Origin of the sequence: Qipengyuania huizhouensis (assembly GCF_019711635.1) — a bacterium.
GTDB lineage: Bacteria > Pseudomonadota > Alphaproteobacteria > Sphingomonadales > Sphingomonadaceae > Qipengyuania > Qipengyuania huizhouensis.
Genome location: NZ_JAIGNT010000001.1, coordinates 1 through 115343, shown reverse-complemented (window position 1 = coordinate 115343; position 115343 = coordinate 1). Strand labels below are relative to the sequence as shown.

The 115343-nt window shown below is 60.9% G+C and carries 96 protein-coding genes (1 of these 96 running past the window's edge); 59 read left to right on the top strand and 37 right to left on the bottom strand.

From position 1 onward, the window contains the following. Window positions 1–2160, bottom strand: the 5' portion of a protein-coding gene (locus K3180_RS00480; RefSeq protein ID WP_221537705.1) for a M16 family metallopeptidase. 714 nt of this gene lie to the left of the window's left edge; the window shows 2160 of its 2874 coding nt (coding positions 1–2160); it begins with the start codon at window positions 2158–2160; its stop codon lies off the left edge, out of view. Between the two features lie 55 nt (window positions 2161–2215). Beyond that, complete coding sequence (locus tag K3180_RS00475; protein ID WP_221537704.1) at window positions 2216–4429, bottom strand: acylase; 2214 nt, start codon at window positions 4427–4429, stop codon at window positions 2216–2218. 120 nt (window positions 4430–4549) lie between these two features. On the opposite strand from K3180_RS00475, the gene K3180_RS00470 reads away from it, so the two are divergent. The 3 genes from K3180_RS00470 to K3180_RS00460 all read left to right on the top strand — a co-directional run bounded on the left by K3180_RS00470 (window position 4550) and on the right by K3180_RS00460 (window position 12520). Then, the gene (locus K3180_RS00470) at window positions 4550–5998 is read left to right on the top strand and encodes a helicase HerA domain-containing protein (RefSeq protein WP_221537703.1); all 1449 of its coding nucleotides are present in this window, start codon (window positions 4550–4552) and stop codon (window positions 5996–5998) included. Window positions 5999–6148: 150 nt separating this feature from the next. After that, window positions 6149–8725, top strand: a complete 2577-nt coding sequence (gene clpB / locus K3180_RS00465; protein ID WP_221537702.1) for an ATP-dependent chaperone ClpB — start codon at window positions 6149–6151, stop codon at window positions 8723–8725. A 372-nt stretch (window positions 8726–9097) separates the two neighbouring features. Continuing rightward, window positions 9098–12520, top strand: a complete 3423-nt coding sequence (locus tag K3180_RS00460) for a TonB-dependent receptor domain-containing protein (RefSeq protein WP_221537701.1) — start codon at window positions 9098–9100, stop codon at window positions 12518–12520. A 132-nt stretch (window positions 12521–12652) separates the two neighbouring features. Here the strand turns inward: K3180_RS00460 and K3180_RS00455 are convergent, their stop codons facing one another. Together K3180_RS00455 and K3180_RS00450 are read right to left on the bottom strand one after the other, a co-directional pair. Continuing rightward, window positions 12653–13345 carry a hypothetical protein gene (locus K3180_RS00455; RefSeq protein ID WP_221537700.1) on the bottom strand — a complete coding sequence of 231 codons (693 nt, stop codon included), beginning with the start codon at window positions 13343–13345 and terminating at the stop codon, window positions 12653–12655. Window positions 13346–13692: 347 nt separating this feature from the next. Further along, window positions 13693–14229, bottom strand: coding sequence for a hypothetical protein (locus tag K3180_RS00450; protein ID WP_221537699.1), 537 nt, complete (start codon window positions 14227–14229; stop codon window positions 13693–13695). A 223-nt stretch (window positions 14230–14452) separates the two neighbouring features. On the opposite strand from K3180_RS00450, the gene K3180_RS00445 reads away from it, so the two are divergent. After that, the gene (locus K3180_RS00445; RefSeq protein ID WP_221537698.1) at window positions 14453–17362 is read left to right on the top strand and encodes a TonB-dependent receptor domain-containing protein; all 2910 of its coding nucleotides are present in this window, start codon (window positions 14453–14455) and stop codon (window positions 17360–17362) included. A 118-nt stretch (window positions 17363–17480) separates the two neighbouring features. Here the strand turns inward: K3180_RS00445 and K3180_RS00440 are convergent, their stop codons facing one another. From K3180_RS00440 to K3180_RS00430, 3 genes are read right to left on the bottom strand one after another with little or no spacing between them, the layout of a single operon-like run. Next, entirely contained in the window at window positions 17481–18380 is a 900-nt protein-coding gene (locus K3180_RS00440; protein ID WP_221537697.1) for a class I SAM-dependent methyltransferase, read from the bottom strand. After that, window positions 18373–20067, bottom strand: coding sequence for a 2OG-Fe(II) oxygenase family protein (locus K3180_RS00435; RefSeq protein WP_345719400.1), 1695 nt, complete (start codon window positions 20065–20067; stop codon window positions 18373–18375). The genes K3180_RS00440 and K3180_RS00435 overlap by 8 nt, the downstream gene beginning before the upstream one ends. After that, the gene (locus tag K3180_RS00430; RefSeq protein WP_221537695.1) at window positions 20064–20810 is read right to left on the bottom strand and encodes a 2OG-Fe(II) oxygenase; all 747 of its coding nucleotides are present in this window, start codon (window positions 20808–20810) and stop codon (window positions 20064–20066) included. The genes K3180_RS00435 and K3180_RS00430 overlap by 4 nt, the downstream gene beginning before the upstream one ends. A 130-nt stretch (window positions 20811–20940) precedes the next feature. On the opposite strand from K3180_RS00430, the gene K3180_RS00425 reads away from it, so the two are divergent. The 4 genes from K3180_RS00425 (at window position 20941) to K3180_RS00410 (ending at window position 24623) form a co-directional block, all read left to right on the top strand. Continuing rightward, window positions 20941–22113, top strand: coding sequence for an acetyl-CoA C-acetyltransferase (locus tag K3180_RS00425; protein ID WP_221537694.1), 1173 nt, complete (start codon window positions 20941–20943; stop codon window positions 22111–22113). 137 nt (window positions 22114–22250) lie between these two features. Then, window positions 22251–23036 (top strand): SDR family NAD(P)-dependent oxidoreductase, encoded by a 786-nt coding sequence (locus tag K3180_RS00420; protein ID WP_221538046.1) that lies wholly within the window; start codon window positions 22251–22253, stop codon window positions 23034–23036. Between the two features lie 178 nt (window positions 23037–23214). Continuing rightward, on the top strand, window positions 23215–24087 hold the full coding sequence (locus K3180_RS00415; RefSeq protein WP_221537693.1) for a crotonase/enoyl-CoA hydratase family protein: 873 nt from the start codon (window positions 23215–23217) through the stop codon (window positions 24085–24087). A 65-nt stretch (window positions 24088–24152) separates the two neighbouring features. Continuing rightward, window positions 24153–24623: a MarR family winged helix-turn-helix transcriptional regulator gene (locus K3180_RS00410; protein ID WP_221537692.1), complete on the top strand. Its 471-nt coding sequence runs from the start codon at window positions 24153–24155 to the stop codon at window positions 24621–24623. Window positions 24624–24668: 45 nt separating this feature from the next. On the opposite strand, the gene K3180_RS00405 is transcribed toward K3180_RS00410, so the two are convergent. The 7 genes from K3180_RS00405 to K3180_RS00375 all read right to left on the bottom strand — a co-directional run bounded on the left by K3180_RS00405 (window position 24669) and on the right by K3180_RS00375 (window position 32160). Next, a complete protein-coding gene (locus tag K3180_RS00405) occupies window positions 24669–25658 on the bottom strand; it encodes a type II secretion system F family protein (RefSeq protein WP_221537691.1) in 990 nt (329 codons plus the stop codon). A gap of 19 nt (window positions 25659–25677) precedes the next feature. Beyond that, window positions 25678–26649: a type II secretion system F family protein gene (locus tag K3180_RS00400; protein ID WP_221537690.1), complete on the bottom strand. Its 972-nt coding sequence runs from the start codon at window positions 26647–26649 to the stop codon at window positions 25678–25680. An 88-nt stretch (window positions 26650–26737) separates the two neighbouring features. Then, complete coding sequence (locus tag K3180_RS00395) at window positions 26738–28021, bottom strand: pilus assembly protein CpaE (RefSeq protein WP_221537689.1); 1284 nt, start codon at window positions 28019–28021, stop codon at window positions 26738–26740. Window positions 28022–28024: 3 nt separating this feature from the next. After that, complete coding sequence (locus K3180_RS00390; protein WP_221537688.1) at window positions 28025–28678, bottom strand: CpaD family pilus assembly protein; 654 nt, start codon at window positions 28676–28678, stop codon at window positions 28025–28027. A 14-nt stretch (window positions 28679–28692) separates the two neighbouring features. After that, the gene (locus tag K3180_RS00385) at window positions 28693–30237 is read right to left on the bottom strand and encodes a type II and III secretion system protein family protein (protein WP_221537687.1); all 1545 of its coding nucleotides are present in this window, start codon (window positions 30235–30237) and stop codon (window positions 28693–28695) included. 38 nt (window positions 30238–30275) lie between these two features. Further along, a complete protein-coding gene (gene cpaB / locus K3180_RS00380; protein ID WP_221537686.1) occupies window positions 30276–31355 on the bottom strand; it encodes a Flp pilus assembly protein CpaB in 1080 nt (359 codons plus the stop codon). 91 nt (window positions 31356–31446) lie between these two features. Next, complete coding sequence (locus K3180_RS00375) at window positions 31447–32160, bottom strand: A24 family peptidase (RefSeq protein ID WP_221537685.1); 714 nt, start codon at window positions 32158–32160, stop codon at window positions 31447–31449. 61 nt (window positions 32161–32221) lie between these two features. On the opposite strand from K3180_RS00375, the gene K3180_RS00370 reads away from it, so the two are divergent. The 3 genes from K3180_RS00370 (at window position 32222) to K3180_RS00360 (ending at window position 34558) form a co-directional block, all read left to right on the top strand. Then, on the top strand, window positions 32222–33226 hold the full coding sequence (locus K3180_RS00370) for an alpha/beta hydrolase (RefSeq protein ID WP_221537684.1): 1005 nt from the start codon (window positions 32222–32224) through the stop codon (window positions 33224–33226). Then, window positions 33223–34320, top strand: a complete 1098-nt coding sequence (locus tag K3180_RS00365) for an NAD(P)/FAD-dependent oxidoreductase (protein WP_221537683.1) — start codon at window positions 33223–33225, stop codon at window positions 34318–34320. Before K3180_RS00370 ends, K3180_RS00365 begins: the two co-directional genes overlap by 4 nt. A 61-nt stretch (window positions 34321–34381) precedes the next feature. Continuing rightward, window positions 34382–34558, top strand: coding sequence for a YegP family protein (locus tag K3180_RS00360; RefSeq protein ID WP_221537682.1), 177 nt, complete (start codon window positions 34382–34384; stop codon window positions 34556–34558). A 7-nt stretch (window positions 34559–34565) separates the two neighbouring features. Here K3180_RS00360 and rnhA read toward each other — a convergent pair whose 3' ends face one another. Genes rnhA through ispH form a run of 3 tightly spaced genes read right to left on the bottom strand, consistent with a single transcriptional unit; the run spans window position 34566 to window position 36981 of the window. After that, entirely contained in the window at window positions 34566–35009 is a 444-nt protein-coding gene (gene rnhA, locus K3180_RS00355) for a ribonuclease HI (RefSeq protein ID WP_221537681.1), read from the bottom strand. Between the two features lie 28 nt (window positions 35010–35037). Beyond that, window positions 35038–35994, bottom strand: coding sequence for a homoserine kinase (thrB, locus tag K3180_RS00350; protein ID WP_221537680.1), 957 nt, complete (start codon window positions 35992–35994; stop codon window positions 35038–35040). Further along, window positions 35995–36981, bottom strand: a complete 987-nt coding sequence (gene ispH / locus K3180_RS00345) for a 4-hydroxy-3-methylbut-2-enyl diphosphate reductase (protein WP_221537679.1) — start codon at window positions 36979–36981, stop codon at window positions 35995–35997. Window positions 36982–37074: 93 nt separating this feature from the next. Between ispH and K3180_RS00340 the strand changes: the two genes are divergently transcribed. The 9 genes from K3180_RS00340 to tatC all read left to right on the top strand — a co-directional run bounded on the left by K3180_RS00340 (window position 37075) and on the right by tatC (window position 44306). Further along, a complete protein-coding gene (locus K3180_RS00340; RefSeq protein WP_221537678.1) occupies window positions 37075–37728 on the top strand; it encodes a hypothetical protein in 654 nt (217 codons plus the stop codon). A 47-nt stretch (window positions 37729–37775) separates the two neighbouring features. Further along, a complete protein-coding gene (argS, locus tag K3180_RS00335) occupies window positions 37776–39515 on the top strand; it encodes an arginine--tRNA ligase (RefSeq protein WP_221537677.1) in 1740 nt (579 codons plus the stop codon). Window positions 39516–39518: 3 nt separating this feature from the next. Further along, on the top strand, window positions 39519–40220 hold the full coding sequence (locus K3180_RS00330) for an SPOR domain-containing protein (protein ID WP_221537676.1): 702 nt from the start codon (window positions 39519–39521) through the stop codon (window positions 40218–40220). A 91-nt stretch (window positions 40221–40311) separates the two neighbouring features. Continuing rightward, window positions 40312–41331 carry a beta-N-acetylhexosaminidase gene (gene nagZ / locus K3180_RS00325; RefSeq protein WP_221537675.1) on the top strand — a complete coding sequence of 340 codons (1020 nt, stop codon included), beginning with the start codon at window positions 40312–40314 and terminating at the stop codon, window positions 41329–41331. Next, on the top strand, window positions 41328–42125 hold the full coding sequence (locus K3180_RS00320) for a segregation and condensation protein A (RefSeq protein ID WP_221537674.1): 798 nt from the start codon (window positions 41328–41330) through the stop codon (window positions 42123–42125). The genes nagZ and K3180_RS00320 overlap by 4 nt, the downstream gene beginning before the upstream one ends. Continuing rightward, window positions 42122–42724 (top strand): SMC-Scp complex subunit ScpB, encoded by a 603-nt coding sequence (gene scpB, locus K3180_RS00315; protein ID WP_221537673.1) that lies wholly within the window; start codon window positions 42122–42124, stop codon window positions 42722–42724. The genes K3180_RS00320 and scpB overlap by 4 nt, the downstream gene beginning before the upstream one ends. 64 nt (window positions 42725–42788) lie before the next feature. Beyond that, a complete protein-coding gene (gene tatA, locus K3180_RS00310; protein WP_221537672.1) occupies window positions 42789–43019 on the top strand; it encodes a twin-arginine translocase TatA/TatE family subunit in 231 nt (76 codons plus the stop codon). A 26-nt stretch (window positions 43020–43045) separates the two neighbouring features. Then, window positions 43046–43495: a Sec-independent protein translocase protein TatB gene (gene tatB, locus K3180_RS00305; protein WP_221537671.1), complete on the top strand. Its 450-nt coding sequence runs from the start codon at window positions 43046–43048 to the stop codon at window positions 43493–43495. A 1-nt stretch (window position 43496) separates the two neighbouring features. Continuing rightward, entirely contained in the window at window positions 43497–44306 is an 810-nt protein-coding gene (tatC, locus tag K3180_RS00300; RefSeq protein WP_221537670.1) for a twin-arginine translocase subunit TatC, read from the top strand. On the opposite strand, the gene K3180_RS00295 is transcribed toward tatC, so the two are convergent. Next, window positions 44291–45940 (bottom strand): amidohydrolase, encoded by a 1650-nt coding sequence (locus tag K3180_RS00295; RefSeq protein ID WP_221537669.1) that lies wholly within the window; start codon window positions 45938–45940, stop codon window positions 44291–44293. The two genes, tatC and K3180_RS00295, sit on opposite strands and share 16 nt — an antisense overlap. A gap of 108 nt (window positions 45941–46048) precedes the next feature. On the opposite strand from K3180_RS00295, the gene K3180_RS00290 reads away from it, so the two are divergent. From K3180_RS00290 to K3180_RS00275, 4 genes are all read left to right on the top strand, one after another. Beyond that, window positions 46049–47302 carry a threonine ammonia-lyase gene (locus K3180_RS00290; protein WP_221537668.1) on the top strand — a complete coding sequence of 418 codons (1254 nt, stop codon included), beginning with the start codon at window positions 46049–46051 and terminating at the stop codon, window positions 47300–47302. 177 nt (window positions 47303–47479) lie between these two features. Further along, a complete protein-coding gene (locus K3180_RS00285) occupies window positions 47480–48322 on the top strand; it encodes an arginyltransferase (RefSeq protein WP_221537667.1) in 843 nt (280 codons plus the stop codon). A 16-nt stretch (window positions 48323–48338) separates the two neighbouring features. Further along, window positions 48339–50453 carry an autotransporter assembly complex protein TamA gene (locus tag K3180_RS00280; protein WP_247710209.1) on the top strand — a complete coding sequence of 705 codons (2115 nt, stop codon included), beginning with the start codon at window positions 48339–48341 and terminating at the stop codon, window positions 50451–50453. Further along, window positions 50453–54652, top strand: coding sequence for a translocation/assembly module TamB domain-containing protein (locus K3180_RS00275; RefSeq protein WP_221537666.1), 4200 nt, complete (start codon window positions 50453–50455; stop codon window positions 54650–54652). The genes K3180_RS00280 and K3180_RS00275 overlap by 1 nt, the downstream gene beginning before the upstream one ends. A 12-nt stretch (window positions 54653–54664) precedes the next feature. Here the strand turns inward: K3180_RS00275 and K3180_RS00270 are convergent, their stop codons facing one another. From K3180_RS00270 to K3180_RS00235, 8 genes are all read right to left on the bottom strand, one after another. Then, a complete protein-coding gene (locus K3180_RS00270; protein ID WP_221537665.1) occupies window positions 54665–55246 on the bottom strand; it encodes a fasciclin domain-containing protein in 582 nt (193 codons plus the stop codon). 14 nt (window positions 55247–55260) lie between these two features. Continuing rightward, window positions 55261–56295, bottom strand: coding sequence for a hypothetical protein (locus K3180_RS00265; RefSeq protein ID WP_221537664.1), 1035 nt, complete (start codon window positions 56293–56295; stop codon window positions 55261–55263). Window positions 56296–56374: 79 nt separating this feature from the next. After that, window positions 56375–56716 carry a lysozyme gene (locus K3180_RS12825; RefSeq protein WP_345719414.1) on the bottom strand — a complete coding sequence of 114 codons (342 nt, stop codon included), beginning with the start codon at window positions 56714–56716 and terminating at the stop codon, window positions 56375–56377. 652 nt (window positions 56717–57368) lie between these two features. Then, window positions 57369–58778, bottom strand: a complete 1410-nt coding sequence (gene glnA / locus K3180_RS00255; RefSeq protein WP_221537663.1) for a type I glutamate--ammonia ligase — start codon at window positions 58776–58778, stop codon at window positions 57369–57371. A 58-nt stretch (window positions 58779–58836) separates the two neighbouring features. Further along, window positions 58837–59175 (bottom strand): P-II family nitrogen regulator, encoded by a 339-nt coding sequence (locus K3180_RS00250; protein WP_221537662.1) that lies wholly within the window; start codon window positions 59173–59175, stop codon window positions 58837–58839. Window positions 59176–59347: 172 nt separating this feature from the next. Continuing rightward, complete coding sequence (gene argC / locus K3180_RS00245) at window positions 59348–60289, bottom strand: N-acetyl-gamma-glutamyl-phosphate reductase (protein WP_221537661.1); 942 nt, start codon at window positions 60287–60289, stop codon at window positions 59348–59350. Next, entirely contained in the window at window positions 60279–60632 is a 354-nt protein-coding gene (locus K3180_RS00240; protein ID WP_221537660.1) for an SH3 domain-containing protein, read from the bottom strand. Before K3180_RS00240 ends, argC begins: the two co-directional genes overlap by 11 nt. 77 nt (window positions 60633–60709) lie before the next feature. Continuing rightward, a complete protein-coding gene (locus K3180_RS00235; protein WP_221537659.1) occupies window positions 60710–62098 on the bottom strand; it encodes a leucyl aminopeptidase family protein in 1389 nt (462 codons plus the stop codon). A 145-nt stretch (window positions 62099–62243) separates the two neighbouring features. Between K3180_RS00235 and K3180_RS00230 the strand changes: the two genes are divergently transcribed. Beyond that, a complete protein-coding gene (locus K3180_RS00230) occupies window positions 62244–62972 on the top strand; it encodes a PdaC/SigV domain-containing protein (RefSeq protein ID WP_221537658.1) in 729 nt (242 codons plus the stop codon). A gap of 41 nt (window positions 62973–63013) precedes the next feature. Next, entirely contained in the window at window positions 63014–63841 is an 828-nt protein-coding gene (gene map / locus K3180_RS00225; RefSeq protein WP_221537657.1) for a type I methionyl aminopeptidase, read from the top strand. A 9-nt stretch (window positions 63842–63850) separates the two neighbouring features. Here the strand turns inward: map and K3180_RS00220 are convergent, their stop codons facing one another. The 3 genes from K3180_RS00220 to ccmA form a co-directional block, all read right to left on the bottom strand. Further along, complete coding sequence (locus tag K3180_RS00220) at window positions 63851–64420, bottom strand: J domain-containing protein (protein WP_221537656.1); 570 nt, start codon at window positions 64418–64420, stop codon at window positions 63851–63853. Between the two features lie 101 nt (window positions 64421–64521). Beyond that, entirely contained in the window at window positions 64522–65178 is a 657-nt protein-coding gene (locus K3180_RS00215) for a heme exporter protein CcmB (protein WP_221537655.1), read from the bottom strand. Then, window positions 65175–65756 carry a heme ABC exporter ATP-binding protein CcmA gene (gene ccmA, locus K3180_RS00210; protein WP_221537654.1) on the bottom strand — a complete coding sequence of 194 codons (582 nt, stop codon included), beginning with the start codon at window positions 65754–65756 and terminating at the stop codon, window positions 65175–65177. The genes K3180_RS00215 and ccmA overlap by 4 nt, the downstream gene beginning before the upstream one ends. Before the next feature lie 57 nt (window positions 65757–65813). Here ccmA and K3180_RS00205 point away from each other — a divergent pair, with 57 nt between their 5' ends. Next, window positions 65814–66104: a 4a-hydroxytetrahydrobiopterin dehydratase gene (locus K3180_RS00205; RefSeq protein WP_221537653.1), complete on the top strand. Its 291-nt coding sequence runs from the start codon at window positions 65814–65816 to the stop codon at window positions 66102–66104. 3 nt (window positions 66105–66107) lie between these two features. Here K3180_RS00205 and K3180_RS00200 read toward each other — a convergent pair whose 3' ends face one another. Continuing rightward, window positions 66108–66914, bottom strand: coding sequence for an SDR family oxidoreductase (locus K3180_RS00200; protein WP_221537652.1), 807 nt, complete (start codon window positions 66912–66914; stop codon window positions 66108–66110). A 15-nt stretch (window positions 66915–66929) separates the two neighbouring features. Beyond that, on the bottom strand, window positions 66930–67547 hold the full coding sequence (locus K3180_RS00195; RefSeq protein ID WP_221537651.1) for a DNA-3-methyladenine glycosylase family protein: 618 nt from the start codon (window positions 67545–67547) through the stop codon (window positions 66930–66932). A gap of 90 nt (window positions 67548–67637) precedes the next feature. On the opposite strand from K3180_RS00195, the gene K3180_RS00190 reads away from it, so the two are divergent. The 24 genes from K3180_RS00190 (at window position 67638) to K3180_RS00075 (ending at window position 94065) form a co-directional block, all read left to right on the top strand. Continuing rightward, complete coding sequence (locus K3180_RS00190) at window positions 67638–67955, top strand: 2Fe-2S iron-sulfur cluster-binding protein (RefSeq protein ID WP_160726703.1); 318 nt, start codon at window positions 67638–67640, stop codon at window positions 67953–67955. Window positions 67956–67997: 42 nt separating this feature from the next. Further along, entirely contained in the window at window positions 67998–69014 is a 1017-nt protein-coding gene (locus K3180_RS00185; RefSeq protein WP_221537650.1) for a cysteine synthase A, read from the top strand. Window positions 69015–69028: 14 nt separating this feature from the next. Continuing rightward, a complete protein-coding gene (locus K3180_RS00180) occupies window positions 69029–69412 on the top strand; it encodes a hypothetical protein (RefSeq protein WP_221537649.1) in 384 nt (127 codons plus the stop codon). Continuing rightward, window positions 69390–70151, top strand: coding sequence for a motility-associated ABC transporter substrate-binding family protein (locus tag K3180_RS00175; protein WP_221537648.1), 762 nt, complete (start codon window positions 69390–69392; stop codon window positions 70149–70151). Before K3180_RS00180 ends, K3180_RS00175 begins: the two co-directional genes overlap by 23 nt. 362 nt (window positions 70152–70513) lie before the next feature. Next, window positions 70514–70999 (top strand): division/cell wall cluster transcriptional repressor MraZ, encoded by a 486-nt coding sequence (locus K3180_RS00170; RefSeq protein ID WP_221537647.1) that lies wholly within the window; start codon window positions 70514–70516, stop codon window positions 70997–70999. Continuing rightward, on the top strand, window positions 70996–71934 hold the full coding sequence (gene rsmH, locus K3180_RS00165; RefSeq protein WP_221537646.1) for a 16S rRNA (cytosine(1402)-N(4))-methyltransferase RsmH: 939 nt from the start codon (window positions 70996–70998) through the stop codon (window positions 71932–71934). The genes K3180_RS00170 and rsmH overlap by 4 nt, the downstream gene beginning before the upstream one ends. Then, the gene (locus K3180_RS00160; protein WP_221537645.1) at window positions 71931–72449 is read left to right on the top strand and encodes a hypothetical protein; all 519 of its coding nucleotides are present in this window, start codon (window positions 71931–71933) and stop codon (window positions 72447–72449) included. The genes rsmH and K3180_RS00160 overlap by 4 nt, the downstream gene beginning before the upstream one ends. 41 nt (window positions 72450–72490) lie before the next feature. Next, window positions 72491–74203 (top strand): peptidoglycan D,D-transpeptidase FtsI family protein, encoded by a 1713-nt coding sequence (locus tag K3180_RS00155; protein WP_221537644.1) that lies wholly within the window; start codon window positions 72491–72493, stop codon window positions 74201–74203. Further along, entirely contained in the window at window positions 74190–75698 is a 1509-nt protein-coding gene (locus tag K3180_RS00150; protein ID WP_221537643.1) for a UDP-N-acetylmuramoyl-L-alanyl-D-glutamate--2,6-diaminopimelate ligase, read from the top strand. Before K3180_RS00155 ends, K3180_RS00150 begins: the two co-directional genes overlap by 14 nt. Beyond that, window positions 75695–77152: a UDP-N-acetylmuramoyl-tripeptide--D-alanyl-D-alanine ligase gene (locus tag K3180_RS00145; RefSeq protein ID WP_221537642.1), complete on the top strand. Its 1458-nt coding sequence runs from the start codon at window positions 75695–75697 to the stop codon at window positions 77150–77152. The genes K3180_RS00150 and K3180_RS00145 overlap by 4 nt, the downstream gene beginning before the upstream one ends. Before the next feature lie 15 nt (window positions 77153–77167). After that, window positions 77168–78238: a phospho-N-acetylmuramoyl-pentapeptide-transferase gene (gene mraY, locus K3180_RS00140; RefSeq protein WP_221537641.1), complete on the top strand. Its 1071-nt coding sequence runs from the start codon at window positions 77168–77170 to the stop codon at window positions 78236–78238. Then, entirely contained in the window at window positions 78235–79542 is a 1308-nt protein-coding gene (murD, locus tag K3180_RS00135; protein ID WP_221537640.1) for a UDP-N-acetylmuramoyl-L-alanine--D-glutamate ligase, read from the top strand. The genes mraY and murD overlap by 4 nt, the downstream gene beginning before the upstream one ends. Further along, the gene (locus tag K3180_RS00130; protein WP_221537639.1) at window positions 79539–80807 is read left to right on the top strand and encodes an FtsW/RodA/SpoVE family cell cycle protein; all 1269 of its coding nucleotides are present in this window, start codon (window positions 79539–79541) and stop codon (window positions 80805–80807) included. The genes murD and K3180_RS00130 overlap by 4 nt, the downstream gene beginning before the upstream one ends. Continuing rightward, entirely contained in the window at window positions 80804–82015 is a 1212-nt protein-coding gene (gene murG, locus K3180_RS00125; RefSeq protein ID WP_221537638.1) for an undecaprenyldiphospho-muramoylpentapeptide beta-N-acetylglucosaminyltransferase, read from the top strand. The genes K3180_RS00130 and murG overlap by 4 nt, the downstream gene beginning before the upstream one ends. Beyond that, complete coding sequence (murC, locus tag K3180_RS00120; protein WP_221537637.1) at window positions 82012–83421, top strand: UDP-N-acetylmuramate--L-alanine ligase; 1410 nt, start codon at window positions 82012–82014, stop codon at window positions 83419–83421. Before murG ends, murC begins: the two co-directional genes overlap by 4 nt. 38 nt (window positions 83422–83459) lie before the next feature. Further along, entirely contained in the window at window positions 83460–84389 is a 930-nt protein-coding gene (murB, locus tag K3180_RS00115; protein ID WP_247710226.1) for a UDP-N-acetylmuramate dehydrogenase, read from the top strand. Window positions 84390–84398: 9 nt separating this feature from the next. After that, complete coding sequence (locus K3180_RS00110) at window positions 84399–85367, top strand: D-alanine--D-alanine ligase (RefSeq protein ID WP_221537635.1); 969 nt, start codon at window positions 84399–84401, stop codon at window positions 85365–85367. Next, window positions 85360–86268, top strand: a complete 909-nt coding sequence (locus K3180_RS00105) for a cell division protein FtsQ/DivIB (RefSeq protein WP_221537634.1) — start codon at window positions 85360–85362, stop codon at window positions 86266–86268. The genes K3180_RS00110 and K3180_RS00105 overlap by 8 nt, the downstream gene beginning before the upstream one ends. Beyond that, window positions 86268–87566 (top strand): cell division protein FtsA, encoded by a 1299-nt coding sequence (ftsA, locus tag K3180_RS00100; protein WP_247710206.1) that lies wholly within the window; start codon window positions 86268–86270, stop codon window positions 87564–87566. Before K3180_RS00105 ends, ftsA begins: the two co-directional genes overlap by 1 nt. A 138-nt stretch (window positions 87567–87704) precedes the next feature. After that, complete coding sequence (ftsZ, locus tag K3180_RS00095; protein WP_221537633.1) at window positions 87705–89534, top strand: cell division protein FtsZ; 1830 nt, start codon at window positions 87705–87707, stop codon at window positions 89532–89534. 40 nt (window positions 89535–89574) lie between these two features. After that, window positions 89575–91353, top strand: a complete 1779-nt coding sequence (locus K3180_RS00090; RefSeq protein WP_221537632.1) for an SPOR domain-containing protein — start codon at window positions 89575–89577, stop codon at window positions 91351–91353. 145 nt (window positions 91354–91498) lie between these two features. Further along, a complete protein-coding gene (locus K3180_RS00085) occupies window positions 91499–92002 on the top strand; it encodes a type III secretion system chaperone family protein (protein ID WP_221537631.1) in 504 nt (167 codons plus the stop codon). A 126-nt stretch (window positions 92003–92128) separates the two neighbouring features. Continuing rightward, on the top strand, window positions 92129–92911 hold the full coding sequence (locus K3180_RS00080) for a Bax inhibitor-1/YccA family protein (protein WP_221537630.1): 783 nt from the start codon (window positions 92129–92131) through the stop codon (window positions 92909–92911). 344 nt (window positions 92912–93255) lie between these two features. Continuing rightward, window positions 93256–94065 carry a hypothetical protein gene (locus K3180_RS00075; RefSeq protein ID WP_221537629.1) on the top strand — a complete coding sequence of 270 codons (810 nt, stop codon included), beginning with the start codon at window positions 93256–93258 and terminating at the stop codon, window positions 94063–94065. A gap of 65 nt (window positions 94066–94130) precedes the next feature. Here K3180_RS00075 and K3180_RS00070 read toward each other — a convergent pair whose 3' ends face one another. The 5 genes from K3180_RS00070 to K3180_RS00050 form a co-directional block, all read right to left on the bottom strand. Beyond that, the gene (locus K3180_RS00070) at window positions 94131–96164 is read right to left on the bottom strand and encodes a glycoside hydrolase family 97 protein (RefSeq protein WP_221537628.1); all 2034 of its coding nucleotides are present in this window, start codon (window positions 96162–96164) and stop codon (window positions 94131–94133) included. Further along, window positions 96161–97765 (bottom strand): alpha-amylase family glycosyl hydrolase, encoded by a 1605-nt coding sequence (locus K3180_RS00065; protein WP_221538043.1) that lies wholly within the window; start codon window positions 97763–97765, stop codon window positions 96161–96163. The genes K3180_RS00070 and K3180_RS00065 overlap by 4 nt, the downstream gene beginning before the upstream one ends. 14 nt (window positions 97766–97779) lie before the next feature. After that, entirely contained in the window at window positions 97780–99618 is a 1839-nt protein-coding gene (locus tag K3180_RS00060; RefSeq protein WP_221537627.1) for an alpha-amylase family glycosyl hydrolase, read from the bottom strand. Then, entirely contained in the window at window positions 99615–101135 is a 1521-nt protein-coding gene (locus K3180_RS00055) for a tryptophan halogenase family protein (protein ID WP_345719397.1), read from the bottom strand. Before K3180_RS00055 ends, K3180_RS00060 begins: the two co-directional genes overlap by 4 nt. Window positions 101136–101224: 89 nt before the next feature. Next, window positions 101225–103972 carry a TonB-dependent receptor gene (locus tag K3180_RS00050; protein ID WP_221537626.1) on the bottom strand — a complete coding sequence of 916 codons (2748 nt, stop codon included), beginning with the start codon at window positions 103970–103972 and terminating at the stop codon, window positions 101225–101227. Between the two features lie 297 nt (window positions 103973–104269). Here K3180_RS00050 and K3180_RS00045 point away from each other — a divergent pair, with 297 nt between their 5' ends. The 6 genes from K3180_RS00045 (at window position 104270) to K3180_RS00020 (ending at window position 111599) form a co-directional block, all read left to right on the top strand. Beyond that, window positions 104270–105304, top strand: a complete 1035-nt coding sequence (locus tag K3180_RS00045) for a LacI family DNA-binding transcriptional regulator (RefSeq protein ID WP_221537625.1) — start codon at window positions 104270–104272, stop codon at window positions 105302–105304. A gap of 95 nt (window positions 105305–105399) precedes the next feature. Continuing rightward, window positions 105400–106932 carry an MFS transporter gene (locus K3180_RS00040; RefSeq protein WP_221537624.1) on the top strand — a complete coding sequence of 511 codons (1533 nt, stop codon included), beginning with the start codon at window positions 105400–105402 and terminating at the stop codon, window positions 106930–106932. Next, window positions 106925–108322 (top strand): alpha-amylase family glycosyl hydrolase, encoded by a 1398-nt coding sequence (locus K3180_RS00035; protein ID WP_221537623.1) that lies wholly within the window; start codon window positions 106925–106927, stop codon window positions 108320–108322. The genes K3180_RS00040 and K3180_RS00035 overlap by 8 nt, the downstream gene beginning before the upstream one ends. Window positions 108323–108505: 183 nt before the next feature. Further along, on the top strand, window positions 108506–109414 hold the full coding sequence (gene cysD, locus K3180_RS00030) for a sulfate adenylyltransferase subunit CysD (protein ID WP_221537622.1): 909 nt from the start codon (window positions 108506–108508) through the stop codon (window positions 109412–109414). Continuing rightward, complete coding sequence (cysN, locus tag K3180_RS00025; RefSeq protein WP_221537621.1) at window positions 109414–111321, top strand: sulfate adenylyltransferase subunit CysN; 1908 nt, start codon at window positions 109414–109416, stop codon at window positions 111319–111321. Before cysD ends, cysN begins: the two co-directional genes overlap by 1 nt. 20 nt (window positions 111322–111341) lie before the next feature. After that, window positions 111342–111599: a DUF2061 domain-containing protein gene (locus K3180_RS00020; protein WP_221537620.1), complete on the top strand. Its 258-nt coding sequence runs from the start codon at window positions 111342–111344 to the stop codon at window positions 111597–111599. A gap of 10 nt (window positions 111600–111609) precedes the next feature. Here the strand turns inward: K3180_RS00020 and K3180_RS00015 are convergent, their stop codons facing one another. Further along, window positions 111610–112878, bottom strand: a complete 1269-nt coding sequence (locus tag K3180_RS00015) for an acetyl-CoA C-acetyltransferase (protein WP_221537619.1) — start codon at window positions 112876–112878, stop codon at window positions 111610–111612. Window positions 112879–112994: 116 nt separating this feature from the next. On the opposite strand from K3180_RS00015, the gene K3180_RS00010 reads away from it, so the two are divergent. Both K3180_RS00010 and K3180_RS00005 read left to right on the top strand, forming a co-directional pair. Next, the gene (locus tag K3180_RS00010) at window positions 112995–113768 is read left to right on the top strand and encodes a crotonase/enoyl-CoA hydratase family protein (RefSeq protein ID WP_221537618.1); all 774 of its coding nucleotides are present in this window, start codon (window positions 112995–112997) and stop codon (window positions 113766–113768) included. 150 nt (window positions 113769–113918) lie between these two features. Further along, a complete protein-coding gene (locus tag K3180_RS00005; protein WP_221537617.1) occupies window positions 113919–115082 on the top strand; it encodes an acyl-CoA dehydrogenase family protein in 1164 nt (387 codons plus the stop codon). Window positions 115083–115343 lie beyond the last annotated feature (261 nt).

The following is a 115343-nucleotide window of genomic DNA, read 5'->3' as shown; positions in this document are numbered from 1 at the left end:
GTTGAGGGCTCCCACGATTTCCGCCAGCGGACGGTCGGAGACGACGAAAACCTCGCCATTGTCCGGCCGGATCCATTGTTCCTTGAACGTCACGATATCTTCGCGCGTGATGCTCTGCAGCGACTCCACGGTGCCGCTCGCGGCACCACCATAGGGATTTTGTTCTCCATAGATCAGCGGGGTCAGCGTGCGCGCGGCAATCGAAGCCGGAGTGCGCAATTCCTGCTGGACACCGGTAATCTGCTGCGTGCGAACGCGCTCGATCTCGGACGGATCGAAGGCGGGGTTGCGGACCACGTCGGACATGAGTTCGAGCGAGGGCACGAGGTTTGCCGAGAGCGCCGATAGCGTGAAGGTCGAGCGGTCGGCACCGCCGCCGAGCGAGATGTTCGCACCCAGACGTTCGCGCGCTTCGGCAAGTTCCTGCGAAGTTCGCGTTGTCGTCCCTTCGTCGAACAGCGACAGGGCAAGCGTTTCGAGCCCGCGCTTGCTGATGGGATCCGCAGCGCTTCCGGCATTGAAGCTCATCGTGACATAGGTTGCCGGGACGGCGTCACGCATCGCGTAGTGCAGGGTCATCCCGTTGGCCAGCGTGGTATGCTGCACGTCGGGGAAGTCGAGATCGGCACTTGCGGTGATGGGCGGGGCCGGGCGCTCCTTGGTCACAGTGATCTCTTCCGCCGTGGCTGCATCTGCCGCCTCCGCTTCAGCGGCAACCGATGCGGCTTCTTCGTAGCTGCTATCGCGTTCGCCCGGTTCGAGCACGAGCGTCATTGCCGGGCGGGTCATCCAGCGCTGCATCGCTGCCTGGACTTCTGCGGGAGTTAGTGTTGCCAGCGTTTCGAGTTGTCGCGAGAAGAAATCGGGATCGCCGGCCAGAACTTCGCCGGAGGCGAGGGTGACGGCCTTGCCGCCGAAACCGCCGACCTGTTCGAGCCCGCGGATGGTTTGGGCAACGGTGCTGGTCGCGGCGCGTCGGACTTCATCCTCGGTCGGACCTTCGGCGATGAACTGGTCGATAAGGGCATCCAGACGCGCTTCGAGAACTTCGGTTTCGACACCCGGCTTGGCCGTGGCACCGACGTTCAGAATGCCGACGCGCTGGAACGCGAAGTTTCCGCCGGAAACGCCCACCGCCAGCTGTTCGTCACGCACCAGGGCGTTGTCCAGTCTGCTTGATGAGAGGCCGCCGAGTATCTGCGCGCCTACCGTCAGGGCGGTCAGTTCGCGGTCGGTAATGCCGGGTGCGGTCCAGTATTTGCTGATGTTGGTCGCGGCGACCTGGTCGCGCATCACGGTGCGCACGGGAGCTGCGAGTTCGGTGATTTCCGCCTGCGCCGGTTCGTTCACCGGGCCGCGTTCGATCTCGCCGAAGTATTTTTCGGCGAGGCGGCGGCCCTCTGCCGGCGAGACATCGCCTGCGAGCACAAGCGTGGCGTTGTTGGGGCCGTATTTGTCCCGGAACCAATTGCGCACATCTTCCATGCTCGCGGCATCGAGATCGGCCATCGAACCGATGGGTGAGTGGTCGTATGGGTGCGGCGCAGGGAAGAGAGTCTCGATGATCTCGTAGAACACGAGACCGCCGGGCTGGTTGTCTCCCTGGCGCTTTTCGTTCTGAACGACACCGCGCTGGTTATCGAGCTTTTCCTGCGTTACCGCGCCGAGCAGGTAGCCCATACGGTCACTTTCCAGCCACAGCGCACGTTCGAGCGCGGCGGTGGGTACGGTCTGGAAGTAGTTGGTGCGATCGAAATTGGTCGTGCCGTTGTAATCGGTCGCGCCCATTTCCTGCAGATATTGGAAGTAATCTTCCGGCGCGTTTTCCGAGCCGTTGAACATCAGGTGTTCGAACAGGTGGGCGAAGCCGGTCTGACCCTGCGGTTCGTCCTTAGATCCTACGTTGTACCAGACCGCGACACCGACGATCGGTGCCTTGCGATCCGTGTGGACGATGACATCGAGCCCGTTCTCCAGCGTAAACTTTTCATGGGGGATGGCGACCTCGTCGATGAGCGAGGTGAGCTCGGCTGGTTCCGCCGTATCGGTGGCGGCGACTTCGGCACTGCCGACGTCGGCGACGTCATAGGCCGGCGCAGTTGCGCAGGCGGCAAGGATGAAGGGCGCGGCCGAAACCGTCAGCAAAGTCTTAAAACGCATGAATTCTCCCCTGAACGCGACTCAAAAAAACACGTATTGGCACGCTAGCCAGTGATTAACGGTGCGTCACTGTCTTTCGAGTGACAGCATTGGCCAGCACATCTTCGCGCCAGAAGTGAACCGGCTTCAAACGGTGCTGGATGAACAGCGTGGACTGGTCGGTGTGATGCGGCGATTGCGGCCTCGTGGTTGCGGCACCGAAGGGCTGGATCGAGCGAGAGGACACGCGCCGCCCCGGAAGCCATTCGACCCATTGGATAAAACTGTCGCCATGGCGCACCCCGAGGCGTCCGTCTTCTTCGACATCCCACAGCGTAGAGGCGCGGAGCGTGTCGGAACCGCCGTCGAGGGGCAGGTCGACATTGCCCTGGCGCAGGCGCAGCAGTTCGCCCATGGGAGGATCGATGCGCCCGAAATGCGTTTCGAGATGGTCGACCGCCCTTTCCAACTCCCCGACCACTGTGGGGCAGGCCTTGTTCTGATATCGGCAGGACATGAACTCGCGGATCATTAACAAAGCGAGGCTGTCGGCACGCCCGATATTGTCGGCTTTGAAATCCCACGTCAGCAGTAGATCCCGAGCGCGTTTTAGCGAATTGTCGACTTCGATGTCTGGCGGAAGAAGGGATTCATCCTCCAGAGCATCCCATAGATCGGCAATGTATCCACTGCGCTCGTAGCCAGTGTCGTACTTGATTTCCTCCAGCGTTTCGCGGTCGAGCAGTTCGGCCTCGCTCATCAGTTTCCATGCGCGACGTGAACGGTTGGTCTGCTTGAGCTCGACGCCCAGTTCCGGCGCAAACTCATCAGGAGAAAGGTCGCTGCCTTTGCCTGCCGCCGTATATGGGGCATTGTTCGCATTGTAGAGCCAGCCGGAGGCCGGGTTCAGATAACGCGGCAATTCTTCGTAATCGACCGGCCCATCCCACACGAGTGCGGGGTCGGAACCGTCCAGCACGCCGCGCCAGTTCGGCCCCACAGGGCGGTCTGGCAGGGCAGCGTTGTAGACGTAGGCGATGTTCCCTTCCCGGTCGCCATAGATGAAGTTGGTCGAAGGTATGTCCATCCGTGCGAGAATGGCCTCCCACTCTTCCAGGCTTTCGGCCTTATTCATCCTGTAATAGGCGTCGAGCTGGCCCAGATTGTCGATCCCGCCATAGCGGAAGGCGAAGGCACCGCGATCATTGATGATGACTGGGCCGTGGATGCTGCGATGGATCTCGCGGCGGATGGGAAGGACAATCGGGCCAAGCTTGACCGGCAATGTGACGGTGCGTGTTTCGAGATCGCGCCACTCGCCGCCAAAGCGGTAGCGCTCGCCCGTGTCATCCAGCTCGAGCTCGTAAACATCGACCATATCGGGCGTGTTGACCGTATTGGTCCAGCCAAGCACCTCGTTATGGCCTAGGAAGGGGAAGGGCGATCCAGGGAAGTTCGCACCGGCATAGTGCCAGCCTTCCTCGCTTTCGACGACCAGTTCGTACCAGGCGACGCCGCCGCGCCAGGGCTGGTGGCTGTTGGAAACGAGGATGGTCGGGCCGCCCGATTTGTCGGGCGTGACTGCGAAGGCATTGGAGCCGTTGTGCGCGGCGTCCCTGCCGAAGGGCGAGTAGGCGACCTGTTCGACGTCATCCTGTCGCTTGGCCGGGGCGGGCGTGCCTTCGCGCGGGAAGCCGGGGATGTCCGGTCCGTATTCCGCGCGCAGGTCTTCCCCTGCAACCAATGGTTCAATCACATTGTTGAGGCCGAAGAAGAATGGCTGGCGCAGTGCGAACCCGGCGGCGACGTCCTTGCCGTTTACCGGGAAAAGATTGCCCAGCTTGACCTCGTCCGGGTTCTGTTCGGCATACTCGTTGAGCCCGGTGGCATAGGCTTCGAATAGCGCACGCGTGTCTTCGGGCAGTCCGGGATAATGCCGATCCGCGGTGCCGCGTGCATCGAGGAGGTGATAGACATAATCGATCGCCGCACCGTCCTGCCCCGCGATCGCGCCATAGCGCCCGCGTGCCATGGCGACCACGTCCTGCAAGGTCGCAAAATCATCCTCCGAATGGGCGATGGCGACTCCGTATGCCACGTCGCGGTCGCGAGCGCCGTAAATGTGCGGAACGCCGAATTCGTCGCGGATAATCTCTGCAGAATAGCTGGCCTGGGGCGGCGCTATGCCCTCGCGCTTTGCCCAGAACGGTTCCCATGTCGCCAGTGCCACGAAAGCGACGAGCACGATCACCAGCAGGGCGGCTGCGACACGCCCGGTCCATTTTCTCATGAAATTCAGTCCTCTCTTGCAACTTTCCTAGCGAGAGGTGCCCGGCGAAACAATCCCGCTGGGCAAAACTGTGGCGGGCGACCTAGGCGCAAACGGATTCGGCCCGCTAGCCGTGTGCATGTGACATCGCAGATCACCATCGGCCACACGACCACCGGCAAAGCGGTAGAGTTCGATATCGAGGAACTCCTCGCAACCCGCCTGCTCGTCCAGGGCAATTCCGGGAGCGGCAAATCGCATCTTTTGCGACGGCTGCTCGAAGAGAGCGCAGGCATGGTCCAACAGGTGGTGATCGATCCGGAGGGCGACTTCCCTTCGCTGGCAGAGGAATTCGGGCACGTCGTGATCGACGGATCGGCCTATTCCCCCGGGGAGATAGAGGCGCTTGCCCGCCGTATCCGGGAACACCGCGCCAGCGTGGTGCTCGATCTCGATGGGCTGGAGGTCGAACAGCAGATCCGCTGCGCTGCGCAATTCCTGACCGCGCTGTTCGACGCCCCGCGAGAGCACTGGTATCCCGCGCTGGTGGTGGTCGACGAAGCGCAGATGTTCGCTCCCGCAGCCGCAGGCGAGATGGCCGAAGACACGCGGCGCATGACGCTGTCTGCCATGACCAATCTCATGTGCCGCGGCCGCAAGCGCGGTCTCGCGGGGGTCGTGGCGACCCAGAGGCTGGCGAAACTGGCGAAGAACGTGGCAGCCGAAGCCTCGAATTTCCTGATGGGGCGCACCTTCCTCGATATCGACATGGTGCGCGCCGCCGACCTGCTCGGCATGGAGCGGCGCCAGGCGGAGCGGATCCGCGAGCTTGAGCGAGGGCATTTCCTTGCGCTCGGCCCTGCCATCACCCGGTTGCCGCTGGCGGTGAAGATCGGCGCGGTAAAGACCGGCAATGCCGTGCGGAGCGAAGGATTGATGGCTATGCCCGACACGGCGCCCGAGGACATGGCCGATCTCTTGACCCGCGATCTTGCCAGCGATGTCGCCAAGGCTCCCTCGCCGCCAGCTCCCCCGCCTGCGCCGCGTCTGGAGGACATCGAGGAAAGCATTGCCCATGCAGAGGAACGGCAAGTCGAACCGGTTGCCGAACCCATCGATACTTCCTCCGTTGCCTCGCGGATCGAGGAGATCATCGGCGAACTGGCAGGGGAGGAGGGCATCGCCTTCCAGTCGGCCAGCGCGCAATACCAGACTTTCCTCACGCGCTGCCGCCGCGAACGATTGATCGGACCCATGCCCGACATGCGTGCCTTCCGCCGTCGCTTCGCCTTTGCCGGTGCGGGGCTGTCAGAGCTGGAAGAGCATTTGCAGGCGCGGATAATGAGATTGGCGAGCGGAGTGGAGGAGGATTTGCTCGGCCCGTTCCTCGTAATTGCCAAGGCAGCCCACGCGGGAGAGACCGAAGTGGACGAGCAGGAACTTGCGCGCGCCTATGGCACCAGTTCGCCCGGACGTATCCGCCGGCTGCTCGAACATCTCGAACGGCAGGGTCTGATCGTGGTCCGCGAGGACTTTGGCGGCGGGCGAACCGTGATGGTGCCCGGGTTGGAAGGCGTAGACGCCGAATAAATTTCGGCACCGCCCTCGCCTTCGCGCATTGCACCCCTATATCCGGCTAACACACCTGTGCTCGCCACGTGCGAAAAAAGCAGGAGGAGGGCTTGTGTTGCATAATCGCAACACCATATTCGAGCGGTACTTCAAGGACAGGGGTTTCGAATGAATCTCGAAAAATTCACAGACCGGGCCAAAGGCTTCCTGCAGGCTGCTCAGACGGTCGCAATCCGCATGAACCATCAGCGCATTTCGCCCGCGCACATTCTCAAGGCACTGCTTGATGACGAGCAGGGAATGGCCGCACAGCTGATCCAGCGGGCAGGCGGCAATCCCGGTGTGGCGATTACCGAAATCGATACGGCGCTGGGCAAGATTCCGGCAGTTTCCGGCGGCGGGGCGCAAGCGACACCCGGCCTCGACAATGACGCCGTGCGCACGCTCGATCAAGCCGAGCAACTGGCGGAGAAGGCAGGCGACAGCTTCGTTCCCGTGCAACGCATTCTCCAGGCACTGACCCTTGCCGACAATGATGCGGGCAAGGCGCTGAAGTCAGCCGGCGTGGATGCCAAATCGCTAGAGGCCGCGATTCAGGAGGCTACCGGAGGCCGCACTGCCGACAGCGCCAGCGCCGAAGAGAGCTACGATGCGATGAAGAAATATGCGCGCGACCTGACGCAAGCGGCGCGCGACGGCAAGCTCGATCCTGTGATTGGCCGCGATGAGGAAATCCGCCGCACGGTTCAGATCCTCGCCCGCCGCACCAAGAACAATCCCGCCCTGATCGGCGAACCCGGAACCGGGAAGACCGCGATTGCGGAGGGCCTTGCGCTGCGGATCGCCAATGGCGATGTGCCCGACAGCCTCAAGGGCCGGACGCTTATGGCGCTCGATCTGGGCGCGCTGATTGCTGGCGCGAAATACCGCGGCGAGTTCGAGGAACGTCTCAAAGCCGTGCTCGACGAAGTGAAAAGCGCCGATGGGCAGATCATTCTCTTCATTGATGAGATGCACACTCTGATCGGCGCAGGAGCAAGCGAAGGCAGCATGGATGCGGGCAACCTGTTGAAGCCCGCCCTTTCGCGCGGCGAACTGCATTGCATCGGCGCGACTACGCTCGACGAGTATCAGAAGTATGTCGAGAAGGACCCAGCGCTGCAGCGCCGCTTCCAGCCCGTCTATATCGACGAGCCGAGCGTCGAGGACACGATCAGCATCCTGCGCGGGATCAAGGACAAATACGAACTGCACCATGGCGTTCGCATCACGGATGGTGCGATCGTTGCGGCCGCGCAGCTTAGCAACCGCTATATCCAGAACCGCTTTCTGCCCGACAAGGCCATCGACCTGATGGACGAGGCTGCTTCGCGTATCCGTATGGAAGTGGAGAGCAAGCCGGAGGAAATCGAGGGACTGGACCGTCGCATCATCCAGCTGCGGATCGAGGAACAGGCCCTGCAGAAGGAAACGGATACCGCCTCTAGGGACCGGCTAGAAAACCTGCGCAAGGAACTGTCCGAACTCGAACAACAGTCTTCGGAGCTAACCACAAGGTGGCAAAACGAGCGGGACAAGATCCATGCCGAGGCGCGGATCAAGGAAGAACTCGACCAGGCACGGATCGAACTCGAACAGGCGCAGCGCGGGGGCGATCTGCAGAAGGCGGGCGAACTGCAATACGGCAGGATTCCAGAGCTGGAACGCAAGCTTCAGGAAGCGAGCGGCCACACCGACAATGCCCTGCTCAAGGAAGAAGTGACCGAGGACGATATCGCCGGTGTAGTCAGCCGCTGGACCGGCATCCCTGTCGACCGGATGATGGAGGGCGAGCGCGAGAAGCTGCTCGACATGGAAAACATCCTGTCGAAGCGGGTGATCGGCCAGTCGCAGGCCATCGATGCGGTCTCCAAGGCCGTTCGACGGGCGCGTGCCGGCCTGCAGGATCCGAACCGCCCGCTGGGCAGCTTCCTCTTTCTCGGCCCGACGGGCGTAGGCAAGACAGAACTGACCAAGGCGCTCGCCGGTTTCCTCTTTGACGACGATAGCGCGATGGTGCGCATCGACATGAGCGAGTTCATGGAAAAGCATGCGGTCGCCCGCCTGATCGGCGCGCCTCCGGGTTATGTCGGCTATGAGGAAGGCGGCGTTCTGACCGAAGCCGTGCGGCGGCGCCCCTATCAGGTGGTGCTGTTCGACGAAGTGGAGAAGGCACACAGCGACGTGTTCAACGTGCTGCTGCAAGTGCTCGACGACGGGCGTCTGACCGACGGGCAGGGCCGCGTGGTCGATTTCAGCAATACGCTGATCATCCTCACTTCCAATCTTGGCAGCCAATACCTTGCCAATATGGATGACGACCAGAAGGTCGAAGATGTCGAGCCGCAGGTGATGGACGTGGTGCGCGGACACTTCCGGCCCGAGTTCCTCAACCGTCTGGACGAGATCATCCTGTTCCACCGTCTGGCACAGGAACACATGGCCCCGATTGTCGATATCCAGGTCGCTCGTGTGCAAAAGCTGCTTAAGGACCGCAAGATCGAACTAGATCTGACCGAGGCCGCGAAGAAGTGGCTCGGCCGTGTGGGCTACGATCCGGTCTATGGCGCGCGCCCGCTGAAGCGTGCGGTGCAGCGATACGTACAAGATCCGCTGGCCGACATGATCCTGCGGGGCGAGGTTCCGGATGGATCTCGGGTCAACATCGATGAGGGTGACGGGGCGCTGGAGATGACAATAGAATGATAGATGATGGAGCCCGTCATGTGCACGCAACAATCCCTGTGATTCGCTAGCTGCATACGAATGTCGATATGTGCTGGATTGTGACTCTGAAATTTTATAATCGGGAAGCCGCTCATTAGGGAGGTAATATTTCTCAACCTCCTCTGCTTGCAGCTGCGAGTGGAGGAGTTTTGTGGGAATTTCGCAACACAGCCATTCAAAACCGCCGATGTGCTTTGACAGGCGGCAAGGGTTAACGCACTAAGTCTTCAGTTGGGACTGGGGGCTTTTTCGCCCGGACATTTCAAGCAAGCCTGCGCCACAAGGGGGGGGGCAGATTCGTTGTCCGCTGGGTGAGGGGCGCAGTTCCGGTTGTCGCGACTGGAGTTTGCAATGCGAAAAATTCATAGAACTACTCTCAAGGGTCTGGCCTTTACGGCTTCGGCGCTGGCGCTCACTGTCGCCGGTCAGGTTTCGGCGCAGGACGCCGGGCAGGACGAAGAGGCCGATGGCGTAACCTCGAACGATCCGCTGGACGATGAAGTCGTCGATGTGGACAGTACTGGCGCTTCGGGTGAAGTAACAGCTGGAGCTATCGTGGTCACCGGCTCGCGCATTCAGCGTGACGACACCTACAACAGCATCTCGCCGCTTCAGGTTCTCGAAACGGAAACCCTGCAGGATACCGGTCAGTTCGACGCTGCTGCTATCCTTCAGCAGAGCGAATCCGCTGCTGGTACGCAAATCGACGCGACTTTCCAGGGCTTTGTCCTGAATAACGGTCCGGGTTCGCAAACCCTCGACCTTCGTGGCCTTGGCGCCGACCGTACCCTTCTCCTGATCAACGGGCGCCGTCTGGCCCCGGCGGGTGTGGAAGGTGCGCCGACCAACCCTTCGATCAATCTGATCCCTTCGTCGCTCGTCCAACGCTACGACCTTCTGCTCGACGGTGCATCGTCGGTTTACGGTTCGGACGCCGTTGCGGGTGTCGGCAACATCGTTTTGCGCAAGGATATCGATGGCATCGAACTGTTTGCCAACGGTGATCTTAACGAAGAAGGCGCTGGCGACGATTACCGCATCAGCGCTGCTTTCGGTAAATTTGGCAGTAACTGGAGCTTCGGCATCGGTGCGGAATATGCGCGCCGTGACGAGATCAAGCTTGGCGACCGCGATTTCCTCGCCGGTTGTAACACGCACTATGAAATCACCGACAGCGGTCAAATCCGCACGCTTGGTATTTCGGACGATGCCAATACACGCGCCGATAGTGGCGGTGCTATTGGCGAAGTAACCACGCCGTGCACAATCGATGCTGCGGCACGCCGGATCATCCCGAACAGCCCGCTGTTCTTCAGCTCGATCTATTACGACGAGACCGTATACCCGACCACTGGTATCGCCGGCAACACGGGCATCCCGGGTTTCTCCGATGCCTTCGATGCGTTCGGTAATCCGGTCGATCGCGATGGCGACGGCTTGCTCGATGTCGACTTCTCGCAGGTCACTCGCAATGGTACCGATCTCGAGCCGTCGTTCATTTCGCCGCAAGACCTCTACAACGTGATGGCCTATGGCGAATACACGTTCGACGGGGATTTGGGCATTACGCCTTACTTCGAAGCGAACTACAGCCGCGCCGAAGTCAGCGCGCGCAGCAACGCACCGCAATTGTTCCCCTATGTTCCGGGCAGCAACCCGTTCAACCCCTGCAACATTGCCAACAACGACTGCGGCGATCTGCAGAACCAGTTCGACGGGCTCTATGATTTCCAAGGCGGCGCATTCGCCCGTCCGACGGGGGTTTCCTACACTGTGCGTCCGGTTGTAAGTGTACAGGGCGATCGCAACTTCACCGAAACGGTGCAGGAACAGTATCGCGGCGTCTTCGGCGTTCGCGGTGACCTTCCTTTCATCAACTTCGGCCCCGGCAATGACTGGACCTTCGATGTCTCGGGCGTCTATTCGCGCTCGGAAGGTACTTCGTCGCGCAGCGGTATCCGTGATGACCGTCTTGCACTCGCACTCGGTATGGACCCGACGGTTACCTCGCCCACGGGGCGTGCAACCCCTGTCGTCCTAGCCGGCGGCCCTTGCGCCACCAGCGGCTTCGCCAATCCGGATCTGCTGCAGCCCGATGTGCTTGATGGCTGTGTACCCGTAAATCTCTTCGCACCGTCGCTTTACCAGACAGCAGTGGGCGATTTTGCGACACAGGCAGAGCGTGACTATCTCTTCGATACACGCGATTTCGACACGACCTACGAACAGACCGTTCTTTCGGCATTCTTCCAAGGCAGCCTGTTCGAGCTTCCCGGCGGTACGGCGAAGGCAGTGATCGGTGCGGAATATCGCAACGATACGCTGAATTCACAGCCTGACGTCGTTGCTTCGGAAGGCCTGTTCTTCGGCTTCTTCGCCGACCAGGGCGCACAGGGCAGCAAGAACATCTACGAAGCTTTCGGCGAACTCGACCTTCCGCTCATGAGCGGACGGACGCTGGTTGACGATCTGCGGGTGAACCTGTCGGGTCGTGTGACCGAAGACGAGTTCTACGGCACGAACTTCACCTACTCGCTCAAGGGCGGCTGGCGTCCGGTGGAACAGCTTCTCCTGAAGTTCTCCTATGGCACCTCCTTCCGTTCGCCGAACCTGCGTGAACTGTTCCTTGCCGGTCAGTCCGGCTTCGGCGGCATCACCGATCCCTGCGCAGTCCCAACAGATGCCTATGCGCCTCTGAACGGTGGATATATCGCCGCGAACGACGATCGCGATCCGTTCGTACTCGAGAACTGCCTCCGCGAAGGTCGCGATCCGACCACGGTGGGTACCGACGGGTCGAACACCGTTCAGGTGCCGAGTGTGGAAATCACCTCGGGCGGCAGCTTCGAACTCGATCCCGAGACTTCGACGTCCATCACCACGGGTTTCTCCTTCGTGGAAAGCTTCGGTCCGGTCGATTTCGACTTCAACTTCAACTATTACGATATCAATGTTGAAGGCGCGATCGCAGAGCCGACCGGCCAGTTCGTCGTAAACGAGTGTTTCCTTCGTGAAGAATCGTCACGCTCGAGCTTCTGTGATGATATTCAGTACGACACTGACCCAGCATCGCGTCAATTGATTACAAACGTCTTCGCCGGTTTCGTTAACATCAACGAAGAAACCGTTCGTGGTATCGACCTCAACACCAACCTGAGGACCGATGTCGCTGCCTTCGGTAAGGACATTCGTCTGGGGCTTAACCTCCGGGCGAACCACCTGATCGAACGTACCTCGGTGGTTCTCGACGACCTTGGTAACCCTGACGTCGATGACGACGCAGGTGAATTCGGCTTCCCGTCATGGACAGGCCGCGGAACCTTCTCGGCGCAGGTCGACAATGTGACCTTTACTTGGTCGACCCGCTTCATCGGCGAAACCGAACAGCAGGAAGACGGCATCGACCCGCTTTCCGACGCCTTCGGCCGCGGTCCCGATGGACAGCCCACCGGCTTCATCGGAAACACCTGCCTCGGCAACGGTTCGGGTATCAACGATCCGGTCACAGGCGAGTTCATCCCGGACGGCGTTGTCGAGGGTGATGGTGTGTTCTGCCGCGATATCGGCTTTGCAGACGCATACTTCGTCAGCAACGCATCAGTCCGTGTCGAATTCGATCGCTTCGATGTCCGCGTAGGTGTGTCGAACATCTTCGACGAAAGCCCCCCGCTGATCGACACCAACGAAGTGTTCGGTATCTCGAACATTCCGATCGGCAACGGCTATGACTATAACGGTCGTGAATACTTCGCTTCGGTCGCTGTCCGGTTCTAAGCCCGACCTACCGATCGAATGAAACCGGCGGCCCCATACTTCGGTGTGGGGCCGCTTTTTTGTGATGGCAGCAGCGATGCCCGCAGGAGTGCGGAACGGTTGGTCAAACTGCCCGCACCGGGCTCCCGGGGTTCAGACCAAAGTCTGGGGAACAGGAGCCGTTATTTTCAGTTGCCCGGCAATCAGCCCGAGCCAGTGCCGTACATGCTCGATTTCCTCTGCTGCAGCTTCATCTGCGTTGCGCTGGTCCACTTTCCCGCCAAGTTTCGAATGCTCGGCGAAAGCATGATCCAGCGACAGCATCTCTGATCCAGGCCCGCCAGGATCGAGACCTGCAAACGCCAGCACCGCTCCGATTGTTTCGCCACGGTGCTCGTTGAAATAATCTCCGTCCAGCGTGCGGATACGGGGTTTCAAAGGACCAGATGCAAGCCGGGTGAAATAGTTCTGGTTCAACAGCCAAGCCAGCCCGGCCGCCTGGAGATCGGTCATCGAGAATTGTTCTTCCGGCGACATTCCAAGATCTATGCCCGCATAGCTCTGCATTTCGAGATACAGGCGGCGGCCCCAGCGATGACCCATGAGGCCGCGCTTGCGGACGCTCTGCAGGAATGAGGAGACCGGATTGGTCATCAGCACTGTGCGCGCATCGGGTTGTGCTCTCAGGAGAGCCGGAATCAGGCGATTGGCATGATTTGTCGGCTTAACGAAGACTGCATCGATGCCGGGCCTCTTCCTGCCCAGCAACTGCAGCAATGGCGCTATAAGCGGCTCGGCCTTGGCCCCACCGGATGCAAGGCTTGCAATGATACCGGGTTCGCTCATCCCTAGCGAAATACCCGGTATGTTCAACGCCCGGGCCAGCAGTGTCGAACGACAGAACGCCGTGTGGAAAATGAAGTGAAGAGGCAAAACCTCGACTTTCATTTCGATCACCTGATCGAACGATACCGACCTTCGGTCGGCGGGGTCTGTCGGTGCGTATTCAAAGAGGAACCCGGGTGCAGAATACCTTTCCTCGGGAACCCGGAGGAACTCTACACTTCGAGTCTCCATATTGAGAGCGTGCGGTATCCATTCAGGATTGGACTCGATGTCTGAGGTCATAACTCGAGTGGGAGACCGTCCGTCGGAGCCATGAATTCAGGAGTCTGTTCGCGCGCAGGCCATAATCATCGTATGCGACTTGCCTTGACGCCGAGCGCCCCGTCCACACGCAGCCAATAAGAAGTCATCGCCGCCTTTTCCAGCTCGACTTCGTCCCCGACTTCCGGTCTAAATCGGCGCGGAGTATTTGTTGCTCTCCAGACACTGCCTTCCGCAATCTCGATTTCCCAGTGATCGCTGCGCAGGCGCCGCAAGCCGGTTATCCGCGACTGGAGAATCGTGTTCTCGTCCTCATCGTCCGAAGAGAAAATTCCGATTTTCGGAAGGCTGAATCCGAACAGGCCCCGACGGGTCTTTTCAACGTCCTCACGATCGAGGACCTGCAGATCACCGCTGTCCTGACGGGCTATCACATTGTCAACTGCGGCATCGAAACAGGCAAGGCGTTCTTCATCCTGTGCGATTGACCGGCAATCCCGCAGAGCCTGCAGGCGATTTGCTCCCTCTCCATTATCTTGCGCATGCGCCGGGACGGTGAAGAAAGATCCCGCGGTCAAAAGGACAAGCCCCATCCGGGCCACATGTGCGCTGATATATGTCACTGGGAAGCCTCTCCATCCTTGGTCGACAAGCGTATTGACCGGGAATTACGCCACAAAGTCAACTGTGACTCCATTGTCACACTCGCAAAATTCCATGTCGCTTGCTCGCATCGGAGATTGCAGTGGAACGTGCCGTTGAAGTACGCCCCGCATATTCAGAGTAGTTTCTGGATCAACTTTCTTATGGGACGTCGGTATGGCGTCCTCCTCAGAGGGGATAGAAATGTCTTACAAGTTTAACAAAGCCGCGTTGCTGACGGGCACCATCATGGCCGGTGCCATGATTGTCTCGCCTGCTTATGCGCAGGTCGATGATCAGGTTAACGAACCCGCAACCGAGCCGGGCGCTGCCGATGCGGAAATCGCGCCGATTATCGTCACCGGTTCGCGTATTGCGCGCCGCAACGTCGAAACGGCTGCTCCGGTTGCGGTCGTCCAGGACGAAGAATTCGAACTGTCGGGTACGGTCAACGTCGAAAACGTCGTCAACACCCTGCCGCAGGTTGTTCCGGGCACGACTTCCTTCTCGAACAATCCGGGTGACGGCGCTGCAACGCTGAACCTTCGTGGCCTCGGCGCAGCACGTACGCTGGTTCTCGTGAACGGACGCCGCTGGATGTCCTACAACACGGCGCAGATCGTCGATCTCAACACCATTCCGAGCTTCCTGCTCGACAGCGTCGACGTGGTGACCGGTGGTGCGTCGGCCGTTTACGGTTCGGACGCTATGGCCGGTGTGGTCAACTTCCGCCTCAAGAACGTCGAAGGCATCGAACTGGGCGGCCAGTACTCGATCACCGAACGTGGTGATGGCGCCCGTTACGAAGTGCACGGTGCAATCGGTACCTCGTTTGACGACGGTCGTGGTAACGCAACTGTGTACGCCGAGTACTACAACCGTTCGTCGATCTTCCAGGGTGACCGCGAATTCTCGAACTTCGCCCTGGGGGGCGAGACATCGAGTGCTCCGTTGCAGCAGTTCGGTTCCTCGACCCTTCCGCAGGGCGTTATCCGTTATTTCGGTGATAGCGACACCACTGGCACCGATTTTGATGCCAATGGTGCCGTCGTGTTCGACGAGCCGGGTAACTTCCGTACGCGCGCTGGAGATCTCTATAACTACGCCCCGGCAAACTACCTGCAGCTGCCGCAGGAACGTTACCTGATCGGTGGTTATGCGGACTACGATATCGGAGGTGGCCACACGGCCTACACCGAAGTCGCTTTCGTCAACAACCGCGTTGCTCAGGAACTCGCCGCGACTCCGGTCACTGGCGATTTCGACGTGTCTCTCGGTGCGGTGCAGGACTTCCTTGACCCGGCTGATTTCGCCCAGCTCCAGCAGCTGGAAGAACAGGAAGGCGATGCCGACGATATCATCAACCTGTTTTTGCAGCGCCGTACCGTCGAAACCGGTTCACGCAACAGTCTGGACGAGCGAAACGCGTTCCGTGTTCTCGCCGGTCTTCGCGGTCCGATCAACGATTACCTGAGCTACGACGCATATTACACGTATTCGCGTACGCGTAATGCCAACGTCCAGGCGGGTAACATCTCGCGCAGTGCTTTCCAGCGCGGTCTTGACGGCACCGATCCGGCAATCAACATCTTCGGTCCGAACACGCTGACTCCGGAAATGGTCGATCAGATCTCGATCCTTGCCCAGAATGGCGACGTATCGACCCAGGAAGTGGCCAACGCAGCCATCTCCGGTACTTTTGGTGATTTCGCCATCGGTGAGAATTCGGAGCCGGTTGCATTTGCCCTCGGCGGCGAATACCGCAAGGTCGGTTCGCAATTCATCCCAGATACCGCCCTTGCCTCGGGTGACGTTATCGGCTTCAACGCCGGTAATCCGACTGCTGGTTCGTATGACGTCAAGGAGGCATTCGCCGAACTTAACGTTCCGATCGAATTTGGCAGTGCGCGTCTCGAACTGACCGGCGCGGCTCGTTACTCGGATTACTCGCTTGATGCAGTAGGTGGTGTGTGGACCTATGCCGGCGGCGTTGAGTTCTCGCCGATTCCGGACGTCACGCTCCGTGGTCAATACCAGCGCGCCGTCCGTGCGCCGAACGTCGGCGAACTCTTCGGCGGCCAGGCAATCGGTTTCCCGGGTGCAACCGATCCTTGCGGCACCGCTGCGGCAACTTCGGGCGGGCTCCGTGATATGTGTCTCGCGAGCGGCGTCCCGGTGGGCAGCCTCGGCGATCCTGCGATCCAGTTGAATACGCAGATTCCTGCGACTTTCGGCGGCAACCCGAACCTGCAGGAAGAAACATCGACCAGCTGGACCGCAGGTGTGGTCTTCCAGCCGACGTTCTTCCCGGGCTTCACGCTGACGGCCGACTATTTCGACATCGAAATCGAAGACGCCATCAGCACGATCTCGCTGCAGCAGACGTTCAACCTCTGCTTCAACCAGATCCAGGACCCGAACGATCCGATCTGTGCGCCTTTCTTCCCGTCTGACGGATCCTCGGTTCGCAACTCGGCTGGCGTTATCACGACGTCAAACCCGCCGGCTCTTGGTGGTCAGAACATTGCAACACTTAACGTGTCCGGTGTCGACCTTCAGGCGACCTACAGCACGGTGCTTCCGTTCTCTCTGCTGACAGATACGGGTGAGCAGGATTTCAACATCTCGTTCCTGGGAACGTGGACTGAAGAATCCAGCTTCCTCGCATTTCCTGGTGCAGACCTGCTGGATTGCGCAGGGGTGTTCGGTCTGAACTGCGGTGAACCTACACCGACGTTCAAGTGGACGACGCGTGCCTCGTTCATCGATGGTCCGCTGACGACCTCGATCCGCTGGCGTCACCTGTCGGGCGTCGACGATGACGAGGCTTCGGTCGATTTCTCGGAGTTCAACGGTGCGGAACGTATCCCAGCATATGATCTTTTCGACCTGACCTTCTCCTATATGGCCAGCGAAGCGATGACGTTGACCTTCGGTGTGAACAACATCCTCGACAAACTGCCGATGACGCCCCGCTTCGATGCCAATGGTGTTGTGACAAATAACAACGATGGTACGCTGCTCGGCGACAACCAGGAGCAGGGAAACACCTATCCGAGCACCTACGACGTACTCGGTCGCGACTTCTTCGTTTCGGTGAACTTCAAGTTCTAAGAAACGGCGAGTTACGAATGATTGAGGGCGGTGGACTTCGGTCCGCCGCCCTTTTTCTTTGCTTCAACGCAGCCGCCTCAAGGCGAGATGCATCAAAGCGCCAGTGAGGCGAATTCGGTTAAAGGATAATCAGCTCGGCGAAGGCCGGTTCACCAGCTAGCCGTAGCGGGACGATCTCGATCGGTTTACGGCCCCGCCTTTCAAAGCCTGCCAAGAGCCGCTCTCGATTGTCTGCTGTCGCACATGCTTCTGCAAGCGACGCTATCCGTCCCAGCTCGGCTTCTGCCTGCTCTGCGATCAATTCGAGAGTGGCCACCAACTTCTCGAAGGTTCCGCCGGGTGCGAAGACCAGCGTACGCCGCACGGCTTCGGGCAGCTCCCACGCTACCGAGCCCTTGCCGAAACGCGCCGCTCCCTCATCCGCCAGATTCTGCGCGAAAGCTATTGCCTCCCGGTAAATCGCATTCTCTTGGCGAAGCATGCCCCTTATCTCGTCGAAAAAGGCCTTTTCGTCCTTCACCCAGAGAATCTGCTCTTGGCGCTTGAGATTATGAGCGAGAATAGGTCCATCGCCGAGGTGGACCATAAGGCCTATAGAGCCACCGGCTTTCACGACGCGGAGTATTTCCTCGGATATGACGGCCGTATTGCCATACTCGAAGCCGAACTGGCTCACTGCCGCATCGAAATGGCCGTCGATGAAGGGTAGTTCTTCCATCGAGACACCGCCGATGAGTTCAATTCCTTCAGGCGAAGGAGGAAGGGGGTCAGCTCTATCAATCCCTACGATCGACAAGTCAGGGCGCGCCTGACGCAAGATCACTGGAAGTTTTCCGCCGCCCGTCCCGAGGTCGAGGACCCGCGAACCTTGTTCGAGTCGAGAGCAAAAGTCAGCCCAGGCATCGAATTGCGCCCGGGTGATCGGATCCGGTCCGGACGAGACCACCGATCCGCCTGGCGAGGTTTGCTGACGCTCCCAGAACGCTTTCCACGCCTTTTCCTTCTGGTCCCTATCCATGGAGCTCAGGCCTAACGGGTATTACATCGAAGGCCACTGTCATGCGCAGGCCGCTCCCGAAACTGGTGGTGCCGTGGTAAAGCGTGCTTGGAAACAGCGCGAGGTAGCCTTCCTGCGGGCGGATGGTGGTGAGCGGTCCGAGGTCCAGCCCGAGGTCCGGCGGTGGGCGGCCGATTTCCAGCCATCCTCGCTGGTCCGCGGACTTCGCCTCGTCGGGAACGATAAGGTAGAGCGCGGAGCTCAACATGCCCTGGGGGTGGATATGCGAGGTATGGTAATCGCCTCCGCCATGCATCCTTACCGACCAGGAACCGGCCAGAGACCATGGCACCGCACGGTGGCGCAAAAGCGGATGCGTTTCGTCGAGGGCGGGTAAACCCGCACGATAATCCTTCAGCGTCGCCACGATGGCTTCACGCAGGCGGGCGAATTCCTCTTCATGACGATGAAACAGGATATGCCGCGTCTGCGTGCCTCCACGCAGGGATTGGCCGAGTGGCAACGGAGAGGTATCGTGCAGCCCGTGCAAAGTCTCGATGGCAGGCGGAAGGACGTTGTCGCCGTTGCGCAGGGGCAGCAACCGCACCAGCCCTTCCTGCCCATGTAGCCAGGTTGCACGGGGATCGTCCTTTAGCCGCCAGACAAGGCCCAGTAGCGCATAGGCCGAATGCATCACTGCCTCCTCAGTGATGGCTGTATCGAGCAATGTCTCCGCACGGTCCAGCTCACCAAGCCTGATCCGATGGCGGGCCTCGTGAATGGCGCGCTCACTGGTGTCGAGATCGAGATTGGCGAAGATTTCCTCGGCCCTTTCGTGCTGCCCGGCTGCGCCTGCATGAACAGCTTCTAGGAGAGCGAAATATGGGAGCGAACTGAATCGCTTGCGCGCTTCCGCTGCCACTTCGGCAGCCTCTTCGGCATAGTCTAGCCCTGCTAACACCGCCGCATGGGCGGAAGGGATGCCGGGGTCTGACGGAACGCGCTTTGCCGCTTCTCGATAGTGCCCGGCAAAATCCTGTTCTCCGGCCCCCAATCGCAGTTGAGAAAGGAATTTCAGTCCTTCCAGCCATTGTGGTGCCTGTGCGACGAGTTGCTGCGCAATATCCCGCGCGGCTGTGTGTTGTCCGGCTACATCAAGCGCCTGAGCCTTGCCCAGCCAAAGATCGGCCTCCGAACTGTTGACTGCCAACGCCGCATCAAAACGGGCAACGGCATCCGCTTCGCCCCGATCAAGTGCAGTGCGCGCTCGACCGTGCAAGCCCTTTGCGTGACGCGGTTCGATGGCAAGGCAGCGATCATATGCCGCCGCCGCTTCGGCGGGCTGGGCGGCGGATCGTGCAGTAGCTGCCCGGACCGACCAATAGCGGGCCTGCCTGGACCCTACTGCCTCATGTCGAACCAGCAGCGACAAAGCTTCGTCGTGCAGTCCCAACCGTCCGAGTGCTATGGCCCGGTTCACGACGAACTCGAGATTGCCCGGATCGCGTTCGAGTGCTCGGGAAAAGGCCGCTTCGGCACCTTCGGCATCTCCGTTGCGCATCGCCATCGATCCCAGGGAATTGTGCAGTTGGGCATGGTCCGGATGCTCGGCCAATCCCTGCTCAAGCAGGCGGAGTCCCTTAGGCCGGTTACCCGACTGCTCGGCCGCTATTGCGTGAGCATGCCAGTCTTCCGGGGGCGTACTCACTTGTCGCGCAGCCATCCGACGATTGCGGTGCGGCCCATGGGGGCGAACGGCGGGACGTAGGAGACCATGTGACTGGTCGGCACAGCGAAGAGATTCAGCGCGTTGAACCGCGGGCGGAAACCTTCGACTATATCGCCCTCTTCGTCGAGGAACAGCAGGTATCCGCCCCAGTCGGGATGCCAGTCCTCGGGCGCGAAGTTGAGCGTATAGGCAAAACGCCAGCCTTCGGCGACATGGCTGTCGATATGCCGTCCGAGATAATGGTTCGGTGCGTATAGCGATGCCTGTCCATCGGCCTTGGTCAGCGTAGGCGTTGCGGTGATATCGCGAACCAGATCGAGGAAATCGGGGGCGTTGATATATTCGAGAATCAGCTCGTGAGGACCGCCAGGATCCCAGCCTTCCTGCACTGCTGTCAGGATCGGGTAATGCGCAAAGCGAAAGGCATAGTCGCCTCTTGCAGACGCCTGATGCGCGGCCATTGCCGCAGCATTGACCCGTTCGGCGCCTCCGGGAGCCTGTACTTCCTCCTGTCGGAAACTTTGCGGTTTAATTCCCGGTCCGTCGCCCGCCTGTATCGCCATGCCCCATTTGGTTGCGCGCGCGAGGATCATCTGGATCTCGCGTGCAGTTTCTTCGGTAAGGACATCGCGCACCTGGACACGTCCGGTTTTCGCAAAGCGTTCGGCGAGCGCCTTGCGATCGAGGTCTGGGTTGAGTTCGAAAAGCTTCTTCTCGGCCATGCGCGCAGCCTTACGATGCGCTCTGCCTGCCCGCAAGCACGCCGGCCCGCTTGCGTTACCAAGCTCCACTTGACGTAAACGGAAAGCGGCCATAGTCCCGTATCAAATTGCAACGCAACTGGAGAGACCGATGCCCGAAGCCTATATCGTCGAAGCCGTGCGCACTGCGGGTGGACGCCGGGGAGGGCGGCTTGCCGGGGTGCATCCGGTCGATCTGGCAGCGCGATCGCTGGATGCGGTTATGGAACGCTCGGGGCTCGAGGCAAAGACGGTCGACGATGTCGTCATGGGTTGTGTCAGCCAGGGCGGCGAGCAGGCGATGCAGGTGGGACGGAATGCCGTTCTGGCCAGCAAGCGTCTTGGTGAGGGCGTGCCAGCCGTGACCATCGACCGTCAGTGCGGCTCCAGCCAGCAGGCGGTCCAGTTTGCGGCGCAGGCGGTGATGAGCGGAACGCAGGATGTCGTCATCGCCAGCGGCGTGGAAAGCATGACGCGCGTGCCTATGGGTTCGACCGCGATGTTCCATATGAAAGAGGGGCTGGGAAACTACAAATCGCCTGGTCTCGAAGAGAAATATCCCGGTATCCAATGGTCCCAGTTCATGGGCGCGGAGATGATCGTGAAGAAGCATGGCTTCACCAAGGACGATCTCGACCGCTTCGCCCTGTCGAGTCATGAGAAGGCAATCGAAGCAACCCGGTCCGGCGCATTCGAAGAGGAAATCGTGCCGGTGGAGATCGAGACCGCTGAAGGTGCCGAGATGCACACGGTCGACGAAGGTATTCGCTTCGACGCGACGCTGGAAAGTATCGCGGGTGTGAAGCTGCTCAGCCCGGAAGGCACGATCACTGCCGCTTCCAGCAGCCAGATCTGCGACGGGTCGAGTGCGGTGCTGGTGGTTAGCGAAAAGGCATTGAAGGAATATGGCCTCACGCCGCTGGCGCGCATCCACAACCTCACCGTGACGGCGGGCGATCCGGTCATCATGCTGGAAGAGCCGCTTTTCGCCACCGACCGTGCACTGGAACGGGCAGGTATGAAGATTTCCGACATCGATCTGTTCGAAGTCAACGAAGCCTTCGCACCGGTGCCGCTGGCATGGCTGAAGCATACCGGTGCGGATCCGGAAAAGCTGAACGTCAATGGCGGTGCTATTGCGCTGGGCCATCCGCTCGGTGCATCGGGAACCAAGCTCATGGCTACTCTGGTTCACGCCCTGAAAGCGCGCGGCAAGAAATACGGCCTGCAGACGATGTGCGAAGGTGGCGGTGTCGCCAATGTGACGATCGTTGAGGCGCTGTAAACGAACGCGACACGTAAATTATCCGTTCGTACTGAGCTTGTCGAAGCACCGCACTTTCTTTTAGCGCTTCGTCACAAGTGAAATACGGCCCTTCGACAGGCTCAGGGCGAGCGGGTTTCTGATCTTAGGAGAGAATGATGGAAGTTAGCAGCAATACACCTGCAGTCGTTACCGGCGGTGCATCGGGTCTCGGCGAAGCAACCGCGCGGGCGATCGCCGCCAAGGGCGCAAAGGTCGCAATTTTCGACATGAACGAGGAAAAGGGCGAAGCCGTTGCCAAGGATATCGGCGGCATCTTCTGCAAGGTGAACGTCACCAGTGACGAAGATGTCGACGCCGGTTTCGCCAAGGCGCGAGAGGCGCACGGACAGGAACGTATCCTCGTCAACTGCGCAGGTATCGGGAATGCCATCAAGACTGCCAGGCGCGACAAGCAGACGGGCGAGATCAGCCACTTCCCGCTGCAGGCCTTCGATTTCGTGATCCAGGTGAACCTTGTCGGAACCTTCCGCTGCATTGCCAAATCGGCCGCCGGAATGATGACGCTCGATCCGCTCAGCGATGACGGCGACCGTGGCGCGATCGTCAATACCGCCTCGGTTGCAGGCGAAGACGGCCAGATGGGCCAGGCTGCCTATTCGGCATCCAAGGGTGGCGTGATCGGCATGACCCTGCCCATCGCGCGCGATCTGATGAGCGAGGGCATTCGGGTGAACACTATCTTGCCGGGTATCTTCAACACTCCGCTCATGAATGCAGCTCCGCCGCAGGTGAAGGACGCGCTGGCCGCCAGTGTCCCGTTCCCCAAACGCCTAGGCAATCCGGAAGAATACGCCATGCTTGCCATGACCATGATCGAGTGTGGCTATTTCAACGGCGAGGACGTCCGCCTCGACGGTGCGATCCGCATGGCTCCTCGTTGATGCAGCATTTCGAATTTTCCTACTTGGCTGGCCTGTGATTGGTTTTGCCCGATGATGCTCCGCCGTTCCTCTCCGCACGCTTTTGCAGCTGCAATGGGAACGGCGGATTTTTTTCGCTTAGACTGTGTAACAAGCGGTCCAAGTGTTCTTTGATAGCGACGAATGGAGTGCCGAATCGATGACTGAATTCACCCAGATCAAGCTCGATATCGCCGATGGGATCGCCACCGTGACACTCCATCGCCCCGAGAAGATGAACGCGTTCACGCGGATCATGATGCAGGAATTCATAGACGCGCTCGACGTAACCGATAGCGACGACAGCGTGCGTGCGGTAATCGTTACGGGACACGGTGAGCGGGCATTCTGTGCCGGCGCGGACCTCACGCCCGAGGGCGGCGGCCATGTATTCTCGGATCCCAACACTGTCGACGACCTCTCCGATGAGCGGGTGCGCGATGGGGGTGGGCGGCTGACCTTGCGGCTGTTCAATTCGAAAAAGCCGCTGATCGGTGCCTGTAACGGAGTTGCAGTGGGTGTGGGCGCGACGATGCAGCTGCCGTTCGACATCCGTCTTTGTAGCGAAAATGCGCGCTTCGGCTTCGTTTTCGCGCGGCGTGGGATTACGCCGGAGGCCGCCTCAAGCTGGTTCCTTCCCCGGCTCGTCGGGATGCAGACCGCACTCGAGTGGTGTATGACCGGACGCATTTTCGATGCGAATGAAGCGCTTGATCGGGGCCTGGTTCGTTCAATCCATCCGTCCGATGTTCTGATGGATGCTGCCGTGGGGCTTGCGCGCGAGATCGCCGACAACACCTCTGCAGTGTCGGTGGCAATGACGAGGGCGATGCTGTGGCGGCTTGGAGCGAGCGGGCACCCGATGGATGCGCACCGCATCGACAGCCGTTCGATCTATCGCCTCAGCCGCAGCGCCGATGCGAAAGAGGGTATTGCCAGCTTTCTCGAAAAACGCCCGCCCGCCTATCCGGATACCGTCGGCGAGAATATGCCCGATTTTTATCCCTGGTGGGATGAGCCGGAATATAGATAGTTGCACCTGTGATAGTCACGCCTGCAACCTTGTAAAACGGGGCGAGGGGACTAGACCTGTGGGCCATGTCCACTCGTAAACCAGCCAGACGTCTCGCCGAATTCCTGCCCTACCAGTTGTCGGTCGCCTCTAACGCGGTGTCGACCCGGATTGCCGAACAATATCGCAAGCGCTTTGCGCTGAAGACCACCGAATGGCGGGTCATGGCGGTACTGGGAGATAGCGGTCCCACCACCCAGCGCAAACTCACCCAGGCGACGCTGATGGACAAGGTGCCGGTGAATCGCGCGTGCAAGACGCTCGAGCAGCGCGGTCTCGCGACGCGCAAGCCTAATGCGAAAGATGGCCGATCGCATCTGCTCGAACTGACGGCAGAGGGCAGGGCGGTCCATGCCGGGATCATGCCGCTGGCGCTCAAGATCGAGGCGGAATTGTTCTCTGTCCTGAGCGAGGAAGAGCAGTCTGCTTTGCGCGATATGCTTTCCCGCTTGCGCGAAAATGCCGGAGATTTCGATGCGGAAAGCCTCGCCGACTAGCAAAGCCGGCGAGGCTTCTAGCTTTTCCGGTTGTCCCGGATCCTGTCAGTTCAAGAAGGAGTCCGAGATGTCGCAGGCTGCCGGGCCCAGGATCACGATGAAGAGAACCGGCAGGATGAACATGATGAGCGGAACGGTCATGATGGCCGGCAGGCGAGCTGCCTTTTCTTCGGCACGCATCATGCGCTCGTTGCGGAATTCTGCCGAGAGCACCCGCAGCGCCGACGCAAGCGGCGTACCGTAGCGCTCGGTCTGGACCATCGTGGTGACCACCCCCTTCACCGCTTCCAGATTCACGCGATACGCAAGATTGTCGAAGGCTTTCTTGCGCTCGTTGAGGAACGACAGCTCGATGGCGGTCAGGGCGAATTCGTCGCCCAGTTCCGGGTACGCCCGACCAAGTTCCCTTGCCACACGATTGAAGGCGGCATCGACCGTCAGGCCCGCTTCGGCGCAGATCACGAGCAGGTCCAGCGCATCGGGAAGGCCTTTGCGGATCGCATCGGTGCGCTTGCTGGCGATGTTGCTGAGATAGAGTTCGGGACCCTTGTAACTGAGGTACAAGGCGGCGCCGAGAGCGGCGACGCGCTTGAACTGCCAGTCGGGAAATATCTCGATGCCGTAGAGCAGGATCGCGGCGATCGTTCCGAACACCAGCGGCAGGACCATTCTCAGGCCGATCAGGATGACCGCGACTTCCTTGTTGCGAAAACCTGCCCAGGCCAGCTTCTGCTGCATTTCCTCGACCTGGCTCTGCTGCAGAACCTTCATGTTCCCGAGGGTATCGCGGACCTTGTCGGTAGTGTTGGTTTTGCGGACCAGGCTCTGGCGCTTCTTAGCACTCGCCGCGACGAGGCCGAGTTTCAACTCCTCGCGGCGCCCTTCCAGTGCTTTCACCCGCTTGGTCATCGGGTCCTTGATCGTGATCGCCGTATAGATTGCGAACAGGACTGCCATGGCCGCCACACCCGCGAGGATCGAGCCGACGAGGATGACGTCGAAGCCAAGTAGGGTAGGGCCGGTTCCGGTTTCCATTGTATCTGTCCCTAGTCGCTTAGATTTCGAAGCTGACCATCTTGGCCATGATGAAGGCGCCTATGCTCATCCAGACCAGGCCGCCCAGACCCGTGACGATGAGGCGTTCATCCACGAAGAACGCACCGACGTATTCAGGATTGATCCACCAGATCATGGTGAAAACGATGAACGGCAGAGCGCCCACGATATAGGCGGAAGCCTTCGATTCCGAGCTCATCGCCCTGATTTTGAGCTTCATCTGCGCACGCTTGCGAAGAACATCCGAAAGGTTGGACAGCGTTTCGGCAAGATTGCCGCCGGTTTCGCGCTGGATCGCGAGGGTGATGCAGAAGAAGTTGAATTCCGGGATGTCCAGACGATCGGCCGTCTCCTGGAGCGCTTCCTCCATCGTGCGACCAATCTTTGTACGCTCCACGATGGCCTTGAACTCTTCCCCCACAGGCCCGGGAACTTCCTGCGCGACTACGGCAAGCGTTTCGGTGACGGGCAGGCCCGAACGGAGGCCACGGACGAGCAATTCGATGGCATCGGGGAATTTCACATTGAACTGTGCCGTGCGGCGTTTGATCGCCTGGCCTACGATAAAGTGAGGTATTCCGGCGCCTGCGAAGAGGCCTATGGCGAATGACAGCGGCAGAGAACCCGTGCGAATGAACAGGATGATCGCGATGAACAGCGTGATGCCGATCGATACGTAGGCATATTGGGAAAGCGTCCAGTTCTTGCCACTACGGTCGAGACGCATGGCGAGCGCTTCGACACGCGAATTGGAACCGGCTCGCTTGAATTGCTTGGGCTTGCGAGCGGCAATCGCCTTCTTGAGTTGCGATTCCACTTTCGCATCGGTGCTTTCCGAGTGACGGAAACGCACCTGTTGCAAACGGCGCTGGCTGGCCTTGGCGGCATTCGAGCCGGATACGGCGACAAAACCAAGGATCAGGAGGGCGAAAACCCCGCCGATCATTAGCACGAGCTGGATCGTGTTCATCTATCTACTCCGTCCCGTACGTTGATCGAGAGCAGGCGAGGAGCGGAATGGTTTTGCAACATCTCGCCGCTCGCCGCTGCCCGACCCATCAGGCGTTCTCGCCTGCCTTGTCCTTCTTCGCCATCAGCGACTTGAGGTCGAAATTGCCCAGTAGCGACTTCTTGCCGTCCGCAACGGCGGCCTCGTCGCCATCCTCTTCGGTTATACCGATGATCTTGCTTGCCACCTGCTTGATACCGGCGCTGACCTTGCTCGAAGCGTTTGCATCGATGAAGGTCTTTCCGAGTTTGGCTGCAACGCTGGAGCCTTTCTGATCGAAAGGAATGGTCACGTCGATCTTGCGCTCGATCGAGGCTTCGAAGTCGGCCTTGCTGATTTCAGCAGTGCCTGGCTGGACCTTGTTGGCGACGATCAGCGGAGTAACATGACCGGCGTTGGCCTTGAGCCAGGACAGCACGCGGATCGTATCGCGCGCCGAAGCGAGCGTCATTTCGCATACGATCGTGGCGACGTTCACGTCGTTGAGGACATGCGGGAAATTGATCAGCATGTTGCGGGGCAGGTCGACCAGCGTCATCTCGAAAGCGTGACGGAATTCCTCCTGCAATTGCAGGAAGGCCGCACCGTCGGTCATGAGCGGCGTATTGATCGGGGCCTCGGCCGAAAGAATGGCGAGATTGTCGTTCGCACGGATCATGGCGCGTTCGATGAACAGGCCGTCGATACGGCTGGGATTGTCGATCGCGTCTGTCAGGCCGCGGCCAGGCTCGAGATCAAGGGTGAGGGCACCGGTGCCGAAATGCACGTCGAGGTCGAGCAATGCGGTCGGCATTCTCCTGTCGGCACTGTAATGCCAGGCCAGCGAAGTCGCGATTGTGGAGGCGCCAACTCCGCCGCGGGTTCCAATGACTGCGGTCGAGATGTGCCGGGTGATCTGCTCACCCTCGCCGGCGCGCGGAGCGGCGAAGACCGCCTGTGCTGAGTTGAGGGAATCCCGCAGCACCGGAGCGGACAGAGGCTTGAGCAGATAATCGTGGATCCCGCTTGCGAGCAGGTCGCGATAGAGCCTAACGTCGTTGACCTGGCCGATGGCGATAACCACAGTGCCCGGCTCGCAGACTTCGGCGAGACCATTGATGTCGTTGAGCGGATCGCCGCTTTCCGACAGGTCGACCATCAGTATGTTCGGGCTGGCCGACACCGAAAGCGACTGGACCGCATTGCGCAGGCCACCCTTGTTGCACTTTTCCGGCTGCCAGCCGAGCTCGATCACGACCGGACGCAGGACGTCCAGCGCAGTCTCGTCGCAGATATAAGCTGCAAAGGGATCGCGATTACCGGGCATACCGCCGGATTTCGGAAAAGCGCTCATGGCTCAGTTGCCTCCTTCAGTGCTGCTTACTTCGGGCAGGCCGCCGGCACCCGACGGAGCCATGTCCCGATAGGCCTGAATGGCCTTGGTCGAAGTGGTTACGATGGTTTCGCCTGTTCCCTGCTGGCCCTGGACCAGGTCTTCCGGATTGGCGATCATGGCTGCAAGGTTTCCGTTGATGGCACAGCCGTAGTTCGGATTGGTGGAGTTGAGCTCGTTGGATTCGTCGGTATGCGACCAGTCCGGACACCCGGGCACGGAAGCGCTGGTGCGCGTGATCACGATGCGCGCCTGTCCCGGACCGGCGGGACCGGCAGTGACCGGTGCGCCTTCGGCGACCAGCAGGCCATAGCGACCGGCAATTTCCGCGACATCGTCGCGCAAGGCAAGGCTGTTGCTGCCATCGTCGATCGACACGCGATCACCGTAGCGCAGGTCCATACTGTCGAACCAGCCGGCCAGACGTTGCTGTTCGGAAACCGGCAGGCCTTCGGAGGTCGTGTTGAGGTCGAACACATAATTCGAGCGTTCCACCACCGGTTGCTTCACGCTGTAAAGCGTCCGGTTGGACATATTGGATGGACCGCAGGCGCCAAGGGCGAGGGCCAGCGAGGCCACCATCGGAGCTGCTAGAGCGCGAGTGCTGAATTTGCTCATGGTTCTCGTGTCCCTTATTCGAAGCTGAAGCCGGGCGTGGCCGCCGCGGTTTTCTCGTTACGGCGTGCCTCGGTGGGCATCGCCACCTGCTCGGCCGGCTCGGCCGGGCCTTGCGACACTTGCGGAGCGGCATCGGTGGCCCTCGCGCCCGGAGTGGGGCGCGTGCCGCCTGACACACCGTCTGCCTCGCGCAGTTCCAGCAGGCGCTGGTACTCGGTCGGCTTGAGGAAGCCGTCCGTCGGCAGTCGGATGTCATTGGCGTTGGTCGGCTTCACCAGATATGGCGTAACCACGATCACCAGTTCGGTTTCGCCCTTGCGATAGGTGGTCGACCGGAACAGATTGCCGATGATCGGGATGTCACCGAGACCCGGCGCCTTTTCGAGCGCATTCTGTGCATTGTTCTGCAGCAGACCTGCGATCATGAAGCTCTGGCCCGAGCCGAGTTCCACCGTCGTTTCTGCGCGGCGCGTGGTTAAAGCGGGGACCTGGAAGCCATCAATCTCGATAGCTCCCTGACTGGACAATTCCGAAACTTCCGGACGCACCCGGATCGAAATGCGGCCGTTGGCCAGAACGGTCGGCGTATAGGCGAGGCTGACACCGTAGTTCTTATACTCGATGCTGGTTGTCCCGAGACCGCCACTGGCCGGGATTGGGAATTCCCCGCCGGCAAGAAACTCGGCTGTCTCACCCGAGAGCGCGGTCAGGTTCGGCTGCGACAGCGTCGTTACCAGGCCCTGCGTTTCGGCAAGATCGAGCGCCGACAGGATATCGAGGCCCAGGAGCTTTCCGGCAAAGCCGAGCGTCGAGCCCTGTCCGCTGCTGGGAACATTGGTGCCACCTTCGACGGCGTTCGTGAATCCGACGCCCAGACCGCCCGGGCCGCCAGGCGTATAGCTGGGAATGCCCCTGGAAAAACCCTGGCCGATACCGAAGCGGAAACCGCCGGTTGCATCGACCGTAGCGAGATTTACACCGATTGTCTTGACGACGGAGCGGCTGACTTCGGCGATACGGACCTGCAGATTGACCTGCAGGGGGGTCGCCATGCGCAACCGGCTGATGACATTGGTGCCTTCGCCGACATAGGCTTCGACCAGTGCCTGTGCATCGGCCGCATCTTCCGGTGCCGCAACGGTTCCGGTCAGGAGTACCGTGTTGTTGCCCATTGTCGCCACGTTCACCTTCGCCTCCGGCATCGCGAGGGCAAGCATCTGGTCGATGCTGGAGATGTTCGATCCGACGCGGACGTTCGCCGCCCAGACGATATCGCCTGCAGCATTGCTGGCATAGACGGTGGTTTCCCCGCCCGACTTGCCGAACAGGTATAGCTGGCGCTGGGACTTGACCTGCACGTCGGCGACATTGTCGTCCGAGATGAAGACGTCGGACATGGTGCCGGGCACATTGACCAGTTCACCACGGCCGATCGAAAGGACGATCTCCTGGCTCGGGCGTACGACCGACTGGGCCGTGGCCGTGGTCGTCGGTGCAGCGGCCAGCGGTGCGAGCGCAATACTGGCAAGCAGCAATTTTGTAATAAGACGACGTTTCATGGAATTGCCCCCTGAATGGCTTCCTGTCTGTTCTTTTCTCAACGAAGTGTGCTCAGTGCGGACGGCACGGTTTGCGCGGCCCTGCCGGTACCTTCCGCGACCGAGGCTGCAATGCCGCCGGTACGGCCGACGGGTACGGCCTGGGCATTCTTGCCCCGGGTCACGGTCACAGTCGGGCCGGTGCGTACCGGAGCAGTCGCTCCGCCAACATTGGCTGAAGCAGCGGTGTTACGAGGCGCACCTTGTGCCGGCATCGAGCTACGCTGGAAGCGCGAGACGTCGCCGCCGGTGACATAGGTGCTCTTGCTGTCGTCCGGACGACCGGCGACTTCACGAAGAAGGCGTTCTTCCTCTTCGGGGCTGGCGCCTTCGGGAATTACCAGATCGCCAGCTGCGATAGCTTTTTCCAGCTCGCCTTGGCTGTCGGCCAGCGGACGCAGTGCGAGGCTGAGTGTGCCGAGCGTCTGCGCGACTGCTACCTTTTCGGCAATGGTCGGCGTGACTTCGAGCGTCACTGTGCGGAATGCTCGAACCTGGGTCTTTCCGTCGACCGTGTTCTGTGTGGTCGTCTGGTCGGTTGCCAGTACGCGAAGGTTACGAAGGATGGTTTCCGAGGCTTTCAGCGCCTGGCCCTCGTTGCCGTTCACGGCCTGGGTCAGGACCATGTCCACGCGATCACCCGGGAAGACGAAGCCGGCAACGCCGCTTTTCGCGTCCACGGGGACGGTGATGGCCCGCATGCCAGGCGTCAGAGCGGCTGCCAGAAATCCGCGATCTCCCGGACTTACCAGCGAACCCTGCGTCACGGGCTCCCCGGCGGTGACCGGATGGCGAACCACCGTGCCGATCAGCTTGGCTACATCTGCCTCTCCATCGAGGAAGTAGGCATCCTGTACCAGTTCTTCGGGCCACAGCTGATATCCAATGGCATCCGCCGTGATGATGGTGCCGACGGGCAGAGCGCGCTGCGCGACAAGAACCTTCGGCCCCTGCGGTTCGACCGCCGCGGCCTCTGCCTGCGGAGCCGAAGCTCCCGCGAACATGCTGCGGGCAACGAGTGCGGTACCGATCGCAACGATCAGCGCTCCTACCAGCAGAACCAGCTTCTTCCTATCCATGGCCTTTAAGCCCCCTCGTATGGCCCGCGCAGATTCGGATGCGGGCAGCTATGGTTTCCATCACTAAGCGCTGAGTGGTTAAAATCGGGTTTCAGCCGCCTACGACCGAAGGCATGCCTGAAATCAGTCCGCCGCCGACTATCCACAATCCCGCCATGGAGATGGCGAGACCGTAGGGCACACGCGGTTGGTGTTCGTGGCGGCGAATGATGCGAATCGACGCAATCGTGACGATGGCCAAAACCGCTATCGGAAGCATTGCGACAGCGATGGCAGTATTGGGGTTCGAGCCGAGCGCGTCGACAAGGTCCGGAGGAATCATCAGCTTCGGTCCACCCAGCACGGCGCTGGCGAAATTGGCCGCGATCAGCGTACAAGCTATGAGAAGTGCGGTATCGCGCACGGGCTTGGCACCCACAATTCGCGAATGCGCCACGCCCCAGATGCCCATGACCAGAGTCAGAACCCAACCGAGCATGGCCATGATCAGTATCAGTCCAAGGAAATTGGTCGGCGGAAACCACAGTGCCAGTGCGGTGAGCAGTTTGACGTCGCCGCCGCCCATCTGCCGAATGGCGAAGAACAGGCAGCACACCGCGAAAGTTGCAGCGGCGATACCCAACTGGATCGCCACGCCGGGCCACAGGTCGAGACCGCTGGCCCACCAGAACAACGGTGCACCGGCGGCAATCGCCAGATTGAGCTTGTTTCCGATGGTACGGCTCTTGAGGTCGGTAAAGGCCGCAACCAGCAGCGCCATTGCCAAGGCGCCGAGCAGAACATAGGTGAAAATCTGTTGGTCCATTACCCGCCCCGAAAATGCTTCGGGCGGAGAGTTACAGAAACATGCTTACCAAACAGTAACCATGGCCGAGACGGCAACGGAGGAACCCATTTCCGATATCCATCAATCCGGGGCCGCCGCACCCATCGATCGCCGGTCCATCCCGGCGCATGCGGTGGAGAGCCTGTGGCAGGCTGCCGACGGCCATGAACTGCGTCGGATCGACTGGCCTGGTGCAATCGAGGGCAAGCGCGGATCGATCCTGTTCCTTCCGGGACGCGGCGATTTTTACGAAAAGTACCTCGAGAGCCTAGAGGAATGGCATCGCGCCGGATGGAAAGTTACAGCGGTCGATTGGCGGGGACAGGCAGGATCGGGTCGGCTGGGTGACGACAAACTCACGGGCCATGTCGAGGATTTCGACGACTGGGTGTCGGACCTGGAATACTTCTGGTCGGCATGGAAGTCGGACTCACCTGCCCCTCATGTCGTCATCGCTCACTCGATGGGCGGTCACATCGTTGCACGGGCATTGGTCGACGGAGCGGTCGATCCGGATGCCGTAGTCCTTTCTGCTCCCATGCTGGGCATGGCTGGCCCCCCGCTGCCGCTTGCCGTGCTACATTCGGTTGCACGGGTCATGACGCGGATCGGTTCGCCGAAACGACCCGCGTGGAAGTGGAGCGAGAAGCCGGGCGAGATGCCGGCGCACCGCCGCGACCTGTTGACGCATGACGACGATCGCTATGCTGACGAACTCTGGTGGCGTGAAAACCGGCCTGAATTGGCGATGGGACCGGGTAGCTGGCGCTGGGTCGAGCGCGCCTATGCCTCGATCCGGAAGCTGGAGACTCAGGGTGCGATGGAAAAGGTCGACATTCCGGTGCTGGTCGTCTCGACTTCCAACGACAGGCTGGTGAAGCACGAATCCGCCGTAAGGGCATCGGAGCGATTTCCGAAGGGCGAACTGGTCGAATTCGGCGAGGAAGCACACCACGAAGTCCTACGTGAAGTATCGGAAGTGCGTTCCCGTGCGATGCGCGCGATTGCCGAATTCCTCGACCGAGTGGCACCCCCGAGATCGTGACTATCTACGATTTCGCCATTGTCGGCGCCGGGATCGCCGGGGCCAGCCTTGCCGCCGAGCTGGGCGAGGGCGGTGCGCGCGTCCTGATGCTGGAAGCCGAAGACCAGCCCGGCTATCACGCCACCGGACGCTCCGCGGCATTCTGGGAGGAATGCTATGGTGGGCCCGAACTGGTCCCGCTGACCCTCGCTTCGGGCGACTATCTGCGCGAGAACGGTTTCCTGACGCAGCGGGGAGCGCTCTACATCGGGCGCGAAAGGGATGCTCCGGCACTTGACGCCTTCATGGAAAGATTCGGACCGACCGGCGCAACCATCCATCGGATCGCAAGAGAACCCTTGCGCGAACTGATACCGGGATTGCGAGAAGGTTGGACAGGTGCGGTTTGGGAACCGGCTTGCGCAGATATCGACGTTGCTTCCCTCCATGCCCACTATCTTGCCCGTGCGAAGGCCGCGCAAGCAGTGCTCGAATGCCGGGCGCGTCTCGGCGAGGCTGCCCGGCGAGAGGGCGTATGGTCCTTGGCATGCTCCGACGGGCGAGTTTTCGCTGCCAAGGTACTCATTAATTCGGCAGGGGCGTGGGCCGATGAGGTGGCAGGGATGGCGGGAGCGGGTCCGCTGGGAATCCAGCCGCTACGCCGTACTGTGGTCCAATTGCGCACCGATCCAGCACCGAGGCCGGACCAGCCGCTCGTGCTGGATATTTCCGGAAGGTTCTATTTCAAGCCGGAGGCAGGCCGCCTGTGGTTGAGCCCACATGACGAAGAGCCGAGCGTTCCTTGCGATGCGGCACCCGAGGAACTGGCCGTTGCGGAAGCCATCGACCGGCTGGAGCAGGTGGTCGACTGGAATATCGCGGCCGTGGAACGCCGCTGGGCCGGATTGCGCAGTTTCGCTCCCGATCGGCTGCCCATCTATGGCTATGACCCACGCGTCGAGGGTTTCGCATGGTTTGCGGGGCAGGGCGGCTATGGAATCCAGACTTCGCCGGCCGCCGCACGCTTGGCTGCGCAACTCCTGCTCGGGCGAACGCGCGATTGCATGACGCAAAATCTGGATGCCTCGCTGTATGATCCGGCACGATTCGGCTAGCCATGCGCTTATCATTTGTTAGGTTGCAGGCTCTTTAAGCAAGAATCGGAGAAGCTTTGCGATGGCGCACCACTTCAAGATCAAGAAGAATAAGGGCGGCGAATTTGTGGCCTATTTCATGTATAATTCGGAGCCGATCTTCTGGACCGAAGGCTACAGTTCGAAGGCCAGTGCGAAGAATGCCATAGAATCGATCAAGAAGAATGGTCCGGGCGCAGAAACCGTCGACGAGAGCTGATTGCTAGCTAGCCGCCAGCGACGACCGCTTCGGCGGCGTCGCTGGCAAGCTGATCCACACGTTCGTTTTCCGCGTGGCCCGAGTGGCCCCTGACCCAGTGCCACGTCACCTTATGCTTTCCTGCGATCGTATCGAGCTCACGCCATAAATCCTCGTTCACTACGGGCTTTTTGGCGGCGTTCTTCCAACCTTTCTTCTTCCACCCGTGTATCCACTTGGTGATACCGTCGATAAGATATTTGCTGTCGGTGTGCAGGCTGACTTCGCAAGGCTCCCTCAGTGCTTCCAGTGCACGGATGGCGGCGGTCATTTCCATACGATTGTTGGTAGTATGGGCTTCGCCTCCCGAAAGTTCCTTTTCGTTCACGCCCATGCGCAGCAATGCGCCCCAGCCGCCTGGCCCGGGATTTCCCTTGCACGCACCGTCGGTAAAGATTTCGACCTGTTTCATCGCGCCAGCCTCTAGCGAGTGATCGCTTTCAGGCAAATGCGGCAGCGCCCTTGTCGGCGTAGAAATCCCATCGCCGGACGAAATCCATGGGGTTCTTGCGCAATACCTGGGCATCGGGAGGGGTGTCGAGCCAGTCCTCGGCCCGGCTGGCGATGAAACGGAGACACGCGCCTTGCGCCAGCACGGGCAGCGCAGCTTGCTCTTCGGGATCGAGCGGGCGTATCGATTCGTATCCCTCGACCAGCGCTTTTCCGACGGGCGCCTCGAAATTTGCACCCGACCTGTCGAAACACCAGGCAGCATGCGTTACGGCCAGATCATAGGCCATCATGTCGTGCGCAGCGAAATAGAAGTCGATCATCCCGGAAACCCTGTCGCCCACCATCAGGACATTGTCGGGAAACAGATCGGAGTGAATGATGGAACGCGCGAGGTGGCTCGGCCATCGTGCGACAAGTTCATGCGCCCTGTCGAGTATGGCGGGCAGGCGCTGATCGATCTCGTGCAGAGCGTCCCTGCCGCAGCTTTTGAGAATGGACGCCGTTTGCTCAGGGGCGAGATCGTTCTCGCGCCGGGGCATGAAATCCCTTGCTGCCAGATGCATCCGCGCAAGTTCTGCACCAACCGAACGGGCTTGGGCCGCTGTGGGCCGGGTAGGAGATACACCCGGTAAAAACTCGATCAGGGCGACCGCCTTGCCCTCGATCTGCCGGAATGCAGCGCCCGACCGATCATGGATCGTCGCCGGAACGGCGCAGCCATGGGCCGCCAAATGGTCGAGCAGGCCAAGAAAGAATGGCAGTTGCCGGATATCTATCCGGCGTTCGTACATGGTAAGAATGAACCGGCCAGTCGTCGTTTCGATCAGCCAGTTCGAATTGGAGACGCCCTCGGCGATACCCTTTGCCGAAACCAGTTCGCCTACGTCGTACTCCGCGAGCAACCGCGCGAGATCTTCCGCACCGAGATGGGTGTAGACAGCCACTTATTCCGTCAGTTGGCGCGGCAGTTTGAAAATCATGTTCTCTTCGGCCGAGATCGCTGGCTCTTCCTCTACCAGCCGCCATTCGGAAAGGCGGTCCACAACTTCGCGGACCAGCTTCTCCGGTGCCGACGCGCCTGCGGTAAGGCCGAGTGTTCCCACGCCTTCCAGCCATTCGGGCTCGATTTCATCCGCTCGCTGGATCAATTTCGCATCGGTGCCGAGCCGTTGGGCGACTTCGACCAGCCGCAACGAGTTCGAGGAATTGGGCGCACCGATCACCAGAACGAGGTCGCTGGCAGGAGCGATGATCTTCACCGCCGCCTGGCGGTTGCTCGTGGCATAGCAGATATCCTCCGCCTTTGGCGCGACGATCTGGGGATATCGTTCTTCCAGGGCAGCAGTAATCTGCGCCGTATCGTCGACGGAAAGCGTTGTCTGGGTGAGATATGACAGATTGTCGTCCTGGGTAAACGGCAACGAGGCTACATCCTCGACCGTCTCGACCAGAGTGATCTGCCCTTCAGGAACCTGTCCCATAGTACCGATCACTTCGGGATGCCCCGCGTGCCCGATGAACAGGATGTGCTGGCCCTTCTCGATCTGGCGTTCCGCCTGACGATGAACCTTGCTGACCAGAGGGCAGGTGGCATCGACATAAAGCAGCTTTCGCCGCTCGGCTTCGGCGGGGACGCTCTTGGGTACGCCGTGGGCGGAGAAAACCACCGGCGCGTCGTCGGGCACTTCATCCAGCCCCTCGACGAAAATCGCGCCCTTTGCCTTCAGCGAGTCGACAACATAACGATTATGGACGATTTCGTGCCGGACATAGATCGGCGCACCATATTTCTCGAGCGCACGTTCGACGATCTCGATCGCCCGGTCCACGCCGGCGCAAAACCCCCGCGGAGCCGCGATCAGGAGCTTGAGCGGCAGCCGAGGATCGTGACCGCGCGAGCCTTCGCTCGGGGATTGAAAGGGAGCGTTCATGCGCGCCCCTCTAGCGCTTTGCATCGCGTCAAGCTAGGGGACGCAACGCCCGCACCGGGGTATGCATACGAACACACGAGGAATGCCGCCAAGATGACCACTCGCTATCGTCTCCTTACCGTGTTTGGACTTGGTCTTGCGCTGGCAGGATGCAGCTCTCCCGGTGAACTGGTAGTTGACGGCGGTGCTGCAGGTATCACGGCAGTGCGTACCGCGTGTCCCGCGGTCGGCATTCCCGATTACACCGGCGACGTAACCCTGTTCAGCAGCCCCACGTCGAAAACGCTGGCGGACCTCGATGTCACCGCCGCGATGACCGACCTGACTTCTACCTGCAACGAAGAGGGCGAACGCGTTTATTCGGAAGCGACCTTCAACGTGGTCGCCCGGCGCAGTGATGTAAGCGGCGCGCGGAGCGTGCAGCTGCCCTATTTCACGACCGTGCTGAGAGGCGGCAGTTCAGTCGTGACCAAGCGGGTCGGAACCGTCACTCTCAACTTCGCTGATGGCGAAGAACGCGCCATGACGAGTGCCAGGGCCGGCGCTTATGTGAATCGTTCCGAAGCAACACTGCCTGCCGATATTCGCGAAAGGATCACTCGCAAGCGTGAAGCTGGCGACCCCGATGCCGCGCTCGATCCGCTGGCCGATCCCGAAGTGCGCGCCGCTGTTCAGCGGGCGACCTTCGAACTGCTCGTCGGCTTCCAGCTGACCGAGGATCAGCTGCGCTACAACGTCACGCGGTGATACGCTGACATCTTGCCATTTCGCGCCATTCGTCTAGGCGCGCGGGCATGTCGGAGATCCAGACCCTGCACGCTGCTTTCGCGGCAAAAATCGACGCCGTTCTCAATGCTCTCGAGATGGAAGGTCACCTTCCGCCAGAAGCGAACCGATCGGGTGTCACAGTGGAGCCGCCCCGAGATCCCTCGCATGGCGATCTTGCGACCAATGCCGCCATGGTGCTGGCCAAGCAGGCGAAAACCAATCCGCGCGCCCTCGCCGAACTGATCGTGGAGCATCTGCAGCGCGAGCCCGACATTACCGAGGCGAGCATTGCCGGTCCCGGATTTATCAACCTGCGCCTGTCGGAACAGGCATGGCTGCGCGAACTGAAGGCGATTGCCGCGCTGGGTAATGATTACGGCCGCTCGCGGCTGGGTAACGGGCAGACGGTTAATATCGAATATGTCTCGGCCAACCCGACCGGTCCGATGCATATGGGCCATTGCCGGGGAGCGGTTGTCGGCGATGCGCTTGCCGGGCTGCTCGAATTTTCCGGCCACGAGGTCATTCGCGAATATTATGTCAACGACGCGGGGGGGCAGGTCGATGTGCTCGCGCGCTCGGCGCATCTGCGTTACCGCGAGGCGCTGGGAGAGGACATCGGAGCAATTCCAGAAGGTCTTTATCCGGGCGATTATCTGAAGCCCATCGGTGAGAAGCTCGCGCAGGAATTCGGCCCGGCCTATCGTGGCGCACCCGAAAGCGAATGGCTCGAGATGTTCCGCGAGCGTGCGGTTGCCGCAATGATGGACATGATCCGCAAGGATCTCGCGCTGCTGGGCATCCATCATGATCTGTTTTCCTCCGAAGCCAAATTGCAGGCCGCGAAGAAACCCGAAGAGGCAGAGGCATGGCTGCGCGAACACGGTTTCGTCTATGACGGCGTGCTCGAAGCGCCGAAAGGTAAGGCCCCCCCAGAGGATTGGGAGCCGGTCGAACTGCCGCTATTTCGCTCGACCGAGTTCGGCGACGATCAGGACCGTCCGATCAAGAAGTCAAACGGAGCCTGGACCTATTTCGGGGCCGATCTCGCCTATCACTTCCAAAAGGCCGAAAACGCGGACGCACTGATAGATATCTGGGGCGCCGACCATGCCGGGACTGTCAAGCGCATCAAGGCCGCCGTCGCCGCGTTGACGAAGGGCGCAGGACGCGATGTGCCTTTCGACGTCAAGCTGGTGCAGATGGTCAATCTGGTGCGCAATGGCGAGCCGGTGAAGATGTCGAAGCGGGCCGGGACCTTCGTCACGCTGGCGGATGTGGTTGAGGAAGTGGGCAAGGATGTGGTTCGCTTCACCATGCTGACCCGCAAGCCCGAAGCCCAGATGGAGTTCGATTTCGCCAAGGTAGTCGAGGCTTCCAAAGACAACCCCGTTTTCTATCTGCAGTATGCCCATGCGCGGATCCGTTCGACCTTGCGGAAGGCCGGGGTGGAGCCGTCCGCGGAGCATCTCGATCGGCTCGGGGTTGATGAACTGGCGCTGGTTCGCGAGGCAGCGCAATTTCCTCGCATGGTCGAAGCCTCTGCCAAGGCGCGCGAACCGCACCGGATTGCCTTCTTCCTCGGCGACCTGGCGGCTGCGTTCCACAGTTTCTGGAACGCAGGTAACGACGATCCCGCAAAGCGGATCATCCAGAAAGCCGATGCCGAACTGACCGCCGCACGCCTGTTCGTCGCAGCGCAAGTGGGGCAGGTGATTCGCAACGGTCTCGGCATATTGGGTGTCGAGGCAGTCGAGGAGATGTGAGCGATGGCGCGTTCGCCTTACGAACATGACGGAGACCGTGAAGACGCTCTCGAACTGATCAGCGATGACGAGCATCTGCCCTGGCTCGATGCCGATGATGCAGTGGATGAACGCGACGCGGGCTTTGCGACGTCGCGGCTGGTCATGCTGGGCGTGCTTTCGCTGCTGGTGGTAGGGGCGTTAGTGGGCATAGCCTGGTTTGCCATGGGCGCTGCGAGCGATGAGCCGCCCGCTGACGGCAGTCTCGTCGAAGCGCCCGAAGGACCGTACAAGACGAAGCCCGAGAACGCAGGCGGGAAGACCTATGCTGGTACCGGCGATACGAGCTTTGCCGTCGGCGAGGGGCAGACGCGCGAAGGCCGTCTTGCAGACAAGCCTGCTCCTGCCGTTCGAGAGCCTGTATCAGACGGGGAGATTGCACAGCCCTCGCTCGCCACGACTTTAAATGAAGGGCCTCGGACCTCACAATCGACGGGAACAGCCGTACAGGTCGGCGCCTTTCCGAAGCGCAGCGATGCGGAAGAGGCGTGGGGCAGGCTGATTAGGCAGACGGAAGCCCTCAATGGCGTTCGGCACCGCGTGGTGGAAGCGCAGGTAGATATCGGCACGGTCTACAGGCTTCAGGCCATGGCCGGTGATCGCGCCTCGGCAAACGCGCTATGCAACCGCCTCAAGTCCGATGGACTGGCCTGTTTCGTCAAATAGATGCCCGGCAATGCTCGGCTGGGCTTGATTTCCACACCTCACGACTCCGCCGCGCTTGGCAAGTCGGACGAAAAGCAGCACTTTCAGACCCATGATACCTGCCATTTTCGGCATTTCCGGCCTCGAACTCACGGCCGACGAACGCGCATTCTTCAAGGATGCGGATCCCGCGGGCTACATCCTGTTCGCCCGCAATTGCGGAACCCGCGAACAGTTGCGTCGTCTCACCGATGATTTGCGGGAAATCCATGGTCGCGATCGCCTGATCGTGTCGATCGACCAGGAGGGTGGGCGAGTTGCACGGATGAAGCCGCCCGAATGGCCTGAATATCCTGCGGGTGAGGCATTCGCAAAGCTGTATGAAATCGCCCCGGCTTCGGCCATCGAGGCCGCGCGCGTCAATGCGGAAGCCATAGCGCGCGAGCTGGCGATGGTCGGCATCAGCGTCGATTATCATGCACCTTTCGATGTGCGCCGCCCCGAAACCGACGATGTGATTGGCGACCGTGCCTTGGGCAGCGAGCCTATGCAGGTCGCCGCGCTGGGCAGGGCGATTCTCGACGGAATGGCCCGCGCGGGTGTGGTCGGCTGTCTCAAGCATATGCCGGGCCATGGGCGCGCCACTTGTGATACGCACAAGGAGCTTCCTGTCGTGACCGCGAGCGATGAGGAGCTAGAGATCGATATCGAGCCCTTTCGCACGCTATCTGCGCATCCCCTCGGAATGAGCGCACATATCGTTTTCAGCGCCTGGGACCCGGACAATCCGGCGACGCTTTCCGAGACGGTCGTCAGGGATATTATCCGCGGCGAAATCGGCTTTGACGGGCTATTGTTGTCGGACGATATCGATATGCAGGCGCTTAAGGGCAGCATTCCCGACCGCGGCGCTGCGGCCTTGGCTGCAGGTTGCGATATCATCCTCAACTGCTGGGCCAAGATGGACGACCAGAGGGCGATCGCCGAACGCAGCCCGAGCATGTCCGAAAAGACAAAACTGCGGCTTGATCGAGTGCACGACGCCATGGGCGACGCGCCCGACGATATCGAAACGGGAGAGTTGCTCGCCAAGCGCGATGCGCTGCTCGCCATTCCGGAGCAGGCCGCGTGAGCGACGGCCTGCTGTTCGCCTCGCAGGAGGACACTGAAGACTGGGAGGGCATTGCCGCCGAAGGCACGGTGGACAAGGACGCGCTTTACCTCGATCTCGACGGATGGGAAGGTCCGCTCGACCTTTTGCTCGATCTTGCGCGGCGCCAGAAAGTGGATTTGCGCGAAATCTCGATCCTCGCTCTGGTCGAGCAATACCTGACCTATATCGAGCAGGCCGAAGCGCTGAAGCTCGAACTGGCGGCCGATTATCTCGTCATGGCCGCGTGGCTCGCCTATCTCAAATCGGCCATGCTCCTGCCGAAGGAAGAGCAGGAAGATCCGAGCCCCGAAGAACTGGCGCTGAAGCTGCAGCTCCGTCTCCAGCGTCTGGGAGCAATGCGCGAGGCGGCAGGGCGTCTCATGGGCGGTGACAGGATCGGACGGGACGTATTCCTGCGGGGGAGGCCGGAGGGCCTCGACATCGTCCGCAAGACTCAGTGGCAATGTGACCAGTTCTCCCTGATCGAGGCATACGGTCGCGTGAAAGCGCGTACTGCGCCTGCGGTACACATGGTGCGCGAACGACCGGTCATGACACTGGAATCGGCGCTCGACCGCGTGTCGAACATGCTTGGCGTGACACTTGAATGGATGGAATTGCGCGATTTTCTCCCTCCGCATGCCGAACCGCGCTTGCGCCGGTCGGCGCTCGCCTCCAGCTTCGTCGCCGCGCTCGAACTTGCCCGGCTCGGCAAAGCGGAGATCGCACAGGAAGAAGTTTTTGGCCCGATGCGGTTGAGGCGGGTGGCGTGAACCAGCTTGAACGCGCTATCGAAGCGGCGCTGTTCGCGGCGGAAGAGCCAATGAGCGTGGACGCTTTGGCCGGTTTTCTGGGCGATGCAGAAAAATCGGAAGTGATCGAGACGTTGAAAGAGCTTGCGCAGACATATGAGAAGCGCGGAATACACCTCGTGGAGCGCGGGAAGCGCTGGCATTTCGAGACTGCGCCCGACCTTGCTCACCTGTTGCGCAAGGAACGTGAACAGGTCCGCCGCCTGAGCCGCGCGGCGACCGAGGTACTGGCCATCATCGCCTATCATGAGCCGGTCAGCCGGGCGGAAATCGAATCGATCCGCGGGGTGCAGACCAGCGGAGGTACTCTCGACGTGCTGATGGAAGCAGGCTGGGTGAAAATCGCCGGACGACGGGAGGTCCCCGGACGGCCGACCATCTATGCCACCACACCCGAATTCCTCGATCATTTCGGCTTGGCCAGTCGGCGTGACCTTCCCGGTATTGCGGAATTGCGTGCCACAGGCCTGCTGGACCCGGTAGACGACGTATATGAAGAACTGGTGGGCGAGGGCGAACAGCCTTCGGATGAGACCGACGAGCATGGCGGTTCGGTCTGACTCGCTATTGCGTACTCGAACGCCTATAATGAACCCAAGACCATACGCTTAGAAGGTATTCCCCATGTCGCTCGGCCCCTGGCAGCTCGTAATCATCGCCATCCTCATCCTCGTCCTGTTCGGGCGGGGCAGAATTTCCGAAATGATGGGCGATTTCGGAAAGGGTATCAAAAGCTTCAAGCAGGGCATGAACGAAGACGATACCAAGCCCGCGAAGCAGATTTCCCACGAGGCCAAGCCGGCCGAGGAGGGGTTGAAGGACGAACAGGTCAAATCGACCTCCGACCCCAAGTAATCCGCTAAGGCGCGGAGACCGCTTTCATGTTCGATATCGGCGCTGCCGAATTGCTGGTGATCGTCGTCGTGGCGATCCTCGTGATCGGCCCGAAGGACATGCCGAAGGCCATGCGCACCGCGGGGCGATGGATCGGCAAGCTGCGCCGCATGTCCTCGCATTTCCGCTCCGGTCTCGACGAGATGGTCCGGCAGGCTGAGATCGAAGAGATGGAAGAAAAGTGGTCACAGCGAAACAAGGAAATCATGGCCAAATACCCGACCGGAAGCGAGCCGGAGGGTGGAGCGCCGGAGAACCTCTTGCCCTCCGATGAAGGGATGGAACCGCTTGCCTCTGCTGACGAGGTGGTCGATCCCGATGCCGCAGCCGAGGCTGCCATAAAGCGGGCGGCGCCTAAGAAAGCGCCCGAGCGCGGCGGGGAAGTGCCAAGCGACGAGCCAGGCCTACCCTTCGGCGAGCGGGACAAGGACCGCTGAGATGGCATTCGAGGTCAAGGACATCGACGATTCGCAGGCGCCACTGCTCGATCACCTGATCGAGCTTCGATCGCGTCTTGTGCGTTGCGTTGCCGCCCTGGTCGTGGCGTTCGGCGTGTGCCTCTATTTTGCCGATCAGATCCTTGGCTTCCTGATCCAGCCGTTGAAGAGAGCTTTTGCCGGGGGCGAAGGGCAATTGATCTTCACCAAGCTCTACGAAGTCTTTTTCGTCGAGTTGAAGGTGGCCCTCTTTGCAGGCTTCTGCATTTCCTTTCCCTACATCGCGAACCAGCTGTGGGCATTTGTCGCTCCTGGTCTGTACGCGAAGGAAAAGAAGGCCTTTTTGCCGTTCCTTATCGCGACGCCGTTCCTGTTCCTCGCCGGGGCCTCGCTGGCATATTATGTGGTAATGCCGACAGCGTTCGAATGGTTTCTCGGTTTCGAGGGTATGGCTGGCGGACTGGAGATACAGGCGCTGCCAACGGCGAACGAATATCTGGGCCTTGTGATGCAGTTCATCCTGGCCTTTGGGCTGAGTTTCCTGCTTCCCGTCCTGCTCCTGCTGTTGCACCGGGCAGGTATCGTGACCCGGGCCCAGCTCGTTGCTGCGCGGCGTTATGTAATCGTGCTGGTGGTGGCAGTGGCGGCGATCATCACGCCGCCCGATCCGGGATCGCAGCTTCTGCTCGCAGTGCCGCTCCTGCTGCTGTTCGAAGGCTCGCTTATATTGATGCGTCTTTTCGACAGCCGGGATGCCAAGGCGGACGCCGCGTCCGCCGCCAAAGCCGAAGGTGATCAATCCGCGTCATAAACCTTGCGGCCACCGACCCAGGTTTCGAGCACTTGAGTCGACCGAATTTCCTCCGGTGTGGCGATTAGCGGGTCGGTATCGACAAGCACGAAGTCGGCGCGTTCGCCCGGCAATAGCCGTCCGAAGCGCCCCTCCGCAAACCCTGCATAGGCCGCTTCGGAAGTGAAGCCTGCCAACGCCTGTTCCCGCGTCACGCGCTCATTGGCCCGCCAGCCGCCGAAAGGTTCACCGGCTTCATTGCTGCGGGTGATCGCGACGGCAAAACCGGCGAAAGGATCGGGCGATTCTACCGGCGCGTCCGATCCGAAAACCAGCCGGCCGCCGAGGCCGAGAATTGTATTCCAGGCATAGGCTCCCTGCAAACGATCCTCACCCATGCGGGCCTCGGCCATGAACATGTCGCTCGTCTGGTGGACAGGCTGCATGCTGGCGATGATGCCACCCTGCGCAAATTTCGGCAGGTCGACAGGGTCGACGATCTGAGCGTGCTCGATGCGCCAGCGGAGATCCTGCGGGAAGCTGTCGGCGATTTCGGTGATCGCATTCAGCGCTTCGGCATTGGCGGCATCGCCGATGGCATGCACGGCGGGCTGGAAGCCGCCCTGCGCCGAGCGAACGAGGATATTGCGGAGTTGAGCGGGTGCCATCAGTGGCAGTCCGGTATTCCCGGGATCATCGGCATAGGGCGCCTTGAGCCAGGCTCCGCGGCTGCCGAGCGCACCGTCGAGATAGAGCTTCACGCCGTTCAGGCGCAGCTTGTCGTCGTACAGCCAGGGTGAGGGATTGGCGCCCGCTATCAAGGTCGCCTCATCGATGCCTGCTGCATAAGACATAATGCGCAGAGTCAGAGAACCCTTGTCGCCAGCCCGGCGATAGGCCTGCCAGTCCTCGATGGTAGTGCCCATATCGGCCACCGCCGTAATACCATGGCGGTGCAACACTTTCTGGGCTTCGGCAAAGGCAAGGTCTCGTTCATTCGGACGAGGGGCAGGTAGTGTGGCGTTCATCAGTTCTTCCCCTGCATCGATGAAGATGCCCGAAGGCGTCTTGCCGTCGGATAGCTTCTCGATGCGTCCGCCACTCGGGGCCTTGGTGCTGGCCGTAATGCCTGCTGCTTGCAAGGCGAGCGTGTTGGCCCAGCCGGCGTGACCATCTACGCGCTGGAGATAGACTGGCCGATCGCTAACCGCGCTATCGAGCTCTGCTGCGGTCGGGAAGCGGCCGAGCCCCCATTTCTCCTGATTCCAGCCGCGCCCGAGAATCCACGGGCGACTTTCATTCTCGGCAGCAAAAGCGCGAATTTTCTGCAGCGCTTCCTCGAGCGAATTGGTGTCCGACAAATCGAGAGTCAGTGCGCCAAATCCTACGCCCATGACATGAGCATGTGCATCGATCATGCCGGGGATCATCACACGGCCTTCGCCGTCTTCGCGGTAATCGGTGCGCGGCCGTTCCTGACCGCGCGTGAGGACCTGCGCGATACGCCCGTCATCATCGATCACCAGTGCTTCGAAACGCTTCACCTGGCCTTCTTCGTCCATGGTGATGCCAATGACATTGTCGACCAGGACGTCGGCACTCGCCGGCATGGCAAGTGCGGTGGCGAGGAGGGCGGCAACAATCTTCAGTTTCATCAGGCGATCCCGTGTCTGCATTCGGGCTTTGCGATAAGGCATAGCTTGACGCAGGCAAACCCTTTCGGAGATTGCGTGCACACGCCCGGCGACGTAGGGGCACTCTCGATGACACAGGCTTCTTTCTTACGCGCCGATAAGAGCGCGACCGACCTTCTGACCCTTGCCGATGTGCGCGCTGCGGCGCAGCGTATCGACGGTGCGGTAGTCAAGACGCCCATGATGCGGTCGATTACCTTGTCGGAGATTACCGGCGCGGACATCTGGCTGAAGTTCGAAAATCACCAGTTCACTGCAGCTTACAAGGAACGCGGCGCGCTCAATGCGCTGCTTCAGCTGTCCGATGAACAGAAAACGAAGGGCGTAATTGCCGCTTCGGCTGGGAATCACTCTCAGGGTCTTTCCTATCACGGACGGCGGCTCGGCGTTCCGGTCACTATCGTCATGCCTTCGACAACGCCGAGCGTGAAAGTTATGCAGACCGAGAGCGTCGGCGGCAACGTGGTGCTGAAGGGCGAGACTTTCGATGAGGCGTATGCGCATGCGCGCGAACTGGAGAAGGAGCGCGGCCTCACTTTCGTCCATCCCTTCGACGATCCGAAAGTGGCTGCGGGGCAGGGCACGGTCGCTCTCGAAATGCTGGAAGAGAAGCTGGATTTCGATTGTCTGGTTGTACCGATTGGTGGTGGCGGCTTGATGAGCGGAATGGCCACGGTGGCCAAGGCTCTCAATCCCGACATCCATATGATCGGCGTTCAGGCGAAGCTCTATCCTTCGATGTATTCTGCGGTCACCGGCGATGAGCGTCCCTGCGGCGGCGACACGCTTGCGGAAGGGATTGCTGTCAAGGAACCGGGCGCATTTACGCGCCAGATTATCTCCGAACTCGTCGACGAAGTGCTGCTCGTTGACGAGCCCGAACTCGAACACGCTGTTTCTCTTTTACTGCAGATCGAGAAGACTGTGGTCGAAGGCGCTGGCGCTGCGGGCCTGGCTGCGGTGCTTTCAAATCCGGATAAGTTCGCTGGCAAGACTGTGGGCCTCGTACTTTGCGGCGGCAATATCGACACGCGCCTGCTTGCCAATGTGCTGGTGCGCGATCTAGCCCGATCGGGCAGACTGGCGCGGCTGCGCATCACGCTCCAGGATCGCCCCGGCGCACTTTACAAGGTGATGCGCGAGTTCAACGAGCACAACGTCAACATCATCGAGATCTATCACCAGCGCATCTTTACGACGCTGCCTGCCAAGGGGCTGATAACCGAGATCGAATGCGAGGCGCGCGACGCGGCGCAGATCGATGGACTCGTGGAAGGCCTGAGGCAAGAAGGCTACACGGTCGAACTCGTCGAACTGGCTTAGTTGCAGTAGAAAATCCGCCTTTGCGGGCGGTTACAGCTCGCGAATTAACCCTCGCTATCGAGCGACTCGCGGGGCGAGCCGATTTTTCATGGTTAAGAGTCTTTTAACGAAGGCGCTCGTCATGCATAAAGGAGTTGTTAACGAATAGAGCGTCGCATCAGAGAGGACTCGACCGCCGTGACGGCACCCATTCGCTTCCCCCGGTTTTTCGTGACCAGCCCTGCGCCGTGTCCGTACCTGCCCGGACGAAGCGAGCGGAAGGTGTTTACCGAGCTGCGCGGTGAATCGGCCGATGAATTGAACGAAGCTCTGGGGCGTATCGGGTTTCGCCGTAGTCAGACGGTTGCTTATCGTCCTTCCTGTCTCGATTGCCAGGCCTGCGTCTCGGTTCGAGTTGTCGCTAAAGAGTTCAAGCCCTCGTCGAGCCAGAAGCGTACTCTGAAGGCAAATGACGATCTGATTACCTCTGAATGCCGACCTTGGGCAACCGAAGAGCAATACGAATTGCTACGCAGATATCTTGCTGCCCGCCACCCTGGTGGAGGCATGGCTGAGATGGACGAAAGCGATTTTGCGGATATGGTGGAACATACGCCCGTATCCAGCTATGTCATTGAATATCGGGAGCCGGGAGTGGGTGCCGAGCCGGGTCGTCTGGTCGGAGCTTGTCTTACGGACCTGCAGGGTGATGGGCTGTCGATGATATACAGCTTCTACGACCCCGAGATTGAGGATCGAGCCGGGCTTGGGAACTACATTATTCTCGATCATATCAGGCGCGCTGCCGGAAACGGCTTGCCGTATGTGTACCTCGGCTATTGGGTCGAAGGCTCGGATCGTATGCAGTACAAGGTCCGGTATCGCCCACTCGAACGCCTCACCCGAAGCGGATGGGAACGCATGCCCCAAGCCGAACAGAAGCGACTCATCGCCACGGCAACTGCGCCGCGGCGCAAATATGATGGTGGACCGATGCCTGCGAAGGACGGTAGCCATCTCGAATACAAGCTCGCCGATTGAGCGGTTTCGTTTCGGCTTGAAGTTCTGTGCCAGCGCGCTTGCGTTGGTCTCGGCGCCACTTGCGGCGCAGGATGACGGGTCACCGCAAAGCCTTGAAGACCTGATTCCGGATTCGGCGGTCGAAAACCCGGAGGCCTGGGCACAGCAGGATTCCGCCGAAGACAGCTCTGCCCTCGATTCCACGACGCCCGATCCAGACACTCCCATAGTAGAACCGCTGAGGCTCGATCTTCCCTGGCCGGACGATATCGCGATCGAGGGATTCGAGCCGCTCGAACCCGAGGAAGATATTGAGTTCGCCGGTCTCGATCTCGGGCAAACAGAAGTGGTTTTCGAAGGAGCGGAGACCGAACGGGTCTCGGAAAACCTTGTTCTCGGTTTCCCCCAAACCGAACCGCCATTTACCGATCGCGGCGATTTCGTTGAACGCTATCGCGCCCTGTCGACGATCGAAGAGCTGGACGATGCGGATACGGATACTGCCCAGCTGGCGGCACGAGCCCGCGAAGACGAAGAGCTTCTGGCAAACCTGCTGCGGGTGTATGGCTATTACGACGCACAAGTTATCCAGTCGGTTGGAGCGGTCGAAGCGGGTGAGGATACGGCCGACCAGTCTCCTACGGTCCGTTTCGACATCGTGCCGGGAGAACGTTACCGTTACGGTGCGGTAGAGCTTGGCGATCTGCAGTCAGCGCAGGATTACGAGGCGCTGCGCGAAGCTTTCGGCATCTACCCGGGAGATTATCTGCAGAGCGATACGATCGTGCAGGAGCAGTTCGATCTCGATAGGGCGCTTGGCGAAACCGGCTATCCTTTCGCCGAAATCGGCGAACCGCAATTGCTGATCGATCACGAGCGGGTCGAAGGCGATCTGACCCTGAACGTCGAACCGAACGGTAAATATGTATTCGGCGAAGTTGTCAGCAACGATCCCGGGTTCCTTTCAGGGAGGCATCTCGCCACCATCGCACGGTTCGAGCCGGGCGATACCTTCAAGCGCAGCCTCTCTATGGATCTTAGGCGTGCGGTAACCGCGACGGGCCTCGTTTCGACGGTCGAAGTTACGCCAAGGGAAGTCACTCCTCCGCAGGCCGGCGAACCCGGCGTAGTCGCGATGGATGTCGAACTGAGGCGCGCAAAACTTCGCACCATCGCGGGCGCAATCGGCTATGGATCGGAGGAAGGCGTCCGCGTCCAAGCCAGTTGGGAGCATCGCAACCTCTTCCCCCCCGAGGGTTCGCTACGCCTACGCGGCATCGTTGGAACACAGGAACAGCTGGCGGGGGTTACCTTCCGCAAGAACAATTTCGGAGGGCGCGACCGTGTTCTCACGCTGGATGCCTATGCAAACACCATCGATAGCCCCGCGTTCGAAGCCCGCACTGTCGCGCTGACGGGAATTTACGAACGAAAGTCGACGTTTCTGTTCCAGAAGGAAATCAGCTGGTCGGGCGGCATCGAACTGATCGCCACCCAGGAACGCCCGCCCAAGATCGACGGCGTCACGCAGCCTCGACAGACATATTTCGTCGCGGCACTGCCAGCCACGATCCTGCTGGACGAAACCGACGATCTGCTAGATCCCACGAGAGGATTCCGCCTCGGTGCACGTCTTTCGCCAGAAGCGTCCACTACGAACGGGGTCAAGAGTTTCTACCTGCGAAGCCAGATCGATGGAAGCTATTACCAGTCGATCGGAGACGATCTCGTAGTGGCCGGACGCGCGACCTTTGGTTCCATTCCTGGTGCAGATCTACTCGATATTGCACCTTCGCGCCGCTTTTATGCGGGCGGTGGCGGCTCGGTGCGCGGTTACGGCTTCCGCAAGATCGGTCCTAGCAACGAGCTGGATGAACCCACGGGTGGACGCAGCTTGGTGGAACTTGCAGTGGAAGCGCGCATTCGCACCGGCTTCATGGATGGCGCAGTTTCGATCGTACCGTTTGTCGATGCAGGCTCGGTAGGTACCGGCCCGACGCCTGATTTCGAAGAGATCAAGATCGGTGCAGGCGTCGGCCTTCGCTATCACACCGGCTTCGGTCCGATCCGGGTCGATGTCGGCGTGCCGCTCACCCCGGATGAGGATGATGCACCCGTCGCGGTTTATGTATCGCTGGGGCAGGCCTTCTGATGACCGGACCCGAGATGCACGAGGTCGCCGATACCCAAGGGCAGAGCTGGAAGCGCCGGGCGGGCAAGTGGACACTTGTCCTGATCGGTGCACCGATCCTGTTGGTGATCGCTGCCCTTGTCCTGCTCAACACGCCGCTGGGCGAGCGCTTCCTGGCCAGCCAGATAGCGAAACAGACCTTTCCCAACGGCCTCGTTATTGGCATCGGCAGAATCCAGGGCAATATCTATGGCGAGGCGGTACTGCACGATGTCACCTTGTCCGACCCTCAAGGCGTGTTTCTCACGATCCCGCGCGCGGAAATCGACTGGAACCCCCGGGCATGGCTGAACAATCGGCTGGATATCGATAGCTTTGCCGCACGCCGGGCGAACATGGCCCGTTTGCCTGAATTCCTGCCGAGCGAGGAAGAAGGTCCTATCCTGCCGGGGTTCGACATTTCGATCGACGAGTTGACGATCGACAATCTCACGCTCGCGCCGGGAATCGCCGGAGATGATCCGCAGCGCGTGGATCTGGTCGCAGAGGTACAGGTCGAGGACCGCAGGCTCTTTGTCGATGGCGACGCACAGCTTGGCGAGCGGGATAGTCTGGCTCTGTTGCTGAACGCGGAGCCGGATGGCGATGAGTTCGATCTTGCCGCAGAGATGCAGGCTTTCGATGATGGGCCTTTGGCGGAAATGCTGGGTTTGCCCAATGGTTATACCGCGAGGGTCCAAGGCGCGGGCGATTGGTCCAACTGGCAGGGTGGGCTTCTGGTGCGCTCGCAAGCCGAGCGCGTTGCAGCACTGCGGATCACCAACAGGTCCGGCACCTTCGGCTTGCTCGGGAAGGTTGACGCGAGCGATTTTCTGTCCGGCACCCTTGCCAGAGCATTGGGTGATGATGTTGCCATCCGCTCGCGAACGACCATCGACAACCGCACCTTCGATGGTGACATAAACGTTGTCGGACGCGGCATAAGCCTTGCCGGACAAGGCCTGGTCGACCTGGCCGAGAATCGGGTCGAAGATTTTGAACTTGAAGCGTTTTTGCGAGATGCCGGGCTGTTCGGCCCCGATCTACGGTTGGAGAACGCGCGCGCTACTGCCACGATCGATGGCTCTTTTTCCGATCTTGCCATAGTGCATGATTTCGCAATCGGCCAGCTTGTGTCCGGCACCACAAGGGTATTTGCGCTCAATCAGGAAGGAACGGCCCGTTATGACGGGTCGGATTGGATCCTTCCGCTATCGCTGCGTGTCGCCCGCATAGAGACCGGCAACCCGCTGGTCGATCCGAGGTTGGTCAACGGGACCGGCAGGGGACGTATCCTATTGTCGGGCAACAATCTCGCAGGAGAAGATCTGCAGATTGCATTCCGCGGACTTGCTGCCGACCTGGCCCTGCGCGGCGACCTTGCGTCGGGTCGCTACCAGATCCGGGGGCCGGTACGCGCGGATCGTCTGGCGCTGGACAATGTCGGAACAGCAGGCGGCACAGCAATTGTTGATTTCGATCTGCTACCATCGGGCTGGAGGCTCGGTGCCGATCTCGACGCGCGCATCTCGCCGGTTACCAACGACACCTTGGCCAATCTTGCGGGCCCCGCCATCCGTGTAAGAGGTGGTATTGCCACGAGCAGCGGGGCAGGGATCGATTTTAATCGGCTGAGGGTCTCCTCTGCGAAACTTGCTCTGGCGATGGACGGTTCGATCAGCGGAAGCACGACCACGCTTGCAGGTAATGGCGAACATACCGACTACGGCCCGTTCACCGTGCAGGGGAGGATAGAGGACGGAGCGCCGACTGCGGAACTGGTGTTCGCTCGTCCCGTCACTGGGCTCGAGGACGTCCGACTGGCAATCGCCCCCACCGAAGAAGGCTTTTCGATCGATACCGAGGGCGGATCGATTCTGGGCCCGTTTGCCGGTGTACTGGGCCTCCATGCGCCCGAATCCGGACCGACCAGGATCGAGATCGAGCGACTGACCGTTTCGGAAACAGATGTTTCGGGGGATTTGACGCTGGTCGATGGCGGTGTGCAGGGAACCGTCGCCTTGGGAGGCGGCGGTCTCGATGGGGCCGTTGCGCTCGCGCCGCGACCGGGCGGGCAGGGCGTTGACATCGACGTGACTGCGCGAAACGCCAGCTTTGGTGGTGCAACCCCGCTCACCATCGCCCGTGCCCAGATCGATGCGACGGGTGTGATCGGCGATGGTGCATACGACTTTTCGGGCTCTGCCACTGCTCAGGGCCTGCAATACGGAACCTTGTTTATCGGCAGGATGGCCGCGCGGGGCGAAGTAGAAAACGGTATCGGCTCGCTCGATGCCGCGATCTCCGGCAGACGCGGCAATCGCTTTGCGCTGGATCTTAATGCACAATTCCGTCCTGAACGCATTGCGGTGGCAGCGGATGGGCAATTTGCCGGGCGTGCCATCACCATGCCACGCCGGGCCGTGCTGACGGCACTGGACGGCGGTGGCTGGCGACTTGCACCTACGCAGGTAAACTATGGCGACGGTGGAGCCATTGCTTCCGGACTGTTCGCCACGGATGAAACCGCGCTGGAACTCAAGCTCGCGCGCATGCCGCTTTCGCTGGTCGATGTCGCGGTCGCCGAGCTCGGCATGGGGGGAACTATTTCCGGCAATATCGACTTCCGCGCGCCGAAGGGTGGACTGCCGACCGGGACTGCGCGCGTGAAGGTCGACGATCTCACGAGGTCGGGGCTGGTCCTGTCGTCCAAACCGGTCGATCTTTCGCTGGTGGCGCGCTTGAGCGCGGACAGGCTCGAGGCGCGTGCCGTACTCGCCAATGAGGATATCCGGCGCGGGAGGGTTCAGGCGCTGATCGACAATTTGCCCGGCTCGGGTGACCTCACGCAACGGTTGAGGGCCGGAAGTCTCGACGGTCAATTGCGGTACCAGGGCGCTGCGGAAAGCCTCTGGAGGCTCGCTGCGATCGATGCTTTCGACCTCACCGGACCCGTTGCGATTGCCGCCAATGCCACCGGTACGCTCGCCAATCCTCGCGTGCAGGGGCGCGTTGCGAGCGATGAACTGAGAGTGCGCAGTTCATTGTCGGGGACGGATATTCGCGACGTCACCGTGCGCGGCAATTTCGCCGGATCACGGCTCAATCTCACCCGTTTCGCAGGCAGAACTGCCAACGGGGGCACGGTAACAGGCAGCGGCATCGTTGATCTGGAAGGCCTGGGCGAGCGGGTGGAAGGCCGGTTCCTCGAGATTCGCGGACCCACGCTGGATCTGCGCGCTGCGGCAAGCAACGCTCGCTTGCTCGACGCAAACGGCCTGAGTGCGACGATCAGCGGACCGCTGCGTATCGTCTCGGATGGTCTGGGCGGCACGATCGCCGGACGTGTGCAGATCGACCGTGCAAGCTGGACACTTGGGACAGCCGCCGAAGACCTTCGTCTTCCAAGGATTTCGACCCGTGAGATAAACGCTCCTGCCGATCGCGCTGCACAAGTAGCTCCCGGGCGGCCTTGGCGTTACCTCATCAACGCACGCGGACCCAGCAGGATCGATGTCGATGGCATGGGTCTCGACAGCGAATGGGGCGCGGACATCATATTGCGCGGAACCACCGAAGATCCTCGTATCGGCGGGTCGGCCACCGTGGTTCGCGGTGACTACACCTTTGCGGGAACTCGCTTCGAACTTACGCGCGGAGAGATCGACTTCGACGCAGATGGGCCGATCGACCCGACGCTGGATATTCGTGCCGAGACCGAGCGTGACGGGATCGATGTCATCGTTACCGTGACCGGAACCGTCAGCCAGACCGAAATTGCTTTCACGTCCGATCCTGCCTTGCCCGAAGAAGAGATCCTGGCCCGGCTTCTGTTCGGAGGTTCGATTACCACGCTGTCCGCTACCGACGCCCTCCAGCTGGGTGCGGCTGTTGCCAGCCTTCGTGGCGGAGGCGGGCTGGACCCGATCAACCAGTTGCGGAGCGCGATCGGTCTCGACCGGCTGCGCATAGTTTCAGCCGATCCGGCCCTTGGCCGCGAAACGGGGGTCGCGTTGGGCAAGAATTTCGGCCGACGCTTTTACGTGGAGATCATAACCGACGGGCGCGGATACAGTGCGACCGAGGTCGAATTCCGCGTTACGAGCTGGCTTTCGCTCCTCGCAAGCGTATCGACCATCGGTCGCGAAAGTGTAGTCGCGGAAATCAGCCGCGACTACTGACCTCCTCAAGCGTCAGTCCTCGGGCGGTTGACCGGGTACCAGAACGGTGTCGAGCGGAATGATCACCCCATTCGCCGCCGCTGTTGCACCATTGGTGAGCCGAGCGGTCGATCCGCCGTTGTTCGTTACCGTGATCGTTTCGCCCTCTCTCGAAAAAGTGACCTCGCCGCCTCCGAGCGTCGTCATGATGACTTCGCCATCCTGTTCATCCAAGGCCTGAGTGATACTTTCGGGCGTCAGATGTCCCGGCAGGATATGCTCGCGCAGAAGCCCGACGAGGACCGGCCGTTGCTCTTCGGTCAGGAGTGCTTCTCCTTCTTGGCCAAGTGCTTCGAAGGCTGCATCGTTGGGAGCCAGCAGCGTGTAGCTTGCGGGCCCATCGAAGATAGAGCCGAGCTGCGATTCCGAGATTGCTCTGTTGAAGCTGGTCGTTTCCGGCAGGTCGTTCAGTGCCGCTGCAACCGTCCGGTTCGCCTCTTGCTGGGTTGCGGCAGCATCTGCCTCTGCCGTATCTGAAGCGTCAGAGCAGGCAGAGAGTAGTGGCAAACCTGCAATAGCCCCGAGCAGCAGGAGGGGTTTCGTGAAGTGTTTCATCGTGTCTCTCCGGATCAGGTCAGCAGGTCGATGGCGGCAGCTACCAGACGGGTCTCGGGATCGACCTGGTAGATATAACCATCCGAGTAGCGATACATGTATTCCGGCGTATCGTAATACCTGTCGCGATAAGCGTAAGGCACGTTGTAAACGTCATAGCCCATAGGCATCTGCTGGCCGACGGTGAACTCGTCGCCGGTAATCAGTGCTGCGATCGACGTAATTGCCGCATCTTCGGGACTGACCCGATAAATCACATTGTCGGCATAACGATATCGATCCGGTCCGCCGAGGTCGTAGTAATCGACATAATAGTCCGGCACGCGGTAGCTTTGATAACCGCTCGGCCAGGAATTGCCGATGCCCAGCGCCCCGCCGAGCAGGGGGAGCCAACTGGCGATGCCACCACTGTCGCCATAGCGGACCAGGTAGCCGTCGTTATAGTAGTAATCACCACGGCGATCATAATTGTTCAATCCGAACAGGCTCGGACGGTAATTAAAGCCAAACAGGCTACGTTGATAACGATCGCGGACCTGTCCCGGCGGATTACAACCGTTGCGCTTCTTCGCCAGCCCCGGAGGACACCCGGCGACAAGACCGCGGTTTCGATCCTGTGTGAGCCAGCGAGTTTCCCGTTGACTATGAATTATGCGGTCATCGACGCGGTCTCGGCGATCATCGTAGCGAACACGTAATTCGCGGCGATCATCGCGATTTATACCACGTTCCGCAGCCCGGTGCTCGTTGGTATTACCTCGATCATTGCCATTCCCGCGGTTGGACTGCTGGGCCTGCACCGGACGTTCGTTGCCGCGATCGGGCTTGGCATTGCCATTGCCGTTACCCTGGCCGCGCTGTCCCTGGGCCACGCGTTGAGGCCCCCGATCGGCTTTCTGACCGCCATTGTTCCCATTGCCCTTGTTCTGGGCAGCGGCGGGCTGGTTACCCCTACCGTCGCTATTACCGTTTCCGTTGCCCTTGCCTTGAGCATAGGCACCGCTGGCGGCTAGCGCGATGGCTGCCGCTCCTGCCATGAAAACACGCATTTGTTATACTCCTTTGACCCAAGCAACGGGATCGAGTGGGACTCGGTTCCGGTTAATCGAGCGGCAAGGTTTGCATCTGCTACCTGCCTGAACGGTACAACTCTGCTTCTTCGCGCCTCCGTCGGACCAGCCCTTCGAGTACCCGCCCGCTGGCGTACCGCCATTTGCCGAATTCTGCGGCGGCGAGATCGAATTCTCCACGACAATGCAGTTTCGTCAAAGTTGCACGACCGATGGCTCCGGTGTTGAAGTGGAAGCTGACAAGAGCGTCGAATTGTTCCTGTGAAGTTTGACAGTCGCCCAATGCACATTTGACGTCCAATGCATGGCGGGCGATGTCTTCTTCCAGCCTTTGATCGCATTGCTGCCTGGTCCATACTGTGCCGGGACGGACATCGTTTCCCGTTGCGCCCCAGCCGATGGTCTATGGTTCGCCGCCCGTGCCGGGATCGGGATAGGCCTGGTCAAGCCCATCAGGCCGTCGCCGCGCGCAGCCCTCGAACCGCTTGATTAGTGCCATTCCTGCAGATGACACTCTGAGACATGGACCGCATGTTACACTGTCCTGGGCAGAAAAATCCGCCCCGTTTAAAGCGCGGTCAAGCGCCTCCACTTCGGACTGGCGAAAGCTGCGCCCCATCAGGCGACGGACAAGATCGAAAACGGCTTTGCGGTTCATCGGCAGGTACCTCGTGTGCGTTGAGAGGCACCCCGATTAGGTAGGATGGCAGGCTGTAGGAAATCCAGTTCTGCCTTCGGCAGCACGCAAATAGGATTTCCCGGGTGAAATCCGGCAACCGTGTGGAGCGAAGTTTCGGTACGTCCTGCAATCAGCGCCCGCGAGACGGCCGATCTCGTCCTGGCTCAGACGCAGGAAGCGATCCGCGTTTTTCTAGAGGATGCCCCGTTTCTGCTGTTCGCTCGGAAATTGCGCGCCGGTTCTGCTGCTGATGGCGACAGCAATACCAGTTTTCGCATTTCCCGTGAAAAAGGCGTCCGGATTTCTCCGGACGCCCACTTCGCGAATGCAATGTTCTGGCGGATAAGCTCGATCGTTGATTCAGCTCGCCCAATCAGGCGCTGTAATACATGTCGAATTCCGCCGGACATGGCGTAGTTTCGACACGCAGGACTTCGTCCCATTTCAGCTCGCAATAAGCGTCGATCTGGTCCTTGGTGAAGACCTCGCCCTTGAGCAGGAAGTCGTGATCGGCTTCCAGCGCTTCGAGAGCTTCGCGCAAGCTGCCACAGACGGTCGGAACGTCGGCAAGCTCGGCCGGAGGCAGATCGTAGAGGTTCTTGTCCATCGCCTCGCCCGGATGGATCTTGTTCTGGATCCCGTCGAGACCTGCCATGAGCAGTGCTGCATAGGCGAGATAGGGGTTCGCCATCGCGTCGGGGAAGCGGAATTCCACGCGCTTCGCCTTGTCGCCCGCACCATAGGGAATGCGGCACGAAGCCGAACGGTTGCGCGCCGAATAGGCGAGCAACACCGGCGCCTCGAAGCCCGGCACCAGCCGCTTGTAGCTATTGGTGGTGGGGTTGGTGAAAGCGTTCAGCGCCTTGGCGTGCTTGATGACGCCGCCGATGTAATAGAGGCAGTTTTCGCTGAGACCACCATACTGGTTGCCTGCGAAGGTCGGCTTGCCGCTGTCCCAGATGGACATGTGGGTGTGCATGCCCGACCCATTATCGTCCTTGATCGGCTTGGGCATGAAGGTCGCGGTCTTGCCGTAAATATGGGCGACCTGGTGCACGACATACTTGTAGATCTGCATGTTGTCGGCGGTTTCGACCAGCGTGCCGAATGTCAGGCCGAGTTCGTGCTGCGCAGCGGCCACCTCGTGGTGGTGCTTGTCGCAGGGGAGCCCCATCTCGATCATGGTCGAGACCATCTCGCCGCGGATGTCGACGGCGCTGTCCACCGGGGCAACGGGGAAGTAGCCGCCCTTGGCGCGAGGCCGGTGGGCGAGGTTGCCGCTTTCGTATTCCCTGCCGCTATTGGTCGGCAATTCGATGTCGTCGAGGGCAAAGCCGGAACCGGCATAGCCGTCTTCGAAACGGACATCGTCGAACATGAAGAATTCGGCTTCGGGGCCTACGTAAATCGTGTCACCGATACCCGTCGACTTGAGATAGGCTTCGGCACGCTTGGCGGTAGTGCGCGGGTCGCGGGCATACCATTCGCCGGTCGAGGGTTCGACGATGTCACAGAACATGATCAGCATCGGTTCGGCGCTGAACGGATCTATATAGACCCGCTCGAGATCCGGCTTCAGGATCATGTCGCTTTCGTTGATGACCTTCCAGCCAGCGATCGAGGATCCGTCGAACATCAGCCCGTCTTCGAGCTGGTCTTCGTCAAGCGTCTTGGCCACCATGGTCAGGTGCTGCCACTTGCCCTTGGGATCGGTGAACCGCAGGTCGACCCACTCGATCTCTTCGTCCTTGATACGTTTGAGGACGTCGCTTGCACTTGCCATGTCTATTGTCTCCGTAAGGGTGTTCGTATTGCGCCCGGCGATTGCCCGGGCAGGAAAATCAGATAGCGTCCTCGTCCTTTTCGCCCGTCCGGATGCGCAGCGCGCTCTCGATCGGACTCACAAAGATCTTGCCGTCGCCGATGCGGCCCGTCTGGGCGGCAGCGGCAATGGCTTCGACTGTTCGTTCGGCAATGCCGTCGGATACGACAACTTCGAGCTTAACCTTCGGCAGGAAGTCGACCACATATTCCGCGCCGCGATAGAGTTCGGTATGGCCTTTCTGTCGGCCAAATCCCTTGGCCTCTGTCACGGTGATACCGGACACGCCGATCTCATGCAGTGCCTCCTTCACCTCGTCGAGCTTGAAGGGTTTGATGATCGCTTCGATCTTTTTCACGTGTCCACCGGTCCCGTCTGTTGCGTGCGGAGAAATGGCCCGCACAGCAACCCAATACATCCTTGCGCGCGACGTTCCAAGAAACGTGCCAAGTGCAAAGATGGCGGAAATGCTGGGATGGTGAAACGGATGAGCGGGGCGAATGCCCAATGGGTGGACGATAGCTGCCTAATTATTGTGCAGATGCCAGACGCAGCCCGGCGGTTTCAGGCAGGTCGCACAGAAGGTTGAGATTTTGCACTGCCGCGCCGCTGGCACCTTTACCGAGATTGTCGAGCCGGGCGACGAGTCGGGCGTTCCAGCCCCCCTCATTGCCGAATACGAATAATTCCATACCATCCCACGGTTCGGCTTCGGCGCTTATCACGAGTTCGGTCGGAATATCATTCTGGCACACCGAGACTACGGGCGAAGCTTCGTAGAATTGGGCCAAGGCTTCGCGTAGTTCGTCCGCATGAACGTCGCCATCCATGGCGCCCAAATGGAGCGGTACTTCCACGATCATCCCACGATAAGTGGGCACTACGGCAGGTGCGAATATCACCGGATGCTCAAGCCCGGCATGCGCCTTCATTTCCGGCAAGTGCTTGTGCGCAAGGTCGTATCCATAGGTGCGAAAGCCAGGAGCGTCGTCTGCCGCGTACCGTTCAATCAACGCCTTGCCGCCGCCGGAATAGCCGCTGACTGCATTCACGGTGTACGGCCAGTCGGCAGGCAGCAGGCCATCACTTACGAGCGGTGCGATCAGGGCGAGAAAGCCGGTCGGGTAGCAGCCCGGATTGCTGACCCGGCGAGCATGTGAAACGCGATCGCGCCCGACCAGTTCGGGAAAACCATAACACCAGCCTTCGGCTGTGCGGTGCGCGCTGGACGCGTCGATGATGCGGGTGTCGCTTGAGGAATCGATCATCTCGACCGCTTCGCGTGCAGGGTCGTCGGGAAGGCATAGAATGGCGACATCGGCCTCGTTCAGCGCTTCGCGACGGGCACCTGCGTCCTTACGCTGTGTGTCATCCAGCGTGATGAGCGAGAACTCGCTGCGACCTGCAAGCCGCTCGGCAATCTCCAGGCCGGTCGTCCCCGCAGCCCCGTCGATAAAGACCTTATGCGTCACTGTCGGGTGTCAGCGCAGAAGAATGTACGTATCCACTGGGTCCTTCCGGTCCGCAGGTGATCCACAACCAGTCACCTTCGCGATCCAGCAATTCCACCTCGGAACCTGCCGGGATTGCCACGCCATTTTCTGCATCATCGCGGGGATTCAATTTGAGGGTGACATCCTGATCGCCGACCTGGCGCAAGCGCGGAATGACATAATGCGCGGCAAGGAAACGATCGGCCAGCGCAATATGCGCCAGATCGCCACGCAGCGGGAGCGTGCCGGACGCAGGTTTCTGGATCGGACCTTTCAGTCCGACAATTCCTTCGGGCAAAGAGTAGCTGGCCTTGGCGCTCACGGTCGTAGGGAACTTCAATAATTGTAGTTGCGGGCGCTTAACCGCAGCATAGCGCTGCGGCAAGGGCTGCGCACCGTCTATGCCGGTTTGAAACGCTTTTGCAGCATGTGCCACGCCGCCCGCAATCCATAGGCATCACCGCCCTTGGGGCGGCCGGGCTTGCCGGCAGGCCGCCATGCGAAGGTGTCGAAATGGGCCCAGTCGATGCCTTCCCCGACGAACTTATCGAGAAACAGGCCCGCGACGCTGGCTCCGGCAAAGGCGTTGCCATGGGCGTTGTTCGTGTCTGCAATGTCCGAATTGAGCCATTCCGCATATGCATCGGGCAGGGGTAAGCGCCAGGGCTCGTCGTCGTTTGCCTTGCCAGCTTCGATCAGTGCGGCGGCCGTTTCGTCCCGTCGTGTCATGAGCGCGGGAAAGTCGGGGCCCAGCGCCACGCGTGCCGCGCCAGTGAGAGTGGCGAAATCGATGATCAGTTCAGGCTGTTCCTCACTTGCGCGGGTAAGTGCGTCGCCAAGGATCAGCCTGCCTTCGGCGTCGGTATTGCCTATTTCCACGGTCAGGCCCTTGCGCGATCTGAGTACATCGCCGGGCCGGAAGCTGTTGCCGGAAATGGCATTTTCCACGGCGGGCACGAGCAGATGCAGGCGGACGGGTAATTTCGCGCCCATCACCAACTCGGCCAGCGCGATGGCATGCGCCGCGCCGCCCATATCCTTCTTCATGAGGAGCATGCCGGAAGAACTCTTCACATCAAGTCCGCCGCTGTCGAAGCATACGCCTTTCCCGACGATGGCAAGGACGGGATCGGTTTCCTTGCCCCAGGTGAGATGCATCAAACGGGGGGAGTGGTGACGTGCCGCAGCGCGGCCAACCGCATGGATCATCGGATAACCCTGCTCGAGCTGGTCGCCGCGCGTGACCGACAACTGGCCGCCATGCGTTCTGGCCAACTTCTCGCACTGTTCTTCCAAGGCTGCGGGGCCCATATCCTCAGCCGGTGTATTGACGAGGTCACGCACGAGGCAGGTCGCTTTTGCCTCGGCAACAGCGGCGTCGATCTTCTTTACTTCCTTGGTCAGCAACACTCGCGGACCCACCGGCTTGTCGGGCTTCTTGTAGCGGGTGAACTGATATTGCGCCGTTTGCCATCCGTGGAGGGCCGGCCCGGGCTCACCCTTTGCGCGGCGATATACACCTTCGGGTAGCGTCTCGGCCAGCTTGGCCATGCACCAACTCGAAAGCTTGTCGGGATCGGCCACTCCGCCGACTGCGAACCAGCTATCGCCATCGGGAACGATGCCCACCTGATACCCGCTGCCGTCGAATTTCTGGGCATTCAGGGCAGCGCGTTGACCACCGGATAATGTTTTGACCCAATCGGGGAACCCGTCCTTGTTCACCAGATGGATGAGGATAGCTTTTTGTCCACGGTCTGGCTGGATTAGATCGGCTTTGTCGGCCATGGTATTCCCCTCGGGTTAATCTGTTTCGTGCCAAGGTAATTCGATGCGAAAGTCCCTGTTCCTGATTTCCTTCGCTCTGTCGAGCGCTGCCTGCTCGCAATCCGAAGACGCGATTGCACCGTCTGGAGTTGTTGCTGAATCCAGGGTGAGCGTAACTGCGAACGCTTCGGCAACCGCTGTAGACGGGCCCGGCGGAAGCAACTTCGAAGACGATTCAAGCCAGGGCGAGGCGAAGCGGGAATTTTCCTATAGCTGGCCTGCAGAGGTAAGCGTCGTGCCGCAATTGGTGCGCCGCTTCGAGGAAGAGCGCGACCGCGAACTGGCGGCGCAGAAGGCCGAGTGGCAGGAGTCGCTGGAATCTTCTCCGGAAGACTGCGTGAGCTGCAGGAGCCGCGGGTTCGAGAAAGAGTGGAAGGTCGTGTCGGATCTGCCCGACTGGCTAAGCCTGTCAGCCGACTTGTATGTCTATACCGGTGGAGCGCATGGAAACCACGGCAGGACCTCGCTTGTCTGGGACAGGAGCGGCAAGCGGGCGCTAGAAGGCATCGAGCTTTTCAATTCTCCCGTCGAACTCGAAACCGCGCTCGGCGCAAGGCTTTGCGATACGCTTGACGAAGAGCGTGAGGAACGGCGTGGCACCAAAGTCGATCGGAACGGCGAAGGCTATTTCAACGACTGTCCGGGCATAGACGAGGCCAGCGTGTTCGTCGGCTCTTCCAACGGCCAGACTTTTGATCGCATCGGGGTCTACTTCGGTCCTTATGTGGCGGGGCCATATGCCGAAGGCGCCTATGAGCTGGATTTCTCCGTAACCGCCTCGGTGCTCGATGCCGTCAAACCCGAATATGCCAGGGCTTTCAGCGTTCAGCGCTGACTCCCTCGCAATTTGCGTTGGCAATCGCTACATGACCGCGCATGACCGAATATCAGGTAATCGACAGCGAGCAGACCGTCTATCGTGACGGCACCATCAAGCTCCATGGACCCGAAGGGTTCGAAGGCATGCGCAAGGCCGGACGCCTTGCGGCAGAAATCCTCGACGAACTGACCGATTTCGTAAAGCCGGGCGTGACCACCGGGCAGATAGACGACAAGGTTCGCGAGATGATACTCGACGGTGGCGCGGTCCCCGCGACCATGGGCTATCGCGGCTACGCACACAGTTGCTGCACCTCGGTCAATCACGTGATCTGCCACGGCATTCCGGGCGACAAGGCCCTGAAGGATGGTGACATTGTCAATATCGACGTGACCCCGCTTCTCGATGGTTGGCATGGCGACACGAGCCGTATGTACTTCGCCGGCGAGCCGGCGCTGAAGGCGCGCAAGCTGGTCGATGTAACCTATGAATGCCTTATGCTGGGCATCGAGGCTGCCAGCCAGCCCGGCGCGCGGCTGGGCGATATCGGCGCAGTGATCGAGGCGCATGCACGCCAGCATCGTTACGGCGTGGTGCAGGAATTCTGCGGACACGGCCTTGGCCGACTGTTCCATGACGCGCCCGAGGTGATCCATACCGGTCGCAAGGGTACTGGACCGCTTTTGAAGCCGGGCATGTTCTTCACGATCGAGCCGATGATCAATCTCGGTCGTCCGCATGCCAAGATGCTCAAAGACGGCTGGACTGCAGTGACGCGCGACAAGTCGCTATCCGCGCAGTTCGAACATTCGATCGGCATCACCGAGGACGGGGCGGAAATCTTCACGACCAGTCCCAAAGGCCTCCACCAGCCACCCTATTGAGGGCCTGACTTAGACCTCTCGCGCCGCCTGTTCGAGGAGCAGCTTCTCCTTGGCCGCGCGGCTGTTCGAAATGACATGGTCGACGCCCTCGATCGTGATCGCCAGCTCACTCTGCTGCGTGATTTCGATGAAGCCTTTGGACTTCAGGTACCAGGTGTGAAACTCGAAGCTCTCGTCCGAACAGTCGAGTTCGCGCTGGACATAGTAGGGCATCACGCCCGGTTCGCGGGCATTCTCGCGGCGCTGCTTGTAAAGCGCGAGAAGGATTTGCTCATGCATCTCGGCGTCCTGCACCGCAGTTGCCCCATCGATGACGATATCTTCGCGAGGGGTGCCAGTGGGCTTTTCTCCCCGCTCCAGTATGTATCGCTTGTCGTACTCGGATCGCTTTGCCGGGTCCTTCAGGATCCTGTAGGCTCGGGTCAGCTCCTGAAAGCGCTCCACATCGGCGGTTTCGGTATGGTCGGGATGATAGAGCTGGGCGAAATGGCGGTAAGCCTTTTCGATAATTGAACGCTCGCAGGACGGATCGACCTGCAGCAGTGCGTAAATGTCTACGAACTCCTCGTCTTCTTCCAACGCCCGGTCCCCCTTTGTGTGATGCGATCCGCGCCAGCTTAAAAACTTTGCAACTCGATGTCATCCATTCGGCTGCGCGTCTTGAAAATGGGCGTTGGATCCTAATTCTCTCGCGCTGCGCGAAGGGCCGCTCCGGCGGCGAAGGGCGCGACGGCGCACAAGCCGAGGCTGATCGCCGCAGTCAGCAATAAGGCAGAGGGGCCGGGCCGCGCCAGCGCTCCGGCGCCGAAGATCAGTATCGGCACCGCGAGGGGTATTACCATCAAGCCGGCGAGCGCGGCCCCCCCGCGCATAGTCGCGGAAAGGGCAGCGACCGCGAGACCGACTGCTGCCAGCCCCGGTGTTCCTGCCAGCAAACCAAGCAACAAGGTGCGCGTGGTTTCGCCCTGAAGGCCAAGCAGCGCAGCCGCAGGAAATGTAGCGAGAAGCAGAAGCGGCGCGAAAGCCATCCAGTGAGCGACGAGACGCATCGCCATCGCCAGTTCTTCCGATATGCCCCGCAGGGCGAACTGGTCGAAAACGCCCGCTTCCAGATCATCCTTCACCAGCCTTTCAAGCGGGAGTATCGCCGCGAGCAGCGCTGCGATCCAGATAATCCCGCCCCCCGTCCGAGCCAGCAATTGCGCGTCGGGGCCAACTGCAAAGGGATAGAGCATGGCGACGGCGAGAAAGAACAGCAGTGGAAGCACGCTGCCGCCGCTCCCGCCCGGCATCAGCAGTCCAAGGTCCCGGCGCAGGAGGTTCAGCGCTGCGCTCACGCAGCGTATTCCTCGATCGCCACAACGGTAGCACCGGGAAGTGCGATCCTCTGGTGCGAAGCCACCACCGCGATCCCGCCGCCCCCGCAATGCAGCGCCACCAGCGCTTCGAAATTGCGGCTGGTCTGGTCGTCCAGCCCGTTCAAAGGTTCGTCAAGCAGCCAAATCTGGCAGCCGCGATTGAGCAGCCGGGCAAGTGCAGCGCGCTTGCGCTGGCCGGTCGAGAGGAAGCGCACAGGCACGTCGAGCAATGGTTCGAGCTGCAGGATCGCAAAGGCATTGGCAGGGCTGCAACAGCCATCGAGCTCCTGCCAGAAACCCAGCGCCTTGCCCAGTGGCATGTTCTCGTCCAGCGCCAGCCGCTCATCCACCAGTCCCATTGTGCCCGTGCTCTCCACGTTGCCCGCGAAGGGGCGTAGCAGTCCGGCGATAATGCGGATCAGGCTCGACTTTCCGATGCCGTTCGCGCCCGTGACATGCAGCGCCTCGCCTGGGGCGCATTCGAAGGATAGGCCACGAAACAGCAATCGTTCGCCGCGTCGGCAGGCAATGTCGGTCGCGGTGAGCTGCGCTTGCATGGCCCGATGCGATAGGCAAAAGGCGCGGCTGCGACAAGCAACAGAGGATTCGCCGATATGGCCGTCGAGGAACTTACCCCCGAAGAACGTGACAGCTGGCTGCGCGCATTGCCGAAATGGTCGCTTGCCCGCGAGGGCAAGGCGATCGGGCGCAGCTTCGAATTCGCCGATTTTGCCGAGGCTTTCGCTTTCATGACCCGTATCGCGATTATCGCCGAAAAGCGCGATCATCATCCCGAATGGTCGAATGTCTACAACAAGGTCGAGATCACCCTGACCACGCATGACGCAGGCGGGCTTTCTCTGCGCGACGTCAATATGGCCAAGAAAATCGACAAGATCGCCTGATCGCTACTTGCCCATCGGCCTGACGCTGGCGCGGGTCTGCTGGCGGACCCGTCCGGGCATCCAGCGCGTACCAAAGGCGAGCTTCTTGGCCGTCTGGCCCACGGTAGTGTGCAGTTTCTCGCCATGAACCGCGTTCCAGGCAGCCTCGGCCACGTCTTCGACCGGGGTGATTTCGAGACCTGCCTCTTTCACCCGCGTCCGGATGTCCTCGTTGCTCCTGGCATTGGGGCTGTGATCGAGCAGCGGGGTTTCGATGAAGCCCGGCATGATCGAACGGACCTTGATGCCGTCTTCGGCCCATTCCCCATCGAGGCTTTCGGTGATCGCCCGAACACCGAATTTAGTGGCCGAATAGACGCTTGCGCCGGGCGTACCGTAGATCCCAGCCGCGCTGGCCGTGTTGAGCAGGCATGATCCGGGCGCGGTTTTCTGCAAGTGTGGGTAGGCCGCTTGCGCGCCGAACAATACGCCTTTCAGATTGATATCGAGACAACGGGTAATCTCTTCCTCGCTGTTTTCGATCAGAGCGCCGCCGAGGGGGATACCGGCATTGTTCGCCACCACGTCGATCCGTCCGCCTGCCGCAGTGGCGAAGCTGTCGAGAGCGTTGTCCCATGCGGCGCGGTCACGCACGTCGAAGGTGTGCTGATAAACGAATCCGTGGCCGATCAGATCGCGTGTAACCCACATATTGTGTTCGTCGACATCGCCGAGGCCAACGAACCAGTCTCGTTTGCCGAAATGAAGCGCAATGGCTCTGCCGATGCCGGATGCGCCGCCGGTGATGAAGATAGCCTTGCGCGTGCTCATGAAACCTCTCCCCAGTTAAAGCGCAGGATCGGCATAGGCATGCCAGGTGAAGATAGCCATCGCCCCGCGGTGCGGCTTCCACTTTTCCGCCAGCGCGCGCGTTTCTTTTTCGCCGGGGCGTTCGGGCAGGTCGAGCATCTTGGCGCAGGCGGCCTGTACGGCGAGATCACCCGCCGGCCAGATGTCCGGTCGCCCTTCGGCGAAAAGTAGGTAAATTTCTGCCGACCAGCGACCGATGCCCTTGATCCGGGTGAGCTCCGCAATGGCATCCTCGTCGTCTTGCGGCAGGTTCTCGAGGTCCAGTTCGGCGCTCGTCACCAGTTCGCAGAGACTGCGCGCGTATCCCTGTTTCTGTCGCGACAACCCGCAGGCGCGCAATGTATCGAAGTCGCGTGACAGAAGCTCATGTGCGTGCATGTCTTCGCCGAGTTCGGCTTCGAGCTTGCGCCAGACCGATGCCGCCGCCGCCACGCTGACCTGCTGGCCCACTATCGTGCGCAACAGGGTGCGATAGCCCTTCTCGCGAATGCGTTCCTCGGGATAACCGACGCGCGCAATGGCACTGGCCACAACTGGGTCATCTGCCGCCACGACATCCAGATGGTGCCGTATCGTTGTTGTCGTCAGCCCCATGGCTATAGCTTGCCTTCCCGCGCCGGTTTGAATAGCAGCGCCCCGCATACGGCTCGCTCAATGGCCATGGCAATACAGGACACGCATTCGATGCCCAAGCTGATCGTTACCACCCGTGAGGGAGAGACTTCCGAGATCGAGGTCGAGGACGGCCTGACAGTCATGGAAGCTATCCGGGACAACGGTTTCGACGAGCTTCTGGCGCTGTGCGGTGGCTGTTGTTCCTGCGCGACCTGCCATGTCCATGTCGATCCGGAATTCACAGGTAAGCTTCCCGAAATGAGCGAGGACGAAGACGATCTGCTCGAAAGCAGCGACCACAGGGTCGATACTTCGCGCCTTTCCTGCCAGATTCCCTTCACCGGCGATCTGGACGGACTGAAGGTTACTATTGCGCCTGAAGATTGATGTTGATTGCGCGGATGGCAGTGCGACACTACGTCCGGAACCATGACACAAGTTCCCGTTCGTGAGCAGACACTCGACCTGATCGGCAATACCCCGCTCGTCCGCCTTGCCGGACCGAGCGAGGAAGCCGGGTGCGACATCTATGGCAAGTGCGAGTTCGCCAACCCTGGTGCCTCTGTAAAGGACCGGGCTGCGCTTTACATCATTCGCGACGCCGAAGCGCGCGGTGAATTGAAGCCCGGCGGCTGCGTGGTCGAAGGTACCGCCGGAAATACCGGCATCGGCATCGCTCTCGTGGCCAATGCACTGGGCTACCGCACCATCATCGTGATGCCCGACAACCAGTCGGGCGAGAAGATGGCCACCCTCCGGGCCTTGGGTGCCGAACTGGTCACCGTTCCGCCGACCAAATATGCCGACCCCAATCATTTCCAGCATGTCTCGCGCCGTCTGGCCGAAGAAACCGAGGGCGCGATCTGGGCGGGGCAGTTCGACAACACGGCCAACCGCAAGGCGCATATCGAGGGTACGGCGAAAGAAATCTGGGAACAGATGGATGGCCGGATCGACGGTTTCACCTGCTCGGCAGGTACAGGCGGCACGATTGCCGGCGTCGGGATGGGGCTCAAGGAATTCGACGAGAATGTCGTCATCGCGCTGACCGATCCCCACGGCGCAGCGCTTTACAACTATTATGCCAATGGCGAGCTGAAGGCCGAGGGTTCTTCCGTCGCCGAAGGCATCGGGCAGGGACGCATCACCGGCAATCTCGAAGGCGCACCGATCGATACGCAGTTTCGCGTCTCGGACGAAGGAGGCATCGAATGGGTTGCTCGCCTGCTGCGCGAAGAAGGTCTGTGCCTCGGCCTGTCCAGCGGGATCAATGTCGCGGGCGCGGTGGAGCTGGGGAAGAAGCTGGTTGCGGAGGGGCGCGAGAATGTGCGGGTCGTCACAATCCTCTGCGACACCGGATTCCGTTATCTCTCGACGCTCTACAACGCCGAATGGTTACGCTCGAAGGGCCTGCCGGTTTTCAACTGGCTAGCCGAGGGCGATTGACGGGAACCTAGCGAATGCCCAGAATCCCCGGCATGCCGCGCAGTTTCGATCTTACCCGCAGAGCTGCCCCGTCGGGTGAACCTGCCGATGTGCCGCTGGGGGGAACGCGTTCGGAATCGGTCAAGCGTTTGCAGATCGGCATTGGCGGTGTCGTGCTCATGGTGCTCCTGGTGGGCCTCGCAAGCCTGATTCAGGACCGTACACGGGAAGTCGATGCGGCGGCTGTGCCTGCAGCGGCTCCAACGACCGAACCCAGCGAGGCAATCAAGCAGAACGATCCGCTGGTAGAAGCAGGCGTGGTTCCCGACTTACCGGAAAAGCCGCTCCCCGCTTCGCCGCAATCACCCGCGGTGATTCCCGAGCAAGGGACCTCGAATGACCCGGCGAACCAGCCGTAAGGTTTGCCTTGCTCTGTCCGTTATCCTCCTTGCTGCTTGCAATGGAGGGTCGGCTCAGGATCAGACGGCTACTTCCGACGGGGGCGAGGGTTCTGTCGAACGTCTTGGCCTTTTTTCGACCCTGCCTATCTATTGGGGAGAGGGCGGAGACATTGCCTCTATGCTGGAGGGTGCTGGCGAGCACGGCTGGGTTCGCGGTGCATTGGAAGAAGAAGGCGAACTCGTTCCGCTCGATACGCTGGAAGCGGACGCGCTGGACGGACTGAAACGAGTGGTGCTGGCCCAACCTCGTCCGCTGGCACCGTCGGAGAATGTCGCTTTCGACGCCTGGCTGCGTGATGGAGGGCAAGCCTTGATCTTTGCCGATCCGATGTTGACCCAACACAGCGACTTTCCTTTGGGCGATCCGCGCCGGCCTCACGACATGGTGGTGATCTCTCCGATCCTGAGTCACTGGGGGCTCAGATTGCTGTTCGATGAAGAACGGTCCGCCGGTGTCCGCGCGGTGACCGAAAGCGGGATTGAATTTCCAGTAGACCTCGCCGGGCGGTTCGAAGCGCGCGAGGGATCGGCAGATACCGAGTGTTCGATTTCCACCCGAGGGCTGATTGCAGATTGCCGGGTGGGCGAGGGCCGCGTGCTTCTCGTAGCGGATGCGGCATTGCTCGACGACCACTTCGAAGAACCGGCCAGAGGCAAAGCTCTTGGGGCCTTCCTGGATCGCGCTTTCGCTGATTGAGCACTCCTGCGGGAAATCGCGGGACTCGGCAGGGGATATTGCGGGAAATGCCTGCCTCAGCCTGTGCCATCCGAGTGATTCCTTAGCCTTATCCGTGGTCTATGGTGACAATTCGGTAAGGATATCAGAGATTTCTCGAATTCATTTATTTATATAAAACAATAAGTTATATTCTTATCCCGTAAAATCCCGCAATTTTCCCTTCCATCCCCGCGTTACCCGCGATAAATCATCCAGACATCGGACATGCCAGTGTCTTTGCGCGAGCCGTAAGCGGTTCGGGCCGCGAGAGCGCCTGCTTTTGCGAAAGGGGGAGGTGTGTCCGGTGAAGAGGATGTCGAACGCCAGCTGGGGACAGGGCAGTGCAATTCGGAGGGTACAGCGGACAAGCCTATTCGCCTGCGGGCGATAAGGGCCGCTTCGTGCTTCCACCGCTGTTCCGAAAGGCCGTGAAGGAAAGTTCCGACGGCCGCGTTCTCTGCCTCATGAAGCATCCCACCTGGAATTGCCTTGTCGGCTTCGGCCTCAGCCGCAAGGCAGAGCTCGACCAGCAGCTCGACCGCGAAGAAGAGATGGCGATCCGTCTCGGCAAGGATTTCGACCGCGACACCCGCGCCAGCCAGCTGTTCGGCTTCGTTGAAATGCCCTTCGACGACAGCGGTCGTTTCGTCATGCCCGATCACCTGCGCACTCTCGGTCGGATCGAGGACGGACTCTATTTTCAGGGCGGTGGCCGTTTCTTCACCCTGTGGAACCCCGCGCAGCTTGCCGAAATGGGCGACGACTGGGCCAGCGCCAAGGCTGCCTGCGAAAGCTTGCTTGCCGATGCGAAGGCGAAGGGCAAATGACCGGCACACCCCACATTCCGGTTCTTCTCGACGAAGTGATCGAAGCGCTCGACCCGCAGCCGGGTGACGTACTGATCGACGCAACGTTCGGCGCGGGCGGTTACACGCGCGCACTGCTCGAACGGGGCGCAACCGTTCATGCATTCGATAGGGACCCCGACGCGATTGCTTCGGGTCGCACCTGGCGGGAGACGGAGCAAACTCCGCCCCGCCTCATTCTTCACCCGCACCGATTTTCCGAGATGCTGGATGTCATGCATGCTGCCGGCGTGATGCGCGTTGATGGTGTCGTGATGGACATCGGCGTATCGTCCATGCAGCTCGACCAGGCAGAGAGAGGCTTCGCCTTTTCCGCCGACGGCCCACTCGACATGCGGATGAGCCAGGAGGGCGAAAGCGCAGCCGATTTCCTCAATACCGCCGAGGAAAGTCAGATCGCCGATGTTATCTACCAGTATGGCGAGGAGCGGCAGTCGCGCCGCGTGGCGCGCGCTATCGTCGCTGCGCGTCCGCTGGAGACGACTGGTGAGCTGGCCAGTGTGGTGCGCAAGGCCTTGGGTCATAAGCCGCACGACAAGAAGGATCCGGCCACACGGACCTTCCAGGCCATCAGGATTCATGTGAACGGCGAGCTCGACGAACTGTCCCAAGGGCTGTCGGCTGCCGAACATCTTTTGCGTGAAGGGGGCCGCCTTGCCGTGGTCAGCTTCCACAGCCTCGAAGACCGGATCGTCAAGCGCTTCCTGCGCGAGGCATCCTCAACCCCGAGCGCCTCGCGTCACGTCCCCATGGCGGCGCAGGTCGATCCGGTTTTCTTCCCCGTTTCCAAGGCGATCAAGCCCACCGAGGCCGAGATCGCCCGCAACCCGCGCGCGCGTTCTTCGGTGCTGCGCCACGCGGTGCGTACCTCCACACCAGCACGGGAGGCTGCATGATGGCCCAGACTTCGCGCATAAGGCAGATTGGCTGGTTGCTGGTCCTCGGCGCCTGTGTTGCCGCTTTCCTCGCGCTCACTTTCAAGGTGAATGCGGTGAAGAGCGACGTGCGGCTGGTCGAACGCCAGATCATTGCGGCGGAGCGTTCGAAACTGATGCTGGAAACGGAATTCCAGACCCGGGCGAGCCAGCACCAGCTTGCGGCATGGAACCAGGTCGAATTCGGCTATGCGGCGCCGCGCGCCGACCAGTATGTCGAGCACGAACGCCAATTGGCCGCGCTGGGAACACCGCGCGGGATGGATGCGCCGCAGCCGATACGCTTTGCCAAGGCGGACACCGGGCCGGTCGAAGATGACAATCTCTTCGGCGACTGGCTGACCGAAGATGATCGTGAAGGCACGGTAGCCATGGCGCGCGCAGAACAGCCTACGCGGAGATTGGCGACCAGTCTGGCCCAGCGCCTTGCGCAGCCGACCGTGATTTCGGTAGCTGCGGCCGAGGTCGCCCGGTGAACGCATTCTCCGCTCTCCACGGAGGACCGGGGGCGGTAAGCATGGCAATGGCGAGCGGGCGGGTGCAACTCGTCAGCATTCGCCAGAGATCGCTCGACCTTGCCCGCTGGAGGGTTCTGTGGATTGCTTTGGCTTTTGCGCTTCTCGCAGTGATGGCGCTGAGCCGTATCGTCTATCTCGGCGCGGGCGGCGAAGGCGCACGCGCAACTTCGCTCGAAGCGGCGCTGCTCCCCGATCGCGGTGAGATCGTCGATCGCAACGGCGTACCGATGGCGCGCGCTTTCCCGGCCTATGCGTTGTGGTTCAATCCGGAAGCTCTGGGTGAGAATGAGGCCCCGCTCGTGGCCAAGCCGGCAGAAGTCGCCGCGCAGTTGAAAGCCATTTTCCCTGACCTCGACGAGAAAGCTGTCGCGGCACAACTTACCAGCGGCGAGGCGGGATACATCCGCCGCCGTCTCCTGCCCGAAGAGGCAAATCGGGTGCAGGACATCGGCGAACTCGCCCTTGAAATGCCGATGGAAGAAGACCGCCACTATCCACAAGGGCAGATGGCGGCCCATGTCCTTGGCTATGTCGCTGCGGACGGCAGGGGCCGGGTGGGTATGGAGCAAGTCTTCGATGAGCATCTGTCGAACCCGTTGACTCGCGGCACGCCGGTCGCGCTTTCGGTCGATGTACGAGTGCAGGGCGCGCTCGAAGACGAACTGCGCCGCGGCATGAAGTTAACGCAGGCGCAGGGCGGCGCGGGTATCGTCCTCGATGTGGATACGGGCGAAGTGCTTGCACTTGCCTCTCTGCCCGAATTCGATCCCAACAAGATCGATGCCGAGGGGCAGAAGCTGATGTTCAACCGGGTGACGAACCAGGTCTACGAACTGGGCTCTACTTTCAAGCCATTGACGGTGGCGGCGGCTATCGACGCGGGGGTCATTCGCGATCTTGGGCGGCGGTTCGACGCCTCGCCGGTCAAAGCTGGCCGATTCACCATCCGTGACAGCCACGCAATGGGACCGACGCTCAATACAGTCGAGACGCTGATACACTCCTCGAATACCACCAGCGCGCGGATTGCCGACGAGTTGGGACCTGAACGGCTGCGCCAGTACATGATAGATCTCGGCATGAACAGGCGGCCCGAAATCGAATTGCCCGCCAAAGGCTTCCCGTTGTGGCCGGGCGACAAATGGGCGCGTCTGACCAATATGACGGTCGGTTTCGGTCACGGCATCGCGGTTACCCCACTGCATCTCGCCAGCGCCTATGCCACCATGGTCAACGGGGGCGTTTACCGCCCTGCCACGCTGAAGAAGCTCGGTCCGGGCCAGGCTCCCAAGGGTCGCCGCGTGTTCAAGGCTTCGACCTCCAGCCGGATGCGCCAGATGATGCGGGCAATTGCGGTGTACGGTACGGGCCGCAATGCAGATGCCCCGGGTTACCGCGTCGGCGGCAAGACCGGCTCGGCCGAAAAGCCGGGCGGAAAAGGCGGATATCGCCGCACCGCGCTGGTTTCGACTTTTGCCGCCGCCTTCCCGATGGACCGCCCACGCTATGTCATTATCGCCATGCTCGATGAGCCCAAGGGGACGCTTGCCAGCTCCTACCAGCGGACTGCCGCCTGGAATGCCGCACCCATCGTCGGCCGTCTCGTTCCGCGTATCGGCCCCTTGATCGGCGTGCGCCCCGACGACACGCGTGATATCGATATCTCCGCCATCACCCCGCTGATCCCGGAGGCGCGGAATGAAGCTGAGTAAGATTTGCGCCAATGCCGGGATCGATTGCCGCAATGCCGGAGATATAACCGTTACCGGCTTCGCTATCGACAATCGCAAGGTCGCGCCCGGTACCGTGTTCGGCGCTTTTCAGGGCATGCAGGCAAATGGCGAGGATTTCATTCCCGCGGCAATCGGCGCAGGAGCCGTCGCCGTTGTAGCGCGGCCGGAAGCGGCCGTCGAAGGCGCCATCCACATCGCCAGCGACAACCCGCGCAAGTGCTTCGCCGAAATGGCGGCGCAGTATTTTACGCCCGTGCCCGAGCACATTGTTGCGGTTACCGGAACCAACGGCAAAACATCCTGCGTCGAGATGACCCGTCAGATATGGCGTATGTCGGGCGAACGCGCGGCGAGCATTGGCACGCTTGGCGTCACCACGCCCGACGAAAGCGTTTCGACCGGGCTGACGACGCCCGATATCGTCACTTTCCTTTCGAATATGAGCGGGCTGGCGCGCGAAGGCGTTACCCATGTCGCCTATGAGGCGTCTAGCCACGGCCTTTCGCAATTTCGCAATGAAGGCATTCCGGTCGAAGCCGCCGGATTCACCAATTTCAGCCGCGATCACCTCGATTATCATGCCGACATGGAAGACTATTTCGCGGCCAAGATGCGGCTTTTCGACGAGGTGGTCTCGGAAAATGCGACGGCGGTCGTGTGGATGGGCGCGGGCGACAGCGGTTGGAACAGGCGCGTTGTCGAGCATGCTGAGAAGCGCGGGCTCAGGATCATGACGGTGGGTGAGCAGGGCGAGGATATCCGGCTTACACGCCGCGAACCGACCCAGTTGGGGCAATCGCTAATGGTGCAGCATGAGGGCGCCGAAAGGACCATCAACCTACCGCTGATTGGTGCCTACCAGGTCTCGAATGCGCTGATTTCCGCGGGTTTGGCGCTTGCGACCGGTATCGATACGAGCAAGGTCTGGGATGCAGTAGCGCGGCTCCAGCCGGTGCGCGGACGCCTCGAACGTGCGGTCATCGCGCCCAGCGGCGCGCCCGTTTACGTCGACTATGCCCACACATCGGACGCCTTGGAGGCTGCGATTCAAGCGCTTCATCCGCATGTTCAGGGCCGACTTATCACCGTATTCGGCGCAGGCGGCGACCGCGACCACGGCAAGCGCGCGCCGATGGGCGAAGCTGCGGCCAAGGCCAGCGATGTCGTTATCGTGACGGACGACAATCCGCGCGGCGAAGAACCTGCGGAAATCCGTCGCCAGGTGCTTGAAGGTGCAAGGGTGGGTAGAGGACAAGAACACGTGCGCGAAGTGGCCGGGCGTCGCGAAGCCATCCATGCAGCCATTGCCGAAGCGGGCAAGGACGACATCGTTCTGATCGCGGGCAAGGGCCATGAAACGGGTCAGATCATCGGATCGGGAGAAAACATGCGGGTCCATCCCTTCGACGACGTGGAAGTCGCACGCGAATGCGCGGCGCTGATTGCCAAAGCCGGCAATGGCGGTGCCGCATGAGCGCCGCCATCCTGCGCCACCCGGCCTATATGGAATGGCCTGCCGATCCGCGCGATCGCCTGCCCCTGACGCTGTGGGACGCAAAGTCCATCGCTGAGGCGGTGAACGGCACTGCCAGTTGCGATTTCCAGGTCGCCGGGGTCGAGATGGACAGCCGTGACGTGGTGGGTGGCGATCTCTTCGTTGCGCTGAAAGGCGAGGCGATGGACGGACACCGCTTCCTCGACAAGGCTTTCGCGAATGGCGCCGCCGCAGCGATAGTCGACCGCCCGGTCGACTATCCGCATATCCTTGTAGAGAACACGACCGATGCGCTGAAGGCGCTTGCCCGCGCTGCCCGCGACCGGACCGAAGCGAAGATTATCGGCGTCACCGGTTCGGTCGGCAAGACCGGCGTCAAGGAAGCCATTTTCGCATCACTCGAACGCGCCAGCCGCGGCGCTGCGCACCGTTCGACGCGGAGCTACAACAACCATGTCGGCGTGCCGCTGAGCCTTGCGCGCATGCCTGCGCGCAGCCGTTTCGGCATCTTCGAAATGGGCATGAACCACGCCGGCGAGATCGAGGGGTTGACCACACAGGTCCGCCCGCATGTCGCGGTCATCACTACCATCGCGCCCGCACATATCGAGAACCTCGGATCGATGGAGGCCATTGCCGAGGCCAAGGCGGAAATCTTCGCCGGTCTCGAGCCGGGCGGGATCGCGGTGATCCCTGCGGACAGCGAACATACCGAGCGTCTCCGTCTCGCCGCATTGCGAGTGGGGGCCAAGGTTGTCAGGTTCGGGCGTTCGCCCAATGCGGATATGCGCCTGCTCGATGCAATTCCGAGCGCGAACGGCGGAAGTCTCGTCACCTGCGAATTCGATACGGGCCGGCTGTGCTACACTGTGGCCGAGCCGGGCGATCACTGGGTGATCAACTCGCTTGCAGTCATGGCGGCGGTGCGCGCGGCGGGCGGCGACATGGCCGCTGCCGGACTCGCACTTGCCGAGATGGGCGGACTCAAGGGGCGCGGGGCACGCCACGGCATCGATGTGCCCGGCGGCAAGGCGCTGCTGATCGACGAAAGCTACAATGCCAATCCCGCCAGCATGCGCGCCACCTTGGCGCAGCTCGGCCAGACACCTTCGGCTCGCCGGATCGTCGTGCTCGGATCGATGAAGGAACTTGGCGACTTTACCGATGGGTTCCACGGGGCCCTCTCCGAACCGCTGATCGCGGCCGATGTCGACTATGCGGTGCTGGTAGGCGACGAGATGCGCGCACTGGCCCGCGAACTGGGGAAACCCGCCTTCAACTCGCTTGGCAAGCCGCTCGAGTGGGAGCATTGCAATTCAGCCGAGGAGGCTATCGCGCGGCTGGAGGATTTCGGGTTGATTGCCGGAGACGCCGTGCTGGTCAAAGGCTCCAATTCGGTCGGGCTGGGCAAGCTCGTGGACCACTTTACCTAGGAGCCGACGAGGCCGATGCTGTATCTCCTCGCCGAGTATTTCAATTTCGAAGGGCTGTTCAACCTCGTGCGCTACCAGACGGCGCGCGCGGGGGCGGCGCTGCTGACGGCGCTGTTGATCGGCCTGGTCATCGGGCCGCGCTTCATTGCCATGCTGCGCGTGCGGCAGGGCAAGGGCCAGCCCATCCGCGAGGACGGCCCTCAGACCCATCTCGCCAAGGTCGGCACGCCCACGATGGGCGGGCTCATGATCCTGGTGAGTCTGTTCATTTCGCTGATGCTGTGGATGGACCTCAGAAATCCTTTCATCTGGGCCTGCCTTGCGGTGACCGGCGGCTTCGGCCTGATCGGTTTCCTTGATGATTACGACAAGGTTTCGAAGGCCAGTCACCGGGGCGTTTCGGGAAAGGTCCGCCTGCTGTTCGAATTCGGCGTGGCGGGGGTCGCCAGCTATATTATCGTCAGCCAGATCAACACCTTCGTCTATGTTCCCTTCGTCAATGACTTCGGGATCGAACTGGGCCCGCTCTATTATGTGTTCGCCGCCACGGTGATCGTGGGTGCGGGCAATGCGGTGAATTTGACCGACGGGCTGGACGGGCTTGCGACCATGCCGGTCATCATCGCCGCGGGCACCTTTGCGGTGATCGCTTATCTGGTCGGCCGCGTGGACTATTCGGGATATCTTGGCATCCCTTACGTAGAGGGTGCGGGCGAACTGGCGATATTCTGCGCGGCGATCATGGGGGCGGGGCTCGCCTTCCTGTGGTTCAACGCGCCGCCTGCCGCAGTATTCATGGGCGATACCGGCAGTTTAGCGCTCGGCGGCGCGCTGGGCGCTATCGCCGTGGCAACGCACCACGAGATCGTTCTGGCGATCGTCGGCGGGCTGTTCGTGTTCGAGGCGCTGTCGGTGATCATCCAGGTCTTCTGGTTCAAGCGAACGGGGCGGCGGGTCTTTCGCATGGCCCCCATCCACCACCATTTCGAGCAGCTCGGCTGGTCGGAGAGCAAGGTCGTGATCCGCTTCTGGATCGTTGCCATCGTGCTCGCACTCCTGGGGCTGGCAACGCTCAAGCTCAGATGATCACCTCGCCCGCCTGGAAGGACAAGAAATACGCGGTGCTCGGCCTCGCGCGGTCCGGCCGGGCAACGGTCGAGGCGCTGCTGGCTGCCGGAGCCGACGTGCTGGTGTGGGACGACCGCGCCGAAGCGCGCGAACCCTATGCCGGACGCTGCGCCATAGCCGATCCGCTGGAGGCCGACCTTACCGGCTATGCAGGCGTGGTCGTCAGCCCCGGCGTTCCACTCAACACCCACCCGATAAAGCGCCATGCCGACAATTTCGGCGTTCCGGTGATCGGCGATATCGAACTCTTCGCGCTGGCGATGGGCGATCTGCCGCCGCACAAGGTCGTCGGCATCACCGGCACCAATGGCAAATCAACCACCACCGCGCTGGTCCACCATATCCTCAAGACTGCGGGCGTGCCGACCACCATGGGCGGCAATATCGGCCTGCCGATTCTCGAGCAGGAGCCGCTTCCGGAGGGCGGGGTCTATGTGCTGGAGCTGTCGAGCTACCAGATCGACCTGACTTATTCGCTCGATTGCGACGTTGCGGTACTGCTCAACATCACGCCCGATCATCTCGACAGATATGATGGCGACTTCGCGAAATATGCTGCGAGCAAGTCGCGCCTACTGGCGATGCAGACGCGCGGTCATAATTCGATCGCCCGTGTCACAGATGCGCGCGCACTGGGCCAGTTTGCCGAAGGCACTATTGCCAGTATCCTCGAGGATGTCCTGGGTAACAGGGGCATCGCACCTAGCGAGCAGTCGAAATGGCCGTCGCTGCAAGGGCCGCACAATCTAGAGAACGCGGCAGCGGCCATAGAGGTTGGCGACATTCTGGGCCTCTCGGGTAACGCCATACGCGCCGGGCTCGAAAGTTACCGAGGTCTTCCGCACCGCATGGAACGCGTCGCCGAAATTTCCGGCGTCGCCTACGTCAATGACAGCAAGGGAACCAACACCGCCGCCTCCGCCCCCGCGCTGGCAGCGTTCGACAGCATTCACTGGATCCTCGGCGGGCTGGCCAAGGAACCCGGACTGGGCGAATGCGAGGCCGAACTGCCCCACGTCAAAGCTGCCTATACCATCGGCAAGGCGGGGCCGGACTTCGCTGCCCTGCTCGACGGTCGCGTTCCGGTGGAGCAATGCGGCACACTCGATCGCGCGGTGGCTCGCGCCGCAAGTCGCGCGGCCAACGGCGACACCGTGCTCCTCTCTCCAGCCTGCGCCAGCTTCGACCAGTATCGCGATTTCGAAGCGCGTGGTGACCATTTCCGCGAACTGGTTGAGGCCCAAAGGGAAAAAGCGCAATGACCGCCACGCAGCCCTTCGTTCCCGGCGCGAAACGCAAGCCTGCGCATATCCCGGGCGGCAAGCTTTCCCGCTGGAGCCAGCTGAAGATTTGGTGGCGTGAGATCGACCGCGTGCTGCTGGGCCTCGTGCTGCTGCTGATGACGCTGGGCACAATCGCCGTTGCCGCCGCCAGCCCGGCGAGCGCGGACCGGCTGTCGACCTCCAGCGAGACACTCGATCCGCTGTACTTCTTCTACCGCCACCTGGCGTGGCAGGTAATCGCGCTATGCGTGATGTTCGGCGCTTCCCTGCTCAGCCGCCAGAATGCGCGGCGTTTCGGCGTGATGCTTGGCGCGGGCATGCTCGGCCTCTTGTTTCTCGTCCCGTTCATCGGGGTGGAGATCAACGGTGCGCGGCGCTGGATTTCCATCGGCATGCAGTTCCAGCCATCGGAATTCCTCAAGCCTGCCTTCGCCATCGCACTCGCCTGGGTCCTCTCGTGGCGAATGCGCGATCCGAACCTTCCCGTTCTGTGGATCGTGACGGGGCTTACCGGCCTGATTGGCGCGCTGCTGATGATGCAGCCGAATTTCGGCGAATTCATGCTGTTTGCGGGCGTGTGGCTGGTCATGATTCTGCTGGCGGGCATGCCGATGAAGCGGCTGGGCATCGTCATCGGCGGCGGACTGTTCCTGCTCACCGCGACCTATTTCCTCTATGACAATGCGCGCCATCGCATCGATGCCTTCTTCGGCGGCGGCACGGCCTACGATCAGGTCGATCTTGCCAGCCGCACACTGCTGGCGGGCGGCTGGACCGGCGCGGGATATGGCCTCGGCCTGCGGAAGATGAGCCTGCCCGAAGCGCATACCGACTACATCTTTTCGGTCATCGGCGAGGAGTTCGGCCTTGTCGTCTGCGCGTTTATCGTGCTGGTCTATCTGGCAATCGTCGTGCGCGTACTGATGCGTCTGTTCGACGAGGAAGACCTGTTCGCCCTGCTGGCGGGTACTGGCCTCGTCGCGCTGCTGGGCGGGCAGGCATTCATCAACATCCTCGTCAACCTGCAGCTTTTTCCCTCCAAGGGCATGACGCTGCCACTTGTCAGCTATGGCGGTTCGTCCACCATCGCGGTCTGCCTTGGCGTCGGCCTGCTGATCGCCGTAACGCGCCGCAATCCCTATCTCAAAACCACGACGAGGGGACTTGGCGACCTGCTGGGCATCGGGCAGGGGGACGCGATGAATACGCAAGAGGCGCGCATGACGCGCGAAATCCACCAGTGACCACCTCCAACCGCCATTATGTGCTGGCTGCCGGAGGGACCGGCGGCCACCTGCTGCCCGCCTTCGCGCTGGCTGTAGAGCTGGAGCGCCGCGGCCATCATGTGGCGCTGATCACCGACGAGCGGGGCGCGCAGATACCCGGCAAGCCCGATTTCATGCCCGCCCATGTCCTGCCCGCAGGCCGTTTCGGCAAGAACCCCCTGCAATGGGTGAAGGGGCTGATGGCGGTCCTCGAAGGGCGCAAGATGGCGCTGCGGCTGTTCGACAGTTTCCAGCCCAGCGCGGTGGTCGGCTTCGGCGGCTATCCCTCGCTGCCCGCAATCCTCGCTTCGACCTCTGCCGATATTCCCACCGTGGTCCACGAACAGAACGCGGTGCTTGGCCGGGTCAACCGCCTGCTGTCGGGCCGGGTGCAGGCCATCGCCACCGCCTATCCCGACGTGCAGCGACTGAAGCCCGCACATCGCGGCAAGGTGCATCTCGTCGGCAATCCCGTGCGCGCGCAGGTGCTCAGCCTGCGGGACGAACCGTTCCCGCCCTATGGCGAAGACGGGCTTCTGCGCGTGCTGGTGACCGGCGGCAGCCAGGGTGCCCGCGTGCTCTCCGAAGTGGTGCCCGACGGGCTCGCCATGCTTCCTCCCGCCATCCGGCAGCGGCTGCAAGTCACGCAGCAATGCCGCCCCGAAGATCTCGATGCGGTGCGCGAACGTTATCGCAATCACGGCATTCCCGCAGAACTCGCCACCTATTTCGAGGATATGGCGACGCGGCTTGCCGATGCGCATCTGTTCATCGGCCGGGCGGGCGCTTCGACGATTGCCGAACTGACTGCGGTAGGGCGCCCTGCGATCCTCATCCCGCTGCCGATTGCGACCGACGACCATCAGGCGTTCAACGCGCGCGAAATGGCCAAGGCGGGCGGCGCGCGGATGATCCGTCAGGAAAAATTCGAGGCCAAGGAACTCGCCAAACAGATCCGCGTGCTGGCGGACGATCCGCAAGGTCTGTCTAATGCCGCCCATGCCGCATGGAACTGTGGCCGTCCGAAGGCCGTAGAAGACCTTGCCGACATCGTCGAAAGTTTCGGCGGGGCGGACATGATGGATGTGATCCGCGTGGGCGGAAACAATGCCCGCGGTGCCACTCAGGGGCAGGTTGCAGGCCAGGGAGCGAAAAAACTGAGCGCGAAGCGGGAGAGCGCGGAATGAAAGGCGTACCAACCGATATCGGCACGATCCACTTCGTGGGGGTCGGCGGCATCGGTATGTCGGGCATCGCCGAGGTGATGAACAATCTCGGCTACACCGTGCAAGGCTCGGACATCAGCGAAAGCGCGACCGTCGAGCGTCTGCGAGGGCAGGGCATCGCGGTGAAAATCGGTCACGATAAGGAAAACGTCGAAGGCGCGGCGGTGGTCGTCACCTCCACGGCCGTCAAGCGCACCAATCCCGAGGTCGCGCATGCGCTGGAAAACCGCATCCCCGTGGTGCGCCGCGCGGAAATGCTCGCGGAACTTATGCGGCTCAAATCCACCATCGCAGTGGCGGGAACGCACGGCAAGACGACCACTACCAGCATGATCGCCAGCCTGCTTGACTGCGGCGGCATCGATCCCACGGTCATCAATGGCGGGATCATCGAGCAATATGGTTCGAACGCCCGCCTCGGCGATAGCGACTGGATGGTGGTCGAGGCCGACGAGAGCGACGGCAGCTTTCTGCGGCTCGACGGCACGATAGCGGTCGTCACCAATATCGATCCCGAACATCTTGACCATTACGGCGATTTCGACGGGGTGAAGGATGCCTTCGTCGAGTTCATCCACAACGTGCCCTTCTACGGCGCGGCGGTGTTGTGCATCGACCATCCCGAAGTGCAAGCGGTGATCGGCAAGGTCCGCGACCGCAGGGTGATTACCTATGGATTCAACCTCCAGGCGGATATCTGCGGCGTGAATGTTCAGCCCCACGAGGGCGGCAACCGTTTCGATGTGATCGTGCGCCAGCGCGGGGAGGAAGACCGGCGGATCGAGAATGTCTGCCTGCCCATGCCGGGTCGCCACAATGTCCAGAATGCGCTTGCCGCGATTGCCGTCTCCATCGAGATGGGCTGCCCGGACGAGGTGATCTGCAACGGCTTTTCCAGCTTCGGCGGAGTGCGCAGGCGCTTCACCAATGTCGGTAGCGTGGCCGGGGCGACGATCATCGACGATTACGGCCATCACCCGGTCGAAATCCGCGCGGTTCTGTCCGCAGCGCGCGAGGCGGCGCGCAATCGCGTGATCGCCGTGATGCAACCGCACCGCTATACGCGCCTTCACGATCTGATGGACGACTTCCAGAGCGCGTTCAACGAGGCGGATCAGGTCTATGTCACCCCGGTCTATGCCGCGGGAGAAGAGCCGATCGAGGGTGTAAATGCAGCTGCTCTTGTCGAGGGCCTCAAATCGCGTGGCCACCGCTCCGCCATGACGGTAGAGGATCGCGAAGATCTTGCGAGAAAGCTCGCCGCCGATATCGAGGAAGGCGACCTTATCGTCTGCCTCGGCGCGGGCGACATTACCAAATGGGCTGCCGATCTTGCCGATGCGATCGCCGCGGAGCGCGGGGTGTAATGGATCAGGAGAACGACGTCTGGAACTGGGATGACGGCATGGCTCCGGATTGCGCCGTCGACGGCGGGATCGAAGCGCCCATCGATACCGACGGCTTGCGGGGCAAGCTGACGCCGGATGCGCCGCTGGCCAAGCTGGTCTGGTTCAAGAGCGGGGGGAAGGCCGACTGGCTGTTCGAACCGGCCGACATGGACGATCTCAGGGAATTCCTCCGCCGTCTGGGCGGTGATTTGCCGATCATGGCGCTGGGCCTCGGCTCGAACATGATCGTGCGCGATGGCGGCGTGCCGGGCGTGGTTATCAAGCTCGGCAAACAGTTCGCGGATGTCAGCATCGATGATGAAAGCTGCATTGTCGAGTGCGGCGGCGGCGCACATGGCATCCTCGTTGCCAGCGCCGCGCGTGATTGCGGTGTGGCGGGCCTCGAATTCATGCGCGGTATTCCCGGCACGGTCGGCGGGTTCGTGAGAATGAACGGCGGCGCCTATGGCCGTGAGGTGAGCGATGTGCTGATCGATTGCACCGTGGTCATGCCTGGCGGGCAATGCCTCACGCTGCCCGCCGCCGACCTGCAATATTCCTATCGCCATTCTGCCCTGCCCAAGGGTGCAGTCGTCGTCTCCGCGCGTTTTCAGGGCGTGCCGGGCGACCCCGAAGCGATCGGGGCGAAGATGGACGAAATCGCCGAAGCACGCGAGAATTCGCAGCCTCTGCGGACGAAGACGGGCGGTTCGACCTTCAAGAATCCTCCCGGCAAGAAGGCCTGGGAGCTGGTTGACGCGGCCGGGTGCCGGGGTCTGAAGATGGGCGGCGCACAGGTAAGCGAAAAGCACGCCAACTTCCTGATCAATACAGGGGATGCGACCAGCGCTGACATCGAAGGCCTGGGCGAGGAAGTTAGGCGCCGCGTCTATGCGAATTCGGGCACCGAACTCGAATGGGAAATCCAGCGTGTGGGGCGACCGTAAGGAACAATAATGACCGATCTCCCCAAACTCCATGTCGCCGTCCTGATGGGTGGCTGGGCCAATGAGCGGCCCGTCAGCCTGATGTCCGGCGAAGGTGTCGCAAAGGCGCTGGAAGAGCGCGGCCACAAGGTTACGCGGATCGACATGGACCGGCAGGTCGCGGCGCGGATTGCAGAGGCTTCGCCCGATGTCGTGTTCAACGCACTTCACGGTGTGCCGGGCGAGGATGGCAGCGTGCAGGGCATGATGGACCTGATGGGCGTGCCCTATACCCATTCGGGTCTCGCAACTTCGGTGATCGCTATCGACAAGCAGCTGACCAAGCAGGCGCTAGTGCCGCATGGCATTCCCATGCCCGGCGGACGGATCGTGAAGAGCGCGGACCTGTTCGAACGCGATCCGATCGCGCGGCCTTATGTGCTGAAGCCGGTTAACGAGGGCAGCTCCGTCGGCGTAGCCATCGTCACTGACGAGGGGAATTACGGCAACCCGATCGCACGCGATGCCAAGGGCCCCTGGCAGGATTTTGCCGAGCTGCTGGCCGAACCCTATATCAAGGGTCGTGAGATGACCGCTGCGGTAGTCGATTTCCCCGAAGGTTCGCGTGCGCTCGCAGTCACCGAACTCAAGCCCAAGAGCGGCTTCTACGATTTCGATGCCAAATATACCGACGGCATGACCGATCATATCTGCCCTGCGGACATTCCCGACCATATCCGCGATCTGTGTCTCGAAATCGCGCTCAAGGCGCATAAGGTGCTCGGCTGCCGCGGCACCAGCCGCACCGATTTCCGCTGGGACGAAGAGCAGGGCGAGGACGGGCTCTTCGTGCTGGAAACCAACACTCAGCCGGGTATGACCCCGCTCAGCCTCGTGCCCGAACAGGCGCGGCACATCGGCATCGAATACGGCGAACTGGTCGAAACGATCATTGCAGCGGCATTGCGCCATCATGAAGGCAGGGGAAGCGATGGCTAAGGTCAACCGCAAACCCACCGGCGTCCGCCGGTCTGCCGCGGCGCGCAGCCGCAACCAGAAGGCGCGGGCTGCCAAGCGCCACACCTCGGGTCTGCTCGACCGGGCCATGACGGCGCTGCCCTTTACCGAGGAGCAGTGGCACAAGTTCTTTCTCGTCATCCTCCTTGCGATCGGGATGGTTATCGCCTGGAGCGTGGCGAACTACGCCGGCGTGCCCGAAATGATGAAGATGGAGCTGGCCAAATCCGCCAGCCGCGCAGGTTTTGAAGTGAAACGAGTGCGCGTGACCGGTGTCGAGCGGCTTAACAAGCAGATTATATACGAACGCGTACTGGGCGAGCAGGACCGGCCTATGCCGCTGGTGGAGGTCGAGGAAATTCGCGAGCGGCTGCTCGACCTGTCGTGGGTGAAGGATGCGCGAGTGTCGCGGCAGCTTCCCGACTTGCTTCGGATTGATATCGTTGAGCGAGAGCCGCACGCCGTCGTCCAGAAGCCCGACCGGCTGATCCTCGTCGATGAGACCGGGCATGAACTTGAACCGGTTTCCCGCGAAATGGCCAAGGACATGCTCCTGATTTCCGGTCCGGGCGCGCAGAAACAAGTCGCCGAACTGGGCCGCTTGCTCGATGCGGCGCCTGCGCTCAAGCCGCAGATCGCGGCAGCCGAATGGATCGGCAATCGCCGCTGGAACCTGACCTTCAAGACCGACCAGATGCTTGCCTTGCCGGAAGGCGACAAGGGTCCGGCCGCGCTGGTCAAATTCGCCGAGATGGATGGGCGAAACAGGTTGATCGGCGGCAAGGCCATAGCCATCGACATGCGTGTGCCCGACCGTGCCTATCTGCGCTGCGCCGATGGCCCCTGTCCGCGCGGTATGTCTGCCGGGGTGAGCGCGGAATAATGGCAACCTCTCCCCATTTGCCGCTGCCGCGCATCACCCGCGTCCAGGCCGCGGTGAATATCGGTTCGTTCCGCATTTCCGCCATGGTCATGGGACAGGGCGAGGATGGCGAGATGATCGTGCTGGGTTCCTCGCACCGCAAGAGCGAGGGCATCAAGCGTGGTTATGTCACCGACATGGAGGCAGCGACCCATGCTATCCGGGCCGCCGTCGAGACGGCCGAGGCCAATGCCAACACCAGCGTTTCCGGCGTATGGATCGGCTGCGCGGGGGCGGGGCTTTCCAGCAAGATCGTCAGCGTCGAAATCGCCATCGGCGGGCGGCGGATCGACGAGGATGATGTCGAGCACCTCCTTTTCGCGGCGCGCGACCACATTCAGCCCGACGGACGAATGGTGTTGCACGCCCAGCCTGCCCATTACACACTCGACGGGGCGCATGGCGTCGCCAATCCCATCGGCTTGCATGCAGAATCGCTGGGTGTCGATATCCATGTGACGCTGGCCGAGGGTGCGCCGGTACGAAACCTGATCGAGGCGGTGCAGAGCGCCCATCTGGATGTCGAAGGCGTCGTCGCCAGTCCGCTTGCCGCCGCCTATGCCTGCCTGTCGAACGAAGAACGCGATCTTGGCGTGGCGCTGGTCGAGATCGGGGCGCAGGTCACCAACGTTTCCGTCCACGCAGGCGGCATGTTGCTCGGCCTTCGCTCGATCCCAGTCGGCTCGAACGACATCACGGATGCGATTGCCAGCTCGCTCGGCATCCGGCGCGGTCAGGCGGAGCGACTGAAGTGCGTTTCGGGTTCGGCCATAGCCACGCCCAGCGATCACCGCGAGATGATCCCTGTCAACGGCCCGGGAGAAGATACGGGCGGACGACCGGCGCGGGGAGCGGATGAACAGAACAGAATTGCGCGCGCGGAACTCGTCTCGGTCGTCACCGACCGGTTGGGGACCATGACTACAGAAATAGGCAAGGGATTGAAGGGGCTCGGGTTTTCCGATGCGAACGCCGGCCAGGTGGTACTTACCGGGGGCGGTGCCGAATTGCATGGCATTGCGGAATTCATGCAGGGAGCGCTGGGCCTTCCCGTGCGCCGCGGCAAGCCGCCAGCGCTGCGCGGACTACCTGAAGCACATGCCACGCCCGGTTTCGCCACGCTGGCAGGACTATGCCTCTATGCATCCGAAGATCCGGTCGACATTCGCTCGATCGGACCGAGCTATCAGCCGACCAGGCGATACTCCGGACTGGGGCTCGTGAACCGTGTCGTCCAGGCTGTCCGGGAATATTTCTGATATGTCTGCAAAACCAGCCGAAATTCGGCGCGTCTTGCAGTGGATAACGCCATTTAACCTTTGCATGCGTGATTCGCTTTGTGCCAAAAGCGAGGGCGATACGGCTTCGGCCCAATTTTTCTCCCGAGGGAACACCTGATGAGCATCAATATCGGACCCGCCTCCAGCGACGACATGCGCCCCAAGATCATGGTGGTCGGTGTCGGCGGGGCGGGCGGCAACGCCATTGCCAACATGATCGATTCCGAAATCGAAGGCGTCGATTTCATCGTCGCCAATACCGATGCGCAGGCCCTCACAACTTCTCCCGCTGAAAAGCGTATCCAGCTCGGTCCCGACATTACAGGCGGCCTCGGCGCTGGCGCCCGTCCCGAAGTGGGCAAGGCTGCCGCCGAAGAAACGGTCGAGGACATCGAGGATGCGCTCGAAGGCGTGAACATGTGTTTCATCGCGGCCGGCATGGGCGGCGGCACGGGCACGGGCGCTGCGCCGGTCATCGCGGAAGCCGCGCGCCGCAAGGGCGTGTTGACAGTAGGCGTCGTCACCAAGCCCTTCCTGTTCGAGGGCACGCGCCGTATGCGTGCTGCCGAAGCGGGAATCGACGAGCTGCAGAAGCATGTCGATACGCTGATCGTCATTCCCAACCAGAACCTGTTCCTGGTCGCCAAGGCGGACACCACCTTCAAGGAAGCCTTCGCGCTGGCCGACGAGGTGCTGCAGCAGGGCGTTCGCTCGATCACCGATCTCATGGTCATGCCGGGCCTCATCAACCTCGACTTCGCCGACGTGCGCAGCGTGATGAGCGAAATGGGCAAGGCGATGATGGGTACCGGAACGGGCGAGGGCGATAATCGCGCTCTCGAAGCGGCCGAGCGTGCGATCGCCAATCCGCTCCTCGACGGTGTGTCCATGGCGGGTGCCAAGGGCGTGATTATCTCGATCATCGGCGGTGAGGACATGAAGCTCCTCGAAGTCGACGAGGCGGCCAATCACATCCGCGAACTGGTCGATGACGATGCCAACATCATCTGGGGCAGCGCTTTCAATCCGGATCTCGACGGGAAGATCCGCGTATCCGTAGTCGCCACGGGTATCGAGAACGATGGATCGGTTGCGCCCACGCAGCAACGTAGCTTCAGCATGTCGCCGCAGCGCGCTCCTCAGCGTCCGGTGCTCGACCTGCAGGAAAGCACCCCCGAAGAAGAGCCTTTCGAACTGAACGAGGGGCTGTCGGCCGACCCCGAACCTACACCGGAACCGGCCTCCACCTATCAGCAGCCAGCCGCCGAGCCGGTCGAGGCGAAATACGATGATAGCCACGACGATGAAGGGCCGCTGGTGAAACCGGCAGGTCTTTCTCCTGCCGGGGGCGGCGATTATGGTTATGATGCGGATGAGGACGACTATGACGATGTCGATGGCATCGTCGATCCTCTGGCCGGTATGCGCAATGACGACACCGAACGCTTCGATGACGAGGGCGATGCCGGTGTGCCCCCGCCTGCGGACGACAAGGGTTATGCCCACGGTGTCGGCGAAGACGAGGGCTGGAGCGACGAGGGCGAGCGCCATGCTTCGCCCCCGCTCGACCTGTCGGATGAAGCCGACGACGATGCGCTTGAACTGGGAAGCGATCAATATGCCGACCGGGGAAGCCCGCTTTCGCAGAAGCCGGCGCGCAGGCCCCTGTTTTCCGGCCAGAGCGAAACCGGCGGCGAAGGCACAGGTGGCGTAAGTGGCGCTTCCGGTGGCGGGGCTTCCGGAGATGGAACTGCCGGGAGCGGCACCGGCGGTGGTGGTCCGCCTGCAGGCGGAGGCTCGACCCAGGGCAGTACGCTGTTCGAACGCATGGCCAATCTCTCGCGCGGATCGAGCTCCAGCCAGGACGAGGATGAAGACGACGACGAGGATGAAGGCGGTAGCGGCCTTAACATTCCGCGTTTCCTCGGTCGCCAGAACAATCAGTAACCTAGAACCAATGCGTTATACTGCGCGTTGGTGAATAGAAATGGCTAGATACGAAGCCAAAAAATGGGCCGCCGGGGCCGCTATCGTAGCGCTTGCTGCGAGCGGTCAGGGGCTGCGCTCACAAGAAGTGGTGCAGCCGCTTCCACCACCGGGTTCGCAGGAATTGAGTGCCGCCCTCCAGCGGCTTGCCGATAATGGCAACGACGTGTCGGCGCTGCTCGATGCCGGTGATGCGGCTATCAAGCTCGGCGATGTAACCGCGGCGATCGGGTTTTTCGGGCGGGCGCAGGCCCTGACGCCTTCCAACCCACGGATATCGCTCGGACTTGCGCGTGCCTACACGCTGTCGCGCCGCCCGGTCGAGGCGCTGCGCTTGTTCGCAGAAGCGGAAAAGGGCGGAATCTCGCAGCAGGTCATGGCTGCAGAACGAGGACTTGCCTTCGATCTGGTGGGAGATTCGCGCAGTGCGCAGGAACTTTACCGCATCGCCCTCGAGGCGGGTGCGGGTGACGAGGTGCGGCGCAACCTCGCTTTGAGCCTGGCGATTTCCGGCGACAGGGCAGGGTTCGAAGAGACATTGTTGCCGCTCCTCGAACAGGGCGATTTCGCAGCGTTCAGGACCCGTTCCTTTGGCCTCGCCATTCTCGGCGAGACCGATGCCGCCATCAAGATCGCGCGCGACATGATGTCCGCCCAAATGGCTTCACGTATCGAACCCTACCTGCGCTACATGACCCGGCTTACGCCGGCTCAGCAGGCCGCTGCGGGGGCATTGGGCGTTTTTCCGGGTTCGGCCGCGATCGGCCAGGACGATGCCCAGATTGCAGCCTATTCGCCAACTCGAGGGCGACAGGCGGGCAATGCCGATAGCCGCCTCGAACCGGCAGGACGACCGCTGGGCCCGCAAAGCTCCGCGTCTTCGGCAAATCGCTCGACCCACCAGCAGCAAAGAGATCGGAGCCAATCCGAAGCTGCAACCGCTGCTTCGCGGACTGTCGAAGTTTCTCCGGTCGAACGTGCTGCCGAACTCCCCTCAGTAAACCGGGAGCCCGCAACGCAGCCGATCGACCTGGGCCCGCAGCCTGCGCGACAGGCGCCTCCACCCCCGCCAGCGCGCCAGAATCTCGAGCAGGCCTTTGCCGCCTTCGATCTCGACAAAACCATTTCGACGGCCCCGCGCACAGGTGCAGTGGATATCCGGACAATCGATGCACCGCGCGAAACGGACGAGCCCGCTGCCCCTGTCCATCCACCGCGGCATTGGGTGCAGGTGGCAACGGGTCGGGACATTTCCGCGCTGGGTTTCGACTGGCGTAGAATCAGCCGCAATGCAGAGGGTCATCTGGCTGGAAAATCCGCCTTTACCGCTCCCTGGGGCGAGGCGAACCGTCTCCTTGCCGGACCATACGACACACTCCGCGAGGCGCGCGAAGTCGTCGACAGGCTCAAAGCGATCGGGCTCGACAGTTTCCCGTTTAGCAGCGCGAGAGGGGAAGAAATCTTTCCGCTTGGCGGAGCAAGGCCTGCCCCGGCCGCTGCAAAGCCCAGTCATCCCTCGCGTCACTGGGTGCAGGTGGCGACGGGCAGGGACCGGGACGCATTGGGCTTCGACTGGCGGCGAATTTCGCGCGGCGCTGAGGGCTCGCTGGAAGCGAAGGGTCCCTTCGTTGCGAAATGGGGTGAAGCCAACCGCCTGTTGGCTGGTCCCTATCCTTCCGCCAGCGAGGCGCGTGATGCGGTCAACCGTCTGAAGCAACTCGGCATCGACAGCTTTCCCTTTACCAGCGAAGAGGGCGAGGTCGTCGAGGCGCTCGACTGACCAGGCGGATCTATCCGTATCCACGGCTTGTTCACAGGCTTTGCACAAGCCGATTGGGTTCTCCCCAGCACCGACCAGTCGGCAGATTGCCAAGTACCCGCACCATTCTGCACATGAACCACATGAATTGGACCGGACCCTATTGATGCACGCCGTTGAACCGCGATTCGAGGTCGAGGACGACGCGGCGCCGCTCGACATGCTGATGGCGTTGTTCGAAGCGCGCGGTTGGCCTTGCGAAGCCAATGCTGAAGAGATTTGCGGCGAAATCCAGGGCAGTTGGGCGAAATACCAGTTGCGCGGCGTGTGGCGCGGGGAAGATCGCGTCCTCCAGATACTGTGCCTTCCGGATGTTCGCATAGCGTCGGAAAAGCTCGGCGCCGCCCACGAACTCGTCGCTCTGGCCAACGAACAGATGTGGCTCGGCCATTTCGACATCTGGTCCAACGGCGGCGTGCTACTCTATCGCAACGGAACCTTGCTCGGTAACGACGGCATGTTGAGCCTCGCCCAGGCACAATCGCTGGTGGAGATTGCGGTCGAGGAGTGCGACCGGTTCTATCCCGCCTTCCAGTTCGTGCTGTGGGGAGACAAAAGTCCGCAGGAAGCCCTCAAGTCGGCGATGGTCGATGCGGCCGGTGAAGCCTGAGCCAGGTCATGCTTGTACGTTAAGCGTGTAGCTACCGGTTTCGCTTGAAATCCGGTGTCAATAACCCGATATTGCCAACAGAAGCGGGGCCTTGGGTTCGCCCCTGCACATGGGAGTTTATTGCAAATGGCCAACTGGAACGAAACCGACCGCAGACCGGACGTGACGTCCGTTCCGCGCGCTGGCGATGCGGTTGCCCGCGGAACCACGTTCGACGCGGGCCTGCGCCAGCACATGCTGTCGATCTACAATATGATGGCGTCGGGCGTGCTGCTGACCGGCATCGTCGCCCTGCTGTTCGTGAACACCGCGCTGTTCGAAGCTGCCTATCAGGTCACTCAGACGCCTTATGGCCGTTCCGTGCAGCCGACCATGCTGGGATGGATCATCTCGCTGTCGCCACTGGCCTTCATCCTGGTGCTGAGCTTTGGCGGAATCCAGCGTTTTTCCAAGACAACGCTGCAAGCCTTCTTCTGGAGCTTCGCGGTACTGTTCGGCATGTCGATGTCGACGATCTTCGCCACTTACACCGGTGAATCGATCGCTTCGGCCTTCTTCGCGGCTGCTGCTGCATTCGCTGGCCTCAGCCTTTTCGGTTATACGACGAAGAAGAACCTGTCCGGCTGGGGAAGCTTCCTGCTGATGGGTCTGATCGGCATCATCGTTGCGATGCTGCTCAATGCCTTCTTCTTCCAGTCGGGGGCGATGGGCCTCGTAATCAACATCCTCGGCGTGCTGATCTTCGCGGGCTTCACGGCTTACGATACGCAGCGCCTGAAGAATGAATATGCCTATGTTCGCGGCACCGAATATGCGGGCAAGGCAATCGTGATGGGTGCTCTCAGCCTCTATCTCGACTTCATCAACCTGTTCATGTTCCTGCTGCAGTTCCTCGGTAGCCGCGAGTAATCGTGCACTACCGACCGCAGCAGCGGAGCAAGTGATCGTGCCCGGGGCGAAACTCTCGCTCCGGGCATTTTCTTTGCCTCCTCAAGACGCTAGGATGTCACTGCTTCAGCTTCCGTCAATGATGGACGGGCGAAAATGACAGCCAGAATCTTGAGGAGGGTCGGCGCATCGTGAGCCGCATTTCAGTACAATCCATTCGTCTCGCCGCGCTGGTTGCGGGTCTTAGCGCAATCGCCGCTTGCACTACCCCGCCGCCGCCACCCCCACCTCCGCCACCTCCGCCACCGCCGCCGCCGGTTGTTATTCCGCCCAAACCGACGCCGCCGATGAATGCGACGGCGGGCATGACCATACCGATGGTTGCGGCAACGGGTGTGCGCCAGACGGTCAATGCGAACATCAGTACAGCGCAGACCACCTGGAACCTGCGTTCGGCCCTGAACGTGGCTGCGCTCAATTGCCTCGACCCCGAATACGCTGGGCTGGTCGACAATTACGGGGCATTCCTGAAACGCAACGCCAAGGTACTTTCGTCCACGAACCGCGCTTTGCGGGGCGAATTTCGCGAGCGGTACGGGCAATCCTATCTCGACGATCAGGATGCCTATATGACGAAAGTCTACAACTACTTCGCGCTGCCGCCGGCAAAGAACGAATTCTGCGAGGTCTCCTTCGCGATCAGCAAGGAAGCGCTGCAGGTAGTACCGGATGATCTCGATACATTCGCAGCGACGGCTCTTCCGCGGATAGAAGGCGTGTTTGAAGATTTCTTCCGTGCATACGAACAATATCGCGTCGACCTGCAGGCGTGGAATTCGCAGTACGGCGCCTCCCCGGTGACCACCACAGTGCAAGGCTACGCGACTGCGATGGACCCTGCTGCGGGTGTCACGACGGACGCGATGGGCAATTCCGTGCCTATCGGGACGCTGGGCTCAACGTTGACCGATGTTCAGGGACCGGTCGACGAGGAACCTGCGACCGGTCAGGCGCCAATCGTTATAGCCACCGGCGATACTGCGCCCGATGGCGAACCGGTCTTAACCTTGCCCACAGAAGGACCGATCTTCCGGTCGGGCGAAGTGGTGCAGGGGGAGCAGGAAGAGCAGTCGGGGCAGGCGACGGTTGACGATACGCCAGACCCGCAAAACTGATCGCGAAGGATAGTGACCGGATCGAAGGGCGGTCGGAGCGATCCGGCCGCCCTTCTTGCGTCGGATCAGCCCTGCGGCACGAATTCGATGGCGAAACCGCCTGCCGGTGCAATCCGCAGGTCGAGTGTCTGGTCCGCCGATACCGTCACTATTTCCACATCCATCGCGTGGCGATCTTCTCCCAGCCCGTCGGCCTTCGCACCGTCGCGCCAGATGGTGGCTTCATAGGTCTTGCCCGGATCGAGGAAGGACAAGGGCACCTCTACTTCGCGCTCCGTTTCATCGGTAACCGCACCGACATACCAGTTAAGTGTATTCCGGTCGCGCCGCGCGATCACGGCATATTCGCCCACTTTACCATCGACGAGCATGCTCTCCGCCCAGTCGGCAGGGACGCGCTTCACAAAGTCCAGCGCGCGCGGATATTTCACGAGATTTTCCGGAAGATCGGCGACCATCTGGATAGGCGAGTAAATCGTCACGTAGAAGGCCAGCTGGCGGGCAAGCGTGCTCGGCAAATCGGGCGCGGTAGCCCCGCGGCCCTCAAGCGAGAAGACGCCCGGGGTATAGTCCATCGGCCCGGCCAGCAGGCGAGTGAAGATCAGTTCGGGTACATGGCCCGGATCGTTCTTTGGTTCCGCCCAGGCATCGTATTCCGCCCCCCGCGCACCTTCGCGACTGACCCAGTTGGGATAGGTGCGCCTTAGCCCGGTATCCTTGATCGGTTCGTGCGGATTGACGGAAATCTGGTGCTCGGCAGCTTCCTCGACCACCTTGAGATGGTGGCGGACCATTTCCTGCCCGTCGTGCCACACGAACGTCTCGTCTGAACCCCCTTCGCCAGCAGGCGCAATCACTCCTCCCGCATCGGCGACATAGCCGCTCTTCACGGCATCTATCCCGAGGTTCTCGTAGAATGCCATCGCGTCTTCGAGTTGCTCCTCATAGACCTTGATATTGCCGCCGGTTTCGTGATGGCCGATGATACGGACGCCCTTGTCCTCGGCATAGCGGGCAACTTCGGCGATATCGAAATCGGGATAGGCCTCGGTGAACTCGAACTCGCGGCCGTTGCCGAACCAGTTACCGTCCCAGCCCTTGTTCCAGCCTTCGATCAGCACTCCGCGGAAGCCGTGTTCTGCCGCGAAATCGATATATTTCTTGGCGTTTTCGGTGGTCGCACCATGTTTCTCGCCGCTGGCCCAGCTCTCGATATCGAGATGCATGCCCCACCAGATGCCGATGTATTTGTGCGGAGTGAACCAGCTCACATCGCCGAGCTTGTTGGGCTCGTTGAGATTGAGCGTGATATCGCTTTCGAAGAGGCCCTTGGCGTCGGAAGAGATCAGGATCGTGCGCCAGGGAGTGTTGAATGCGCCTTCGCGAACTACCTTGGGGCCGCGCGGCGATGGAGCAAGCAGGGCGCGGAAACGCGTATCATCCACGCGTTTGAGCCACATTCCCGAGTAATCGACCAGCGAAGCCTCGTGAAAAGAGAGATGCGTGCCGTTGTCCATGACCATGGTCACCGGTGTATGCACGGTCGACAGCGCGCTTACGGGGCTCTTGGCATAGAGATATTCGTAGCGATTCCAGTCGCCGGCGGGGATGGACCATGCGGTTCCATCGCCTGCTATATTGAACTCGGTAAGCTCTTCGGCAATGCGGTAGACCGGCTGGGCCTCGCTATCGGGAAACTCGATACGCAAGCCGATGCCGTCATCGAAGACACGCAGGCGGGCGATGAATTCGCGCGGGCTCTCGTCCCGCTCGCGGAATGTCACGGCCAGCTCGTTGTGATGGTCCTTCACCCACTGCCGTTCGCCCCAGGGTTGCTCCCAGCTCGAATTGTGCGTCTGCTCACGAAATCCTGCGACTTCGAAATTGCGGCGCATCGGATCTGCATCGGTGAAGGTGAATCCGAGATTGGACTTAGCAATGATCGGCACACCGTCGCGACTGACCTCGTAATAGGGAATGCCTTCGCCATCGGCATCGAGTGTAACTTCTATGCGGCCATCGGGCGAGTTGACCGTCTCTGCATGGGCGGCAGACATGGGAAGCAATGCTGCGGAAAGGAGCAGGGCAAGGCGGGTCATATCGAAATCTCCGTGATGAGCGCGGCGTAAGGTGGCAATTGGTCCTTGCTCGCGCCGTTGATGGCGATCAGGGGCGAGCCTCCGCAATCGTGGATGTGGACCGGCGAACTGCCAAGGTTGAAGCGGAATTCGAGCCTTTGCCCGTCAGCTTCGCGCGATATCTCCAGCAAGTCGCCGCTGTGCCGACAAGTCAGGATCTCGCCATGACGCATGGCGGGATTGGCGGTGCGGAGTTTGATGGCCCTGCGGGTAAACGCGAGCAGGGAATTTTCGTCAGCTTCCTGTGCTTCCACCGAATTGGCCCGGTTTTCCTCGCCAATCGGAAGCCAGGGGGCGGTGCTGCCGAAACCCACGCTTTCGCTCTTGTCCCAAGGCATCGGTGTACGCGCCCCGTCCCGGCTCAGGGTCAGCGGCCAGTTGGCGATAGCCTCGGGGTCATGGAGCTGGTCGAAAGGAATATCGACCTGCATCAGTCCCAGTTCCTCGCCATAGTAGATGATGGCGTTGCCGCGCAGGCTCATCAGCAGAAGCGTCTTGAGCCGCACGAAGGCTTCCCGTTCATGCGGCTCGCACCAGCGACCGAGAGCACGAGGTGCATCGTGGTTTTCGAACGCCCAGCTCGGCCAGCCAAGACCCTCTTCCTCGGGCCAGTCGGCAAGCGATCGGCAGACCAGTTCAGGAGTCAGCTTGTCGGCATAGAGAAAATTGAAGCTGTAGGCGGAATTGAGATGGTCCTCGCCTGCCGTGAACAGGCGCATCTCGCGGAAAGCGTCGTCGCCGCCGACTTCGGCGACGGTAAAGATACCCTCGAACTCGTCGGTCAGCGAGCGGATGCGCTGGATGAAGCCCGGAATATCCGCATGGCTCTGGTTGTACTTCTTGACCTGGAAATCGAACGGGCGCGTGCGCGGCTTGCCATTGTCCGGTGCTGGGGGATTGTCGCGCAGCTCCGGATCATGCATCGCGAAATTGAGCGCATCGATACGAAATCCGTCGACTCCGCGTTCCAGCCAGAACCGCATGACACCCAGAATGGCGTCCTGCACCTCGCGGTTGTGCAGGTTAAGCTGGGGCTGCGAACTGAGAAAGTTGTGCAGGTAATATTGTCCGCGCCGCGCGTCCCAGGTCCATGCAGGGCCGCCGAAGACCGATTGCCAATTCGATGGCGGTGAGCCGTCGGGCTTCGCGTCGACCCAGACATACCAATCGCTTTTGGGATTTTCCCTGCTCGACCTGCTTTCCACGAACCAGGCATGTTCGTCCGAAGTGTGCGAATAGACCTGGTCGATCAGCACCCGCAGCCCCAGATCGTGGGCCTTGGCGACGAGGGCGTCGAAGTCCGCCAGATCCCCGAAAATCGGATCGACATCGCGATAGTCGGAAACATCGTAGCCGAAATCCTTCATGGGGGACTTGAAGAAAGGCGAGACCCAGATCGCATCCACGCCCAGCTTGGCGACATATGGCAGACGCTGGGTGATACCCGGCAAGTCGCCGATTCCGTCGCCATTCGAATCCATGAAGCTGCGCGGATAGATCTGGTAGATCGTCGCGCCTTTCCACCAGGGCAATGCCACGTCCGGCGAAAGTTCGGCCGTCATGTCGGTGCTAACATTCACTCTGCAACCTCCGATACGCGGCAGACGGCCCAGCCAAAGGCCTGAAGTGCGAAGGCGGCGCTGCCTGGTGCAGTCACCGTTGTCGGACAATCGCCCGCGAGTGTTTCGAAACTGCGCGCATCATAGCCGAGCGTGACATTGGCCCCGCGCGGCATCCCGGTCGTGTTGAAGACCGCGAGGTATTCGCTCCCGTCTTCCGGGTCGAAGCGGCTGACCGCGAAGATTCCCGGTTCCTGTTCGTAATGGCGTACAACCTGCCGACCTCGGGTGAAGGCGGGATGTGCACGGCGGATAGCGGAAAATTCGGCGATCAAGCGGTATAGCGGATGCGTTCGGTCGAAATTGCTCTGTGCAGTGGTCGCATCGGTCCCGATTAGATCGTTGTCGTTGTAAACCGCGGTTCGCGAGGGGAACATGTCTTCACGGGCAAGCTGGTCGTTGCCGTCGCCCACGAAACCCTGCTCGTCGCCGTAATAGACAACCGGAGACCCGCGCAGGCTCAGCATCATTGCATGGCCGAGCATCACACGGTCGAGGAGTTCCTCCTGTCCGATTTCGGGTTTGTCCCATTTGATGAGTGTCGAAAAGCGGCCCATGTCGTGGTTGCCGAGGAAGGTCGGCAGGTTGCGCGCGGTTTCCTCGCCTCCTTCATAGAGCACGTCACCATCGAACATATGCGCGAGCACGACTGTACCCTTGTCGCGACCCAGTACCTCTCGCATCGCCGCCTGGAACGCGAAATCCAGCACGGCGGGCAGTTTGTCGCGGCGCGTATATTCGGCAATATAGCCGTTCTCGGGCACGTCTTTGTAAACCTCCCCGAACATGTGAAAGTTCGGGATGCCGTTCTCATTTGCGACCGATTCCAGTGCGGGGACGAATTCCTGCCAGAAGCCCGGATCGACATGACGCGCGGTATCAATCCGGAACCCGTCGACACCCGTCTCGCGGACCCAATCGGAGAAGATTTCGATCATCCCAGCGCGCACGCGCGGATGCTCGGTGAAAAGGTCGTCGAGACCTGAGAAATCGCCGAAACGACTGTCCTCGCCAGTGAACGAGCTATTGCCTCGGTTGTGGTAATAGATCGGATCGTTCAGCCAGGACGGGACCTTCACGTCCTTTTCGGCTTCCGGAACGAACGGAACATATGCATAATTCGGATCGGTCAGCTTGGCGAAATTGGACGCGCTGCTGTCGCCATCGCCCATGAAGCCTTCGTTGATGCGCTCTCCATCCGGCCCACCGCGAGTCGAGTAGGGAAAATCGCCTTTGCTGCGATATTCGTAATTTGTGGCATCACCATCGGCATAGCGAATAACATCCGCCGTATGGTTGGTGATTATGTCCATATAGACCTTCATCCCGCGAGCATGGGCTGCATCCACGAAAGCCTTGAATTCTTCAGGCGTGCCGAAATGGCTGTCGGGACGGGTGAAGTCGGTGACCCAATATCCGTGGTAACCCGCGCTCTCATCACCTTCCGGCCCCTGTACCGGTTTGTTCTGGAAGATCGGCGCGAACCAGATCGCGGTGACGCCAAGCCCTTCGAGGTAATCGAGCCGCTGCGTCAGGCCGGCAAGGTCGCCACCGTGGAAGAAACCCTTGTGGGTGGGGTCGTATCCCGTGGTCAGGCGATCGCCGGTGAAATCGCCGGTGTCGTTTGTCGTGTCTCCGTTTTCGAACCGGTCGGGTAGAACGAAATAGACGATTTCCTCGCTTGGCAAGCGGTCGCGGAAGGATGCTGCCGACGTTTCGGACCCCGGAATCGCATCTTGAGCCGTTGCGCAAGCGGCAAGTCCGAGCGCGATGAGGGGAAGAGCGGTGCGGATCATGCGGTTCTTTCCAGTTTGGGCGCCGCGCAGGTAGCGGCGATGAATTCGGCGTGAGTGGGCAAGCGCCCGGCATTGCTCGAAACGATTGTGTGAATGTCGGACAGGAACTGCTCCAGCTCTTCCCGGGTCAGCACGTCGGCGAGCGGGTGATAGGTTTCGGGCACCACATTCTGCCCGTTCAGGACCTGGAACCAGCCCACCTCGACGAACAGTTCTTCCTGTTCGCGGAAAATCCTTCCGGTTGCGCGGAAGAGATCGATTTTTTCGCGCAGGCTTTCAGGGACCTCCATCTCGCGGCAGCGCACCCAGAAGTCCTCGTCGCGCTGGTTCGCATGGTAATGAAGGATGATAAAATCGCGGATGCGTTCGTAATCATATTCAATCCTGCGATTGTAGGCATCGATATTGGCTTGCCGGAAAGTGCGATCGGGAAAATGCGAAATCAGCTTCGCGATCGCATTCTGGATCAGGTGGATACTGGTCGATTCCAGCGGCTCTATGAAGCCTGAGGACAGCCCCATTGCGACCACGTTGCCGTTCCAGGCCTTTTTCCGCATGCCGGTCTTGAAAGGGATGGAGCGGGGTTCGGCGATGGGTTTGCCCTCGACCGTCTTCAGCAGCAGCGCGGTTGCTTCATCTTCGCTCATGTATTCGGTAGAGAAGACATGACCGTTGCCGGTGCGATGCTGCAAGGGGATGCGCCATTGCCAGCCAGCGGGATGGGCGATCGACTGCGTATAGGGACGTGACGGGCCGACATTCTCGGTCGGGACGGCGACGGCGCGGTCGCACAGCAGCCAATGCGTCCAGTCATCGAAGCCGGTCTGCAATTCCTGTTCGATCAGCAGGCCGCGAAAGCCCGAGCAGTCGATGAACAATTCGCCCTCGATCACTTCGCCCGATTTGAGCGTGATCGAGCGTATATGCCCGCTCTCACCGTCGCGCTGAGCACTCTCGACCAGGCCCTCTGTACGCGTCGCGCCGTTGTTCTCGGCAATTCCTCGCAGGAATTTCGCATAGAGGCCGGCGTCGAAGTGGAAGGCGTAGCTGATCCCGTCCAGCTGTGTGTTGGGGATTCGCGGCACGCGTGCGAACCGCATTCTGCGGGCTGCTTCCTCGTTGAAGGAATAATTGCCTAGTGGTCTTGCGACACCCTCTCGCCGACCGCGCAGCCAGTATTGCCAGAATTCGATCAAGTCGAGGCTTTGCCCGATTTGTCCGAACGCGTGCATATAGCTTTCGCCGACACGCCCCCAGTCGATGAATTCGATACCCAGCTTGAAGCTGCCCTGGGTGGCCTTGATAAAAGCGTTCTCGTCGATGCCGACAAGCCCGTTGAACAGGCGGATGGCAGGAATGGTCGCTTCGCCGACACCCACCGTGCCGATCTCGTCGCTCTCGACAAGACGGATGCCAAGCTGGTCGCCCATGGTGGCGGAAAGGGCCGCAGCGGCCATCCAGCCTGCGGTCCCTCCACCCACGATGACGACGTCGCGGATGCGACTATCATCGGTCACTAGCCTGCTCCCGGTTCATTGCTGCGCACATTGACTGTGGCACGAAGAAGAAAGGCGGACCCGTTTATCGCGGGCCCGCCTCACTTTGATCAGAACTTGTAGGATACGCCTACGCTGAAATTGCGACCGTAATTCTGATAATCCCTCACCTGGCGGATGTCGCCATTGTAGTATGTGATGAAGGGTTCGTTAGTCAGGTTGCTACCTTGGAGAACAACGCCGAGTCCTTCGAGCATACCCTCCTGGAAAGTGTAACCGATCTGCGCATCGATAACTGTCTCGGCACGTGCATCGATCTTGTCGCGGGCGAGGCTGAGACCGGAAACTTCGGCAAGGAAGCGCGAGCGATAACGAGCGGAAGCACGGGCTTCGAAACCGGCCTTCTCGAAGTAGACGGTACCGTTCGCGACCCAGCGCGAGAGACCGGGCATCGCAATCGGATCGGCTCCACCCTCGCGGACTTCGCTCTTGGTGTAGGAACCGCTGGCAAATACACCGAAACCGTCGAGCGCAGAGCTGAAGATCTCGAATGGCAGCGAGGCCGACGCTTCTGCGCCATAGACCCGACCACCGCGGCCGTTCTGCCACTGCGAGACGATGCCGAAATCATAGGTCGGCTCGACGCCCCCGGGAGTCGGATATCCGGTGAAGTCGAATACGTTGTCCTGGCGATAGATCCAGTTCTCGAGATATTTGTCGAAGACGCCGGCAGATACGTACCCGCCGCGACCGAAATATTTCTCGATGGCCAGATCGAGCGTCATCGCGAGAAGCGGGCGTAGCCTGGCGTTGCCGATCGTACCCGACCACGGCGACATGTTGATGTCTGCACCAGGCACGTTGTTCGCTTCATTGAAGCCGTAACCGACACCAGGATTGAGCTGATCCATCCGGGCTCGGGCGAGCATGCGGGCGGCGCCGAACCGGATGAAAGTTTCGGGCGCCACTTCGTACGCGACGTTCAGACTCGGCAGCGCATTGGTATATTTGTCGCCGTCGGAAATCGGCGTCGAGACTGTCCCGCTTCCCGGGTTAAAGGCAGCGTATCCGTCAGCCGATTGATCGGTGTGAACGATCTGCAGTCCTACGTTGCCGCGCAGCGGACCAGCATCGACATTAGCCTGAACGAAGCCGGTCAGTACCTTTTCGTTAACAATATAGCTGTTTGTCAAACGACCCGGCGTCCAAAGTGCCTCATTGGTGAGGTCGTAATTATCGTCGTTATAATAGCGCCAGCTGTCGAACGCTACCATTCCCGGAATCCCGATGAAACCAAGCGATACTGGATCGTAGAGGTAGTCCGAAGGCACAGGCGTGTCGGCCGGATAGTCCTTGTGGGTGAGCACGAAGCCTTCGTCGATCAACTGCTTGCGGCGATCCGAATAGTTTACGCCGACGGTAATGTTTTCGAGGTCGCCATCGAAGGCCTGAATAGCCTGGAGGCGGATCGACTGCAGGCGGTCCTTGATACGCGGGCGGTTAACGAAGCCGTCCTGGCAGTTCGGCACCGCGCCACCGCAGCTGTTCCATCCTTGCGGATCGGTGATCACGAACAGGTTCGGATCGGAATAATCGATCGAAGGATCGAAAGTGATCACGCCGCCGCCTGCCGGCATGGTGAAACCGAGATTGTCGGTTGCGCCTACGCCACCGCCACGCCCGGTGCCGAGATAGATTTCGAGATTTTCCTCGGTCTTCTTGAGTTCGGAATAGCTCAAATCGAGTTCGAAAGTCAGCCTATCCGTTGCAGCGAATTCGGTGTTGAGACCGCCGGCGAAGATTTCCGAATCGCGGTTCACCACGTCGTTGCGCATGACCGCTTCGACATTGTTGAATTGGCCCTGCGTGACCAGGCCGTCAGCTTCGCTATAGCCCGGTTGCAGCGAAGCTGCCGACCAATAAAGCGGAAGCTCGATACCGCGTAGGCGCTGCGTGTCATTGAATTGCGACCAGTAGCCATCGAGCGTTGTATGGAACTTGTCGTTCGGCTCGAATTCGAGCACGCCCATCACGCCATCGCGCTTGAGCTTGTTTGATTTGACGTAGGGCTTGGCCCCGCCGATCACCTGGGTGTCGTCGTCGACATTGGGATAGCCCCAGGCGTTCCAGCGTTCTTCCTGCGTCGGGGATTGCATGCGGGCATAGCCCAGCGCCCAGCCGAGCGTGCCGGCGTCATTCTGTCCGACGTAGGAGATGTTTGCACGATAGCCCTTGTCCGAAATATCGGGGTTGAGCCTGCCAAGATCGTTCATCTCGCCGCGCACGCCGACAACGAACTGGGTGCGACCATATTGCAGCGGACGGACGGTCTGCATGTCGATCGTTCCGCCCAGTGCCTGACCGACGAGCATCGCATCGGGCGTCTTGTACACAACCGCGCCGTTGAGTAATTCGGAGGGGTATTGGTCGAGCTCGACACCACGGTTGTTGTTGGCGCTGACCTGCTCGCGGCCATTCAGCAGCGTGGTTGTGAAATCGGGCGCAAGACCACGGATTGAAACAACGTTGGCGCGGCCATCCAGTCGCTGGGTTGCGAGGCCGGGGAGGCGCGACAGCGATTCGGCAATCGACAGGTCGGGCAACTTGCCGAGATCCTCGGCACTCACCACTTCGACCATCGAGGTATTTTCCCGCTTCCTGGCGACCGAGTTATCGATCGAGGCGCGGATACCGGTTACGACGATGACGTCGTCGGCATCCTCTTCCTCGGTTGTTACGAGGTTGGCGTCTTCGCCGGTCGGCTCTTCCTGACCATATGCAGGGGCGGCGACAGTACCCAGCGCTGCCGCAAAGGCAGACATGCTGATGGTTGCGGCAAGTTTGCTACGAATAGCCATATCCAGTTCTTCTCCCGATTGGTCCGCCCCCTGTGTCCGGGGATGGGACCACGCAAATCCCCACAGGTGTGTAACCTGCTTGTCACTTTGATACGTCCGCTTCTGCGATGTGCGGAAGACGGCATACGTATACGCAGGCCCCGTCAGGCGGCGGGTAGTGGCAGAATAACATCAGGGAACGTTCACATCTCGAAACCGGCATAAGTCCGCGAAATATCGCATCGGCAATTTGCTTTGGCCGGGGACGCTGCCTAAGGTTGTTGGCAAGAGCCGCGCACGGCCTTTCGGGGGAGAGCCATGGGACGCAAACCGACAGGACGGCCCACCAGTTTTGACATTGCTTATGCGGCAGGCGTTTCGCAACCGACCGTCAGCCGCGCCCTGCGGGGCGACCGCTCGGTCAGCGAAAAGACGAGATTGAAGATCGAACAGATCGCGCGCGATCTCCACTACACCGTCGACAAGAATGCCTCTTCGCTTCGCTCCCAGCGTGCCAATACCATCGCCCTGCTGTTCTTCGAAGACCCCACGCCTGACGAGAGCATGATAAATCCCTTCTTCCTCGCCATGCTGGGATCGATCACGCGCGCGACTGCCGAGCGGGGGCTCGACCTGTTGATTTCCTTCCAGAGGATGGAAGACGACTGGCACGTACAGTATCAGGACAGCCACCGCGCCGACGGCCTTATCCTCTTGGGGTACGGCGATTACACCAAGTATCGCGAGCGCATGGAACAGCTGGCGCGCCAGGGGACGCATTTCGCGCGCTGGGGTTCTGTCTCGAGTGACAGCAGCGGGGTAACGGTCGGCACGGACAACGTCGGGGCAGGGCGATTGGCAGGTGAGCACTTGCTCGAACAGGGTTGTCGCAAGATCGCATTTCTCGGCCATGCGGACGAACACTATCCGGAATTCAGCGGGCGGTATTCCGGTCTGTGCTCGGCCTTGGTCGAAGCCGGGATCGAACCGGACGAACGGCTCCAGTTCGATGCCTTGACGACCGAGGAAGAGGGACGCGCGGCCGCCAGGGCACTCTTGGAAAGCGGACTGGAATTCGATGCGATATTTGCGGCCAGCGACCTTATCGCTATCGGTGCCATGCGCGCACTTGCCGATGCTAGTCGCCGCGTACCGAGCGATGTAGCAGTAGTCGGCTTCGACGATATACCTTCAGCCAGCCTTACCACGCCGCCGCTCACCACGATTATGCAGGATATCAGAGGGGCGGGCGAAGCGCTGGTGGAGGCATTGCTCGCTCAGGTGGAAGGACGCGACCTTCCACCTCGCAAGCTTCCGGGCAAACTCATCATACGTGGCAGCAGTATCGCCTAGCGTATTCGTATACGTAGTGGCCTCGCGCCGCTCTTCGTGCCAGCCACTGGCTGATGGGACCGGGCAGCAGACCCGGCCGGGACGAGGATATCTGTATGGACGCGACACTTAGCCAGAAGCCCCGCCAGGGCTTTGCCGGTCTCTGGAACATCAGCTTCGGTTTCTTCGGCATCCAGATCGGTTTCGCGCTGCAGAATGCGAATATGAGCCGCGTCTTCCAGACCCTGGGATCGAGCATCGACGACCTGCCCGCCCTCTGGGTCGCCGCGCCGCTGACGGGCCTTATCGTCCAGCCCATTATCGGCCATATGTCGGACCGGACATGGAACAGGCTGGGTCGCCGCCGCCCCTACTTCCTTACCGGCGCGATCTTCGCTGCCTTGTCGCTGTTTCTGATGCCTCTGAGCCCTGCGTTTGGCGCTCCGCTATTGTTTGCTGCGGCGATGCTCTGGGTACTCGATGCGTCGCTGAATGTCTCGATGGAGCCCTTCCGTGCCTTCGTCGGCGACATGCTCCGTACCGACCAGCATAGCGCGGGTTACGCCGTCCAGACCGCTTTTATCGGAGCAGGCGCGGTGGTCGGCTCGATCTTCCCCTGGTTCCTCGAACAATTGGGGGTGAGCAATGTCGCGGCGGATGGCGGACTGCCCGACACCGTGAAGTGGAGCTTCTGGGGCGGGGCCATTGCTCTCTTCGCTGCCGTGCTCTGGACCATTGTCACGACCCGTGAATATTCGCCGGAGCAGATGGCGTCCTTCGGCGGTCACACGCACGAGGAGGCCGGACAGCCCGTACGTGCGCTGGCAGCGAAGACCTATCTTTCCAGCTCAATCTGGATTGCCGCGGGCTTCGGCGTGGTCTTGCTGGTCCAGTCGCTGGAATTGCAGAAGGAAATGCTCCTGCTCGGTGCCTTGCTGGGGGTCTACGGCTTGCTCAGCGCAATTGCGATTTCGATGGCCAAGCAGGGAAAATCCACCAACATGCTCTCCAGCATCGTCGGCGATTTCGCGGGGATGCCGGAGGTGATGAAACGCCTTGCGCTGGTCCAGTTCTTCAGCTGGTCGGCGCTGTTCATCATGTGGATCAACACCACGCCGGTGGTGACGCAATATGTTTTCGGCAGCACCGATACGGCGAGCGCCGCTTATAACGAGGGCGCGAATTGGGTGAACGTGCTCTTTACCGTCTATAATGGTGTCGCCGCGATTGCCGCGCTGGCGCTGCTGCCAGTTCTCAGCCGCAAGGTGGGGCAGGTCATGACCCATTCGATCTGCCTGACTCTCGGGGCGATCGGCTTTCTGATGTTCTTCCTCGTGCGCGATGCCCAGACGCTACTGCTCGCGGAGATCGGTATCGGCATTGCCTGGGCCAGCATCCTCGCGATGCCCTATGCCATTCTCGCATCGAACCTGCCGCAGGCGAAGCTGGGCATCTACATGGGGCTGTTCAACATCTTCATCGTCGTGCCGCAATTGCTGGTGGCGACAGTCATGGGCCAGATCATGCTCTGGCTGTTTCCGGGCGAGCCGATCTGGACGATGCTCTTCGCAGCCGGATCGTGGATCGTTGCCGCTCTCGCGATGCAGCGGGTCAAGGCCGCCATTCCGCAGGAGAATGTACATGCGTAAGCTCATCGCCACTACTGCCGCTCTCGCATTACTCGGTGGCTGCGCCCAGGCCGGTGCAGCACCGGTTGCGTCCGCTCCATCATCGCCGTGGCAGCCGCAGAGCAAGGTGAGCATCGAGCATCCGGAGTGGTCGCGCGATGCGGTGCTTTACCAGATCAACACTCGCCAGTTTACCGAGGAAGGCACGTTCAGGGCTGCGCAGCGAGAATTGCCCCGGCTGAAGGAGCTGGGAGTCGATATCCTCTGGCTCATGCCGATCCATCCGATCGGGGTGGAAAACCGCAAGGGTACACTTGGCAGTCCCTATGCGGTTCAGGATTATTACGCGGTGAACCCGGAATTCGGGACAGAGGAGGACTTTCGCGCTTTCGTCGACGATGCGCATGAACAGGGTTTCAAGGTCATACTCGACCTCGTCGCCAATCATACCGCCTGGGATAACGACCTCGCTAAGCAATATCCCGAATGGTACGAGAAAGACTGGAAGGGCGACTTCCGGCCTACGCCCTGGTGGGACTGGTCCGACATCATCGATCTCGACTGGTCGAAACCCGGCGTGCGTGAGCATGTCGGCGGCGCAATGGAATACTGGGTGCGCGAATTCGGGGTGGACGGATATCGCGCCGATGTCGCCGGCTATGTCCCGCTCGATTTCTGGGAGACGATGCGGACCCGCCTCGAAGCGATCCGTCCTGTGTTCATGCTAGGCGAGGTGCAGCAGACTGCCTTCCACTTCGGCGCTTTCGATGCGACCTATGCCTGGGACTGGCACAACACCTCCAAGAATGTCGCGCAGGGCAAGGGCAATGCCACCAGTTTCTATGGCTATTATGCCGAGAACGAGAGCCTGTGGCCGCGCGAGGCGATGCGCATGACCTATATCGAAAACCACGACAGCAATGCGTGGGAAGGCACGATGGAGGAGAATTACGGGCCGGCGCTGGAAGCGATGACCGCCCTGTCTTTCACCGGCCAAGGCTTGCCCCTGATCCACAATGGCATGGAGGCCTGCAACGCCAAGCGGCTCGAATTCTTCGAGAAGGATGCGATCGACTGGAGCCAGGGCGAAGACTGCGATTATGGCGCGCTGCTGGCGAAGCTCATCGAGTTTCGCAAATCCAATCCCGCGCTGGAAAACGGTCAGTGGGGTGCCGTGATGCATAAGGTCGAGAATTCTCATCCCGAGCAGCTTTTTGCCTGGGTTAGGGAGGAGCAGGGCAACAAGGTGGTGGGCTTGTTCAACATGAGCGACAAGCCGCTCAAGGCCACTTTTTCGGATACATTGCCGCATGGCACCTACCGCGACTTCGCCAGTGGAAAACGGGTTACCGTAGGCGAAGGGTACAGCGTCGAATTGCCCGCATGGGGCTTCCGCCTTCTAAGCCACTGATCGCAGTAGCTTTTCGATACGAGTGCACACCCTCGGTGGGCGGACGCAATCACTGCGGCCCCCATAACCCGCGGGGCAAATTCTCCTATCGGCCCCGCGACCATTCTCTGCTTGTAGATGAACGGCGTACCATTCACATGGTCGTTTCCGGCACGCCTGACTGAATGTTACAGACGAGACCCAATGACACTCACCCACCTTCAGCGGCTCGAGGCCGAAAGCATCCATATAATGCGCGAAGTGGTGTCCGAGGCGGAAAAGCCCGTGATGCTCTATTCGATCGGCAAGGACAGCGCCGTCATGCTGCATCTCGCCAAGAAGGCTTTCTATCCTTCGCCGCCGCCATTCCCGCTGCTGCACGTGGATACGACCTGGAAGTTCAAGGACATGTACGCCCTGCGCGAAAAGAGCGCGGAAGATGCTGGCATGGAACTGCTGGTGTATCAGAATCCCGAAGCGGAAGAGATGGGGATCAACCCGTTCGACCATGGACCGCTCCACACCGATATGTGGAAGACGCAAGGGTTGAAGCAGGCGCTCGACAAATACGGGTTTGATGCGGCCTTTGGTGGGGCCCGGCGCGACGAGGAAAAGAGCCGCGCGAAAGAGCGTATCTTTTCCTTCCGCACCGCCAGCCATGGCTGGGATCCCAAAAGCCAGCGTCCGGAACTCTGGAATCTCTACAACGCCCGCAAGAAGAAGGGCGAGAGTATCCGCATCTTTCCGCTGTCGAACTGGACCGAGCTCGACATCTGGCAGTATATTCACCTCGAGAATATCGAGATCGTGCCGCTGTATTATTCGGCCAAGCGACCGACCTTCGAATACGAGGGCGGATTGTTCATGGCCGACGATATCGAGCGGCTCGAGAAGGTCATGGGCAAGCGTCCGGAGATCATCGAACGTTCGATCCGTTTCCGCACGCTGGGCTGCTTCCCGCTGACTGGCGCCGTGGAAAGCGAAGCCGCGACGCTACCTGAAATCATCCAGGAAATGCTGCTGACCACAACTTCGGAACGGCAGGGCCGAGTCATCGACAAGGATTCGGGCGACGCGTCGATGGAGAAGAAGAAGCAGGAGGGCTATTTCTGATGTCGGAGCCCATCTACAAGACCGATGCGCTGATCGCAGAGGACATCGACGCCTATCTCGAAAAGCATCAGCATAAGACCATGCTGCGCTTCATCACGTGCGGCAGCGTGGACGACGGCAAGTCGACCCTGATCGGTCGCCTGCTTTACGATTCCAAGATGATTTTCGAGGATCAGCTTGCCGCGCTCGAGAACGATTCCAAGAGGGTCGGTACGCAGGGGCAGGAGATCGATTTTGCGCTGCTGGTCGACGGCCTTGCCGCCGAACGCGAACAGGGCATCACGATCGACGTCGCTTACCGCTTCTTCGCGACCGAAAGCCGCAAGTTCATCGTCGCCGATTGTCCGGGTCACGAACAATACACCCGCAACATGGTCACCGGTGCATCGACCGCCGATCTCGCCGTGATCCTGATCGATGCGCGCAAGGGCGTGCTCGTCCAGACCAAGCGCCATAGCTTCCTCTGCCATCAGCTTGGCATCAAGAACCTCGTGCTTGCAGTGAACAAGATGGACCTGATCGATTACGATCAGGCGAAGTACGACGCGATCATCGAAAACTACCGCGAGTTTGCGGAAAGCATCGGTATCGAGAACTTCACTGCGATCCCGATTTCCGGTCTCGCTGGCGACAACATCACCACGCAGTCGGAAAATACGGATTGGTACGATGGCCCCACGCTGATGCAGCATCTCGAGGCGGTCGAAGTCCGCTCGGATGCGAACCTGGCCAAGCCATTCCGCATGTCGGTGCAATGGGTCAATCGCCCGAACCTCGACTTCCGCGGTTTCTCGGGCCTCATCTCTACCGGCTCGGTCAAACCGGGCGACAAGGTACGTTCGCTGCCTTCGGGCAAGACCAGCACGGTAAAATCTATCGTCACGATGGATGGCGACCTTGAAGAAGCGATTTCCGGCCAGTCGGTGACCATCACTCTCGAGGACGAGATCGATTGTTCGCGCGGTGATGTGCTCGCGGCGGCCGACAGTCCTCCCGCAGTTGCCGACCAGTTCGAAAGCACCATCGTCTGGATGGATGAAGAGCCGCTCGTCGTCGGCCGTGCCTACTGGATGAAACTGGGTACGCAGATGGTCAGCGTGACCGTCGCCGAGCCGAAGTTCGAGATCAATGTCAACACGATGGATCATCTCGCTGCCAAGACGCTCGAACTCAATTCGATCGGCGTGAGCGAGATCACCACCGACCGGGCGATCGTCTTCGATCCCTATTCGGAAAACCGCGCGCTGGGCGGCTTCATCCTGATCGACAAGATCAGCAATCGGACCGTCGGCGCGGGCATGCTGCATTTCAGCCTGCGCCGCGCACAGAACGTACACTGGCAGGCGGTCGACATCACGCGTGACGATCATGCGGCGATGAAAAACCAGAAGCCCCGCGTCCTGTGGTTCACGGGCCTTTCCGGTTCGGGCAAATCGACCATCGCCAACGAAGTGGAAAAGAAGCTGGCGATCATGAATCGTCACACTTTCCTGCTCGATGGGGACAACGTCCGCCACGGCCTCAACAAGGATCTCGGTTTCACCGAAAGCGACCGGATCGAGAACATTCGCCGCATCGGCGAAGTCGCCAAGCTGATGACCGATGCCGGCCTGATTGTGCTGACCGCTTTCATCTCGCCCTTCCGCGCCGACCGCCGGTTGGTCCGCGACATGATGGGCGAGGGCGAGTTCATCGAAATCCACGTCGATACTCCCCTTGAGGTGGCGGAACAACGCGACGTGAAGGGGCTCTACAAGAAGGCCAGGACAGGGGAGTTGAAGAACTTCACCGGCATCGACAGCCCCTATGAAGAACCTGAAGACCCGGAAATTCGCGTCAACACGGTGGCGATGAGCCCCGAGGAGGCGGCGGATTACATCATCAAGCAGATCCTGCCGCTCAAGTAAGCTGGATCGGGGGAGGATAGATGATCCTTTTTCGCGGGCGCGAAGCGCATTCACGCAGTTTCGCCAAGGCCGGGAGCTGGCGTATCCTGGGCAGCATCGATACTTTCCTGCTGAGCTGGTTTTTCACCGGGAACTACAAGGCGGCGGGTGCCATCGCGGTCACGGAAGTGCTGACCAAAATGGTGCTATACTACTTCCACGAACGCGCCTGGGCGAACGTTTCCTGGGGCTTCTCGGACGACAAGGAAGAATCGCTTCCGGGCGACCGGCCCGCCTGAAAGAGAGGCGTTAGTCGGCGAAATCCTCCACCCGCTCAATTATGATGGCAGGCGCCATGCCGCCCGCCGCGCACATGGTGACCAGTCCGTAGCGCTTGTTCTGCCGCTCCAGCTCGTCGACTATCGTGCCGATCAGGATGGAACCGGTCGCGCCGATGGGATGGCCAAGCGCAATCGAACCGCCGTTGACATTGACCTTGTCCCAGTCGAGCTCGAGATCGCGCACGAACTTGGCTGCGACGACGGCGAAGGCTTCGTTGATCTCGTAAAGGTCGATATCGTCCTTGGTCAGTCCAGCCTTCTCCAGCACTTTCTTCGCCGCCGGGACCGGCGCGTTAAGCATCAGAGTGGGATCGTCGCCCATGTTCGCCGTCGCCACGATCCGTGCGCGTGGTTTGAGACCGTGCTTCTTCGCATAGTCCTTGCTCGTCACCAGCACCGCCGCCGCTCCATCGACAACACCGGAACTGTTGCCCGCATGGTGGAAATGCCTGATTTCAAGATCGGGATATTTCGCGTTTACAAGGCCCGCAAAGGTCGTGCCGCTCTTGTCCAGCGGGACATTGGCAATCTTGGCGAAGGCCGGCTCCAGCTCGGCAAGGCCTTCACGGGTTGTTTGGGGGCGAGGGAATTCCTCCTTGGCGAGCACGACATTTCCTTCATCGTCGATGACGGGGACGAGCGACTTGTCGAAGCGGCCTTCCTCGATCGCCACCGCTGCGCGTTGCTGGCTCCGATAGCCGACCTCGTCCAGTTCCTCGCGGGTAAAGCCTTCCATCGTCGCGATGGCATCGCCGCACACGCCCTGATGGCTCTGCGGGTGGCTCGCCTGGAGGCGCGCATTATAGCTGCCCATCATCGGCGGCTTGAGACCCGCCGCCATCTTGTCCTTCGCCATTTGCGCGGTCAGGCTCATCATCTCGGTCCCGCCTGCGACCACGCAATCTTCCATGCCGCTCATCACCTGAGCCGCCGCCAGCGCGACCGAGGTAATTCCGCCCCCGCAGAAACGGTCGAGCGTGGTGCCGCTGGAGGTGACGTCATAGCCGGCGTCCAGCGCGGCCATGCGGCCCAGATCGCCCGCCTGCATCCCGTCCTGCGTGCTGACTGACCAGATCACGTCGTCCACCGTCGCGGTATCGAGGCCGTTGCGGTCCTTGATGGCCTTGAGCACCGTCGCCGCGAGATGCTGCGGGTGCATCGCCGCCAGCGCACCCTTGCCCTGCTTTCCGATCCCGCGGGGAGTACGGACGGCATCGATGATATAGGCTTCGGACATGGGCAGGTTCCTCTCTCGGCAGAATGATAGTTGCGGCGATTGCCGGTTGACGTTTGCGTAAACCTCAAGCAGCAAGGGCGCAAGAACAGTTTCAAATCGCAATGGAGAGAGAGCCCATGTCCGAGCAAGCGTCCGCCGACGTCCTGACAGAAGTCGATGACGGCGTCCTGATCGTCACCATCAATCGTCCCGAAGCCAAGAATGCCATGAACAAGGCTGCCGCGGAGGGGATTGCCGCGGCGATGGACCGGCTCGATGCCGATGACGATCTGCGCGTAGGCATCCTGACGGGTGCGGGCGGGACCTTCTGTTCGGGCATGGACCTCAAGGGCTTCCTGCGCGGCGAATCGCCCAGCATCGAAGGCCGCGGTTTCGGCGGCGTGGTGCAGGCGCCTCCGGCCAAGCCCCTGATCGCGGCCGTGGAGGGTTATGCGCTGGCTGGCGGGCTCGAACTGATGATCGCCTGCGACCTTGTGGTTGCGCACAAGGATGCAAAATTCGGCATCCCCGAAGCCAAGCGCGGTCTTGTCGCCGCGGCGGGCGGGGTCATGATGCTGCCCGACCAGATCCCCGAGCGCGTAGCGATGGAACTGGCACTGACCGGCGATTTCATCACTGCCCAGCGCGCATATGAACTCGGACTCATCAACCGTGTTACCGATGGCTCGGCGCTGGACGAGGCGAAGGAACTGGCGGCCAGCATCGCGGCAAACGGCCCTCTTGCCGTGCGCGTTTCCAAGCAGATCATGAAGGAATCGCGCGGCTGGGCAATGGACGAACGCTACGACAAACAGGCGCAGCTAATCGGTCCGGTATTCATATCGGAAGACGCGCGCGAAGGCGCGGCTGCCTTTGCCGAGAAGCGCAAGCCGGTTTGGAAGGGAAAGTAGGCGGAAACGCCGCCTTGTCTCACTCCGTTCGTGCTGAGCTTGTCGAAGCACCGTCCTTCTCTTTTTGAAGCGCCGGTCGGGAAGTAGATACGGCCCTTCGACAGGCTCGCGAACGGTTGTCGGGAAACATATTCGAGAGAGGACTATTCAATGCCCGTAATCGACGTACCCCAGCCCGCCTTCATGGATGACGAGGAGATTTCGATCTTCGCCGATGCCGTAGGCAAGTTCTACCAGAAGCATGCGCCGGAAAAGCGCGTGCTCAACTGGCGCGAAGATGGCCAGGTCGAACGCGAATTCTGGCGCGAGGCGGGCGAGGCCGGACTGCTCGGCTCCTCCGTACCCGAGGAATATGGCGGCCACGGCGGTGATTTCCGGCACGAAATGGTCGTCATCGACCAGCAGGGCAAGCACGGGGTCGAAGGCTTTTCCGCCAGCCTGCACAACACGATTATCCTGCCCTATCTCGTGCGTCACGGGACGGAAGAGCAGAAGAAGAAATACCTGCCCCGGCTGGTCAGCGGCGATCTGGTGAGCGCGATTGCGATGACCGAACCGGGCGTGGGCAGCGATCTCCAGTCGATCACCACCACCGCGCTGAAGGACGGCAATGGCTATCGTATCAACGGGGCCAAGACCTATATCTCCAATGGGCAGACGGCGGACTTCATCATCGTTGTCGCCAAGACCGATCCCAATGAACGCGCCAAGGGCATTTCGCTCATGCTGCTGGAAACCGACGGGGCGGAAGGCTTTCAGCGCGGCAAGAAGCTCGACAAGATCGGCCTCGATGCGCAGGACACGTCGGAACTGTTCTTCGACGATGTCTTTGTGCCTGCCGAAAACGTGCTGGGCGGGGAAGAAGGCAAGGGCTTCTACCAGCTGATGGGCGAACTGCCGCAGGAACGGCTGATCATCGCAATGGGCGGCATGACCGTGATCGAAAACGCGCTGGAAGAGACGGTGAAATACGTCAAGGAGCGCAAGGCTTTCGGCAAAACCATCTGGGACTTCCAGAACACGCAGTTCACGCTTGCCGACCTCAAGGCGCGGGGCACGGCGGCGCGCATTTTCGTCAATGACTGCATCGCCAAGCACCTGGAAGGCAAGCTCGACGTGCCGACTGCCTGCATGGCGAAATACTGGGTCACCGAATTGCAGGGCGAAACCGTCGACAAGTGCCTCCAGCTGCACGGCGGGGCAGGGTATATCAACGATTACCCCATCGCCCGCATGTACCGCGACAGCCGCATCAGCCGGATCTTCGGCGGATCGAACGAGATCATGAAAATGGTGATCGCGCGCAGCATGTAGGACCGAATCGTTATTTCCGGCCGGGCAAGGCGGGCTGGAAACAACGACTCATCGGTCCGTAGGAATAGCTTTGGGGAAATCCTATTAATTGGCTAACCCATTGACATTTCTTGCCTATTTGGTTAGGTGTGGCAGCGGATCGGGAGGGCGCGAAGCTGGTACCCCCCTTCCTCGCCCGGAGGGCCCGCGACGGCGGTGCCTGCATGGGCGGCGCGGCCGGTGCGAAAGGCGCGGGCGTCCAGGTCGGGAGCGAATGAACTC

Coding starts and splice junctions, on each gene's coding strand:
- K3180_RS00110 (WP_221537635.1), top strand. CDS start 84,399: ATGACCGATCTCCCCAAACTCCATGTCGCCGTCCTGATGGGTGGCTGG.
- K3180_RS00085 (WP_221537631.1), top strand. CDS start 91,499: ATGCACGCCGTTGAACCGCGATTCGAGGTCGAGGACGACGCGGCGCCG.
- K3180_RS00080 (WP_221537630.1), top strand. CDS start 92,129: ATGGCCAACTGGAACGAAACCGACCGCAGACCGGACGTGACGTCCGTT.
- nagZ (WP_221537675.1), top strand. CDS start 40,312: ATGATACCTGCCATTTTCGGCATTTCCGGCCTCGAACTCACGGCCGAC.
- K3180_RS00090 (WP_221537632.1), top strand. CDS start 89,575: ATGGCTAGATACGAAGCCAAAAAATGGGCCGCCGGGGCCGCTATCGTA.
- tatB (WP_221537671.1), top strand. CDS start 43,046: ATGTTCGATATCGGCGCTGCCGAATTGCTGGTGATCGTCGTCGTGGCG.
- murC (WP_221537637.1), top strand. CDS start 82,012: ATGAAAGGCGTACCAACCGATATCGGCACGATCCACTTCGTGGGGGTC.
- cysN (WP_221537621.1), top strand. CDS start 109,414: ATGTCGGAGCCCATCTACAAGACCGATGCGCTGATCGCAGAGGACATC.
- ccmA (WP_221537654.1), bottom strand. CDS start 65,756: ATGCAAGCGCAGCTCACCGCGACCGACATTGCCTGCCGACGCGGCGAA.
- map (WP_221537657.1), top strand. CDS start 63,014: ATGACCGAATATCAGGTAATCGACAGCGAGCAGACCGTCTATCGTGAC.
- K3180_RS00295 (WP_221537669.1), bottom strand. CDS start 45,940: ATGAAACTGAAGATTGTTGCCGCCCTCCTCGCCACCGCACTTGCCATG.
- K3180_RS00420 (WP_221538046.1), top strand. CDS start 22,251: ATGGAAGTTAGCAGCAATACACCTGCAGTCGTTACCGGCGGTGCATCG.
- K3180_RS00130 (WP_221537639.1), top strand. CDS start 79,539: ATGACCGCCACGCAGCCCTTCGTTCCCGGCGCGAAACGCAAGCCTGCG.
- cpaB (WP_221537686.1), bottom strand. CDS start 31,355: ATGGATAGGAAGAAGCTGGTTCTGCTGGTAGGAGCGCTGATCGTTGCG.
- K3180_RS00385 (WP_221537687.1), bottom strand. CDS start 30,237: ATGAAACGTCGTCTTATTACAAAATTGCTGCTTGCCAGTATTGCGCTC.
- K3180_RS00160 (WP_221537645.1), top strand. CDS start 71,931: ATGATGGCCCAGACTTCGCGCATAAGGCAGATTGGCTGGTTGCTGGTC.
- K3180_RS00205 (WP_221537653.1), top strand. CDS start 65,814: ATGGCCGTCGAGGAACTTACCCCCGAAGAACGTGACAGCTGGCTGCGC.
- K3180_RS00430 (WP_221537695.1), bottom strand. CDS start 20,810: ATGGCCGAGAAGAAGCTTTTCGAACTCAACCCAGACCTCGATCGCAAG.
- K3180_RS00040 (WP_221537624.1), top strand. CDS start 105,400: ATGGACGCGACACTTAGCCAGAAGCCCCGCCAGGGCTTTGCCGGTCTC.
- K3180_RS00175 (WP_221537648.1), top strand. CDS start 69,390: ATGACCCGGCGAACCAGCCGTAAGGTTTGCCTTGCTCTGTCCGTTATC.
- K3180_RS00375 (WP_221537685.1), bottom strand. CDS start 32,160: ATGGACCAACAGATTTTCACCTATGTTCTGCTCGGCGCCTTGGCAATG.
- K3180_RS00145 (WP_221537642.1), top strand. CDS start 75,695: ATGAGCGCCGCCATCCTGCGCCACCCGGCCTATATGGAATGGCCTGCC.
- murB (WP_247710226.1), top strand. CDS start 83,460: ATGGCTCCGGATTGCGCCGTCGACGGCGGGATCGAAGCGCCCATCGAT.
- K3180_RS00020 (WP_221537620.1), top strand. CDS start 111,342: ATGATCCTTTTTCGCGGGCGCGAAGCGCATTCACGCAGTTTCGCCAAG.
- K3180_RS00065 (WP_221538043.1), bottom strand. CDS start 97,765: ATGACGGCCGAACTTTCGCCGGACGTGGCATTGCCCTGGTGGAAAGGC.
- K3180_RS00105 (WP_221537634.1), top strand. CDS start 85,360: ATGGCTAAGGTCAACCGCAAACCCACCGGCGTCCGCCGGTCTGCCGCG.
- K3180_RS00060 (WP_221537627.1), bottom strand. CDS start 99,618: ATGATCCGCACCGCTCTTCCCCTCATCGCGCTCGGACTTGCCGCTTGC.
- K3180_RS00425 (WP_221537694.1), top strand. CDS start 20,941: ATGCCCGAAGCCTATATCGTCGAAGCCGTGCGCACTGCGGGTGGACGC.
- rsmH (WP_221537646.1), top strand. CDS start 70,996: ATGACCGGCACACCCCACATTCCGGTTCTTCTCGACGAAGTGATCGAA.
- K3180_RS00180 (WP_221537649.1), top strand. CDS start 69,029: ATGCCCAGAATCCCCGGCATGCCGCGCAGTTTCGATCTTACCCGCAGA.
- K3180_RS00015 (WP_221537619.1), bottom strand. CDS start 112,878: ATGTCCGAAGCCTATATCATCGATGCCGTCCGTACTCCCCGCGGGATC.
- K3180_RS00330 (WP_221537676.1), top strand. CDS start 39,519: ATGGCGCGTTCGCCTTACGAACATGACGGAGACCGTGAAGACGCTCTC.
- murD (WP_221537640.1), top strand. CDS start 78,235: ATGATCACCTCGCCCGCCTGGAAGGACAAGAAATACGCGGTGCTCGGC.
- K3180_RS00005 (WP_221537617.1), top strand. CDS start 113,919: ATGCCCGTAATCGACGTACCCCAGCCCGCCTTCATGGATGACGAGGAG.
- cysD (WP_221537622.1), top strand. CDS start 108,506: ATGACACTCACCCACCTTCAGCGGCTCGAGGCCGAAAGCATCCATATA.
- K3180_RS00265 (WP_221537664.1), bottom strand. CDS start 56,295: ATGCGTGTTTTCATGGCAGGAGCGGCAGCCATCGCGCTAGCCGCCAGC.
- K3180_RS00155 (WP_221537644.1), top strand. CDS start 72,491: ATGGCAATGGCGAGCGGGCGGGTGCAACTCGTCAGCATTCGCCAGAGA.
- K3180_RS00275 (WP_221537666.1), top strand. CDS start 50,453: ATGACCGGACCCGAGATGCACGAGGTCGCCGATACCCAAGGGCAGAGC.
- ftsZ (WP_221537633.1), top strand. CDS start 87,705: ATGAGCATCAATATCGGACCCGCCTCCAGCGACGACATGCGCCCCAAG.
- tatC (WP_221537670.1), top strand. CDS start 43,497: ATGGCATTCGAGGTCAAGGACATCGACGATTCGCAGGCGCCACTGCTC.
- K3180_RS00445 (WP_221537698.1), top strand. CDS start 14,453: ATGTCTTACAAGTTTAACAAAGCCGCGTTGCTGACGGGCACCATCATG.
- K3180_RS00070 (WP_221537628.1), bottom strand. CDS start 96,164: ATGACCCGCCTTGCCCTGCTCCTTTCCGCAGCATTGCTTCCCATGTCT.
- K3180_RS00200 (WP_221537652.1), bottom strand. CDS start 66,914: ATGAGCACGCGCAAGGCTATCTTCATCACCGGCGGCGCATCCGGCATC.
- K3180_RS00340 (WP_221537678.1), top strand. CDS start 37,075: ATGACCACTCGCTATCGTCTCCTTACCGTGTTTGGACTTGGTCTTGCG.
- K3180_RS00035 (WP_221537623.1), top strand. CDS start 106,925: ATGCGTAAGCTCATCGCCACTACTGCCGCTCTCGCATTACTCGGTGGC.
- K3180_RS00415 (WP_221537693.1), top strand. CDS start 23,215: ATGACTGAATTCACCCAGATCAAGCTCGATATCGCCGATGGGATCGCC.
- K3180_RS00390 (WP_221537688.1), bottom strand. CDS start 28,678: ATGAGCAAATTCAGCACTCGCGCTCTAGCAGCTCCGATGGTGGCCTCG.
- K3180_RS00075 (WP_221537629.1), top strand. CDS start 93,256: ATGACCATACCGATGGTTGCGGCAACGGGTGTGCGCCAGACGGTCAAT.
- K3180_RS00010 (WP_221537618.1), top strand. CDS start 112,995: ATGTCCGAGCAAGCGTCCGCCGACGTCCTGACAGAAGTCGATGACGGC.
- K3180_RS00045 (WP_221537625.1), top strand. CDS start 104,270: ATGGGACGCAAACCGACAGGACGGCCCACCAGTTTTGACATTGCTTAT.
- glnA (WP_221537663.1), bottom strand. CDS start 58,778: ATGGCAAGTGCAAGCGACGTCCTCAAACGTATCAAGGACGAAGAGATC.
- K3180_RS00395 (WP_221537689.1), bottom strand. CDS start 28,021: ATGAGCGCTTTTCCGAAATCCGGCGGTATGCCCGGTAATCGCGATCCC.
- K3180_RS00370 (WP_221537684.1), top strand. CDS start 32,222: ATGGCCGAGACGGCAACGGAGGAACCCATTTCCGATATCCATCAATCC.
- K3180_RS00195 (WP_221537651.1), bottom strand. CDS start 67,547: ATGGGGCTGACGACAACAACGATACGGCACCATCTGGATGTCGTGGCG.
- tatA (WP_221537672.1), top strand. CDS start 42,789: ATGTCGCTCGGCCCCTGGCAGCTCGTAATCATCGCCATCCTCATCCTC.
- clpB (WP_221537702.1), top strand. CDS start 6,149: ATGAATCTCGAAAAATTCACAGACCGGGCCAAAGGCTTCCTGCAGGCT.
- K3180_RS00475 (WP_221537704.1), bottom strand. CDS start 4,429: ATGAGAAAATGGACCGGGCGTGTCGCAGCCGCCCTGCTGGTGATCGTG.
- K3180_RS00235 (WP_221537659.1), bottom strand. CDS start 62,098: ATGGCCGACAAAGCCGATCTAATCCAGCCAGACCGTGGACAAAAAGCT.
- K3180_RS00290 (WP_221537668.1), top strand. CDS start 46,049: ATGACACAGGCTTCTTTCTTACGCGCCGATAAGAGCGCGACCGACCTT.
- K3180_RS00400 (WP_221537690.1), bottom strand. CDS start 26,649: ATGAACACGATCCAGCTCGTGCTAATGATCGGCGGGGTTTTCGCCCTC.
- K3180_RS00360 (WP_221537682.1), top strand. CDS start 34,382: ATGGCGCACCACTTCAAGATCAAGAAGAATAAGGGCGGCGAATTTGTG.
- argS (WP_221537677.1), top strand. CDS start 37,776: ATGTCGGAGATCCAGACCCTGCACGCTGCTTTCGCGGCAAAAATCGAC.
- K3180_RS00270 (WP_221537665.1), bottom strand. CDS start 55,246: ATGAAACACTTCACGAAACCCCTCCTGCTGCTCGGGGCTATTGCAGGT.
- rnhA (WP_221537681.1), bottom strand. CDS start 35,009: ATGAAACAGGTCGAAATCTTTACCGACGGTGCGTGCAAGGGAAATCCC.
- K3180_RS00150 (WP_221537643.1), top strand. CDS start 74,190: ATGAAGCTGAGTAAGATTTGCGCCAATGCCGGGATCGATTGCCGCAAT.
- K3180_RS00455 (WP_221537700.1), bottom strand. CDS start 13,345: ATGAGCGAACCCGGTATCATTGCAAGCCTTGCATCCGGTGGGGCCAAG.
- K3180_RS00185 (WP_221537650.1), top strand. CDS start 67,998: ATGACACAAGTTCCCGTTCGTGAGCAGACACTCGACCTGATCGGCAAT.
- K3180_RS00190 (WP_160726703.1), top strand. CDS start 67,638: ATGCCCAAGCTGATCGTTACCACCCGTGAGGGAGAGACTTCCGAGATC.
- mraY (WP_221537641.1), top strand. CDS start 77,168: ATGCTGTATCTCCTCGCCGAGTATTTCAATTTCGAAGGGCTGTTCAAC.
- K3180_RS00410 (WP_221537692.1), top strand. CDS start 24,153: ATGTCCACTCGTAAACCAGCCAGACGTCTCGCCGAATTCCTGCCCTAC.
- ispH (WP_221537679.1), bottom strand. CDS start 36,981: ATGAACGCTCCCTTTCAATCCCCGAGCGAAGGCTCGCGCGGTCACGAT.
- K3180_RS00050 (WP_221537626.1), bottom strand. CDS start 103,972: ATGGCTATTCGTAGCAAACTTGCCGCAACCATCAGCATGTCTGCCTTT.
- ftsA (WP_247710206.1), top strand. CDS start 86,268: ATGGCAACCTCTCCCCATTTGCCGCTGCCGCGCATCACCCGCGTCCAG.
- K3180_RS00440 (WP_221537697.1), bottom strand. CDS start 18,380: ATGGATAGGGACCAGAAGGAAAAGGCGTGGAAAGCGTTCTGGGAGCGT.
- K3180_RS00460 (WP_221537701.1), top strand. CDS start 9,098: ATGCGAAAAATTCATAGAACTACTCTCAAGGGTCTGGCCTTTACGGCT.
- K3180_RS00405 (WP_221537691.1), bottom strand. CDS start 25,658: ATGGAAACCGGAACCGGCCCTACCCTACTTGGCTTCGACGTCATCCTC.